Origin of the sequence: Blastococcus sp. Marseille-P5729 (assembly GCF_900292035.1) — a bacterium.
In the GTDB taxonomy this organism is placed as follows: Bacteria; Actinomycetota; Actinomycetes; order Mycobacteriales; family Antricoccaceae; genus Cumulibacter.
The window spans coordinates 568593-683935 of record NZ_OMPO01000001.1 but is presented as its reverse complement, the minus strand read 5'-3'; the positions used below and the strand labels follow the sequence as shown (position 1 = coordinate 683935).

The window sequence follows — 115343 nt, the reverse complement described above, 5'->3', positions numbered from 1 at the left end:
TCCTGCTCGCTCTCGTCGGCGTCGAAGCGGCCGGTGGCCGCCGGATGGATCACCAGCGGCTTGAGGTCCTCCTCCTGGACGGCGGGCCGCTCCTCGGACAGCTCGTCGTCGACCGGCTCCTCCGAAACTGCGCGGTCCTCTGGCTCGAGCGCGGTCTCGAGTGCTTCCTTTTGCTCGACCTCGTCGGCGTGCCGTCCCAGTACCCAGGTGTCCTTGGTGCCGCCGCCCTGGCTGGAGTTCACGACGAGCCGGCCTTCGGGCAGCGCCACGCGGGTCAGGCCGCCTGGCAGCACCCAGATGTCGGTTCCGTCGTTGACGGCGAACGGGCGCAGGTCGGCATGCCGTGGACGGATGCCCTCGTCGACGAGGGTCGGGATCGTCGACAGTTGGACGACGGGCTGCGCGATCCAGCCGCGCGGGTCGCGCAGCAGTGTCTTGCGTAGCTCCTCGAGCTCGTCCTTGGTCGCGTGCGGGCCGATCACCAGCCCCTTACCCCCGGACCCGTCCACCGGCTTGACCGCGAGCTCGTGGAGGCGGTCGAGGACCTCCTCGAGGGCGCCCGGCTCCTCGAGGCGCCATGTGTCGACGTTCGGCAGGATCGGCTTCTCGCCGAGGAAGTAGTCCATCAGATCGGGCATATAGGTGTAGACCAGCTTGTCGTCGGCGACACCGTTGCCGATCGCGTTGGCGAGCGTGACGTTGCCGCGTCGCGCCGCCTCGACCAGGCCGGGCGCGCCGAGCACCGAGTCGGGGCGGAACTGCAGCGGGTCGAGGAACTCGTCGTCCACCCGCCGGTAGATGACGTCGACGCGCTGGGGGCCCGCCGTGGTGTGCATGTAGACCCGGCCGCCGGTGCAGAACAGGTCGCGACCCTCTACCAGCTCGACGCCCATCAACCGTGCCAGCAGGGTGTGCTCGTAGTACGCGGAGTTGTAGACGCCGGGGGTGAGCACGACGACGGTGGGATCGTCGACGCCATTAGGGGCGCTGGCCCGCAGTGCCGCGAGCAGCCGGTGCGGATAGTCGCCCACCGCCCGCACCGTCATCTTGAAGAACAGCTCTGGCAGGGTCTGGCCCATGACCCTGCGGTTGGAGATCACGTACGAGACCCCGGAGGGCACCCGTACGTTGTCCTCGAGGACGCGCCACAGGCCAGCTTCGTCACGGATGACGTCGATGCCGGCGACCACCACGCGGACGCCGTTCGGTGGCTCGATGTCGGCGGCCTGGCGATGATAGTGGGCCGAGCTGCTGATCAGCTTCGCAGGGATGACGCCGTCCTTGATGCACCGGCCAGGACCGTAGATGTCCTCCAGGAACGCCTCCAGGACCCGCACTCGCTGCGCGACGCCCGATTCGAGGTAGCCCCACTCGGGGGGCGAGATGATCCGGGGGACCGCATCCAGCGGCATCGGGGCTTCCTCGCCAGCGAAGTCGAAAGTGATGCCCTGGGCCAGATAGGAACTCGCGAGCGCATCGGTGCGCTCGCGGAACTCGGTCTGCGTCATCTGATCGAGAGCGACCAGGATCTCGCGGTATTCCGGACGTGGCTTGCCGTGGACGTCGAACATCTCGTCCCACGCCTGTCCTTGGCTGCGGCCACCGCGCCGATAGCCCTCGAACAGGTCTCCTGTCGTCTTCGAAGCCATGCGACCACCCTATCGGCCTTATGTTTCGAGTGTGGGTCGTCCGGCTGCGGACTTCTAGCGGTCGAAGGCGCGCAGGATCTCGTCGGCCGCCTCGGCCGCGGCGATATCGCCGTCGAACACCTGCCGCTTGAGGTCGTTCCGGAGCGCGCGCACCGCCTTGTTGCGGGCCAGCCGGTCCTCGAGCTCGGCGCGGACCAACTTCCAGGTCAGTTCCCACTCTTGCTGGTGGCGCTTGGCCAGCAGACCTGCTTCGCCGAGATCGTCGCGATGCCGACCGATCGCCTCCCACACCTCGTCGATGCGCAGGCCGGTCAGACCGGAGCAGGTGAGCACGGGTGGGACCCAGCCGTCGTGGCCGGTGTAGACCATGCGCAGCGCGGCCTGCAGCTCTCGCGCGGCGGCCTTGGCTGCGCGCTCGTGCTCGCCGTCCGCCTTGTTGATCGCCACGATGTCAGCGATCTCCAGCACGCCCTTCTTGATGCCCTGCAGCTGGTCGCCGGTGCGGGCGAGGCCAAGGAACAAGAAGGTGTCGACCATGGTCGCCACCGTCGTCTCGGACTGCCCGACCCCGACGGTCTCGACCAGGATCACGTCGTACCCGGCGGCCTCGAGGATCCGCATCGCCTGCGAGGTCGACTTGGCGACTCCGCCAAGCGTGCCGGAGGAGGGGGAGGGGCGCACGAAGGCGTTCGGGTTCACCGAGAGCTCGGGCATCCGGGTTTTGTCGCCCAGCACCGACCCGCCGGTGCGCATGCTGGACGGGTCGACGGCCAGGACGCCGACGCGGTGGCCATCGTCGGTGAGCATCCGTCCGAAGCTCTCGATGAACGTCGACTTGCCGACGCCTGGAACGCCGGAGATCCCGACCCGGATCGTCGGCTCATCGGGCGTCCTCAGCGCGTCGAGCAGTCGTCGCGCGAGCGGACGGTGCTTGGGGTTGGTCGACTCGATCGCGGTGATCGACTGGGCGATGGCCGAGCGGTCGCCCTGGCTTACCGACTGGGCGACCGCTTCGGGATCATGGCGCCAGTGGGCCATCAGGCCGCTTCGTGGCCGAGCTGCTTGGCCAGGTTCTCAATCAGGCCGAGAGCGCTGTCGGCAATGACGGTGCCGGGCGGGAAGACCGCGGCCGCGCCCATCTCCAGCAGCGTCGGGACATCGGCCGGTGGGATGACACCGCCGACCACGACCATGATGTCCTCGCGGCCGAGCTTCTGCAGCGCCTCCCGCAGCGCCGGCACCAGGGTCAGGTGGCCGGCGGCGAGGGAGGACACCCCGACGATGTGCACGTCGGCGTCGACCGCCTGCTGGGCGACCTCCTCGGGCGTGGCGAACAGCGGGCCGACATCGACGTCGAAGCCTATGTCGGCAAAGGCCGACACGATCACCTTCTGGCCGCGGTCGTGGCCGTCCTGGCCCATCTTGGCGACCAGGATGCGCGGACGGCGTCCCTCTTCCTCGGCGAACCGGTCGGTCGCGGCCAGCACGGCGTCCAGGTTCTTCGCCCCGGATGCTTCCTGTCGGTACACACCCGAGATGGTACGGATGACGGCGGTGTGCCGCCCGAACACCTTCTCCAGCGCGTCGCTGATCTCGCCGACGGTCGCCTTCGCGCGGGCCGCGTCAATCGCCAGCGCCAGCAGGTTCGAGTCCATCTCTGTCGACTTCGCCTTGGTGCCGGCGGCCTTGGTGAGGGCCTCGAGGGTGCGCTGCACCTCGGCGTCGTCCCGCTCCGCGCGCAGTTTCTCCAGCTTGGCGATCTGCTGCGCGCGCACGCTGGCGTTGTCGATCTTGAGGACCTCGACGTCCTGGTCCTTGCTCGGTACGAAGGTGTTGACGCCGACCACGACCTGCTTGCCGGAGTCGATGCGGGCCTGGGTGCGGGCAGCCGCCTCCTCGATGCGCAGCTTGGGAATGCCCGCGTCGATGGCCTTGGCCATGCCGCCGGCCTCCTCGACCTCCTGGATGTGCGCCCACGCCTTCTCCGCGAGCTCCTGGGTGAGCCGCTCGACGTAGTACGAGCCACCCCACGGGTCGATGATGTCGCCGGCGCCGCCCTCCTGCTGCAGCAGCAGCTGGGTGTTGCGCGCGATCCGGGCGGAGAAGTCGGTCGGCAGCGCGAGCGCCTCGTCCAGGGCGTTGGTGTGCAGCGACTGCGTGTGTCCGGCCGACGCCGCCATCGCCTCGATGCAGGTGCGGGCGACGTTGTTGAAGACGTCCTGCGCGGTCAGCGACCAGCCGGAGGTCTGCGAATGGGTGCGCAGCGACTGCGACTTAGGATTCTTGGGGTCGAACTGCCCGACGATCCGCGACCAGAGGGCACGGGCCGCGCGCATCTTCGCGACCTCCATGAAGTAGTTCATCCCGATCGCCCAGAAGAACGACAGGCGCGGTGCGAACTTGTCGATGTCGAGCCCGGCGTCCATACCGGCGCGCAGGTACTCGAGGCCGTCGGCGAGGGTGTAGGCGAGCTCGAGGTCCTGGGTCGCCCCGGCCTCCTGGATGTGGTAGCCGGAGATCGAGATCGAGTTGAAGCGCGGCATCTTGGCCGCGGTGTAGGCGAAGATGTCGCTGATGATGCGCATCGACGGCTGCGGCGGATAGATGTAGGTGTTGCGCACCATGAACTCTTTGAGGATGTCGTTCTGGATGGTGCCCGTCAGCTGCTCCGGCGCCACGCCCTGCTCCTCGGCCGCGACGACGTACAACGCGAGGATCGGCAGGACGGCGCCGTTCATGGTCATCGACACCGACATCTGGTCGAGCGGGATGCCGTCGAAGAGCTGGCGCATGTCGTAGATCGAGTCGATCGCCACGCCGGCCATGCCGACGTCGCCGAACACCCGCGGATTGTCCGAGTCGTAGCCGCGGTGGGTGGCGAGGTCGAACGCCACCGACAGGCCCTTCTGGCCGGCCGCCAGATTCCTCCGGTAGAAGGCATTGGACTCCTCGGCGGTGGAGAAGCCGGCGTACTGCCGGACGGTCCACGGCTGCGAGTTGTACATCGTGGGGTAGGGGCCGCGGATGAACGGCGCCAGCCCCGGGAAGGTGTCGAGGGCGTCGAGGCCGTCGAGGTCGTCGGCGGTGTAGACGTCCTTGATGACGATGCCCTCGGGCGACTCCCACTCATTGGCGGCCTGGGCCTGCAGGCTGCCGTGCCGGTCGGGAGCCGCGTCGTACGGCGTATCAGCGAAGCTCTGGATGCTCATCGGTTCTCCTCCAGTGCCGAACGGGTCCGGTCTAGGAATTCCAGCACGTTCTGGCCTACGGCCATATGGTCGTCGACGACTCCGTCGAGCTCGGCGACCGGCTTGCCGGCGACGATCACCCGGGGCACGCCGGCTGCGCGCAGTTGCTCGACGAGCGCGGCGCCCTCGTCGCGGTATCCCGAGTCGCTGCCCACGAGGCAGACGACCGGCGAGCCGGACTCGTCGTACTGCGCCTTGATCGCCTCGAAGCCGCCGCCTGCAGTGCCGGTGACGACCGGGACGCCGCCTGCGGCCAGCAGGTTGGCGGCGAAGCTCTGCCGCGCGGTCGAGGCGGCCAGCGAGCCGATCGGCCAGAGGAACACGGGCTTGTCGGCGGGGTTGTGCCGCAGCCGCTCGAAGCCGTCGGCGTCATGCACGGGCTTGATCAGGCCGCCGGCGTTGAAGCGCGAGTAGGCGGGGGCGCGATCGAGCAACTGCTCGTCGGTCTGCGGGAATTCGCTCACGCCGGTGATGGCCTGCTTGCGCCTGGCGATCGCCTCGGTACGGCGCGCGATGGCCTGCTCGAGCTCGTCCACGAGCTGGCCGTCGACGAAGGAGTCCAGGCCGGCCTGCTCGATCTCGGTGAACTTCGCCCACGCGGCGCGCGCGAGGTCGTCGGTGAGCTGCTCCATGCTGCCCGCTCCGCCGGCCGGGTCGGTGACCTGGCCGATGTGCGCCTCGTGCACCAGCAGGTTGGAGACATTGCGCGACATGCGGCGTCCGAACTCGTCCGTCGTGCCCAACGCCGCGTCGTAGGCCTGGACCGTGATGGCGTCGGCCCCGCCCACGGCGGCGGCGAAGGTCGCGATGGTCGTGCGCAGCAGGTTGGTGAACGGGTCGAACTGGGTCATCATCCGGCCCGAGGTGACCACATGCTGACGCTGCACGTCGTCATCGACATCGAGTACCTGGCAGATCCGGGCCCAGATGGCGCGGGCGGCCCGCAGCTTCGCGATGGTCGTGAACTGCTGGTCGGTCGCCGCCAGGCGGAACTCGAGCAGCCGCGCGGCGTCGGAGACCGCGACGCCGGCCTCGTCGAGCCGGCGCAGCAGGTCGACGCCCGCGGCTGCCGCGTACGCCAGCTCCAGGACCTCGCCTGCGCCCGCGTCGTGCACGATGCTGGCGTCGATGACGAAGGCGCGGATGCCGTTTTCCGTGGCGAGCGTGGCAGCTGCCGCGAGATCGACGTCGCTGGCGGAACCGGTCAACAGCCGCTCGCCGGTCGGGTCGATGCCGAGGTTGCTGGCCTCGTTCAGCTTGCCGCCTGCGAGCTCGACCAAGGTGGCGCCGTCGGCGAGCGGGTCGGCCGAGTCGAGCACGACCGGCGCGACATCAAGCAGCACTCCCTCGAGTGCCTTGCGCAGGTCGGCCACCGCGCCGGGGCGGGTGGTTACCCAGACCGAGGAGGCGCCTCCCTCGAGCTCCGCCGTCGCGGAGTCGTTGGCATCGACGACATGCACCCGGAGGTCCCAGGTCGGCACGTCGCCGGGCTCGCGCTGCGGCTGGGGCCGACCGCGCACGGCGTCCGCGCCGGCCGGGCCGCCTGCCAGGCTCTGGGCGACGTCCGTTCCGGCCAGCGGCGCGATCGCGATCCCGTCGGTGGTCTGCTTCGTCAGCTTCGCGGGGGCGAGCGAGGCGTCGTCGTCCTCGCCGAGCCTGCCGCTCTTGCGCAGGACTGCGGCTACCGCCTCCTGCCATTGCTGCTCTGTCGCGTCGTTCGCGCCGCGCAGGCTCAGATGTTCTACAGAATCCTCGGCCATTCCTCGATCTTATGGCCTCGACTGATCGCTGTCGGCCGCGGCTCCGCCCGCCCCCTGAGCGGCCGACCTCGCGCGGGCGCTCACCGGTTGATCGCGGCGCGCCGGGGAGTCCGGGCCGGCCGGGACGCCCGCTGCCGGCGAATCGACCGGCGGTGCATCATCCGTGGTCGTGGCATCATCTGCCGCGGGACTCGCCGGGGCGAGGGTCTCGCGCAATGGGATCACCTTGATCATCAGGGTTGCGATGAGCGCCAGTGCCACGATCGGCAGCATGACCGTGAAGACGACGTGCAGCCGGTCAGCCAACCCCTGGCGGACGGCGTCCACGATGACCGGAGGCAGGCCGTCGAGCTGGCCGGGATCGAGGACCGACCCGACGTCGATCCCGCCGTCGGCGGGAAGGCTCGCCTGGACGTCGGCCGGAAGGTAGCCGAGGATCGCGCGGCTGAGGCCGAGGGTCATCAGCGAGCCGAAGATGGCGATGCCGACCGTCGAGCCGACGTTGCGGAAGAACTGGGTCGCGGCGGTGGCCACGCCCATGTCGCGACCGTTCGCGTCGTTCTGCACCACGAGGGTGTACTGCTGCATGCACATGCCCAGACCGACACCGACCACCACCATGATCATCGTGAGCTCAGCGGCGGAGGAGGTGTGGTCGAGCAGTGTCAGCAGCCACACGCCGACCCCCGTGATCGTCACCCCGGCCACCATGAACGGCTTGTACAAACCGGTGCGGGTGATCAGCATGCCGGTCAGGATGCCCATCACGATCAGGCCCAGCATCAGCGGCATGAGGATCAGCCCCGAGTTGGTGGCGTTTACGCCGATGACGGCCTGGGCGTAGATCGGGATGTAGATGATTGCGCCGAACATGATCATCGAGACCGCGAACGCGGCCAGGACCGACCAACTGAAGATGCCGCTGTTGAACAGCCGCAGTGGGATCACCGGCTCCTCGGCTCGGCGCTCGATGGCGACGAACGCGACGAGACCGGCCAGACCGACGCCGAACATCGTGAGGATCAGCGGGGAGCCCCAGGCGTACGACGTCCCGCCGAGCGAGGTGGCGAGCAGGATTGCGGTGAGCGTGACCGTGAGGACGACGATGCCTGCGACGTCGATCTTGGCGCGGCGGCGCTGGAAGGGCAGATCGAGGAACTTGACGATGAAGAACAGCGCGATCAGGCTGACCGGCAGTGCGGCGAAGAACAGCCACCGCCAGCCCCAGTGGTCGGTGATGAAGCCGCCGGCGATCGGGCCGGCGACCGACGTGACGCCGAAGACCGCGCCCATGAGCCCCTGGTACTTCCCGCGCTGACGGGCGGGGATGATGTCGCCGATGATCGTCTGCGACAGCGGCATGAGGGTGCCCATGCCCACGCCCTGCAGGGCGCGTCCGGCGACCAGAGTCCAGAAGTTCGGTGTCAGGCCGCAGACCAGGGTCCCCACCAGGAAGACCGCGATCCCGCCGAGGTAGAAGGCCCTCCTCCCATAGAGGTCCGAGAGCTTTCCGACGATCGGAACGGTCACGGCCGACACCAGCATGGCGGCGGTAGCGACCCAGCTGTAATGGTCCATGCCGCCGAGCTCGGCGACGATACGTGGCATCGCCGGACCGACGATCGTCTGGCTGACGGACGCGACGAACATGCCGAGCATCAAGCCGATGAACACCCGGCGGTGCGCGGGGCTCATCCGGTACGGGGTGGCGGGGGTCGACGTCAACGGCATAGCAGCTATTATTGCATAGACTGCAAAAATGCAGGTACTGCAATATTAGGTTGTGATCGAGTGAACGGCGACGACATCTCGCTACGGGAGCGCAAGAAGATCCAGACGCGTCGCGAGATCCACCGGGCGGCGCTCGAGCTGGCTATCGAGCGGGGCCCGGGCAACGTGACGGCCGATGACATCGCCGCTGCTGCGGGAATCTCGCCGCGCACCTTCTTCAACTACTACGAGACCAAGGACGAGGCCTTCGTAGGCGGGGGAGGTCGGGCGCCCGAGACCATCGCCGACGACCTGCGCGCCCGCCCGACCGACGAGCCGATCGTCGACAGCTTGCACGCCATCTTCCGACGCCGCCTGCAGGTGCTGCTGGAGGACGTCGAGTCGTGGCGGCTGCGCCGCGAGCTGGCAGCGCGCGCACCGGAGCTCGGGCGGGCGATGCTCGGCTCGACGGCTCAGATCGAGCGCAGACTGGTGGAGGTGGCCGTCGAGCGTGCCGGCAGCGACGATCTGACCGTCGTCATCGAGGTCTATCGGGCGATGGCCGCCGTCCGCGCCGCCCTCTGGGCGCACGGCAACGCGGGGTTGCGCGGCGACCTGCTGGAGCGCGTGGACGAGTCGTTCGCGCTGTTGCGGCCGCAACCCGGTCGATCTGCGGCCGACGCGCGGCCTAGCGGTCGGTCTCGCCCTTGATGAACTGCTCCACCGCGTCGCGTGCCGCGGAGTCGTCGTACTGCTCCGGCGGGGACTTCATGAAGTAGGACGACGCCGACAGGACCGGCCCGCCGATCCCGCGGTCCTTGGCGATCTTCGCTGCGCGCAGCGCATCGATGATGACGCCGGCGGAGTTGGGGGAGTCCCACACCTCGAGCTTGTACTCCAAGGAGGTCGGAACGTCGCCGAAGCCCCGGCCCTCGATGCGGACGTAGGCGAACTTGCGGTCATCCAGCCATGGGACGTGGTCCGACGGGCCGACGTGGACGTCGCGGGCGGGCAGCTCGCGCTCGGTGATCTGCGAGGTGACCGCCTGGGTCTTGGAGATCTTCTTGGACTCCAGCCGCTGACGCTCCAGCATGTTCATGAAGTCCATGTTGCCGCCGAAGTTCAGCTGGTAGGTCCGCTCGACCTTCACTCCGCGGTCCTCGAACAGCTTGGTCAGCACGCGGTGGGTGATGGTGGCGCCGACCTGCGACTTGATGTCGTCTCCCACGATCGGGACGCCGGCGTCCTGGAACTTCTTGGCCCACTCCGGGTCGCTGGCGATGAACACCGGCAGCGCGTTCACGAAGGCGACCTTGGCGTCGATGGCGCACTGGGCGTAGAAGCGATCGGCCTCCTCCGAACCCACCGGCAGATACGACACGAGGACGTCGACCTTGCGCTCCTTGAGGACCTGCACGACGTCGACCGGCTCGACCGGCGACTCGTTGACCACGTCGCGGTAGTAGGTGCCTAGGCCATCGAGGGTGTGCCCTCGGCTCACTTCGACGCCCAGCGTCGGGACGTCGCAGATCTTGATCGTGTTGTTCTGGCTGGCGTTGATGGCCTCGGAGAGGTCCTTGCCGACCTTCAGGTCATCGACGTCGAACGCGGCGACGAAGTTGATGTCACGCACGTGGTAATCACCGAACTGGACGTGCATGAGGCCCGGGACGGTCTCCGACGCCGGGGTGTCGCGGTAATAGTGCACGCCCTGCACGAGCGACGACGCGCAGTTGCCGACGCCGACGATGGCGACATTGATCGAACCCATGGGTGATGTCCTCCGGAACAAAAAATGAGCGTCGTCCAGCCTACACGGATTGTTGAGCGCTAAACCGCGCTTCGTCGGCGGCGTTTGTGCCGCGTTGGTCACGTAGGCCGGTGCTCAGAGCTCTTTGAGCAGGACAACGTTCTCGTGTGTGCCTCGGCGCTTCTTGCCTTCTGCGTCGCGGTAGACGTATCTCTCGGACGTCGTCACCCCGGTGTCCTCGAAGCCGAGCTCCTCGAGGTGGTCGCGGACCGAGGTATTGGTGGACTCGATCGTCGCCAGCAGCCGATCCTTGCCCTGCTTCTCGCAGACCGTGATTGCGGCCTCTATTAGCTTGCGCTCGACGTCCTCAGTGACATAGCGCTCATCGGCCCACAGGTTGGTCAGCGCCGGGACGTCGGGATACTCGGCGCGGACTTCGTCGTTCCAGTCGCCGGTCCATGAGACCAGAACGTATCCGACCGGGGCGCGCTTGACCCAGGACACCAGCAGCATCGCCTCGCCGAACTGCTGCAACGCCATCCACGAGCGCACGATCTCCGGGTGTACGTGGCCGTCCTCCGGGAAGCGCTCGAGATCGGGGAGAGTGGCGACCTTGACGGTGAAGTCCGGGCCGTATTCGATCTTGCGCTTGCGCGCCTTCAGCCACGCGAACCGGCCGGTCGGTTTGGGGTCCTCGTAGAGGTCCTCCTCGTCGTCTTCGTCGTCCCGGTCTTCTACGTCGTCCTCGACGTCCCGGTCTTCGTCGTCGCCCCGGTCTTCGTCATCGTCCTCGACGTCCCGGTCTTCCTCCGCGTCGCCATCCGAGTCGGCGTGGAGATCGTCCTCGGTGGGCTCGGCGTGCTCAGTCGGCTCCGCTTCGTGAACCGCATCCTTGTCGACCTCGCCGGCGGCGTCGTCGACCGGCTGCTCGTCGCGGTTGCGGCGGAATCGCATGGGGCTCCTCGGCGTACGGCGGTGGGCTGCGCACTATCAAACCATGTGGGCTGGCGCGAACGGCGCCGGTGCGTCACAATGAGTGCACAACGAGAACACGTGTCACACGCACCACTTCAGTCACCGGCGTTGGGGAAGACGTCCGATCGACTCGGGAGGGCTGCGATGCATACGCGTGGCGTTGTGTTCGTCCACTCGGCACCACCGGCGCTGACGCCGCATGCTGAATGGGCCATCTCGGCTACCCTCAAGTGCCCCGTGAAGATGCAGTGGACGGCGCAGCCCGCTGCCCCCGGGGAGCTCCGTGCCGAGCTCGTCTGGCAAGGTCCCTCCGGCTCGGCCAACAACATCGCCGCGGCGCTGAAGGCGTGGCCGATGCTGGTCTTCGAGGTGACCGAGGAGCCGACCGCCGGCACGGACGGCGAGCGCATCGCCTACCTCCCGGGCCGCGGCATCTTCCGCGCCCAGATCGGCGTGAACGGGGACATCGTGGTCTCGGAGAACCAGCTGCGTGCGCTGCGTGAGACGGCCAAGACCATCGAGGACTTCCAGCACGGGCTCGATCAGCTCACGGGGCAGAGCTTCGACGCCGAACTCGAGGTCTACCGCGAGGGCGGCGACGGTGCGCCGGTCACCTGGATAACCGCAGCCTCGTAGACCCGAGCGGGCAGGCCGGCCGCCCCAGCGGCTCGTGGCTACGAGGCCGTTCTCATAGTGGGATGTTCCCGTGCATGCCGCGGCCGGCGGGGCGGCTGGCGAGCGCCTTTACCAGACCGATCTGGGTCTGCGCGGGCTCGATCACCTCGTCGACGACGCCGATCGCGAGCGCCCGGTCCACGCCGCCGGCGACCTTCTCGTGCTCGGCAGCGAGCTGGTCATGCAGCGCTTCGCGCTCCTCGATGGGCGCGGCGGCCAGGGTCTTGCGGTGCAGGATGCCGACCGCCGCCTTGGCGCCCATGACCGCGACCTCCGCCGTCGGCCAGGCGAACACCCGCGTCGCTCCGAGCGATTTTGAGTTCATCGCAATGTAGGCACCGCCGTACACCTTGCGGGTGACCACGGTGACCCGCGGCACGACGCACTCGGCGAAGGCGTGCAGCAGCTTGGCGCCGCGACGGACGACGCCGTCCCATTCCTGCCCGACGCCGGGCAGATAGCCGGGCACGTCGACGACGACCACGAGCGGGACGCCGAGCGAGTCGCACATCCGCACGAAGCGCGCTGCCTTCTCGGCGCTGTTGGAATCCAGGCACCCCCCGAGCCGGATCGGGTTGTTCGCGACGACGCCGACGGTGCGGCCGGCGAGCCGGCCGAGACCGCAGACGATGTTCGGAGCCCACCGCGGCTGGATCTCCAGCAGCTCGTCGTCCATCAACTCCCGCAGCACCGGGCGGACGTCGTACGCGCGCCGGGCAGACTCCGGAAGCGCTGTCTCAAGCGACGGCTTCTCCTCGGCCTTCTGCAAATCGAACCTGCCTTGCTCGCCCAGCAGGTCGACCAGCTGCCGCGCGGTGTGCAGGGCGTCCTCGTCGGTGGGGGTGGTGATATGGACCACGCCGCTCTTCTTGCCGTGCGCGTCCGGCCCGCCCAGGGCCTCCATGTCGACCTGCTCCCCGGTCACCGAGCGAACCACCTCGGGACCGGTCACGAACACCCGTCCGTTGCCGGACATCACCACGACGTCGGTCAGCGCCGGACCGTACGCCGCCCCACCGGCCGCCGGCCCGAGGACGACGGAGATCTGGGGAATGCGTCCGGAGGCGTGCACCATCGCGGCGAACACCTGGCCGACGGCGTCGAGGGCCTCCACACCCTCGGCGAGGCGCGCCCCGCCGGAGTGCCAGATGCCGACGCACGGGATCCGCTCGCGGTTGGCCGTCTCGATCGCGTCGACGATGTTGGCGCAGCCTTCCGAGCCCATCGCGCCGCCCATCTTGGTGGCGTCGGAGCAGAAGGCGATCGCGGGCGAACCGTCGACCTTGCCGCGGCCCCACACGACTCCTGTGGCCTCTTCGCGGCGGTTGGCCAGCTCGAGCGTGTTGGGGTCGAACAGGGCCGCCAGCCGGGTGATCGGGTCGCGTGGGTCGACCGTCTGCTCGATCGTCGGCGCGGTGGTGCTCACGGGGGGCTCCCTTACGGCTTGGTGAACAGCACGGCGGTGTTGTGGCCGCCGAAGCCGAACGAGTTGCTGATCGCGGCACCGATCTCCATCTGGCGGGCCGCGCCGCGCACGAGGTCGAGGGCCTGGACGTTCTCGTCCGGATCGACGTCCTCGAGGTTCCTGATCGGCGGGCACACCTGGTCGCGGACGGCGAGCACCGCGAACAGCGCCTCGACCGCGCCCGCAGCGCCCATCATGTGCCCGGTCGCTGCCTTCGTGGCGGTCACTGCCGCATGGTCGCCGATCGCGGCGCGGATCGCCGCGGCCTCGGCGATGTCGCCGACCGGCGTGGAGGTGGCATGCGCGTTGACATGGTGGACGGCGGAGGGCTCGATGCCGCCGTCGCGCAGCGCGAGGGTGATCGCGCGGGCCGCGCCGGAGCCAGCAGGGTCGGGGGCGACCATGTCGTAGGCATCCGAGGTGGTTCCGGCGCCGGCGAGCCGCGCGATGACCTGGGCGCCTCGTGCCGCGGCGTGCTCGGCGCTCTCGAGCACCATGATCGCTGCGCCCTCGCCCATGACGAAACCGTCGCGGCCGGTGTCGAAGGGCCTTGAGGCGCCCTCGGGGTCGTCGTTGCGGGTCGACATCGCCCGCGCCATCCCGAACCCGGCGAAGGGCGTGGGATGGATGCAGGCCTCCGCACCGCCGGCGACGATGACGTCGGCACGGCCGGCGCGGATCAGGTCGAGACCGAGCTGCAGTGCCTCCGCGCCGGACGCGCAGGCGGAGACGGTGGTGTGGACGCCGGCCTTCGCGCCGACCTCGAGCCCGACGGTCGCGGCCGGCCCGTTCGGCATCAGCATCGGGACCATGTACGGCGAGACGCGCTTGGGACCGCGCTCCTCGCGGACGTCGTCCTGGGCCAGGAGGGTGACCGCGCCGCCGATGCCGGTGCCGACGACGACGCCGAGCCGTTCGGCCTCGACCTCGGGAGCGCCCGCGGCCGCCCACGCCTCGCGTGCGGCGACCAGGGCGGCCTGCTGTGAGACGTCCAGGCGGCGGGCCTTCGGTCGGTCGATGTGGTTGCCGGGGGCGTCTGCGAACCGGCCCGCGAGCCGACAGGGGACGTCGGCGTACGCGTCGTCGGTGAGCAGGCTGACCCCGCTGCGCCCAGCGAGCAGGGCGCTCCAGGAACTTTCGACGTCCCCGCCCAGCGGCGTGGTCGCTCCGAGCCCGGTGATGACGACGTCGGTCACGGGTCTCTCCTCGAAGGTCGGGTGGTTGCGACGCGGGTGCCTGTCCAGGCTGGAGCAGGCACCCGCGTCGGCTGTACGCGTGAGCGCGAAGGACTACTGATTGTTCTCGATGAAGGTGATGGCATCGCCGACGGTCTTGATGTTGGCGAGCTCCTCGTCGGGGATCGCGACGCCCCACTTGTCCTCGACGGCCGTGGCGATCTCGACCATGGACAGCGAGTCCACGTCGAGGTCGTCGGTAAACGACTTCTCCGGCGCGACGTCCTCGGGCATGACACCCGCAACCTCTTCGAGGATCTCGGCAAGGCCGTCCTGGATCTCCTGGGTGGTAGCCATAACTGGTTCCTTTCTTTCGCTAGGGCATCTCGAAGACCTGCCCGGCGAAGGTGAGACCCGCGCCGAAACCGATCGTGAGAACCTTATCGCCGCTGGTGGCCTGACCGGCATCAAGCAGCGTGTCGATCGCCAGTGGGATCGAGGCGGCCGAGGTGTTCCCGGCCAGGGCGATGTCACGCGCGACGACGACGTCGTCGCGGAAATCCAGCGCCCGCAGCATGTTGTCGATGATCCGCATGTTCGCCTGGTGCGGCACGAAGATGTCGATGTCGCGCAGGCTCAGCCCCGAGGCCCCGCAGATTCGGTCGACCTCGGCGCGGACCTCCGTGGTCGCCCAGCGAAAGACCGCACGGCCGTCCATCTCGAGCAGCTGATCGCGGCTGCGGATGATGATGGCCTCCGGCCGGTCGCCGGCCGACCCCCACACCGTGGGTCCGATTCCCTGAGCGCCCGATCGACCGACGACGGCCGCGCCGGCTCCGTCGGCGAAGATGATGCTCGTCGTCCGGTCGTCGTGGTCGATCCAGTCGGTGAGCTTCTCGACGCCGATCACCAACGCCTTCTGCGCCGCCCCGGCCTGGATGGCGTGCGAGGCCTGGGCGAGTGAGTAGCAGAACCCGGCGCAGGCGGCGTTGACGTCGTACGCGCCGGGAGCGCTGGCACCGAGCAGGTGGGCGACCTGCGGGGCCGCGCTGGGCAGCTGCGACGGCGCCGTGCAGGTGGCCACGATGAGCAGATCGACTTCGCCGCCCGCGACCCCGGCCTTGCCGAGGGCGTCGCGGCCGGCCTCCACGGCCATCGACACGACGGTCTCGTGGGCGGCGGCGTACCGGCGCTCCTTGATGCCGACGCGGGTGGTGATCCACTCGTCACTGGTGTCGACGCGCGTCGCGAGCTCGTCGTTGGTGACCACGCGCGCGGGACGGTAGGCACCGAACGCCTCGATGGCTGCGTGTTGTGGAGGGGTGGTCTGCAGCATGATCAGCCGAGCAGCTCCCGGACGGCGTCGAGGTCGTCCGGGGTCTTCACGGCGAGGTTCTGCACGCCCTTCATGCCGCGGCGCGCCAGGCCGGTGAGCGCTCCGGCGGGCGGCAGCTCGACGATCGCCTCGACACCCAGCTCGAGCATCGTCTGCATGCACAGGTCCCACCGCACTGGGCTGGTCACTTGGGTGACCAGCCGGTCGAGGAACTCCGTGCCGGAGGTCACAGCCTTGCCGTCGGCGTTCGACAGCAGGGTGTACGACGGGTCGGTGGCCTCGAGGGCCGCGCGCTGCTCGGCGACGCGGTCCTGGGCCGGCTGCATGAAGCGGGTGTGGAAGGCGCCGGCGACCGACAGCGGCATGACGCGGGCCTTGGCCGGCGGGTTCTCGCGAAGCGCCTCGATGGCATCGACCGGTCCCGCAGCGACGATCTGGCCTCCGCCGTTGCGGTTTGCCGGATCGAGTCCCAGGCCGCTCAGCGTGCTGAGCACCTCCTGTTCGTCGCCGCCGAGAACGGCCGCCATCGAGGTGTCCTCGGCCGCGCAGGCATCGGCCATCGCGCGGCCGCGGACGGCGGCGAGCTTGACCGCCTCGTCCTTCGCGATGACGCCGGCCATCGCCGCCGCCGCGATCTCGCCGACGCTGTGCCCGGCGACGGCAAGATCGCCCGAGGGCTGCAGGGCGTCGAAGGCCAGCAGCGCCAGTGATACGACTAGCGGCTGGGTGACGGCGGTGTCCTTGATCTCGTCGGCGTCCGCCGTCGTGCCGAGCCGCTTCAGGTCGAGCCCGCTGAGCTCGGACATCGCGGCGACGGTCTCCTCAGCGCCGTCCAGCTCGAGCCAGGGGGTGAGCATTCCGGGAGTCTGAGAGCCCTGTCCGGGCGCAACAATCGCGATCACGAGTTCAACCCTGGCCGTTACCCGGCAGTATTGCCAGCACCCCGCGCCGTGTTAGGGCCAGCATCACCCCTTCCCGCCTGCGGTACGTTTCGTCTCGCTACATCTAGGTAGAACCCACCGCAGGTGGGGATGGCGAGGCAGGAGCATGCTCGACGGGTGGTGGCCAGGACGCCGGATGGTGACGGCTGCGGGCGCAGCCTTCGCCGGCTTCCTGCTGCTGGTGCTGCTCGTCGTTGCGACGGACGGCGCATCGACCTGGCTGGACGGCGACCTGACGCCGTCCCTGTGGGCCTGGGCGTCGCAGGACGCGGGGCGGTGGAGCGCGATGCGCGTGCTGACCCGCGGGGGAGAGGCGATCTTCCGCACGCTCGTGATCGCTCCGCTGGTGATCGTGGGTCTGCTGCGTCGGCGGGTCGCGGTCGCGACCTGGGCGGGGCTATGTGGTTTTAGCTATGGGCTGGTGAGCTCCGCAGCCAAGGCGATCATCGGTCGGCCCCGGCCCGTCGGGGCCGACCCGGAGCTCACCTTCCAGGAGAGCTCCTTCCCGAGTGGTCACTCGGGCGGGGCGATGGTGGTGGCGATCATCGTCGCGTGCGCGGTCGGGATGAGCCTGCGCGGCGTGGCGCGCGTCGCGGTCATCGTGCTCTCGTCCGCCCTGCCGGTCGTCGTGGGGTTCACCCGCATGGCGCTCGGGGTGCACTACCTGAGCGACGTACTGGCCGGGTTCGCGCTCGCCTTCGCGTGGGCGATGCTGCTCGCGGTCGTCGTCCGGCAGGCTGCCGGGCGACTCTGCGGTGCGGCCCCGCCCGTCGTTCGGAAGGAGTAAACGGCCCGCAGCGGCCTGGCTCAGGTCAGGCCACCGGAGTGGTCCTCCTCCACCTTGGTCGGGTCGTCCACGCCGTACTTGTCGATCACCAGCTGCAGCTGGGAGCGGTCGTACTGGCCCTCCTCGGCGAGCGCGGTGAGCGCCTGCAGCACGATCGACTCGGCATCCACGCGGAAGTGCCGCCGCAGCGACGGGCGAGTGTCCGACAGCCCGAACCCGTCGGTGCCCAGCGAGTTGAATCGGCCCGGCACCCACTGGCGGATCTGGTCCTGTACCGCGCGCATGTAGTCACTGACCGCGACCACCGGCCCCTCGCGGTCCGCGAGCTTGCTAGTCACATACGGGACCTTGGGGTTCTCGTTGGGGTTCATCAGGTTGTGGCTGTCGCACGCCAGGCCGTCGCGGCGCAGCTCGTTCCAGGACGTGACCGACCAGACGTCGGCGTCCACCGCGAAGTCCTTACCGAGAATGTGCTGCGCCTTCAGCGCCCAGTTGACCCCGACGCCGGAGGCCAGTAGCTGGACGCGCGGGCGTCCGGTGTCCGTCATGCCCTCGGAGTACAGGTGGATCCCCTTCAGGATCCCCTCGACGTCCGTGCCCTCGGGCTCGGGCGGCTGCGGGTAGGGCTCGTTGTACATCGTCAGGTAGTACATGACGTTCTGGTCGCGGCCGTCCGCGCCGTCGCCGTACATCCGGGCGAGGCCGTCCTTCACGATATGGCCGAGCTCGAACGCGAACGCGGCGTCGTACGACACCACCGCGGGGTTGGTGGAGGCCAGCAGGATCGAGTGGCCGTCCTCGTGCTGCAGGCCCTCGCCGTTGAGGGTGGTGCGGCCGGCGGTGGCGCCGAGCACGAATCCGCGGGTCATCTGATCGGCCGCGGCCCAGAAGCCGTCACCGGTGCGCTGGAAGCCGAACATCGAGTAGAAGATGTACATCGGGATCATCGGCTCGTCGTGCGTGTCGTACGACGAGCCGGCGGCGGTCAGCGATGCGGTCGAACCGGCCTCGCTGATGCCCTCGTGCAGCAGCTGGCCGTCGGTGGACTCCTTGTAGGCCAGGATCAGGTCCGAGTCGACCGAGGTGTAGTGCTGGCCGTGCGGTGAATAGATCTTCTGGGTGGGGAAGAACGAGTCCATGCCGAAGGTGCGTGCCTCGTCGGGGATGATCGGCACGATCCGCTTGCCGATCTCGGGGTCCTTGAACAGCTCGCGGACCAGGCGCACGAAAGCCATGGTTGTCGCGACCGGCTGCTTGCCCGAGCCGCGGGACATCACCTCGAACCGCTCGTCCTTGGGCATCGGCAGCGCCTTGTGCTTGGTGAGCCGCTTGGGGATGCCGCCGCCGAGCTCCCGGCGTCGCTCCTGCAGGTACTTCATCTCCGGGGAGTCCTCGGCGGGCTTGAAGTACGGCGGCAGGTAGGGGTCGAGGTCGTCGTCGCTGATCGGGATGTTCATCCGGTCCCGGAAGGCCTTGAGGTCCTCCTTGGACAGCTTCTTCATCTGATGGGTCGCGTTGCGGCCCTCGAAGGACGAGCCCAGCGTCCAGCCCTTGATGGTCTTGGCGAGGATCACGGTCGGCTGGCCCTGGTGGGCCACGGCGCGTGAGTACGCCGCGTACAGCTTGCGGTAGTCGTGGCCGCCGCGCTGCAGCTTCCAGATCTGCTCGTCGGTCATGCCCTCGACCATCTTCAGCGCGCGGGGGTCGCGGCCGAAGAAGTGCTCGCGGACGAAGGCGCCGTCGTTGGCCTTGTAGGTCTGATAGTCGCCGTCCGGCGTGGTGTTCATGATGTGCAGCAGCGCACCTTCGGTGTCCTGGGCGAGCAGGTCGTCCCAACCGCGTCCCCACACGACCTTGATGACGTTCCAGCCGGCCCCGGTGAAGAAGGACTCCAGCTCCTGGATGATCTTGCCGTTGCCGCGCACCGGGCCGTCGAGGCGCTGCAGGTTGCAGTTGACGACGAAGGTGAGGTTGTCCAGCTCCTCGCGGGCGGCCAGCCCGATGGCGCCCAGCGACTCCGGCTCGTCCATCTCGCCGTCGCCGAGGAAGGCCCACACATGCTGGTTGCTGGTGTCCTTGATGCCGCGGTTGTGCAGGTAGCGGTTGAAGCGCGCCTGGTAGATGGCGTTAAGCGGGCCGAGACCCATCGAGACGGTCGGGAACTGCCAGAAGTCGGGCATCAAGCGGGGGTGCGGGTACGACGGGAGTCCGGGCTTGTGCGACAGCTCCTGCCGGAAGCCGTCCATCCGATTCTCGTCGATTCGGCCCTCGAGGTAGGCGCGGGCGTAGATGCCGGGGGAGCTGTGGCCCTGGAAGTAGATCTGGTCGCCACCGCCCTCGGAATCCCGGCCCTTGAAGAAGTGGTTGAAGCCGACCTCGTACATCGCGGCGGACGACGCGTACGACGAGATGTGCCCACCCACGCCGATACCCGGCCGCTGGGCGCGGTGCACCATCATCGCTGCATTCCAGCGCAGGTACTGCCGGTAGCGGTGCTCGATGTCCTCGTCGCCAGGGAACTGCGGTTCCTCGGCCGGCGGGATGGTGTTGATGTAGTCGGTGGAACGCAGCGCCGGGATTCCGACGGCGCGCTTGCGGGCGTGCTCGTTGACCCGCAGCAGGAGGTGTCTGGCACGCATCTCGCCGTGCGGATTGTTGTCGATGACGGCGTCCAGGGAGTCGATCCACTCCTTCGTCTCCTCGGGGTCGGAGTCGAAGATCTGCGCCGCCATGCCGTCGGTGATGATCTGCGTGCGATCTTCCGGGGCGGTGCCGATCAGGGTGATGTCGTCGGCATGCGGGTCAGCCGACGGCTGCAGATCGTCGGCGGTCTCCTTGGGATCTCGTGCCACGATGGGTTCTCCTTCGGCGCTGGCATCGATCGGTCGCTCGCGGTCCACGCCCTGGTGTGGCAGGGCCGCGGATGCGGTGTCCCCAATCTATGCGGTTCGCGCCGGATACTCGAACCATGGCCGAGATATCGGAAGTCCCACACCGGCCAGGCCTGCGGGCTCAATATCTGTTCGACTAACCTGAACGGCGACCTCGCTTTGTCCGCAGCCGCGACCGAAGGTGACAACAGGTGTTCCTGACAGTGGTCCGACGAGCAGCCGTCGGCGTCGCAGCAAGCGCGCTCGGCGTGTCTGCGGTCGCCGGCTGCGTCACCACCGTGCAGGGCACGGCCGGTTACGCGCCGGGCACCGTGACGTCGTCCTCGTCGTCCTCGGGGTCCGCGAGCGCGGATCCGCAGGAAGAGCTCAAGAAGCAGTGTGCCGTGGCACTCACGACCGCCAAGGGCTTCCTCGACAGCTGGAAGGAACTCGCCTCGTCCGGGATCACCCCGACGGCCGAGCAGCGCGAAGGCTTGGCGAACGAGGTCCAGGGCTACATCGACCAGCTCAACGCCCAGCTGCCGACAATCGTCGATGCCACGCTCATCTCGCACGTGCAGGCGATCGTCGCCGAGATGGCCAAGATCGTCGAGGGCCTGAAGTCGGGCATCGCGGTCGAGCTCACGGCCTACCGCACCGCCGTCAACAACGCCACCGACTACTGCGGCTGAGGTAATCCACGCTCGTCGAGTGAGCCGCCCCGCGCGCCGAGTGAGGCGTCGCCACGGTCGTCGAGCGAGCCGCCCCGCGCGCCGAGTGAGGCGTCGCCACGGTCGTCGAGCGAGCCGCCCCGCGCGCCGAGTGAGGCGTCGCCACGGTCGTCGAGCGAGCCGCCCCGCGCGCCGAGTGAGGCATCGCCACGGTCGTCGAGCGAGCCGCCCCGCGCGCCGAGTGAGGCATCGCCACGGTCGTCCAGCGAGCCGCCCCGCGCGCCGAGTGAGGCATCGCCACGGTCGTCGAGCGAGCCGCCCCGCGCGCCGAGTGAGGCGTCGCCACGGTCGTCGAGCGAGCGGAGCCGCTAGGCGGAGCGACGCCGAGACGCCGTGCCAAGTACACTCAAGCGGCCGAATGCCGGGGCGTATAGCTCAGTTGGTAGAGCGCTCGCCTTACAAGCGAGTGGCCACAGGTTCGAGTCCTGTTACGCCCACCAATTTGACCTGGGGAAATGCTCGCGAGAGCAGACCTCGTGCCAGATTCGTGCCAGAACCGGCGGCGCTGGATACTCCCGACCGGCAGGGAGGAACAGCACCCATGAGCACGACCTACGTGACCCGGACCGTCGCTATTCAGCGGGCAATCATCGAGCCGTTGACGGGGCGGGTCGCCGACTACGACATCGAGGCGATTGCCGACCGGATCATCGAGCACACCGAGCACGGCTACGTCTGCCCGGTCGAGCCCGACGAGTTCTGGCAGATCGCCAGCGAGCACGACCTCAGCGCGAACGCGCAGGCAGTCGCGGAGTTCGAGCAGGCGATCGAGCATCAGCCCGCGTGGGCGAAGTAGACCAGCATGCACCACGCCGACGAAGTGCCGATGACGTGGCACTCACGCACGGCCGACGCCGTACCCGTCGACGACGACGGCAAGCCGTGCCGGATCACGCTCGAACAGACCGTCACCGACGGCCAGCTCGGCGAACCGCTGGTGTACGTCGAGGTGACCGCGCTGACGGTCGACCAAGATCGCGTGCCTGCGCAAGCGCTGTCTGAGCTCGTCGAGGCGTTCGACGCCGCGCGGTAATCGCGCTTACAGCCATCGCCGACAGCCGTACTGCCCGCCCCATCGGGGGGCGGGCAGTTTGCGTCCTTCTTGCTGAATAGAGTTGAGCACGCGACGTGACACCAGGCGGAATTCGAATGGGGCTCGACCGGACTTGCACGTATTCATAGATGACTCCGGAGACGGAGGTCTGAAGATCGGTCAGGGCTCAACGAGCCACTTGGTGATGGCTGCCTGCATCTTTCGCGATCCATTCGAAATCCAGAGACTCGCGGCCCAAGTCGCCGTGTGCAGGACAGCGACCAGACATACGCGAGAGTTCAAGTACAGCTCGACGAAGGAGAGCGTCAAGGATGCGTTCTTCGCCCACGTCGCGACGATCAATTTCGATGTGCGGGCGATTGTCATCGACAAAGCGAAAATCTACAGCACGAAATTGCGGTCGGAGCCTCAGGCGCTCAAAGCCTACGCGCTACGCATGTTGCTGACGAAGAACTTCGGACAGATCACCGACGCGAAGATCATCATCGACGGTCAGGATACGAAGGCATTCGGCGTCCAGGACTCCGAGTATCTGACCCGAATGGTCAACCGCGAGACACCCGGCACAATCGCGACAGTGAAGTTCGACGACTCGCGGGCCAACATCGGGATCCAATTGGCGGACATGATCGCGGGCGCAATCAATCGTGGCTGTCGAACGCACAAGAAGGCCAACCCGAAGCACCTGGCGCTAATTCGACCGAGAACCTACTATCCGACGGGCACCTTGTGGCACTTCTGCAAGTAGCGGAGAACAGGCGACCCGCTGCCCTAGCTCCAGATCAGGAGCACGCGCGCCAGAGGACGACTATTCGGACAGCGGGTCTCGGTAGAACCCAATCTAGGCTGCGCCGCTGACAGTTTCAATGCCCTGCTCCGCGATTCATCTCACCGCTGAGAGGCTCAGCGGCCGAGTTGCCGGTTCCCCCCAAGTCGACGTCCGCCGGTTTGCCGGTGCACCGAACCGCATTAGTGTCGGGTGATCAGGCTAGGTTTCCCCACATCGGCACCGAACGAGCCGGCCCGATTACGGAAAGTGGGTGCGTGATAGTGGGCGACGTTGAGTTCAACAAGGGCGCGTTAGACAAGGTGCTCCGCGACGTGACGAAGAAGCTGCCGAGTGAGGTATCGGTTCGCGCGGGTGCGAGTGAGGACGAGATCCTCCGCAAGCTCGAACGCGAACTGACCTCTGCCGGAGTGAAGGTTGACCGTTCGGCGCTTCGCGCTGAGGCTCGCCGTATCGCACGGGAGCAGTCGAAGTCTTAGTGATTCGTGGTCGGCGTGGCCGGGTGGGGAGGAATGCACCCGGCCACGCCCGTTCACGGCGCCGCTTACGCGGCGAGGTGGACAACGGCGAGTGCCCGGAGCCCGCCGACTTTGATGTCGTAGCGGCCTTCGGCGCGCAGCTTGGCAAGGTTCTTGTCGAATAGGCCGCCGGCCTGGCTGGATGCGAGGATGTGCTCGGCCTCGCGGACCTTCAGCCGGATCTGCGACCAGTCGTCGACGAGCGCCGGGTCGGCCGGAATCGCGCTCGATGAGACGCGGTGCACGCCGGGCCGAACAGCACATCCATGGCGACGCTTGCCAATGAGGAATGCGCCGGTTGCACCATTCTCGCGCATGAGCTTGATGTTCGCCGCGTCGGCCGGTTTTGTGACCCACTGCGAGTCGGTGTTGCGCAAGGGAGTCACGGAGTCCTTCCGGGTCCGAAGCCTGTCGATCGGACCGGTTTCCTTCCCAGGTCGGTTATGTTCGCTGACATGGGATTTCGAATGCGCAAGAGTTTCAAGCTCGCCCCGGGCGTCCGCATGACTGTCTCTAAATCGGGGGTGAGTTACTCGGCGGGCGGGAAGGGCTACCGCGTCACGAAAACGGCGCGCGGTGGAGTAACGCGAACGATCGGAATCCCGGGCACGGGGCTTTCCCATTCTTCTACTGTCGCCGGCGGCCGATCTTCTCGCGGATCTGCCTCGCGTTCCGCGGTTCGGGGCGTGCCCGTGGGAAAGTCGACGAAACCGAACAAACCAGGCTTGTTTGCCCCCGCGGGGGAGAAGGCGCTGCATGCAGAGGTGTTCGGCAAGCAGCGCGCCGCGGAGATAGAGCAGATCGGCATGTCGCACGCGGAGTACCGTCCCATCGCCTCCGCCGTCTCGGGCCTTCTCGCATACGCCGGGAAGGATTACGAGCGCGCGGAACGCTGCCTTGGGTTCGCGTTCAACGCGGGGATCGAGCCAACAGACGATTCCTTCTTCAAGAAATACATGAACGCTACCGAGGTGTCTTTGGAGATCGCCCCCGGCGTCACCGCCGAACTGCCGATGAGCCGCGAGGCTATTGGACTTGCGCTCGCAGAAATCGGTCAGGGCACAGGTCGTCTGGACTTGGCCATCGACACAGTGGAACAGCTCGATCCGACTTACACTGCCGCGATCTCGCTCGCGGAACTGTATTCGGACGCCGGACGGCACGACGACGTAGTCAAATTGACCGACGGTACGGCTAACGCGGACGACCAATCCGCCTTCCTGCTGATGTTGCGTGCCGTAGCTCTACGCGAGCTCGGAATGCCTGACGCCTCAAAGGAGGCATTCAAAGAGGCGCTGAAGCGCCGCTCGACTGATCCCGCTATCCGGCACCGTGCCCTCCTAGAACGCGCGATCCTAAATGCACAACAGGGGAAGAAGGCGCTGGCGCGGAAAGACCTCGAACGGGTGATCGCAGATGACTCGACCTATCCAGGAATCGCGGACCTGTTGGCGGCCCTGGACTGAGCCCGAACGGAAGCCCATTCGTTAGAGGCGCGCAGGCGACCGGGGCCTGAACGCGTGCTGCACCAGATCCCGGGAGGAACGCCCGTGCAGGTAATGGCGCGCTGTTGGAGGGCAACGACAGGGGGTTGGCACAATCGGAGCCATGAGACTCGCCGACGTCATCGCCGTACTCGACGAGCTGTACCCGCCCGCGCTCGCGGAGTCCTGGGACAGCGTGGGCCTGATCAGCGGTGATCCGGACCAGCCGGTCCGGCACGTGCACCTCGCGCTCGATCCCACTGCGCAGACTGTCGCCGAGGCGATCGCGTCGGGCGCCGATCTGCTGCTCACCCACCACCCGCTGCTGCTGAGGGGCGCCAGCCAGATCCCGTCGACGACGTCCAAGGGGCAGATCCTACGTGCGGCCATCAAGAACGACCTTGCGCTGTTCAACGCCCACACCAACGCCGACCGCGCCCGCGACGGGGTCAATGACGCGCTCGCGGACGCCGTCGGACTGCGCGACACCACGCCGCTGGTACCGGCCAACGAGCTCCGGCTCGAGAAGATCGTCACCTTCGTCCCGCATGACGATGCATCGAAAGTCATCGATGCGCTCGCGGACGCCGGCGCGGGCGCGATCGGCGACTACTCCAGATGCGCCTTCCTGGGCACCGGCGTCGGCACCTTCACGCCGGGGGAGGCCGCGAACCCGGCGATCGGGGAGCGGGGACGGGCCGAGGAGGTTCCCGAGACCCGCGTCGAGATGGTGCTCGAGCCGCGGCGCCGTACGGCGGTGATCGAAGCGCTGCGGGCCGCCCATCCCTATGAGGAGCCGGCCTTCGATCTCCTCGCGATGGTGCCGCTGCCGACGGACCAGGGTCTGGGACGGGTCGGGGAGCTGGCGACGCCGATGACCCTGCGCACGTTCACCGCGCATCTCGCCGGGGCGCTACCGGCGGCGCCGGTCGGCATCCGCGCGGCCGGCGATCCCGACCGTGAGATTCGCCGCGTGGCCGTGCTCGGCGGATCAGGCGACAGCCACCTGGCGGACGCGGCCCGCGCACGCGTCGATGCCTATGTCACCGCCGATCTACGGCACCATCCCGCGAGTGAGCACCTCGCCGACGGCGGCCCGGCACTGGTGGACGCCGGCCACTGGGCTACCGAGTCGACCTGGCTGCCGCTCGTGGCCCGGATCCTGACCGAGCGGCTCGGTCCTGATCTGCAGACCTCAGTGTCGGAGATCTGCACCGATCCGTGGACCGTCCGGGCCTGACTCGACCGCCGGAGGACGGCGCGGGCTGCGGGTAGGGTGGGCTCCGTGCAGATCGAACCCCGTGAGCAGCTGCGGCTGCTCGAGCTCGCCGATGTCGACAAGCAGCTCAACCGGCTGCGTCATGAGCGCGGCGCCATCCCGCAGCTGAAGACCATCGAGGAAGCCGATCAGCAGCTCAGTGCGACGCGGGGTGACGTCATCGACACCGAGACCGCCCGCAACGACCTGGGGCGAGAGATGCAGCGTCTGGAGAGCGACATCGACAGTGTGCGCAAGCGCATCGAGCGCAACCAGCAGCGACTCGACTCCGGCGCGGTCAGCAGCGCTAAGGACGTCACCGCGCTCGAGCACGAGATGCAGACCCTGCACCGGCGTCAGACGCTGCTGGAGGACCAGGAGCTCGAGCTCATGGAGCGTGCTGAGCAGCTCGACACCCAGCTGGAGGAGGTGGGCAAGGCCCGCCAGGCCGTCGAGGAGATCCGTGCCTCCGCGCTGATCCAGCGCGACGAGAAGTGGGCGGAGATCGACCAGCAGACGTCGATGACCGAGACCCAGCGCAGTTCGATCGCGAGCACCATCCCCAATGAGCTGGTCGCGCTCTACGACAAGATCCGAGGTACCGGCGTCCCCGGAGCTGCCCTGCTGACCCAGCGGCGGTGTGGCGGCTGCCGCCTCGAGCTCGCCGGATCAGAGCTCGCCGCGGTCCGGGCCGCGGCGCCCAGTGAGATCGTGCGGTGCGAGTCCTGCCGCTGCATCCTGGTCCGCACTAACGAGTCCGGGCTGTGAGCGGCCCGTTCAGATATGTGGCGATGGCCGACGGCGGGTCGCGGGGCAACCCCGGCAAGGCCGGCTACGGCGCGGTCGTCTTCGACACCGAGGCAGAGCTGGTCGTCGCCGAGCGCTCGGAGTACATCGGCACCGCCAGCAACAACGTCGCCGAGTACCGCGGTCTGATCGCCGCGCTGGAGGCCGCACTCGAGCTGGGTATCACCGAGCTGGAGATGCGCATGGACTCCAAGCTCGTCATCGAGCAGATGTCCGGGAGATGGAAGATCAAGCACCCGGCGATGAAGCCTCTGGCCCTTCAGGCGCGGCGGTTGCTCGACCAACTCGACCGGGTCGAGCTGGTATGGATCCCACGTGCGGAGAACTCACACGCCGACCGGCTGGCGAACGAGGCGATGGATGCCGCCGGCAAGAAAGACGTCCATCGCACTGCGGCCCCGTCCGCACCGGTGCCCGTGCGCGGGGTGGCCGAGCCGGGCGAGATGCCGCAGCCGACCGAGAAGCGCGCCGATGATCCGGAGCCGGCCGACGAGCCCGCCGCATCGCTGCTGACCGCTCATCCCGGACCGCCGCCGAACCTCAGCCTGGTACTGCTGCGGCACGGCGAGACCGAGCAATCCCTCGAACGGCGCTTCAGCGGCCGCACCGACCTCTCGCTAACCGCGAAGGGCACCCGCCAGGCCGCGGCGGCCGCGGCTCGCATCGCCGGTGCACAGAGGATCGACGCGATCTACTGCTCACCCCTGCGCCGAGCCCGCGAGACGGCCGAGGCCGTCAGCGCGGTGACCGGCGTGCCGGTCATCGTGGAGGACGAGCTGCGCGAGGTCGACTTCGGAGAGTGGGAGGGCCTCACCTTCGGTGAGGCGCAGCGTGCCGGGGGTGACGCGTTCGCACGATGGTCCTCGGCCACGGACCTCGCCCCGCCGGGCGGAGAGAGCCAGGCCGCGTGCCTGGAGCGAGTTGCCGCCGTCCGCAACAGGTTGCGCAAGGAGCACGACGGGCAGCGGGTCCTGGTGGTCACCCATGTCACGCCCATCAAGGCGCTGCTGGGGGAGGCACTCGGCGGGCTGGCGATCACCCGCCGCATCAATCTCGACCTGTGCTCGCTCTCGAGGATCGACTACTACGACGGACGAACCGTGGTGAAGCTCGTCAACGAGATCAGCCACCTCGGCGAGCTCTAGCCGAGGGACTCGACGATCAGCCAGATTGCAACGCCGACGCTGAGCAGGATCACTACCCAGCGCAGGATGTCGTCGCGGATCCGGCGTGCTGTCCTCGCCCCCAGTACGCCGCCGACGAGGGCTGATGGCGCGGTGATCGCGAAGGCGAGCCAGTCCACCGGGCCGAACAACGCGAAGGCCACCACTGTCACGGTCGACACCACCAGCGAAATCGCGGTCTTCAGCGCGTTGTTGCGCTGGAGCGTGTCAGGGGAGACCAGCGCCAGCGCCCCGAGGAGGATGACGCCGAGCGCGCCGCCGAAGTAGCCGCCGTACACGGCGCCGAGCCCGACCGCGACCGGCAGCTCCCATTCCGGACCCGACTTCGACTGCTGCCGTGCCGTCGCGTACCGCTTCAGCCGGGGCTGGAAGTACAGCATGACCGCGGCCAGCAGCACCAGTGCCGGGACGACGGCATCGAAGGCGGACGACGGCAGCATCAGCAGCAGCGCGCACCCGATCGCCGACCCGATCACGGCCGCGACGACGACCTGCCGCACGCGGTGCGCCTGGCCCGTCAGCTCTCGGCGAAACCCGAGCACTCCGCCGAGATAGCCCGGCCACTGCGCGACCGAGTTGGTGACATTGGCCTGCAACGGGGACATTCCGGTGGCGAGCAGGGCAGGAAAGACGACCAGCGAGCCGCCGCCAGCGATGGCGTTGATGCCGCCCCCGAGGAGACCGCCGACCAGCATCAGCACGATCTCCCCGGTAGTCACCCGAGCGATATTAGTGACGCAGCTCGCGACGCAGGATCTTGCCCGAGACGGTCTTGGGCAACTCGTCGATGATCTCGATGATGCGGGGGTACTTGTAGGCCGCCATCCGCTCCTTGCAGAAGGCCGTCAGCTCCTCGGGGGTCACCTGCTGGCCCGCCTGCAGCGACACGACTGCCTTCACCGTCTCGCCCCGGTAGTCGTCGGCAATGCCGACCACCGCGGCCTCGCGGACGGCGGGATGGGTGTAGAGGACGTCCTCGACCTCGCGCGGCCACACCTTGTAGCCGGAGGCGTTGATCATGTCCTTCTTGCGGTCGACGATGAAGAACCAGCCGTCCTCGTTCATGAACCCGACGTCGCCGGTGTTGAGGCGCCCGCCGGGGATGTCCTGCTCGGTGGCCTCGGGCTTGTTCCAGTACGCGGGCACGACACCCGGGCCTTCCGACTGCAGCTCGCCCACCTGCCCGGCGGGCATCTCGTTGCCGTCCTCGTCGAGGATCCGCACGACGGTGCCGAAGATCGGGACGCCGACACTGGTCGCCCCCGAGTCCGGGTCGACGGGCGCCTTCTGCCCGAGCGGACCGAAGTGCGTCGGCGAGGTGGTCTCGGTCAGCCCGTACGCGTTGTGGATATAGAGACCGAACTTCTTCTCGAATGCCTCCAGCACGGCGGGCGGGATCGGCGCTCCTCCCGAGTACACCTTCTGCAGCGACTTCAGCTGCTCGGGCTTCACGTCGGGGGAGTTCATCAGCGCGATGAACACCGTGATCGAGCCGATCGTGAAGGTGCACTGATGCTCCTCGATCGCCTCCGGCGTGACCGCCGGGTCGAAGCGGTAGGTCAGCACGCACGGCAGCGGCACGAGCAGGGCGAGGGCCAGGTGACCGATCAGGCCGGTGATGTGGAACAGCGGCGCGACCGCGTACACCGCGTCCTCGGGCCCGAGCTTGATCCAGTCGCGGTAGGCCATGGCGTTGTGCACCATGTTCAGATGGGTGTTGGTCGCGCCCTTCGGCTCGCCGGTCGTGCCGGAGGTGTACGTCAGGAAGGCGATGTCGTCGCCGGAGAACTCCACCGGCTCTGGCTTCGCGCCGTCGTGCTCCTTGATCATCTTCTCGAGATTGGTCGTGCCCGGGCAGTCGATTCGCTCGATGCCCTTGAAGATGCGCTCGTCGTTCCGGGTCTGGTACTCGAGCTCCGAGGTGGTCAGCGCGATCTTCAGGTCGGACGACTTCACCTTCGACACGACGTCCTGCCAAATGGACTCCAGGCACAGGATCGCCGTGGCTCCGGAGTCCTGCACGATGTAGCTGACCTCGCGCTCCCGGTTCATCGGGTTGACCGCGACCGCGATGCCGCCGGCCTTCCAGGTGCCGACGGCGCCGATCAGCCATTGCGGGGTGTTCTGCAGCATGATCGCCAGCCGGTCCCCACGCTCGAAGCCCTGCTCCCGCAGCCCGACGGCCATCGCGTCGGTGACGCGGTCGAGCTCGGCCATGGTGATGACCCCATCGAAGTACTTGATTACCGCGGCGTCCGGCGCGCGCTCGACGCTCTGCTTGAAGACCTCGAGCATCGAGTCGGTGCTGACCGCGAGTTCAGGTGGCAGATCGCCGTAGTACTGGAGCCAAGGCTTCGAGTCGTAGGTTCCGGTCATGCTGGTAGTCCCCTCGTTACTTCACGACGATCGGGTTCACCGGGGCCCCCGTGCCCTCCACGATCTTCAGCGGAGCGGCCGCGTAGAGGAAGGCGTACTGGTTGTCGGACGCGCAGTCCTCCGCCAGCGCCTCCAGATCGCAGATCTCGGTGAACGTGACGCCGAGATTACGCATCAGTGCGCAGTGCAGCGGCAACGCCACCCCGGTGTCGGGCTCGTATGTCGTCTCGTTGGCGATGGTGTCGGTCACGAGGTTCGGGATCTCCCGCTCGTGGAACCACTCGACGAGCTCTTTGGAGAAGGTCAGGCCCGGCTCGTTGAAGCCGTCGTAGAACTTCACTGGACCGTCCTCGTGGAAGGACCCCAGGAAGCCGGTGCGGATCAGGATGATGTCGTGCTTCTCGATGGTGATGCCCTGTTTCTCGGCGCACGCCTCGAGGTCCTCGTGGGTGAAGGTCTCGCCCTTCTCGAGCCGGTCCTTGCCGCGGTAGCGGGCCATGTCGAGCAGGACGCCGCGTCCCACGATGCCCTTCTCGGCGATCGGTAGCACGGACGCCTTCTTCAACCCGCCGATGGTGGTCTTCGCGTCGTAGCCGTTGTAGATCTCGCCGTCGTACCAGACGTGACCCAATGCGTCGTACTGCGTGGAGCCTTGCAGGAACGCCGTGATGAAGTCATCGGCGTAGTGCAGACCGCCGGGGAACTCGGGAGCGCTGCCGCCGATCCAGTTGCCCTCGTCGATGACCATCAGCCGCTCCGCGGCGCGCCGGCCCGGCCACACCGGGTCACCGTTCGGGTCGCCCATCTTCAGCTGCACGGGGAAGACCTTGCCCTGCTTGACGTGCTGCACGCCGCGCAGCACCTCTTCTGCGGTGAGGAAGTTCAGCGCGCCGACCTCGTCGTCCTCGCCCCAGCGCCCCCAGTTCTTGGGGCAGTCCTTGAGCACTTCGCTCATCGAAGGGGAATCAGTCATGGCCAGTCCTCCGTGTCGCAATGAGTAGGTTTGGGAAGTGACGTGCAGCACTCAACATACGTTCGGCTTAAGTGCATGGCAACAGCGATGCTGGCCACCGTTGAGCGACCACGATGGTCGGATCAGAGATATATCTCAGATCTGGCAGGATGAGAAGTCGACCGCGGTGGGTGTCGTTCGAGATGCAGCGTTGAGTTTCATCGAACGACGGGCCAGGGTGGGAGTAGACGACACGGCGATGGAGACGACGAGATGACCCGAGCACCATTCATGAAGCGCGTGAGCTCGTACGAGGAGATGCACGCGCAGATCGACCACTCGACCATGCAGATCCCGGAGCACTTCAACCTCGGCGTCGCGTGTGTCGACGAGCACGATCCCGAGGCGCGGGCGATGACGACGGTCAACCCGGACCGCACGTCCCAGGACTACACCTTCGGCGACGTGAAGAAGATGGCGAACCAGGTCGGCAACGCGCTGCGCTCCCGGGGAATCGGACGAGGCGACGTCGTCGCCATCATCAATCCGCAGTCCATCGAGACCGCGGTCAGTTTCATGGGCATCTGGCGGATGGGCGCCATCGCCCTGCCCATCTCACAGCTGTTCGGACCGGACGCGCTCCAGTACCGGTTCGAGAACTCCGGCGCCAAGGCGGTCATCGTGACCGCGAAGAACGAGGAAGCGGTGCGGGAGGCGCTCGGGGAGGGCTCGGACGTCGTCGTGATCGTCATCGGTGCGGGGGAGGGCCGCGAGGACGACTTCTACGCTGTGCTCGCGGCCGAGTCGGACGAGGCAGCGCCGGTCGACACGCTCGCCGAGGACCCCGCCTTCCTCATCTACACCTCAGGGACGACCGGGAACCCGAAGGGGGCGCTGCATGCGCACCGCATCGTGTTCGGACAGATCCCGATGTTCGAGGCGGCCTACGACTTCTACCCCGAGCCGGACGACGTCCTCTGGTCGGTCGCCGACTGGGCCTGGATCGCGGGGCTCATGGACATCCTGGTCCCGGCCTGGTTCTACGGGCTACCGATCATCGTGGATCTGCAGGAGGGCTTCGACCCCGAGCGGGCCGTCTGGTTGTGTCGCGAGCACAAGGTCACCCTGAGCCTGCTGCCCGCTACCGCGATCCGGGGCATCCGCTCCTCGGGCCTCGAGGGCGGCGGGTTCGCCTTCCGGGCGCTGGCCTCCGGTGGTGAGCCGTTCAGCGCCGGCCTTTACCAGTGGACGCGCGACTTCTTCGGGTGCGACGTCAATGACGCCTACGGGCAGACGGAGATGAACGGGCTGTGCTGCCACAGCTCCAAGGTCTACCCGAGCCGCCCGGGGTCGGTGGGCCGCGCCGGACCGGGCAACAAGGTCTCGGTGATCGACGGCGAGGGCAACGAGCTCGTCGACCAGGTGGGTGAGATCGTCGTCGACCGCAACCATCCGCTGGTGATGATCGAGTATTGGCGCAACCCCCAGGCGACCAAGGAGAAGTTCCACGGGGACTGGCTGCTCACGGGAGATCTCGGCCGCATCGACGAGGATGGCTACGTCTGGTTCGAGTCACGCAAGGACGATGTCTTCAAGACCTCGGGCTATCGCGTCGGGCCCACCGAGATCGAGAACTGTCTCAGCGCGCACGACGCCGTCGCGCTCGCCGCGGTGATCGGTGTCCCGGACGAGAAGCGCGGGCACGTGCCGAAGGCGTTCGTCGTACTGCGGGACCAGTCCGCCGGGAGCGATGAGCTGGTCGAGGAGCTGCGCGCATATGTCCGCAGCCGGCTCGCCGCGCACGAGGTACCCCGCCAGATTGTGTTCGTGGAGGACCTGCCGCGGACCGTCACCGGGAAGATCATGCGGCGCGCCCTTCGCGATGACTAGGCCGTGTTGCGTCAACGGTCATCGCTGGGTCGAGCGGCACACGTCGGCCGTAGGCTGCGACTAGACTGCATCTCGCGGATGAGCCGGGTGGGCGATCGCGAGCGGCGCAGGCCGCTCGAGGAACGTCCGGACTCCACAGAGCAGGGTGGTTGCTAACGGCAACCCGGGGTGACCCGCGGGACAGTGCCACAGAGAACAGACCGCCTGCCGCGAGGTAGGTAAGGGTGAAACGGTGGTGTAAGAGACCACCAGCGCCCCGGGTGACCGGGGCGGCTCGGTAAACCCCACCCGGAGCAAGGCCGAGAGGCCGTGCGGTCCGCCGCGCGGCTGCGCCAGCGCCCGAGGGCTGCTCGCCCGAGCTGGCGGGTAGGCCGCTGGAGCCTGCCGGCGACGGCAGGCCTAGATGGATGGTCGCCCATCGGTGCACCGCGAGGTGCCCGGGGACAGGATCCGGCGTACAGCCCGGCTCATCCGCGCCACTCCACCGACCGCGACCGCAGGCGGTCTCGCCGCGCCCATGACTTGGCTAGGGTGGGGAGGATCCGCACACTCGAGGAGGGTTGGCATGTCCGACAGCGACGACAAGTGGTGGCTGCGCATCAGCGACGGCAAGGTGATCCGGGCCAGCGAGGCCAAGGCTAACGAGCGGCTCGGTCCCTACGACACTCCCGAGGAGGCTGCCAACGGGCTCACTGCGCTGCATGAGCGCGAGGAGCGGCTGGAGGAGGAGGACCGCGAGTGGAACAGCTGGGGTCAGGACGAGGACGACGAGGGCCAGTAGGTGAGCACTCGCCGCTCTGTTCGGGGCGCTGACTTTCCGCGCGTACGCGCCGATCTGGAGGTGCGCGACCAGTTCCCGCCCGAGGCCATCGCAGAGGCACGTGAGGCAGCCGCGAACCCGCGGCTGCCCGACTCCGACGACACGGCGTTGCCGCTGGTCACCCTGGACCCGGTCGGCGCCAAGGATCTCGACCAGGCAGTGCACATCGCCCGCGAGGACGACGGCTACCTCGTCAGCTATGCGATCGCCGACGTCGCGGCGTTCGTCGACCCGGGGGGCGCGATCGACCAGGAGGCATGGCGGCGCGGGCAGACGCTGTACAGCCCCGACACGCGAGTTCCTCTTCACCCGACGGAGCTCAGCGAGGACGCCGCCAGCCTGCTGCCGGGACAGGAGCGTCCGGCAGCGCTGTGGGAGATGCGCCTGGATGCCGACGGCCAGGTGACCGGCGCGACCGTACGCCGCACGAAGGTGCGCAGCATCGCGCAGCTCGACTACGAGCAGACCCAGAAGGACTTCGAGGCAGGCGCCGCCCACCCGTCGCTCGCGCTACTGGCCGAGGTCGGCCCCAAACGCATCCAGCTCGCCAGCGAGCGGCACGCGATCAACCTCAACCTGCCCGAGCAGGTCGTCGAGCACGGCGAGCACGGCTGGCAGCTCGCCTACCGCAGCCAGCTGCCCTGCGAGCTGTGGAACGCCGAGATCTCCTTGATGACCGGCATGGCGGCGGCGACGATGATGGTGAACGCCGGGACCGGCCTGCTGCGCACCCTGCCGCCGGCTGCTGAGGAGACCCTCGAGCGAGTCCGCACGACCGCGGAGCTGCTCGGCATTCACTGGCCCGACGGCGCCTATCCTTCCGACGTCCTCGACAGCCTCGACCGCGGGGTAGCGCGCAACGTCGCCTTCATCGAGCAGGCCGGGCACCTGCTGCGCGGAGCCGGTTACCTGGCCTTCACCGAGGGGAACCCGCACGAATCGGTGCACGCGGCGATCGGCGCGGTCTACGCGCACGTCACCGCCCCGCTGCGGCGACTGGTCGATCGGTACGGCGCCGAGGTATGCCTCGCGGTCAGTGCCGGCGAGGCAGTACCCGGCTGGGTCATCGACGCGCTCCCCAAGCTGCCGGAGGTCATGAGCCAGACGGGCAACGTCGAGCGTCGCCTGGAGAACGCCATCATCGACTCGGTCGAGGCGCTGCTGCTGCAGGACTCTGTCGGCGAGCGCTTCCCGGCCGTCGTCGTGGGCGCGGGGAAGGAGGACGTCACCGTCGTCCTCGAGAACCCCGCCGTGCGGGCGCGGGCCCGCGGCTCGGCGGAGCTCGGCGAGACGGTCCAGGTGGAAGTGCTCGAGGCGGACCCGGTCAAGCCCGAACTGCGGCTGGACGTGGTCCGCGATGCCGATCGTCACTGACGACCTCGGCCGCGAGGTGCGGCTCGGCGAGATCCGACGGGTGGTCAGCCTGGTGCCGTCGCTGACCGAGTCCATTGCGTACGACGCGCCCGAGCTCCTCGTCGGCGTGACCGACTGGTGCACTCATCCGCACGGTCTGACGGCGTCGCGCATCGGCGGAACGAAGAAGCCGGACATCGGCCGGATCGTCGCGTTGCGCCCCGACGTCGTCGTCGCCAACAAGGAGGAGAACAAGCGCGAGGACGTCGACGCGCTCGTCGCCGCGGGTGTCCCCGTCTATGTCACCGACCCCAACACGCTCGATGAGGCGTTGCGCTCCATCGGAGCGATGCTCGACGCACTGGCGCTGCGCCGCCCCGCGTGGCTCGATACGGCGGCGCGGGTGTGGGCCAGCCCCGTACCCCAGCTGGACGGGGTCCGCACCGTCTGCTTCATCTGGCGCAAGCCGTGGATGGCGGTCGGCTCGCACACCTTCTCCGGTGACCTCATCGAGCGTCTCGGGCTGGTGAACGTGGTCACCGAGCCCCGCTACCCGCGGACCGACCCGGCGGTGGACGCCGAGCTGATCCTGCTTCCCGACGAACCGTACCCCTTCAGCCTGCGCGATGGCCCGGAGGCCTTCCCCGGACGGCGCTGCGCACTGTTCGAGGGGCGCTACCTCACCTGGTACGGGCCGTCGCTGGTGGAGGCCAGGGCCGTGATCGCGGGCGCCGCCCGCGGCCCGGTGATAGCGACCTGAACCACCGTGCGCGGCGCGCATTCTGTGGGAGAATGGCTCATTGTGTGTCTGCCTGCGGGCAGGCAACCCCCTGCCCGGGTGACGCCGAGTCACCGACCCCGCGCGTCTGGAAAGCGATGAATCGAACCTCCCCGATTACCCGGATCGTCCTGGTGCTGCTGTGCGTTCTCGGCCTCGCCGTCGCGACCGCGTGCACCACCGGATCGGAAGACGAGGGCAGCGCCGGCGAGCAGACCTCCGCGGCACCCAAGAAAACCAAGGAGCCCGAGGCTACGGCGGTGACGCTGACGCCGCCGGACGGCTCGACCGGCGTCAACCCGCTGACCCCGCTCGTCGTGAACGCGAGCAAGGGCATCATCACCTCGATCTCGGTGACCAACAACGACGGCAACGAGGTGCAGGGCACGCTGTCGCCGGACGGGCTGACCTGGACCTCCGGTGAGCTGCTCGGCTACGCGCGCACCTACACCGTGAACGCCGAGACGGTCAGCGTCCAGGGCGTGGAGGAGCAGTACACCGGCAGCATCCAGACCGTCGTCCCGAACAACCAGACCAAGGTCACCACGATCCCCGGCAAGCCGGGCAACACCTACGGCGTCGGGATGCCGTTGATCGTGAAGTTCGACGAGCCGATCACCGACAAGGCCGCCGCCGAGCAGCACATGAAGGTCACCACGAACCCGCCGGTCGAGGGAGCCTGGTACTGGTTCTCCGACAAGCAGGCACACTGGCGGCCGCAGAACTTCTACCAGCCCGGTACCACCGTCAGCCTCGAGGTCGACATCTACGGCAAGGACCTCGGCGGCGGCCTGTACGGCCAGGAGAACCACTCCACCAGCTTCACCGTCGGCGATGCCATGGTCTCGGAGATCGATAACTCCGACCTCCAGCTGAAGACCTACAAGAACGGTCAGCTCGTGCGCACCATGCCGGCGTCGCTGGGCGAGCCGAAGTACCCCTCCCAGAGCGGCGTGCACGTCGTGCAGGAGAAGTACGAGATGAAGATCATGGATTCCTCCACCTGGGGCCTGCCGACCGACCACCCGGACGGCTACTACGAGGAGGTCCCGTACGCCACGCGCATCTCCATGTCCGGCGAGTTCGTACATGCCGCGCCCTGGTCGGTGGCCGACCAGGGGGTGCGCAACGTCTCGCACGGGTGCATCAACCTGAGCATGGACAACGGCAAGTGGTTCTACGAGAACGCCTCGTACGGCGACATCGTCATCATCACCGGCACCGAGGCCGACCTGAAGCCGGGAGATGGCTGGGGCGACTGGAACGTGCCGTGGGAGACGTGGAAGGCCGGCGGCAAGAAGTAGCTAGAGTTGCCCCTGAGGACCGTCGTAGGAGGAGCAACGTGGATCGTCAGCAGCAGTTCGTCCTGCGCACCATCGAGGAGCGCGACATCAAGTTCGTGCGGCTGTGGTTCACCGACATCCTGGGCTTTCTCAAGGCAGTAGCCATCGCTCCGGCCGAGCTCGAGTCGGCCTTCGAGGAGGGCATCGGCTTCGACGGCTCGGCCATCGAGGGGTTCGCCCGCGTGACCGAGAGCGACATGGTCGCCCACCCCGACCCGACCACCTTCCAGGTGATCCCGCTGGAGAACGGCGAGCCCTCGGACACCGCCCGCATGTTCTGCGACATCAAGATGCCGGACGGCGCGCCGTCCTGGTCCGATCCGCGCCACGTCCTGCGCCGGGTGCTGTCGAAGGCCTCGGACATGGGCTTCTCGTGCTACACCCATCCCGAGATGGAGTTCTTCCTGCTCGAGGACGATCCCGCCTTGGGCAAACCGCCACGGCCGGTCGACAAGGGTGGCTACTTCGACATGCCCACGCACGCGGTCGCGCACGACTTCCGCCGCCGCGCCGTCAGCGCGCTCGAGGCGATGGGGATCTCGGTCGAGTTCAGCCACCACGAGGTGGCACCCGGCCAGCAGGAGATCGACCTGCGGTACGCCGACGCGCTCACCACCGCTGACAACATCATGACCTTCCGGCACATGATGAAGGAGGTCGCGCTGCAGGAGGGCGTCTACGCGACCTTCATGCCCAAGCCGTTCACGCAGTACGCCGGAAGTGGCATGCACACCCATATCTCGTTGTTCGAAGGCGAGAACAACGCCTTCCACGACCCGACTGACGAGCTGTCGCTGTCCAAGACCGCGCGGCACTTCATCGCTGGCATCCTGAGACATGCCCGGGAGCTGACCGCGGTCACCAACCAGTTCGTGAACTCCTACAAGCGGATCTACGCCTTCGAGGGCGAGGGCGAGATCTCCGAGGCCCGGGCGTGGATCTGCGGGGGGCCCGCCACCCGTTCTGCGCTGACCCGGGCCCCGCAGTACAGCACCGGCAAGCCCAGCCCCCCCCGCCTCGAGGTCCGCTCGCCCGACCCCGCGTGCAACCCCTACCTCGCCCTCGCCGTGCTCATCGGCGCGGGACTGCGGGGGATAGAGGAGGAGTACCAGCTCCCGCCGGGCGCCGAGGAGGACGTCTCGCAGCTGACCTCCCGGGAACGCAAGGCGATGGGCTTCGCCGAGCTCCCGCACAACCTCTACGAGGCGCTGACCTGCCTCGAGGAGTCCGACCTGATGGCCGAGATCCTCGGCGAGCACGTCTTCGACTACTTCCTGCGCAACAAGCGGCAGGAGTGGGCCGGGTACCGCGCCCGCGTCACGCCGTTCGAGCTCGAATCCTTCCTCGGGGTGCTCTGATGACCACGAAGCCGATCGCGATCATCGAGCACGATCCCGTGTCGCCTGCCGGCACGATCCTGGACTGGCTCAGCGAGGCCGGCTACCCGACCGAGGTGATTCGCCCGTACGACGGTGATCCGCTGCCGGAGGACCTGAGCGAGTACGCCGGCATGATCATGCTCGGCGGTGGCCAGTCCACCCGGTCGGACCGCAAGTTCGAGTGGCGCTCGCAGACCATCGACCTCGTGCAGCAGGCCGCCGCGGCGCAGTTCCCATCGCTAGGTCTGTGCCTGAGCTCGCAGGTGTTCGCCCACGCCCTCGGTGGCGTCGTGGAGAAGGGCGAGCACGGCATGGAGATCGGGGCCATGCAGGCCGGCCGCAAGGACATCTCGTATCAGGACGAGCTGTTCGACACCCTGCCGATGGCGCCTGACGTCATCGAGTTCCACGGCGAGGTGATCAGCGAGCTACCGCCGGACGCCGTCCACCTCATGGGTGGTCCGCTGTACGAGAACCAGGCCTTCCGCGTCGGCAAGAACATCTGGGCGATGCAGTTCCACATCGAGACCACCCCCGAGATCTTCGGGGGTTGGATTCGGGACAACAAGGAAGCGCTGCAGCGCAAGGGATTCGACACCGATCGGCTGCTGGAGCGCTACGCGATCGTGCATCCCGACCTCGAAGAGGTCTGGGCACCGTTCATCCGCAAGTTCGCCGAGATCGCCACCGGCACAGACCGATGAGCTCGTCCGGGCCGCGGCGGGCAGTCGACACTGGACGACAGCGCCGCAAGCCGATCGCCCGCCTGGACTTCACCGATCCCGATCGCGCCACGCGATTCCTGGGGCCGCTCGGGCTGGTGACCGAGGACGGCGGGTTCGCCGATGCCGCTGCCGAGCGGATCGTCCGGCTCGTGTCGGACGCCGCCGACCCCGACCAGGCCGCGCTGCTGCTGGCCCGGCTGGCCGAGGCCGCCGGCAACGAGGAGCTGATCCCGACACTGCGCTCCGATGCGGAGGTCGCCCGCCGGGTCGTCGCCGTCCTCGGGAGCTCGCGCGCCCTGGGCGAGTGGATGTGCGCCAACAGCGGGCAGTGGGAGCTGCTGCGGGACCGCCCTGAGTCCTTCAAGGAGCTGCTCGACGGGATCGCCAGCTCGGTCGGGGCCGACCTCGATCGCCCGTATACCGGCGAAAGTGGTCAGCTCGCGACGACGACCGGATCAGAGGCAATCCGGTTGCTGCGCACGGCCTACCGGCGTGCACTGCTGGACGTCGCGAGCCGCGACCTGGTCGGTGAGCTCAGCGTCGAGAGTGCTGCCGACCACCTTTCCGAGATGGCCGGTGCGCTCATCCAGACCGCTCTGGCAGTCGCGGCCGCCGAGCTCGAGGAGCGTGCGGCCGGCGTCCGCCTCGCCGTCATCGGCATGGGCAAATGCGGCGCGCACGAGCTGAACTACATCTCGGACGTGGACGTGATCTACGTCGGGGAGCCGGTGGGGGAGACCTCCGAGGACGTCGCGATGCGCAACGGCGCGACCTGGGCCTCGGCCATGATGCGCATCTGCAAGGAGATCGCGTGGGAGGTCGACGCCGCGCTGCGTCCCGAAGGCAAGGCGGGAGCGCTGATCCGCACCCTCGACGGCCATCGCTCGTACTACAAGCGGTGGGCGCGCACCTGGGAGTTCCAGGCGCTGCTGAAGGCGCGGCCCATCGCCGGGGACCCGGCACTGGGGGCCCAGTACATGGAGGAGATCGCAGCGCAGTGCTGGCAGGCAGCCGAGCGGGACGGGTTCGTCGAGGACGTCCAGGCGATGCGTCGACGGGTCGAGGAGAACATCCCCGACAAGTTCGCCGACCGGGAGCTGAAGCTGGGACCGGGTGGGCTGCGGGACATCGAGTTCTCGGTGCAGATTCTGCAGATGGTCCACGGGCGGGCCGATGAGAAGATCCGGGAGCCGGCGACCCTCGAGGCGCTGTCTGCGCTGACCGCCGGCGGGTACGTCGGGCGCGAGGACGGACGTAAGCTCGCCGACTCCTACCGCTTCCTGCGCACCCTCGAGCACCGCGTGATGCTCACCCAGCTACGGCGCACCCACCTGCTGCCGGAGAACCCGGACGAGCTGCTCGCGCTGGCGCGTTCGCTGCAGTACGAGGGCGATCCGGTCAAGGCGCTGCTGGCCGACCGGGAGCGCCATGCCCGCGAGGTGCGAAGGCTGCACGAGAAGCTGTTCTACCGGCCGCTGCTGTCCTCGGTCGCCGCGGTGCCCGGAGACGCGCTGCGGCTCACGACAGAGGCGGCAGTGCAGCGGCTGCGAGCGCTGGGCTTCGAGCGGCCTGAGGGAGTGCTCAAGCACGTCGAGGCACTGACCACCGGCACCAGCCGGACCGCGGCACTGCAGCGCATCGTGCTACCCGCGATCCTGTCGATGTTTGCCGATGCCCCCGACCCGGACGGCGGCGTCCTCGCCTACCGCCAGGTCTCCGAGCAGTTGGGCCGCACCCCGTGGTATCTACGGCTGCTGCGCGACACCGGTGCCGTCAGCGGCCGGCTGGCGAAGGTGCTGGGATCGAGCAAGTACGTCGCCGGCCTGCTCGGGCGCGCTCCCGAGGCGATTCAGATGTTCGCCGAGTCCTCGCAGCTCGAGCCGCGGATGGAGACTGCGATCGAGATGAAGATGTTCGCGGCTGCCGGCAGGGCGGGCACCCCCGAAGAGGCGATCGCGGCCATCCGGTCGATCCGCAGGCATGAGCTCGTGCGGATCTCCTCGGCCGACATCCTGCACCGCGCCGACATCCTGCACGTCGGCAGCGCGCTGACCGCGCTCACCGACGCGACAATCCGGGCGGCCCTGTCGGTGGCGGCAAAGGAAGTCGGCCTGGAGCGCGGCATCGGCATGGGTGACTTCCCCTGCGACCTGGCCGTCATTGGCATGGGCCGCTACGGAGGCGCCGAGCTCGGGTACGGCTCGGACGCCGATGTCATGTATGTCTACGATGTACGGCCGGGCGCCGACGCGGACGAGGCTCGCGGGATCGCGCTGCAGACGATCGAGCTGATGATCAGTCTGCTGGCCAAGCCCGGCGCGGACCCGGCGGTCGGCCTGGATGCCGACCTACGCCCAGAAGGACGAAATGGCGCGCTCGTCCGCTCGCTCGACGGGTATCGGGAGTACTACGAGCGGTGGAGCCAGCCATGGGAGATGCAGGCGCTACTGCGAGCCCGGCCGGCGGCGGGGGACGTCGTCCTCGGAGCGCGGTTCATCCAGCTGATCAACCCGATCCGCTACCCAGAAGGGGGACTGAGCCCTGAGCAGCTGATCGAGATCCGGCGGATCAAGGCGCGGGTCGACACCGAGCGGTTGCCTCGCGGCGCCGACCCGAAGCGCCATCTCAAGCTCGGGCGCGGCGGGCTGTCCGACATCGAGTGGACGGTCCAGCTGCTGCAGCTGCAGCACGGCCACGATCACCCCCAGCTGCACACGACCTCGACGCTCCCCGCGCTGCGCGGGGCCGTCGAGGCGGGCCTGATCAGCAGTGACGACGCGGTGGCGCTGGCCGAGTCGTGGCGACTGGTGTCGCTGTGCCGCGCCGCCAACATGCTGGCCAAGGGCAAGGCATCGGACGAGCTGCCGCGGCCCCCAAAGGACCTCGTCGGCGTGGCGCGGCTCGCGCAGTATCCTGACTCGGTCACCAGCGAAGAGTTCCTGGACGACTACGCGCGCAAGACCCGCCGCGCCCGTCAGGTGGCCGAGCGCCTCTTCTATGGGGAATAGCCGCTGGTTCTCAGTGATGACTGGGAAGCGCGTCGGCGATCGCGGACAGCGTCTCGCTGACTCCGGCGTCCAGCCGCAGGTCGGCCATCGAGTCGCCCCGGGTGTGGCCGCGGTTGATGATCGCGATCGGCTTCGCGCCGTGCGCCCGCCTGACGAACCGCAGCCCGCTCTGCACCTGCAGGCTCGATCCCACGACCAGCAGCATCTCCGCGGCGTCCACCACGTCGTAGCTGGCCTGCACCTTCTCCGGCAGAACGGTCTCGCCGAACATCACCACGTGCGGCTTCAAGCGGCCGCCGCACACCAAGCAGTCGACGACGGTGAAGCCCTCGGTGCTCTCGATGTCGGCATCGCCGTCGGGTGCGATCGCACCGTCGTGGACCTCCAGGAACCCCGGGTTGGCCTCGGCGAGCCGGGCCTGCAGTGCTTCGCGAGTCGTGACCTGCCGGCAGTCCATGCAGATCACCTCGTCGATGCGGCCGTGCAGATCGATAACGCCCACCGACCCGGCCTCCTGCTGCAGACCGTCGACGTTCTGGGTGATGATGCCGCCGACGTACCCGTGCTGCTGCAGGTCAGCCAGCGCGCGGTGCCCGGCATTGGGCCCGGCCACCTCGAACTTCTCGAAGCCCACGTAGGATCGGGCCCAGTAGCGCTGCCGGAACGCGGCGGACCGGCTGAACTCCTGCAGGGTGATCTGACGTCGCGGTCGTGACGTCGGACCCCGGTAGTCTGGGATACCGCTGTCCGTGGACAGTCCCGCACCGCAGAGGACCGCCACCCCGCCGTTGCCGATCTCGTCGATGAGCCACCGCAAGCCGTCGGCGGGGGTGAGCATCATGCCGCCCATCGTAGTGATTGCGGTTCTCGCGACCGCGTGCCCGGCAGGAACCCGGCGCGCTCCGAGGAACTCCAAGGACACCGGGGCTCGAGATTGTGTGAAGGGAAAGCGACGGATGGACGTGATGGCGCCGACACCGAGCGGCGTTCCGGTGAAGACGGTGATCGGTCGCCGGTGGATGCCGTGGCGAAGCCGGACCCGCGAGTGGACGTCGTCCGCATGGGATCTGGTGCCGACCGGCCCGGCGAACAGCGTCGGGGACGATCCGGTCTCCGCCGTCCTCGGCCTGCTGTGGTTCGTCCTGGTGTTCCCATTCATGATCCCGGCACTGCTGGTGACGCCGCTCTTCCTGCTCGAGTCGCTGCTGCAGTGGATCGTGCTGCCGTTCGCGATCCTGCTACGGATGCTCGGCATGCTTGACGTCGAGGTCGACGCGCGGCAACAGCGCGGGTTCCGGCACGTAGAGCGGGTGCGGGGCTGGGGCGCGGCGAAGGCTCGGATGCGCGAGATCGCGCACCTCGCTTCCCGCGGAGCACCGCCGCCGTACCGCTACCCTGGTCGTCCGTGACCGAATCCCAGAGCAGCGTGCTGCAGGACCTGCCGGCGCAGCCCAATCCCTACACCGACGAGCGGCCGCTCGTCGTACGCGACCATCCGATGCGCGAGAACTCAGCAACGGTGGCGACCGGCGCCGTCGTTCTGGCGGCGCCGCTGATCTGGGTGCTGGTCCGGTTGCTGACCGATCAGCGTCCGGTACTCACGAGCCAGCTCATTCTGGCGCTGGTGCTCGCGGTGCCGCTGGGCGTGCTGATGGTCTGCTTTCCGCTGGTGATCAGCTCCGGGACCTGGGTCACGGTCGGGAGCACCCGGCTGACCCGTGGGGTGAAACGGAGCCGCGGCGCCACCAAGACGGTCGCGCTGACCGACATCCGCGGAGGCGTCTACGCCTCGCGGGTGCGCTACCGCCGCGGCACTGGCGCCGAGCTCGTGCTGTTCCTGCCCGAGAACGAGGTCGTCTGGATCGCCGACGGCATCGCGCCCGGTGACGTCGCGCGGATCGCCCGCGCGTCGTCGACCTACGGCATCAAGGAGTACGCCGACCCGATCACCAACGACCAGCTGCAGGCATTGATCCGCAAGGCGCGCCGCGCGAGCTAGAAGTTGATCATGTGGCCGGCGATGCCCTCGACGGCCTCCTTCACGGCCTCAGACAGGGTCGGGTGGGCGAAGACGTTGCGGGCGACCTCATCGGCGGTGAGATCCCACTTCTGGGCGGGCGTCAGCGCCGGCAGCAGCTCGGTGACGTCGGGGCCGATCATGTGCGCGCCGAGGATCTCGTTGTGCTTGGCGTCGGCGACGACCTTCACGAAGCCGACGGTGTCGCCCAGGCCCTTGGCCTTGCCGTTGGCCGAGAAGGGGAACTTCGCGGTCTTCACGTCGAAGCCCTTGTCCTTGGCCTGCTCCTCGCTGTAGCCGAACGAGCCGATCTGCGGCTGGCAGTAGGTAGCCCGCGGGATCATGTCGAAGTCGATCTCGATGGTCTCGGCGTTCGCGATGGTCTCGGCGGCCACGACGCCCATCGCCTCGGCGACGTGCGCGAGCATCATCTTGCCGGTCACGTCGCCGATCGCGTAGACATTGTCGACGTTCGTGCGGCCCCGCTCGTCGACCTTGATCGCGCCGCGGTCGGTGGTCTCGACGCCGATCGACTCCAGGCCGTAACCCTCCAGGCGCGGCGCGAACCCGATGGCCTGGAGCACCTTGTCGGCCTCCAGCACCTGCTGATCGCCGCCCTCGGCGGGGGAGACGGTGACCTTGACCTTGTCCCCGGAGTCGTCGATCGACTCCACCTTGGTGCCGAGCATGACCTTCACGCCGAGCTTCTTGTAGTGCTTGGCGAGCTCCTTGGAGATCTCGGCGTCCTCGGTGGGGACCATGCGGTCAAGGAACTCGACGATCGTGACGTCGACGCCGAAGTTCTTCATGACGTAGGCGAACTCGACGCCGATGGCGCCGGACCCGGCGATGATGATCGACTCGGGGAGCTGGTCGTCGAGGATCTGCTCCTCGTAGGTGACGACCCGCTCGGACAGCTCGGTGCCCGGGATCAGCCGAGTGGTCGCGCCGGTGGCGATGATGAGGTTGTCGAAGGTGATCTGCTTGGTCTCACCGTCGTTCAGTTTGACGTCCATCGACGTGGGGGAGGTGATCGTGCCCCAGCCGTCGATCTCGGTGATCTTGTTCTTCTTCATCAGGAAGTGCACGCCCTTGACGATCTCCGCGGAGACCTGGCGGGAGCGGGCATGGGTCGGGCCGTACTCCATGGACGCATCGCCGGTGATGCCGAACTTGTCCTTCTCGTGCTGCAGCAGATGCGAGAGCTCGGCGTTGCGCAGCAGTGCTTTCGAGGGGATGCAGCCGACGTTGAGGCACACGCCGCCCCAGTACTTCAGTTCGACGACGGCGGCCTTCAGGCCCAGCTGCGATGCGCGGATCGCAGCGACGTATCCACCGGGACCAGCACCCAGAACAACTACATCAAAGTCAGCCATGCTCCCCAGCCTAATGGGAGCCCGGTCGATCATTCACGATGCGGTGATGAAAGCCGGTGGCCGAGCGGTCGATCTGTGACAATCGGCCGGGCCTGGCGCGTGAACCTTCTTCTCTACATCGAGTTGATGGTGGTCGCACGATCACCCGCAATCGGCGAAGTGAGACCGCCGTCACTCGGAAGTGCGGCTGGCTGTGCGGAAGCTCATTATCGCTTTGCGTCGTCTTGTCATTTTCGTTCTGGCGTTGGCCGTGAGTATCGGTGTGATGCAGGTGGTAGTGTCTGCTGCCCCTCCTCCGCCGCCCGCGGCAAATTCGAAGCCGATCGATACGACGAACGTGCCGCCGTTGTCTGATAGCGGCTGGTCGCCGCCTGCTCTTGATCCTGGTTCGGTGGGGGATATGGGGAATCCTCCGGCGGAATCGGTGGTGCCGGTCGAGGACGAACCGGTGGTGCCGAAGAACTCGAGTGGTTTCGATCCGGCGAAGTCGACGATCAGTGACCGGTCGTTGATGTACAACGTGTACGACAATCCGGACGGGTCGAAGACCGCGGTCCAGAAGCTGGAGCCGGTGAATGCTCCTCAGCCGGATGGCAGCTATACCCCGATTGATCTCGCTTTGACGACGGCGTCCGCATCGGACGCGCCGAGTGCGGCGAAGGCTTCGGTCGCGGGTGCGGATATGGCGCCGTCGACGAAGGCGAAGAACCACCCGTTGAAGCCGGTGTTCGGGAAGGATGCATCCACGGGGGGCCGTTGCGGCGACCTCGAATGGGGTGAGTGTGTCGGTGACGCCGGTGGATGCCCCGAAGGGGGTGGGGCCGAAGAAGGGGAAGAAGCCTGCTGGGGGTTCGTCGGAGACGATTACGTACGCGAAGGCAGCAGCGGGTTCAGACGTGACGTATGAGCTGACTGAGGGTTCGATCAAGGAATCGATCATCGTGTCGGCGGCGCCTGGCGAGACGGGTGCTGCGGCTTGGTCGTTCTGGCTCGTGGTCGATGGTGAGGGTGCTGTCCCGGTGGTGACCGAGACGGGTGCGGTAGAGATCCGAAAGCCCGACGGTTCGGTTGTGTTCGGCATTCCGAAGCCGTATGCATACGACTCCGCGGGCGTGGCCGGGCAGCGCGAGCGAGGGTCGATTACCCAAACCGGTTCCAGGCAAGACAAGAAGAGGTGCGGCTGTGTAAGGCTTACCTCGCCAAGCATGGACCCAAATCGCTCCGGGGGAGTAAACGATGCTAAGAGTGGCTCACGGGCCATTAGTCGGAGGTGCTTGTGTTCATAGAGGTGTTCGCGAGCACGGATCTGACCTATGGAGGATCTCCGTTCGATGGGATCGGAGGGTTCCTGGTCGACGGCGCGCCGTCCTTCGGTCCCGCTATCGAGGGCGTGCAGATCGTACTCGCTATGCCGCCGATTCCCGATCCCAATGCGTGGTTGGCGGAGCAAGCCGCGGTTAACGGTGAGTCTTATCAGGATCCCACCCTGTCAGGGGCGGTCCCCTGGGCCGTCGCTCGTGATGAGTATGAGCGGGCCCGAGCTGCACTACCGAAGGTCGTTTTCCGTCGGTCCCAGGCGCGAGCCGAGGTCCACGTACGCAGTGAGATCGTTTACCCGCGGCAGTGGATAACCGACCAGAACCTGGTATCGGACTTCGTTGAGGGGGTCGATGAGGTGATTGCTGCGCTCGGGTTGCTTGAATCGCGCTTGGATCGCTCAGATGACTTCGATTTGAACGCGCTGCTCGCACACTGTGAACTCGCCCGGGTGCGGCTGCCAGGCACTCCGAAGGACCTGGATCGTGTGCTCGAGGAAGCGTTACACCGCGATGTGGTGCGGGTCAGGAGTCAGACAGGCTGGGCGGCGGTTGATGTGGATTTCGACGAGTTCCACCAGGCTGCGCGCGAGCTACTGGACGATCCGTTCTTCTGGGATGAAACGGATGACGACGCGCCACATGGAAACGACACTGGGGCTGACCTTCTCGCCCTCTATCGAGATGCGATTGAAGAGGATCCTCGCGTTGACACTGCGTCGTGGACCCGGAGACTTCTCGTGTCATGGGGCGCGAACGATGATAGCGACGAGGCCATGCTGATGCGGGATGAGGCGTGGATCGCGGCCGCGTTCGCCGAGCTCAAAGTACGAGGGCGTCTCGCGCCTGAGCTCGCACGGGAGGCCCTCGCCTCGGTGGACCGTCTTCGTCGTCGTCCGCCTGATGCGGGCGACGACGGGGACCACGAGGGCAAGCTAGCCAAGATCGCAGAGCGGCTGAATGCGTTGATGTAGACGGCCGCACTTCATGTAGGCATCGCCGTAGGGTGTGATCGCGCCGTCGGGCGCCTGCAGGAAGCCCCGGTTGGCCTTGGCGGCTGCAGGCTGCGCGACGGCCGCGGGCAAGAACTCCAACCGCGTCAACGAGACCCGCGCCATCGCCGCAGCGCCGCAACCGGCGACGAGCTATTGCTACGTCAACGCCGGCCGTATCCAGTCCAGCAACAGCGGGCGGGCCTACGTCTACGACAAGCACGGCAACACCACCAAGGTCACCAGCACCAACGGCGGTGAGGTGACGATCTTCGTCTACGACGCGGCCGATCGCCACGTGAAGACCATCACCCCGAACGGAACCGGGACGGCCGCGACCGTGGCCTACACGCGCGATGCCACTGGGAGGATCATCTCCCACCAGACGAGCGGGTCGGGGACCGCCAGCGAGAACGGGACCGTCCGGTGCGGGTTCACTGCCGGCGGCGACACGCCCGACATCTACCTCGGCAGCGGCGGCGTGATCGGGTCGCGGGTTCTCGGCCTGGATGGGGAGTTGCTTCGTCACGGTGGGATGGGCAAGGTCTTCGTCAACGCCTACGCGCCCTCGACGCTGGGTTCGTTCCTGCGCTCGTTTCACCTTCAGACGCGTCCGCCAGCTCGATGCGGTGGCCTCCCGGTTCCTGACGGGGTTGGCCGATCGGGCACCGCTGGGATTAGTGGCTACATTTTCGAATACAAGCTCGGCCCTAGAATTGTGGCTGGTGTCGCGTCACGATCGTATACTTGAGGCATGGCGGCTACCACGACAATCAAGGTCTCGACTCATGTGCGCGACCGGCTGAACTCAGCAGCATCGGCCCGCGGCGTCACGCCTGGCAGGCTTGTCGAGGAACTCATCGCCGATTACGAGCGCGCGCGGTGGTTCGAGGCAATCCGAGCCCGATACGACGCCATGCCGGCTGATGATGACTACGACGCTGAAACCAGCGCATGGGATGCGACCGCCGCTGACGGGCTCGACCATGCCTGAGCTTGTCTGTGGACAGGTCGTGTGGGTGAATTTGAATCCAGTCGTGGGCTCTGAGCAAGCCGGCCACCGACCCGCGGTCGTCGTCTCCTCGGACGAGTACCTTGCCGCGATCCCGAACGTGGTGATCGTTCTGCCGATCACCACCCGCGACCGCGGACTGCCCAACCATGTGCGGTTGCGCGGCAGCACCGGGCTGGACGAAGCCTGCTTCGCGATGACCGAACAACCGCGCACCATCGACCGGCGGCGGATCACCGACACCGCGGGGGAGGTCGATCGCGGTTCGCTGCGCGAACTGCGGCTATGTCTTGCTCGATTCCTAGGAATTGACCACGACTGACATCGGCTTGCCCCAGGACCGATAGGTGCGTGCAGCGATCTTCACGCCCTGCTCGCGCAGGATGCGGAGGATCGACTCGACTGCGTACCCCACCGCGCAGCTGATCGATGAACCCCATTGTGAACAACGTGCACGGGGTTGGCCCGTCGTCACGGGGCGCCTTTCTGGATCAGAATCTCGGATGCGCAAGGAAGGTGAGTCACCCGATCGGGTGAACAAAAAGCATCAGGGGGCCCGCTCGAGAGCCTGTGCACGATCCGTTGGCCGAGATCGACAGTGGTGTGTGGTCGAGCAAGGCCACCGGAGATTTCTCGGAGATCCGCTAGGTCTTGGCGGGGCCGTGCGCCGCGCCTCGCTTCGACTTCGTGAGAATCGAATGCGATTCAGGCACGCAACGTGGGTTCTGAGAGGTAAGCCGCCGCTCCGATAGTTGGCCAGCACTCGCCTGAATACGCTGCTCGCTCGGCACGCCAAGCCGCTCCGTTCAGAATGCGGCATGAAGAGCTCCAGATTCCTGGGGAGGATTTAACAACGCCACGGGACTACACCATCCTGATCCGGCAGATTGACGAGCAGACGGCGAGGGGGAAACGAACTACGGGGACCGCCTCGCGTGCATCCGATGCAATGATGCCGCTCTGGTTGCCATGACGTGGACTATCGGCTAGATAGCTGGCTATACACCGGCTAAGTGTGATGCTAGACTAAGCGGCATGAGGACAGTGCCATTGTCGGAAGCCAAGGACAAGCTTTCGGGTCTGGTCGAGGACGTAGATAGTACGCACGAGATCGTGACGATCACTCGTCATGGTCGGCCGGCTGCTGTGCTGATGTCCGCTGATGACCTGGAGTCACTGCACGAGACGCTGTACTGGCTCTCACAGCCTGGAGTGCGTGCCGACGTCGACGAGGCGCGAGCCGCCCATGCTCGAGGTGAATCGCTCTCGAGCGCGGACCTGCGAGGACAGCTGGGGTTGCCGAGCTGATGAGCGCCTCGGTCCATTGGTCGCCCCGGGCTGTTCGCGACCTGGCGCGGTTGCCGCTACGTGTGGCGGCCGCGGTCGCGACCTATGTGGACGAGCGGCTCGCGACCAACCCCCTGCGGCTCAGCAAGCCCCTTGCGGGCGATCTCGACGGGGTGCGCTCTGCGAGGAACGGCGACTACCGGGTGCTGTTCGATTACGACGAGGAGACCGAGAGCATCTTGATCGTGCGCGTCGGTCACAGAGCGCACGTGTACCGGACCTGAACGACGCGACTGAACTGTCGCCCTCTCGTGAAAGACTCACACGAAGGATTGAAGCCCGCCATAACCGGGGTGTTTCGTTACGAGCAGCTGCGCGATCGTCGCGCTTCGGTCTGTAGGAGCTGGTGCACCAGGTCGAGCTCGACGCGACGGACGGTCAGGCTCGGAACTTCCTGCCCTCGCCGTTCTGGGCCAACCGCTCGCCAGGTGCGGTGCCCAATGGGGTGTCGGTGAAGCTGCGCTCGTTGATCTTCGCCGCGGTGGCCCGCAGCTCGTGCCACCACTGGTCCACCGGGCGCCGCGTGTTCTCGTCGATGTGTGCGGCGAGCTCGTTGAGCGGAAGCATCACCAGGCTCTTGTCGGCCTCGCCAGCGAAGGCGACGTCCGAGCGGCCGGCCTCCAGCTGCTCAGTGAGGAAGCCGATCCCGCCGGAGGCGAGGCGCGCGGCCGTCATCCGGTCGAAGGGGCTCGGGAGCGGCCCCTCCTGCACGTGCCCGATGATCAGGCTGCGGACGTCGTACAGGTCGTTGCTCTCGGCCTCGAACAGCCGCGCCAGGACGTCGGTCGTGTAGTACTCGTTCGCCTCCTCGTTGCGGACGACGAGGTAGAAGCGGCGGCCCTGCTCGAAAGCGGCCCGCATCTGGCGGATGTCTTCCTCGAGGGTGGCGATGTCGATGCCGTCCTCGTTGAGGTAGACGCGCTCGGCGCCGGCCGCCAAGCCGCTCATCTGCGCCAGGAATCCACAGTTGCGGCCCATCGTCTCGACCACGAAGCAGCGTCGATGGGCGGACGCCGACTGCTTCACCCGGTCCAGCGCCTCAGTCGCGACGCCGAGCGCGGAGTCGGCGCCGATCGACATCTTCCAGCTCGGCAGGTTGTTGTCGATGCTCGCCGGCAGCAGCGCGATCGGGATCCGGAAGGCCGGGTAGCGCTTGCGCTCGGTGACCATCAGGCGCACCGACTCGTAGGCTGCGTACCCGCCGATCACCAGCAGCGCGTCGAGCCGGGTGTTCTCGATCGTGCGGCCGATCTCGTAGAGATCGTCGACGGTCGGGATCGCGCGGCGGGTGCCGAGCTCGGCGCCGCCGCGGCTGACCCATCCCTCCACGTCGCCCCATTCGAGGTCGGCGACCCGGCCCCGCTTGAACCCGGGGAAGCCGCCGTTGATCCCGACCATCTGGTGGCCGCGGTCGATACCGAGCCGGACGGCGGCCCACACCGCGGTGTTCATGCCGGGAGCCAGACCGCCGGCGTGGATGACGCCGATCCGCTTCGCGGCGCCCTCGGGGCAGACCGTGGGCCCGGCCTCGGAGATCGCGTGGAAGATCTCCATCGACCGCGCGAAGCTCGACCCGCGGGCCTCCGCCGCCTCCTCGTAGCGTCGCTCGCTGACCAGCTCGCCGATCCTGCGGGTCTGCTGCACCGCCTGCATCAGGGGGCGCTTCACGACCTGGTTGTGGTGGACGCCGATCACGCCCGGCTCGCTGTCCGGTCCCGCCGAGAGCAGCTCATCGGTGGCCGCGACGCCCACCACGGAGGCCATCCACCGGTCGTATGCGCTCGGCGTACCGCCGCGCTGCACGTGGCCGAGATCGGTGATCCGCGCGTCCTGCCCGAGGCGATCCTGAACCGCGGAACGGACCTGGTCGCAGGTGATCTTCTCGCCGCTGGAGTCGCGGGCGCCCTCGGCCACGACGATGATCGAGTCCCGTCGTCCGGCCGCACGGGCGCGCTCGATCACCGAGCACATCTCCTCGGGCCAGTCCGGACCCGGCGGAAGCTCCGGGATGAAGACGTAGTCCGCGCCGCCGGCCAGTGCACTCATCAGGGCGAGGTAGCCGCAGTCACGTCCCATCACCTCGATGATGAAGGCCCGCTGGTGGCTGGCCGCCGTTGAGGTGATCGCGTCGATCGCGTCCGTGATGCGGTGCAGCGCCGAGTCGGCGCCGATGGTCATGTCGGTGCCGACCATGTCGTTGTCGATCGAGCCGACCAGTCCCGCGAGCATGAGCTTCGGGTGCCGCGTGGCGGTCTCCTGGCTGATCTCGCCGGCGGCGAGCAGCTCGTCGATGAACTGGGGCCACTCCTCGCGCAGCTCGTCCGCACCGCGCAGTGAGCCGTCGCCGCCGATCACCGCCAGGCGGTCGATCCCGACGTTGACCAGGTTGCGGACGGCGGTGCGGCGTCCCTCGACCTCGCGGAACTCGGCGCACCGGGCGGTTCCGATCACCGTCCCGCCGCGCTGCAGGATCCCGGAGACATCCTCCCAGCCCATCGGCTTGATGTAGTCGCCACCGGTGACCGCGCCTTGCCAGCCCTCGTAGATCGCGTAGACTTCGGCGCCGGCGTTCAAGCCCGACCGGACGACGGCGCGCAGTGCGGCGTTCATGCCGGGCGCATCGCCACCGGAGGTCAGGACGCCGATCCGGGTGGGGTTGGAGTTCTCGGGCACAGGGATCCTCTCAGCGGTGACTGGGGTGCCCAGCCAGTCTAGGGAGGCCGGATGAACGCCAGGTTTCGGCTTACTGCTGGTACGGCGTCTCGTACTCCTTGGCCTCGTCGGTCACGTAAGGCCCTTCGACGATCGACTCGCCTCCCGGGGCGTCCGGGTCGATCTTCACGATGTAGACCGAGCGGGTGGCCGGTACGCCGGGGTTGCTGAGGTCCATGTCCGCGGACAGCCCCTGGGCATCGACGCTGTCCAGGCTCAGCCGCGCCTCCAGGAGACCCTCGCGGGTCATGTCCCCGTTGTCGCATGCCTCGTTGAGGATCGCCTCCCACATCAGCCCGCCGAGGTAACCGGGCGGGATCCCGTAGCCGGGCTCCTCGTCCGGGTAGCGCTCATCGAAGGAGGCCTGGATCTCCTTGCTCAGCTCGCTCTCACCCGAGTAGGTCTCGTAACCCTGGGCGATGTGGAAGTTCTCCATCGCGCTCACGACCGACGCGTCGCTGAGCAGTGCGGTCGCGAAGTTGGGGTTGTTGCCGATGATTGGCACATTCAGCCCCTGCACCTGGTTCTGCAGCGCGGCCGATGCCGCACCGGCTGGAGCGAGGGACAGCGCGATCAGCTTGACCCCGTCGTTCTTGAGCTTGGTGATCGTCGCGGTCATGTCGGTGTCGGCCGCCCCGACGGGTACCTCGACGACCTCGATGCCGTGCTGCTTCGCGTAGTGCTTCGAGCCCAGCAGCCCGTTCTGGCCGTACTCCGAGTCGATATAGACATGGCCGATCTTGTCGCCGTCGGCGAGCATGCCCTGCTCGCTCGCCCATGCCAGCCCGTTGATCATCTCGAGGTCGTAGCCGGTCCCCGGCATCATCAGGTAGTCGTTGTCCAGCAGCACCGAGGAGTTCGTGCCGATGACCGCCAGCATCTCGTCGCTGACGACCTTCGACTTCAGCGCCGCCACGATGGGCGAGCCGAGCAGCTGGACATAGCCGACGATGTCCTGCTTGCCCTGCTCATAGAGCGAGACCGCGTTGTCGGCCTTGTAACCGTGGTCCTGCAGGGCCAGCTTGATGTCGCGGCCACAGATGCCACCCGCCTCGTTGACCTTGTCCGCCCACAGCTGGTCCCCCTGGGTGAGGTTCAGCCCGACAGCCTTGAAGACGCCGGAGGTGTCGGTGAGCACCCCGAGAGTGATCTCGTCGGCCGTGACGCCGTAGTCGGTCTTGAGATCGCCGTCCCCTCCGGAACCGGAGTCGGCGGCCTTGTTCGAGCAGGCGGCCAGCAGCATCACCGCTGCCGCTGCCAGGCTGATGGTGGCTGTGGTCGTGTTGGTGCGCATGCGTCTGTCGTCCATCCTCGTCGGTTCGTGGCCATCGTTCGAGCAAACATGATTCGGATGTCAAGTCAGGCTCACGACTACCGTATATGTGCTGGCGGGAGACGACAAATGTGGGTCGGCGATCCTGCGACGCGCCGTCCGAGCTGCGCTGGACGTCGAGTCCTGGCACCAGGACTCCCTCGACCTGCTGTTCGCCCTCAGAGTGGGGGTTATCGCGGTTATCAACCACCGTCGGGCCCGGACGCTTCGCGCGTCCGAGCCCGACAGCAGTGCACGACGCGAGCCGTGCGCCGTGGGTTGAGGGTCGGTTAGCGCATCGCGAAGCCGTCGTACTGCTTGCCCTTGACCTCGCCGAGGATGTCCCGGTAGGCGCTAAGCCCGCCCATGTAGAACATCACCGCGTTGGTCTTGCCGGAATGTTCGCGCCGCAGATCCATCTCGTGGACGGTCCGGTGGACTTGCGGGCTCAGCGAGTCCACGTCGCCGACGAGGAGCGCGCCTACCAGGTCGCGATCTCGCCGTTGCGCGGACGGCGGCGGCGGGCTGGCGCGGTAGGTGCGGCCGGTGCGATCGGGCAGCGCTGGCATCCGGTCAGCGCTGTCCACGACGAGCTCGTCTCGGTCGCCGGTGCCAGTCCGGTGGTCGCGATCGCGGGGGAGGGTGGCACCGGCAAGGCCTACGCGGCGCGCCGGCTGCTGTCGGCGTCCGGTCAGGACTTCGAGGACCTCGACCCGTCCGGCCAGCAGCGGGCGTGGGCGCCGTCCTGGGCCGGGACGGTGCGGTTCGCGCTCGCGTCCGGACGCCGCGTGCTACTGCGGCATGTCGAGAGCCTCCCGGAGTCCGAGCACGCCGAGCTGCGTCGCGTGCTCGCGGCGGCCGCAGAGCTCGCCGACGGTATCGCGACTCCGGCCCGGCTGGTGCTCACGGTCGACCTGACGGTCGCCACCCCGGAATTGCTCGCCGTGGTCTCGCGCGGCGCCAGCGTCGTCGAGCTGCCCGCGGTCTCGAGCATGCGCTCGTCGATCCCGCTCGTCGTCGACGTCCTGCTTCGGGAGCACCCGGTCGGCGCTCGGTGCGCGATCTCGCCCGCGGCTCTGCAGGCGATGATGCGCCGCGAGTGGCCAGGGAACATCGGAGAGCTGCGGAATGTGGTCAATCAGCTCGTCGCCAAGCGGCCGGGAGGTCTCATCCGCGAGTCCGACCTGCCGGCGTCCGCCACCGCGCAGCACCACGGCCGTGCGCTGTCGGGCATCGAGCGCTCGGAGCGTTCGGCGATCGTCGACGCACTGCGTGAAGCAGGCGGCAACCGGGCCGCGGCGGCACGCATCCTCGGGATCGGCCGGACGACGCTCTACCGCAAGCTCAGGGTGCTGCGCATCGACCAGGACGACCTGGGCCCCTGAACGCTGCCTGCTGATTGCCCTAGCAAGAGGGGTTGACGCCGGGAAGAGGAGTTGACCTCAGCAAGAGGGGATTTTTCCCCTCCCGCTGCAGCCAACCCCTCTCGGAGCCTGGCTTGCGGCCCGGAACAACGACGGGTGGGAGAAACGGGCAGCAGCTCCGGGTCGAAGGCCGGCGCTTCCCGTCGATCGTCTGCGGGCGCGCCGGTGGTCGCGGCTCCGGCCTACGGCGGTTTGGCTGCCCAGGAACGGTGAATGCCGGGGCCACCATCGGTGGCCCCGGCATTCCCCGCGCAGCGGTCGAGCTAGATATCGAAGTACAGCGCGAACTCGTGCGGGTGCGGGCGCAGCCGGATCGGATCGATCTCCTTCTCACGCTTGTAACGGATCCAGGTCTCGATCAGGTCTTCGGTGAACACACCGCCCTCCAGCAGGAAGTCGTGATCCTCCTCGAGCGCGTCCAGGACTCCGCCGAGGCTGTCCGGGACCTGCGGGATCCCGGCGGCCTCGTCCGGCGGAAGCTCGTAGAGGTCCTTGTCGATCGGGTCGGCCGGCTCGATCCGGTTGCGGATGCCGTCCAGCCCCGCCATCATCTGCGCCGCGAAGGCCAGGTAGGGGTTGCAGGACGGGTCCGGCACGCGGAACTCCAGGCGCTTGGCCTTGGGGTTATTTCCGGTGATCGGGATGCGAATGCACGCCGAGCGGTTGCGCTGCGAGTACACCAGGTTCACCGGCGCCTCGTAGCCGGGAACCAGGCGGTGGTAGCTGTTGATCGTCGGGTTGGTGAAGGCCAGGACGGCGGGGGCATGCTCCAGCAGGCCGCCGATGTACCAACGGGCCTCGTCCGAGAGCCCCGCGTACCCGGACTCGCTGTGGAACAGCGGCTTGCCCTCCTTCCACAACGACTGGTGGGTGTGCATTCCCGACCCGTTGTCGCCGTACAGCGGCTTGGGCATGAACGTGACGGTCTTGCCGGCGTCCGCCGCAGTGTTCTTGATGATGTACTTGAACAGCATCATGTCGTCGCCGGCGTGCAGCAGCGAATTGAACTTGTAGTTGATCTCTGCCTGACCCGCGGTACCCACCTCATGGTGCGCACGCTCGATCTCGAACCCGGCCTCCTGCAGGTTCAGCGTCATCAGGTCGCGCAGGTCGCCGTAGTGGTCGTACGGCGCGACGGGGAAGTAGCCACCCTTGGGGCGGACCTTGTAGCCCTTGTTGCCGCCCTCCTCCTCCTTGCCGGTGTTCCACCAGCCGGACTCGGAGTCGATGTGGTGGTACTGCTCGTGCATGTCGCCGCCGAAGCGGATGGAATCGAAGACGTAGAACTCGGCCTCCGCGCCGAAGAACGCCGCATCGGCGATACCGGAGGACTTCAGGTACTCCTCGGCCTTCCGAGCGATGTTTCGCGGGTCGCGGCTGTAGGGCTCGCGAGTGATCGGGTCATGCACGAAGAAGTTCACGATCAGCGTCTTGGCCGCCCGGAACGGATCGATGACCGCGGTCTTCGGGTCAGGCAGCAGGAGCATGTCGGACTCATGGATCTCCTGAAAGCCGCGGACGGACGAGCCGTCGAAGGCCAGGCCGTCCTCGAACACGTCCTCGGCGGCGCTCGCAGGGATCGTGAAGTGCTGCATGATGCCGGGCAGGTCGCAGAAGCGGACGTCGATGAACTTGACGTCCTCCTCCGAGACGAAGTTGACCAGCTCTTCCTTGGAATCGAACATTGATCCTCCGTGATGGGTCGGTGATCTCGACTTTAGTCGCGGGCGATTGCCCGACCATGACCCCGTTGTTTCCGCAGTGTTACGCACCGGCGGTCGTCCTGTGATGGCGCGCACGACGGAGCGGGCGCTCAGCGCACGTTGACCACCACGGTGCCAGCGGCCTTGTCGTGCAGGCCGCGGCGATCCTGATCGATGAGCACGGCGGGGATCAGCAGCATCAACAGCGCGGTCCGTATGGCGGCCTTGGGCAGCCCGAGCGGCTTGCCCTCCACCTCGGCCGCAAGCCCCAGGCCCATCAGCGTCATGCCGGGGGTGCGCCCGACGAAACCGGTTGAGACGGTGTAGACGACGAACAACGTCAGCAGCGACCAGTTCCGGGGCAGCTCAGGAGCGGTGAACACCCAAGTGATCAGACCGGCCAGCACGCAGTCGATGACCAGGGCAAGCACCCGTGAGCCGATGGTCGCCACCGAGCCCAGGCCGGTGCGGGGAAGACCCAGGTCCGCGCCCGGGTACTCGACTTCGTCGCTCATCCGCCGTCGTCAGCCCATACCCTTGCGACGCATCTGGCGGCTGCTGACCTCCATCTTGCGGCCCATCGGCATCGGGCCCTTCGGCAGCGGCATCTTCGGCGCGGCGATCGCCTGCAGGCGCTTCTCTACCGCGCGGATCTGCGCGCCCTTGATGTTGCGCGGCAGCTTCATGATGGTGCGGTTGAGCTTCTTCAGCGGCACCTGGCCCTCATCGTCGCCGACGATGATCGTGTAGATCGGGGTGTCGCCGATGACGCGAGCGATCTTCTTCTTCTCCTGCCCCAGCAAGGTCCCGATGCGCGGCGAGCCGACCTCGCCGACGAGAACCACGCCAGGGCGGCCGATGACGCGGTGCACGATGTCGCGCTGGGTGTTGGCGCTCGTGGCCTGCGAGATCCGCCAGTCGCCGCGCAGCTGCTCCATCGCCCACGCGGCGGCGCCGGGCCGTCCCTCGGCCTGCGCGAAGGTCGTCTTGCGGGCACGGATGCCGAAGACGGCCATGCCCGCGAGCATGCCCAGCAGCAGACCCGCTATGACGGCGAAGATGATGCCGAACACGCCCCAGCCAGCGAGCCAGGTCATCAGGAAGAAACCGATCAGGAACCCGCCGAGCGCGGCGAGCCCGATGAACAGCCCGAGCTTCGGGTCGTTGGGCTTGAGGAGGGTGTAGGCCTGCTTCAGCTCGCGCGCGCGAGCGAAGCGCTGCTTCTTGACCTTCGGCTCCTTCGGAGCCTTGGCGGCCTTCGCGCCGCCGCGGACCTTGCCCTTGGGGCTCTCGGAGGTGTCTGCTGGTTTCTTTGCCATAAGAACTCCGATTCTAGTTGGTCCGCCCGCGCGGTCGGCCGGTACGTCGCACGGCGCGCGAAGGGCCCCGGCGATGTGTATCGCCGGGGCCCTTCGCGCGTGGGTTACTTGTCGTCCGGAGCCTGGTGGCGCGGAGCGCGGTTCTTCTCGAGCTCCTCGATTGCCTTCGGTGTGGCGGTCTCGCCGGGCTTGCCGCCCTCGGTCGTCCTCGGCGTGTCGCCCGGCTTGGGTTCGGTGCCGGTCTGCACGCCACCGGGCTTGACGTCCCTCGCCTGGGACAGGTCGACAGGCGGGGGAGAGTCGACCTTCTGCGACGGCTTGGGCACCTCGACCTTGCCCGCGGGCGCCGGGCCGGTCTGCTTCGCGCCGGCGGCGGGAGCATCGGCGTTGGTGGTCGGCAGCGTGGCAACCGATCCGGGCTCACCGACCGGAGCGGTCTTCGGCTGCGGCCGCGGAGCGGGCTGCTGCCAGGTCACGCCCGGGTCCTCCTGCGACTTCTTGTAGGCGAATGCCGCACCGCCTGCGAGCGCGGCGATCAGCGGCCACTTGCGACGCTTCTTCTGCTTCTTTCCGCCGACGTCCTTGAGCGCCTTCGCGGAGTCCTGCAGCGCTGCCTCGGCCTTCTTCGTCGCCTTCTTGGAGGCCTTGCGAAGGTCCTTGGCGTCCTTCTTCGCGGCGGCCTTCGTCTGCGACAGCGCTGCGGCCGCGGCCAGCAGCTGCTCGTGCGCGTCCTTGCGCGCTGCCTTCGCTGCGCGACGTGAACGTCCCTTGACGTCGGCTGCGCTTGCCCGGGCCTCGAGGACCTGGGCGCGTACGTCGTCGATCGTCGGTGCCAGCGCCTCGCGCGCCTTCTCGGCCTGATCGTGCAGCGCCAGGCGTGCGGCACGGGCGCGCTCGCCGGCCCGGTCACGGGTCTGCGCGGCCTGCTTGGAGCTCTTGGCTGAGGTGTCCTTGGCGCGCTCTGCCAAGTCGTCGCGAGTGTCCTTCGCCTTCTCCGCGGTCTCCTTGGCCTTCTCCGCGAGCTGCTCCCGGGCATCCTTGGCCTTCGCGGCGACGATCCCGAGGGTCTTGTCGGCTCGCTTCTGGGTGTCCGCGGCGGCGTCCGCGAGCTGCTCCCGGGCTTCCTTGGTCCGCTCCGACATGGTGTCGCGGGTCGAGTCGAAAGCGTCCGCGATCGACTCGCGAGCCGACTCGAGCTTCGGGCCGATGGCCTTCTTGACGTCCTTCGCGGCGACCCGGGCCAGCTCTGCGACGTCCTCGACAACGTCCTGGACGTCGTCCTTCAGGACCTGGGTCTTGCTCTTCCTGAACAGCATCTGGTCGTCTACCTCCACGAGTCGAACGGGCTGTGCACTGAGTCCTATCTAACCGCAAATGGCCTGGCCGGGGAGTGAAGTGCCCGTTTCGCTGGAGACTGCAGCGGTATGATGAACGACGGCCCACCCCTGATGCCTGCGGGCGCGGGGGTTTCTTTGCGTCCGGGGTCGTCGTGTCGCCACGTCCCGGAGCGAGCACGAAGGATGAGACGTGAGCGAGAACGACGTCCCGCGGTACCGCTACAACGCCGCGCTGGCTGGTGAGATCGAGCTGGCGTGGCAGGACCGCTGGGAGGCGGACGGCACCTTCCACACCCCGAACCCGGTCGGCGAGCTGTCCGACGGCTTCGCCCAGGTCGCCGACCGCCCGCACCTCTACGTCAACGACATGTTCCCGTACCCGTCCGGGGCCGGGCTGCACGTCGGTCACCCGCTCGGGTTCATCGGCACCGATGTATTCGCGCGTTACCAGCGGATGAACGGCCACAATGTCCTGCACACGATGGGCTTCGACGCCTTCGGACTGCCCGCCGAGCAATACGCGGTCGAGACCGGGCAGCACCCCCGTGTGACCACGGATCAGAACATCGCCACCTACCGGCGGCAGCTGCGCCGGTTGGGGCTGGGGCATGACCAGCGGCGTTCGGTGTCGACCACCGACGTCGACTACTACCGCTGGACGCAGTGGATCTTCCTGCAGATCTTCAATGCCTGGTACGACCCGGCGCAGGGCAAGGCCCGGCACATCGACGAGCTGATCGCGGAGTACGACACCGGCGTCCGCACCGGCGGACTGCCCGCGGGACGGGCTTGGCTCGAGCTGGACGAGGCCGAGCGCCGGCGGGTCGTCGACGAGCATCGGCTGGCGTACATCTCCGAGGCGCCGGTCAACTGGTGCCCTGGGCTGGGCACGGTGCTCGCCAACGAGGAGGTGACCGCGGACGGGCGCAGCGACCGCGGCAACTTCCCGGTGTTCAAGCGGCCGCTCAAGCAGTGGATGATGCGGATCACGGCGTACGCCGACCGGCTCATCGCCGACCTGGACCGCCTGGACTGGCCCGACAAGGTCAAGGCGATGCAGCGCAACTGGATCGGCCGGTCCGAGGGCGCGCTCACTCGCTTTGCCACTGCCGCAGGCGATCTGGAGGTGTTCACCACCCGCCCCGACACGCTGTTCGGCGTGACCTTCATGGTCATCTCGCCGGAGCACCCGATGGTCGAGGCACTGACCGCAGAAGCCTGGCCGTGGGAGACCAAGCCGGCCTGGACCGGTGGCGCGGCCCGCCCCCAGGAGGCGGTGTCGTCGTACGTCGCCGCAGCGACGCAGAAGACCGACGCCGACCGGCAGAACGACGAGAAGGACAAGACCGGCGTGTTCACCGGCTCGTTCGCCACCAACCCGGTGACCGGGCAACCGGTTCCGGTGTTCGTCGGCGACTACGTCCTGATGGGCTACGGCACCGGCGCGATCATGGCGGTCCCGGGACAGGACCAGCGCGACTGGGACTTCGCCGAGAAGTTCGACCTGCCGATCATCCGCACCGTCCAGCCCGCCGAAGGATTCGAGGGCAAGGCGTTCCTCGGCGACGGCCCAGCGATCAACTCAGCCCGCGAGGACGGCGACCTGGACATCAACGGAATGCCTGTCGCGCAGGCGAAGCAGACTGTGATCGGATGGCTGGCCGACAAGGGCCTGGGAGAGCCGACCGTCACCTACAAGCTGCGGGACTGGTTGTTCAGCCGCCAGCGCTACTGGGGTGAGCCGTTCCCGATCGTGTACGACGAGACCGGTCTGCCGATTGCTCTGCCCGAGTCGCAGCTGCCGGTCGAGCTGCCGGAGGTCGACGACTTCTCCCCGCGTACCGGCGATCCCAATGACGCGATGAGCGAGCCCGAGCCGCCGCTCGGACGCAATGCTGAATGGGCCACTGTCACCCTGGATCTGGGCGACGGCCCCAAGCAGTACCGGCGCGAGCTGAACACGATGCCGCAGTGGGCCGGGTCCTGCTGGTACGAGCTGCGCTATCTCGATCCGCGCAACGACAGGCGTTTCGTCGACCCCGAGAACGAGCAGTACTGGATGGGCCCACGTCACGAGGGTGACACCGGTGGCGTCGACCTGTACGTCGGTGGCGTCGAGCACGCCGTCCTCCATCTGCTCTACGCCCGCTTCTGGCACAAGGTGCTCTTCGACCTCGGCCATGTCAGCAGCGCCGAGCCGTTCCGCCGGCTGTTCAACCAGGGCATGGTGACCGCGGCGTCCTACACGGACGCGCGCGGGATGTACGTGCCGGCGGCGGACGTCGTCGAACGCGACGGCGCGTGGTTCTACCGCGACGAGGAGGTCACGCGCCAGAACGGCAAGATGGGCAAGTCGCTGAAGAACTCGGTCAGCCCGGACGAGATGTACGAGCTGTTCGGCGCCGACACGATGCGGGTCTACGAGATGTTCACCGGTCCGATGGACCAGTCGCGTCCCTGGGAGACCAAGGACGTCGTCGGCAGCCAGCGGCTGCTGCAGCGAGTGTGGCGCAACGTCGTCGACGAGGAGACCGGGGCGGTCACGGTGACCGACGCGCAGCCGTCGGAGGAGTCGCTGCGTACCCTGCACAAGCTCATCATCGGCGCTCGCGAGGGCATGGACTCACTCCGGTTCAACATCGCGATCGCCAAGCTGACCGAGCTGAACAACCACATCACGGCGGCCTACCCGGATGGTGCACCCCGCGTGCTGGTCGAGCCGCTCGTGCTGATGCTCGCGCCACTGGCCCCGCACATCAGCGAAGAGCTGTGGCGACGGCTCGGTCATGAGAGCTCCCTCGTGTGGGAGCCGTACCCGGTTGCTGACGAGTCGCTGGCCGCCGACGACACCATCGAGATCCCGGTCCAGGTCAACGGCAAGGTCCGGGACACCGTGCACATCGCGCCGGACGCCGATCGTGAGTCGATGGAGGCGGCCGCGCGCGCCAGCGAGAAGGTCGCCGCGCAGATCGCTGGCAAGACCGAGCGCAAGGTGATCGTCGTCCCGGGCAAGCTGGTCAACTTCGTCGTGTCCTAACCGTCGGGGTCATCCTGTGGATAACCCCGAGATGGCCGCGCGCGCAACCTAGCGTGGGCGTCATGAGACGCACGATCGGTCCCTACCGCGTCGGCGAGCAGGTGTATGCCTGCAGCCGATGGGCCCTGCTGGCGGGCGAGGACACGCGCGACGGATCGGCGGTGTGGGTTCGGCGTACCCACACCGGTCCGCGCCGCGGAGCAGCGGCCCGCGCCCTGCTCGGCGAGCTTGCGGAGTCGGAGTTCATCGCGCGGCCGGTGGCGCTCGCCAGCGACGACGGCGCACTGCTCGCCATCGACCCCGTCGACCCGGAGTGGAGCCCGCTCGCTCGGAGTGACCGGCTGGCGGCGGACGCCCAGGTGCGCGCCGCGTACGGGCTGGCGAGCGCCGTCGACGTCCTGCACGCCGCCGGTTATGCGCACGGCGGGATCGGCGAGTGGACCGTCGACCTGCGGCCCGACGGACGGCTGCGGCTGCGCGGCGCGGCCGAGGCGGGGGCGGAGCTCGACCGGTCCGGAGCCCGCCGCGACATCTGCGCCGTGGTCGCCGCGGTCGAGCAGATTGCCGGCGGCGTGGTCGACCCACGCCTCACGGAGACACTCACCGCGCTGTCGGCGGGACGGGCCGGGCCGGCGCAGCCGATCGCCGTCACCGCGGCGATCCTGCAGATCGAGCCCAGCGGGCGGCCGGTGGGCGACCAGCCGGCTGACGGCGGACGCCGCGCGCCGGAGATCGTCGCGAGCCTTCGCGGCCCGGGACGACAACGCGAGCCGCGCGAGCTGCCTCCGGCCCCGCGGGGGCCGCGCCGGCCGCGCGAGCCGCGTCGCACGCCGCGTCATGCGGCACCTGCCGGCACCAACGGCCGGACGCTCGTGGGGGCCGGCATGCTGGTGATCGGCATCGTCCTCGCGATCGTCGCGATCTGGCCGCGGGAGAGACCTCCCACCGACGCGGCCTCGACCATCACCACCGCGTCGTCCGAGAATCCCAGCACAGCGAGGATCGCGAACCCCGATTGGTCGACATACCTCCCGGCGCTGTACGAGACGCGCGCCGAGGCGTTCACCGCGGGCGATGCGGATCTCCTGGCGCAGGTGTACACGCCCGGGAGCGCACAACTGCGCGCTGATGCAGAGACGATCGCGGCGCTGGAGAGCCAAGAGCGGGAGGTGCGCGGGTTCGCGCCCGCCATCGTGGAGGTGTACGACGTGCAGGTCGACGCCGATACGGCGACCGTGCTGCTACGGGACGAGATCGCCCCGTTCGTGATCGTCGACGCGACCGGTACCGAGATGCCCGTCGAGGGTCGAGCCGCGGCGATGACCACGTTGACCATGCGGCAGGTCGATGGCGCCTGGCTCATCGACACCGCCCATCGCGCACCCGACTAGGCACCCGGACCCGGCAACCGTGTGCTGCGCAGGCACACGGCCCCCTTTCGCGCGACCAGACGCCGACGTTGTGCAGGTCGGTGCTAGATACCGAGGTCGGCCTCGAAGTTGCCCGCCTCCAGGCGCTCCTTCATCGTGCCGAGGAAGCGCGCGGCGTCCGCACCGTCGACCACGCGATGGTCATACGACAGCGCGAGGTAGAGGAACGAGCGGACGGCGATGATCTCACCGAGCTCCGGATCATCGATCACAGCCGGCCGCTTCACGACCGCGCCGGTGCCGAGGATGGCGCTCTGCGGCTGGTTGATGATCGGCGTATCGAACAGGGCGCCACGGCTGCCGGTGTTGGTCAGCGTGAAGGTGCCCCCGGCCAGCTCGTCCGGGCCGATCTGCCCGTCGCGCGTGCGCTGGGCGAGATCGGCGATCTTGCGGGCCAATCCTGCAAGGTTGAGGTCGCTGGCGTTGTGGATCACCGGCACGACCAGGCCGCGGTTGCTGTCGACGGCGATGCCGAGGTGCTCGGCGTCCGGGTAGGTGATGGTGCCGGCTCCCATGTCGAGCTCGCTGTTGACCACCGGATGGGCCTTGAGGGCCTCGACGGCCGCGAGCGCGAAGAACGGCAAGAAGCTGAGCTTCACGCCTTCGCGCTTCTGGAAGTCGGCCTTGACCCGGTCGCGCAGGTGAGCGACGCGCGTGACGTCGACCTCGACGACCGTGGTCAGCTGGGCCGCTGTCTGCAGCGACTCGACCATCCGGTTGGCGATCAGTCGGCGCAGCCGGCTGAGCTTCTCAGTGGAGCCGCGCAGGTTCGAGGTCTCCGCGCCGATTCCCTGTGGCGGGGTGCCGGTCTGCTGGTCGCCGGCCTTGGCCGGCTCAGCCGACTGCTCGGTCTTCGGTGCCTTCGCTGCCTCGGCCGCCGCGAGGACGTCCTGCTTGCGGATCCGGCCGCCGACGCCAGTGCCCTCGAGAGTGCTCAGGTCGACGTTGTTCTCCGCGGCCAGCTTGCGCACCAGCGGGGTGACGTAGGCCGCGCCATCGTCCTTCTTCGAGGCATCCTTCGTCGGAGCGTCCTTCTTCTCCTCGCTCTTCGGCGAATCCGCGGCCTTGGCGGGGGCCGGCTCGGGCGCGGTCGGGCGAGCCGGCGCGGGCGCCGGGGCAGTCGCCTGAGCCGGGGCCGGCGCCGGGGCGGCGGCCTGCTGGGTCTGCGGGGGAGCGGGCTCCTCCTCACCCTCCTCGGGCTTCAGGTCGTCCTGCTCGTCCGCGGGCTCCTCAGCCTTCGGCTCGGCCTTGGGCTCGTCGGCCTTCGGCTGCTCCTGCTGCGCGCCGTCCTGCTTGGGGGCCTCCTGCTTCGGGGCGGCCGCGCCCTGCTGGCCGATGATCGCCAGGACGGTGCCGACGTCGACCGTCTCGTCCTCCTCGATCCGGATCTCCAGCAGCGTGCCGGCTGCGGGGGAGGGCAGCTCGGTGTCGACCTTGTCGGTCGAGACCTCCAGCAGCGGCTCGTCGACGGCGACCTCGTCACCGACCTGCTTCAGCCAGCGGGTGACGGTGCCCTCGGTGACGCTCTCACCCAGCTCTGGCATGGTGACCTCGGTTCCCTCGGCAGAGCTCTGCCCGGTGTCCTCGGCGGTCGGCTGCTGCGCGGCGTCGTCCTGCTCGGTGGACGGCGCGTCCGACGACGGCGCCTCCTGCGCCGGCGCCTGCTCCTGGGGTGCGTCCTCGGTCTGCTCGGCAGGGGCCTCCTGCTGCTGCGCCTGGGCGTCCTCGGCCTCAGCATCCTGCGCGTCGTCCTGCGCCGGGGCGGACTGCTCGTCGGAGGCCCCGCCCCCGTCACCCTCGCCGTCACCGATGACGGCCAGCTCGGTGCCCACCTCGACCGTCTCGTCCTCCTGGACGATGATCTTCTGCAGAGTGCCCGAAGCGGGCGACGGGATCTCGGTGTCGACCTTGTCGGTCGAGACCTCCAGCAACGGCTCGTCGGCGGAAACCTGATCGCCCTCGGCCTTGAGCCAGCGGGTGACGGTTCCTTCGGTGACGCTCTCACCGAGCGCTGGCATGGTTACCGAGACCGACATGAGCGGCATCTCCTTAGAGTCATCAGTGTTGTCCTCAGTGTCCGCAGCACGCGGCCAGCGGAGCACGTACCCTCACATCTTGTCACTTTCCCGTCCGCAATGCGCGCCCGGACACCTGAGGAGCCGCTCGTGAGTCTGCGTGACCGTCTGCGCCGCCGACCGAAGCCTTCCGGCACGCTCGATCAGGCGCCTTCGAAGGACGATCTGGCGCACCTGCGGCAGTTCGCGCAGACCCGCAAGAGCGTCGAGGCGTACGTCGAGCCGCGCACGAACGTCACGCCGATGAGCGTGCTGCTCGTGGCCGCGGACGGCGAGTGGACCAGGCGCCGCACGACCGAGAAGACGGCCCGCAAGCTCGCCGACCAGCTGAAGATCCCGGTGTACGACGTGCAGCGCACCGGCTACCCGCAGCGGATGCGGGACTGGTCGGCGCGCAACAAGAAGGACTGAGCGTCAGGCCTAGCCCGCGGTGAGGATGTCCTCGATGACGTGCAGGATCGTGCGTACCGGCGCGCCGGTCGCCCCCTCGGCGACATAGCCGTACGCACCGCCGCTGTTGTACGACGGTCCCGCGATGTCGATGTGCGCCCACTGGACGCCGTCCGTCACGAACTCCTTGAGGTAGTGCCCGGCGGCGAGCATGCCGCCCGGCCCGGTGCCGATGTTCGCGATGTCCGCGGTCTTGGACTTCATGCCGTCCCGGACGTCCTGCGGCAACGGCATCGGCCAGGCTGCCTCGCCCACGCAGGTGCCCGCTCCGGCGACCCGGTCCCGGAACTCCTCCGAGCCCATCACGCCGGCGGTCCGCTCGCCGAGTGCGACCACCTGGGCGCCGGTGAGGGTCGAGGTCTCGATCAGGTAGTCGGGCCCGTCCTCGCAGGCGCGGGCGATCGCGTCGGCGAGGACGACGCGACCTTCGGCGTCGGTGTTGAGGATCTCCGAGCGCTTGCCGCCGCGATGGGTGACGACGTCCGCCGGCCGGTACGCCGACCCGCTCGGCATGTTCTCGGCCAACGGGATCGTGGCGACGACCTTGATCGGCAGCTCGAGCGCGGCGACCAGCAGGGTCGCGGCCATGACCGCGGCAGCCCCCGACATGTCGGTCTTCATCAGGTCCATCTTCGCGGCGGGCTTGATCGAGATGCCGCCGGTGTCGAAGGTGATGCCCTTGCCGACCAGCGCCACGCTCGGCGTGCCGCGCTTGATGCCGGTCGGCGTCCAGCTCAGGCGCAGCAGCCGCGGCTTGCGGTCGCTGCCGCCTCCGACAGCGAGAATGCCTCCGTAGCCACCGGAGGCCAGCCGACGCTCGTCAAGGATCTCGGTCTTGACCCCAAGTTGCTGGGCGAGCGCCTTGGCGCGCTTGGCGAAGGAGTCCGGGTAGAGGTCGTTCGGCGGGGTGTTGACGAAGTCACGCGCCATCGCCACGGCCTCGCTGATCTTGACCGCCCGCTTCAACGCGGACGTGTTGGCCGTCGCCCGCGCCTTGTCGACGATGACCGAGACCCTCGTGGCAGGTAGCTCGCTCGCCTTCGGCTGCTCGCTCTTGTACTCGCCGAAGGTGTAGCCGCCGAGCATCACCCCTTCGCCCACGGCCTGTACCAGCTCGGCGTCGTACTCGCCGTTGACCCCGGCGAGGGTGATCGCCACGTGCGACATTCCCTTCGTCGCGCGGATCGCCGCGCCCGCGGCCTTGCGTACCCGCTCGGTGTCGATGGGCTCGGGATGCGCCGCGTCGTCCCCGCCCAGGGCACCCAGCCCCACCGCGATGACGACCGGTGCCGGTCCCCCGGGGAGCACGGTCTTGGTGACCTCGCCGTCGGATCCCTTTGCCCCCAAGGCAACGAGCATCTCGACAAGCGCGTCCGGATCGAGCTGCTCGGCACCCTCCAGGACGACGAGCTCGTCGTCGCGGCTGGCGACGCCCACGATGACCGCGTCCAGCTTCAGGGCATCGAGGCTGCGGTCGGACAGGACGAGATCGGTCACGGGTTTCCTCCAGGGCGGTGTCACGGTTCTGGCGTCTCGGATGGCCAACGGCGGCCGGTCGACCACCCACCCTACGCGGCACCCGGTGATCCCTTCTGGAGGGAAGCTGCCGCAGGCGGTAGTTTCGCAGCATGAGCGAGAGCGGTCTGCGTCATTCCCCGTTGCACGAGCGGCATCAGGTGCTGGGCGCCAAGATGGCCGACTTCGGCGGCTGGTCGATGCCGATCGAGTACGCCGGCGCGGGCGTGCTCGCCGAGCACAAGGCGGTTCGCGAAGGGGTCGGGATCTTCGATGTCTCCCACCTCGGCAAGGCCACCGTGGCCGGCCCCGGTGCCAAGGACTTCGTCAACTCGGTGCTCACGAACGACCTCGACCGCATCGCGCCCGGCGCGGCTCAGTACACCCTCTGTTGCGACGAGCAGACCGGCGGCGTCGTCGACGACCTCATCGCCTACCTGGTCTCGGACGATGAGGTGTTCCTGGTGCCGAACGCCGCCAACACGGCCGAGGTCGTCCGCCGGATGGCCGAGGTGCTCCCTGACGGGCTGCGGCTGAGCGACCAGCACGAGCAGTTCGGAGTCATCGCCGTGCAGGGCCCGTCGTCCGCCGAGCTGCTGCAACGCCTCGGGCTGCCGACCGGCCACGACTACATGGCCTTCGAGCGGGCGTCGTACGACGGGATCGAGCTGACCGTCTGCCGCACTGGGTACACCGGCGAGCACGGATATGAGCTGGTGGCGCCTTGGGAGCACACAGTGGTGCTGTGGGACGCGTTGCTGGAGAAGGGACATGATCTCGGCGCGGCAGCGTGCGGGCTGGGCTCGCGTGACACGCTGCGCACCGAGATGGGCTACCCGTTGCACGGGCAGGACCTGTCGTTGCAGATCACTCCGAACCAGGCCCGCGCGGGATGGGCCGTCGGCTGGAAGAAGCCGCGATTCTGGGGACGGGAGCGGCTGCTGGCCGAGCGGGAGGCCAAGCCCCAGCGCGTGCTGTGGGGCCTGCTGTCCACCGACCGGGGCATCCCGCGCCCGGGCATGCAGGTCAAGGACGCCGACGGGCGGATCGTCGGTGAGCTGACCAGCGGCACGTTCTCGCCCACCCTGCGCAAGGGCATCGGGCTGGCGCTCATCACCCGCGAGTCCGGGCTGGGCGAGGACGACGAGGTACAGGTCGACGTCCGGGGCCGGACGTCGACGATGACGATCGTCAAGCCGCCGTTCGTCGCCTCGCACGTACGGTAGGGCCGACGACCGAGGAGAGGAATGCGCGATGGGCTGGACCTGGACCCTGCAGTCGAACAACGACAAGGATCTCAGCGGCATCGAGGTGCCCGAGTTCGAGGATCAGACCGACGCCGAGACCTGGGTCGGCGACCGGTGGCAGGAGCTGCTGGAGCGGGGCGTCGACTCGGTGACCCTGGTCGAGGACGGCGAGGTCATCTACTCGGGGATGAGCCTGCACCCGCCGACCTGAGCCGCGCCACGAGGCTGGGCTAGTAGGCCTCGCCGATCTCGACGACCGGCTTCGGGTAGCGCAGCCGGCGCATCATCAGGCCGCGGATGACGCCGTAGTACTTCAGCGATCCCATCCGTTGGTCGGTCTTCGGGAAGCGCTGCCGGACCGCGGTGCCGATCACTCGGGACAGGAAATACGACTCCACGATGATCACGACGAAGAACGCCAGCCAGGTCAGCGTCAGGTAGTTGTACATTTGCGGGTTCTTCGTCGGCAGGCCCGCGAACATCGCGACCAGGATGACCACCGCGAACAGCGGGAAGAACGAGCTGATGCTGCGCCGCGAGTCCACGATGTCGCGCACCAGGGCCCGCTCGGGCCCGGCGTCGCGGGCGGTGATCCGTTCCTCGCGGGCGGACATGGCGCGCTCCTGCCGCTCCGGCGGCAGGCCGGCTGCCTTGCGCTCCCTGGCCTTCTCCCGGGCCCGGGCCCGGGCCTCCTTGCCGGTGGTCGGGGGCGGCGCGACCGGGCCGCGCGCTCGCCCCTCGGCCTCCCGGCGCTTGGGCGTCGGCCGCCCCTTGGGCGCCGTGGGGTCGCGATGCACCTCCACCTCGTCGGCCGGCGCGGCCGGTACGGCAGGGGGCTCGGCTGGGGCGGGGGCGGACTTCGACCAGGGCATCTTCATGGTGGCTCCAGGATAGGCGAACGGCTCAGCCGAGCGAGTCGTGCGCGAGATAGGGGGAGGGCAGCGCCATCCCGCGAACGATGACCGGTCCGGCGATGTGCAGATCCATGCCCAGCAGGCGTACGACGTCGAAGGCCCAGCGCTGCTCACCGGTGATGTTGCGGACGACCGGTGGGGTCCCGGGGGTTCCGGAGGCGAGACAGGCGAACAGCAGCTCGCGCGCCAGGGCGGTCGTCGACGCGGCGACCGTCAGCGGCGCGCCGTTGGGGTGGGCGTAGGCATAGCCGCTGGCGGACCGGTCCTCGGCGACGAACAGCCGGGCGCCGTTCAGCAGCAGCTCATGGTCGCGGCCGCGGCTGGCACCCCGCAGCCGCCGATCGATGAATTCCAGCAGGTCGCGGTCGTTCTCGTCGCCGTCCCGCACGGACTTCAGCCGCGGCAGCCGATCACGCTGGATCTCGCCCTCGGCACGCATGGACGGGTGGACGTCGAAGTTCCACGGGAACAGGGTCCTGATGGTCTCGGCGGCCCGCACGACGGCCAGCGAGCGCATGTGGTTGTCGATCACGCTGCGCAGTCGTTCGATCAACGCCAGTGCGTAGCCCTGGCCCTGGTGCTTCGGCGGCACGGCGCTCATCGACATGACGATGGTGCCCTCGCGGTCGATCGCCATGCTGGCGCCGCGGATCTTGCCGCCGTCCTCGACGACGAGGCACAGGTCGGGATCGGTAGCGAGGATGTGCTCGGCCAGGTCGTGCGAGGTGATGCGAGCGCCGGCGGGGTCCATCTGCTTCGGATCGGCCCACGGCTCGATGCCGCGGGCGTCCTGCAGGTCCGTGATGTCCTCGTCGTACGCGCGGCGGGCGATCTTCACCACGCGGTCGATGTCATCGAAGGTCATCGGGCGAACCAGGTCGATGGCGGAGGCTTTCATGTTCTGGGTCCTTCGGTTGGGCGACCCATGATTGTTCCATCCCGGGCGGCGTGCCCCCGAGGGCGGTCGGGAATGAGAGGGTGAAGGTGTGAAGGTAGTCATCGCACCCGACGGTTTCGGCCAGACGCTCACCGCTTCGCAGGCTGCCGCGGCGATCGCGGATGGCATGGGTACCCGCGCCGAGTTGGTTCAGGCGCCCATGTCGGACGGCGGGCCGGGGTTCATCGACGCGCTGCGGCGCTCCGTGCAGGGCGCTCGCGTGATCGACGTCGCCACCGTCGGGCCCTTCGGGGAGCAGGCGACCGGCCAGGTGCTGCTGGACGGCGACGGCCGTGGCTACGTCGAGTCGGCGCAGGCAGCCGGCCTGCACCTGACCGAGCGGCGCGACCCCTCGTGGGCGTCGTCGTACGGCGTGGGCACGCTGATGCTGGCCGCGGTCGAGGGCGGCGCCCGGGTCCTGATCGTGGGGCTGGGCGGCTCCGCTACCAACGATGGCGGGGCAGGCCTGCTCGCCGCGCTCGGGATCGTCGCCTACGACGAGGCGGGGGTGGCGCTCGCGCCGGGCGCCCTCCCGCTGCTCGGCGTGGACCGGGTCGCGGGGACCGCTGCGCTCCGGGCGTCCCGGGTGATCGCGGCGACGGACGTCGACAACCCGCTGTGCGGGCCGGACGGCGCCTCCGCCGTGTTCGGGCCGCAGAAGGGCGCCTCGCCGGACGACGTCCGCCTGCTGGACACGGCGTTGCGGCGCTGGGGCGAGGTGCTGGACCGGGACCGGCCGGTGCGTGAGTCGGTGCTGCAGGCCGCCGGGGCGGGCGCCGCCGGAGGAATGGGCGCGGCCCTATTCGCGCTACGGGCCCATCGCCGCAGCGGCTTCGAGATGGTCGCCGATGCCGCCGGCCTGGCGGAGGAGATCGCCGGTGCCTCGTTGGTCGTGACCGGCGAGGGGTCCTTCGACGAGCAGTCCGTGCGCGGCAAGGTCGCCGGCGGAGTCGCCCGACTCGCCCAGGATGCCGGTGTCCCGTGCGTCGTCGTGGCCGGTCGAGTGGGGCTCGGACGGCGCCAGGCTGCGGCGTACGGCATCGACGGGACCTACTCCCTGGTCGAGCATGCGGGGGAGCGGCGGGCGATTGACGAGTCGGCGGAGGTGCTGCGCGAAGTGAGCGAACGGATCGCGCGAGAGTGGGCACGGTGATCCGGGGACGGCGTACGATGGCCGGGTACATCGGGAATCAGGCACCAGACGTGCGTGTTGACCTCAGAGCCACGCACCCCGGCACACAGATAGAGGTAAGACATGAGCGCTACCACCGAAGCCACCAGCGGCATCCAGCTCTCCGAGGCCGCGGCCACCAAGGTCAAGTCGCTGCTGCAGCAGGAGGGCCGTGACGACCTGCGGCTGCGCGTCGCCGTCCAGCCCGGTGGCTGCTCGGGCCTGCGGTACCAGCTGTTCTTCGACGAGCGTCAGCTCGACGGCGACAAGGTCTCGGACTTCGACGGCGTCGAGGTCGTGGTCGACCGGATGAGCGTCCCGTACCTCGGCGGCGCGATGATCGACTTCGTCGACACCATCGAGAAGCAGGGCTTCACCATCGACAACCCCAACGCCACCGGCTCGTGCGCCTGCGGCGACAGCTTCAGCTAGGCGCGCATCGCGCGGCGCGACCTGCGCCCTGATGAGAGTCAGCCAGGGCCGGGACTCCCCTCTACGGGGAGCCCCGGCCCAGTGCTTTCTGCGACGTCGCTGGTGTGTCTAGGCGTCGACCCGCTCGAAGATAGCGGCGAGGCCCTGGCCGCCGCCGATGCACATCGTCTCCAGGCCGTAGCGGGCTCCGCGGCGCTTCATCTCGTACGCCATCGTGGTGAGGATGCGGGTGCCGGTCGCGCCGACCGGGTGACCCAGCGAGATGCCCGAGCCGTTGACGTTCAGCCGCTCGTCGTCGCCGGAGATGCCCCACTCCTTCAGGCAGGCGAGCGCCTGCGCGGCGAAGGCCTCGTTGAGCTCGATGAGGTCGATGTCCTTCCAGCTCAGCCCGGTGCGCTCGAACAGCTTGGCGACCGCGGGGACCGGTCCTATGCCCATCGTCTTGGGCGGGACGCCGGCGTGCGCCCACCCGACGAGCTTGACCATTGGAGTCAGGCCGAGCTCGGCGGCGTTGGCCTCGGTGGTGACCACGCACATCGAGGCCGCGTCGTTCTGGCCGCTGGAGTTGCCGGCGGTGACGGTCGACTCGGGGTCGAGCTTGCCGCGGATCGGGGTGAGCTTTGCCAGGCTCTCGACGGTGGGCTCGGGCCGTGGGTGCTCGTCCTCGGTGATCTGCCGCTCGGGGGTCTTGCGGGTCGCGGGCAGGGTGATCGGCACGATCTCCTCGGCGAACTTGCCCTCCTTGATCGCCGCGGCCGCCTTCATCTGCGACTGGTAGGCGAACTCGTCCTGCTCCTCGCGGCTGACCCGGTACTCGGCGCGGAGGTTCTCGGCGGTCTCGATCATGCCGCCCTCGACCGGGAAGGTCTTGCCGCCGGCCGTGACCCGGCCGCGCATCAGCCGATCGACCAGCTCGAGCTTTTCGCCCTTGCCGCCCGGGCGCAGGCCGAGCGCGTAGAACTCGGCGTTGGTCATCGCCCCCGCCCCGCCGGCGACGATGGTCTCGTCGACTCCCATCGCGACCTGCATGACCGCGTTGAGCACCGCCTGCAGGCCCGAGCCGCAGCGCCGGTCGAGCTGCCAGCCGCCGGTCTCGATGCCCAGCCCAGCATCCAGCGCGGCGATGCGGCCGATGGCCGGGCTCTCGCCGTTCGGGTAGCACTGGCCGAGGATGACGTCGTCCACCTGTCCTTCCTTTAGGCCGGTCCTCTCCATCAGGCCCTTCAGGGCCTGGGTGGCGATCTCCGGGGCCTGCAGGGGAGTGAACACGCCCTTGAAGCCGCCGATCGCAGTACGCACGGGATTACAGATGACAACGGATTCCATAGAAGAACTCTCCCACAGATCACCGGCCCCGACCGAGATAGTTAGGTCACCTAACGAACTGCTCTGGGCGTCTGGGCCGAAGCCCGAAGGCGGCGGACCGGGCGACTACAGGCGGACGGGGTAGTGGACGTCGGGGATCTCGGGCTTGATGGTGCCTTCGATGAAGATGGCGTGCCAGACCAGGAAGATCAGCACGGTCCAGATCTTGCGCGAGTAGTCCAATGGTCCGGCGCGGTGTGCGTCGAGCATCTTCTCGATCGCGGCCAGGTCGATCAGGTGCCCGGCTCCCGAGGAGCGGATGATGTCGCGGGCCCACTCGTACATCTCGTCCTTGAGCCAGTGCCGGGTCGGCACCGGGAAACCGAGCTTGCGCCGGCCCCAAATGTGTGCGGGCACGATCTGCTTGAGCGCCTGGCGTAGCGCGTACTTGGTGGTCTCGCGGGTGACCTTCTGCTCGACCGGGATCGTGCGCGCCAGCTCGAAGACCTCGCGGTCGAGGAAGGGCACCCGGAGCTCCAGCGAGTTGGCCATCGTGACCTTGTCCGCCTTGACAAGGATGTCGCCGCGCAGCCAGGTGAACAGGTCGACGTACTGCATCTTGGTGACGTCGTCCAGACCCAGCCCGGCCGCCCGCTCGTAGATGTCGCGGGTCATGTCCATGATCGAGTGCGAGCGGTCATGCGTCCGCAGGAAGCCGAGCTCGTCGTCGCGGAACAGCCGCGCATTGCCGTAGTAGCGCTGCTCGATCGGGATCGTGCCGCGGCGCAGCAGATCCTTGCCACGCATCCCCTCAGGCATCCGCCGGGACGCCGACGCGAGCACCTTCTTCAGCGCGCCCGGTACCTTCTCGAAAGCCTTCAGCGACAGCGGCTCACGGTAGATGTTGTACCCGCCGAACAGTTCGTCGGCGCCCTCGCCGGAGAGCACGACCTTGACGTGCTTGCGGGCCTCCCGGGCGATGAACCACAGCGGCACCAGCGCCGGGTCGGCGACCGGGTCGTCCAGATACCAGACGATCAGGGGGACGGCGTCCATGAACTCCTGCGGCGTGACGACCTTCGTGATGTGGGTGACGCCGATCGCCTCGGCGGACTCCCGGGCCACGTCGACCTCGCTGAAGCCCTCGCGCTCGAAGCCGACGGTGAAGGTCAGCAGGTCCTTGTTGTAGCGCTTGGCCAGTGCCGCGATCGCGGTCGAGTCGATGCCGCCGGACAGGAACGAGCCAACCGTGACGTCGGCGCGCATGTGCATGCGCACCGAGTCGTCCATGACCTCGGCGATCCGGTCGTAGAGACGCTGCTGCTCGGCGTCCCCGCGCACCGGGGTGATCGGGAAGGCCGGCTTGAAGTAGCGCGTGGTCGAGAACCGCCCGCCCTCGATGGTGAAGGTGCAGCCGCTTTCGATCCGGCGTACGCCGGTCTGCATGGACGCCGGCTCCGGCACGTACTGCAGGCGCAGATAGTCCTGCAGCGCGCCGGTGTCGACCGGGTCCGGGTGCTCACCGGGCACCGAGCCGATCAGCTCGAGCAGGCACTTCTTCTCTGAGCCGAAGAGCACCCGGCCTTCGTGCTCGGCGTAGTAGAGAGGTTTGATCCCGAAGTAGTCGCGGGCGCCGAAGACGCGCTGCTCCTGCGTGTCCCAGATGGCGAAGGCGAACATGCCGCGCAGCCGGGTGACGCACTCGTCTCCCCAGTGCTTGTAGGCCGCGACGATCGCCTCGGTGTCGCCGTCAGTCGTGAACTGCGCGCCGAACTCGCTGGCCAGCTGCTCGCGCAGCTCCAGGTAGTTGTAGATCTCGCCGTTGAAGATGATCCGATACCGGCCGCCGTCGTAGGCCAGCGGCTGTGCGGAGTGCTCGATGTCGATGATCGCCAGGCGGGCAAAGCCCAGGACGACGTGGTCGTCATGCCAGGTCTGGGTGTCGTCCGGGCCGCGATGGTGCATCTGCGGAAGTGCGGCGCGTACCGCAGCCGCGTACTGCGATGCCGGCTGATCGGTGCAGTACATGCCGAGGATTCCGCACACGGGGGCACTCCTTCAGGGGATGGGCGAGGTCCGGACCGAGAGATTCAGGGTATCGACTGGGCGTTGACGCGGGCGGACCTACTGCTGTTGCATGCGTCGCGCGAGCGCCTCGAACGACGAGCTCATCAGGTTCCAGAAGCCCTCGGTGTCGACCTCGGTCAGCACGGTCGAGTTGGCGTGAATGCTGCCGTGCCCGTGCCGGTCGTCCGCGCTGCCCTCTGGAGCGGTGAAGTCGACCACGCTCATCCCTGCGGTCAGCTCGCCGTGCGTCTCGATCCGGGTCAGGGCGCGCATCGAACCGAACAGCTCGGGGGCGAAGGCGTACGCCGCCGCGCAGGCGTCGTGGATCGCCGGCCCGGTGCCGGAGGACACGTGCGACCGCGGCGCCTTGATGGTGCCGCCGGCGGCGCGGTTGTCGAAGTAGTTGGCCAGCGACGGCACCAGCAGCGCGTCCGACAGCGGGCCGTAGCCCCGCCACCGGTCGAGCACCGGCTCGTCGACCCGCGCCTGCAGGGTGAGGTCGAGACTGGCCAGGACCGGCTCCCAGGGGGCGGTGAACACCACGGCCGCTGCCTCGGGGTCGGCGTAGAAGTTGAACTCGGCAGCCGCGGTGATGTTGCCGCGGGTCCACGAGCCGCCCATGAGCACGACCTCGCGCGCCCATTCGGTGATCCGCGGCTCCTTGCGCAGCGCCAGTGCGACGTTGGTCATCGGGCCGACCGCGACGAGCGTGATCTCACCGGGGCGCTCCCGCAGCGCGTCGATGATGAAGTCCGGACCGAAGCCGCCAGTGAGTGAGCGAGTCGCCGGCGGCACGGGCGCGCCGCCGAGCCCATCGGCTCCGTGCACGTAGGCAGCGCTCACGCTCGGGCGGATGAGCGGGTGCGGGGCACCTGCGACCACCGGGATCTCCGGGAAGCCGAACAGCTCGGTCAGCCGCAACGCGTTCGCCGTGGTCGTCTCCAGCGGCACGTTGCCGGCGACGGTGGTGATGCCGACCAGCTCGACGTCCGCGCGGCCGAGCAGCAGCGCGAGCGCCATGGCGTCGTCGATGCCGGGGTCGCAGTCGAGGATGAGGGGCGTGGGCACCGGACCAGCATAGAGTCCGGTCTCGGACGGGCCGTCGCGGTGCGACGCGCCGCGTCGCAAAACCTGACCCAGAGCACACAGCGGGAACGTCCGTCGTCTAGTCTGATCGACGTACATCTGGATCCGTTTGACCTGCGCAGCCTCGCGCCCCGCAGGTCACGCGTACAGGGAGGACACACGTGCCCCGCAACCGCCTGAAGCGCACGATGCGCACCGCCGGGATCGCGCTGCTCAGCACGATCTTCCTCGCCGGCTGCTCGCGCGCCGAGATCGAGGACAACCTGCGCTTCGGCTGGCCGGTCGGCATCACCGACCAGGCGGAGAAGATGCGCATCCTGTGGTCGTGGTCCTCGGTAGCCGCTCTCGCGGTCGGCGTCCTCGTGTGGGGCCTGACCTTCTGGACGGTCACCTTCCACCGCAAGAAGAGCGAAGAGCTGCCGCGACAGACGGCGTACAACATGCCGCTCGAGGTGGTCTACACCGCGTTCCCGTTCGTCGGCATCGCGGTTCTGTTCTACTACACCGTCATCGTGCAGAACGACGTCACTGACCTCGACCGGCAGGCCGACCACAACGTCGAGGTGACGGCCTACAAGTGGAACTGGCAGTTCGAATACGAGGACACCACCGACGCCAACACCGACCAGATGGTGAAGACTGTCGGCACCACCGACGAGATCCCGGTGCTGGTGCTGCCGTCGGGTTCGTCGGTGAAGTTCACCCTGTTCTCCCAGGACGTCATCCACTCCTTCTGGATCCCCGAGTTCCTGTACAAGCTCGACGTGATCCCGCACGGCATGAACGACGATGGCACGCTGCGCGATCCCGACCTCGAGGGCTCGAACCAGTTCATCGTCGACATCAAGGAAGGCACCGAGGGCGCGTACGTCGGCCGCTGCGCCGAGCTGTGCGGTGTCTACCACGCCCAGATGAACTTCGAGCTGCGCGTGGTCAGCCCCGAGCAGTACGAGGACTACCTGAGCGCGCGTGAGTCTGGGATGTCGAACTCCGAGGCGCTGGAGTCGATCGGCGAGGAGCCGTACTCGACCAGCACGTCGCCGTTCGACCCGAGCCGCACCGCGAACAACGACTGGTAAGGACGCACGAGCATGAAGCTTGAATCCGTCATCTTCCTGATCTGTGGCGCGTTCCTGGGGATCGCCGCCGCTGTGTACCTGCCGGTCAGCGAGTTCGAGCCTGCGGGCGGAGCTGCACTGGTCCTGGCCTCGGCCCTGTGCCTGATGGTCGGCGGCTACTTCTGGTTCGTCTCCCGTCGCATCGACGCCCGCCCCGAGGACCGTACCGACGGCGAGATCATCGAGGGCGCCGGCGAGCTCGGCTTCTTCGCCCCGGCCTCGTACTTCCCGTTCGGCCTGGCCTGCGCGATCGCGGTCATCGGTTTCGGGGTTTCGTTCTGGTACCCGTGGCTCATAGGCATCGGCGTAGTCATGGTGATCGGCATGGTGATCGGCCTGCAGTACGAGTTCCACACCGGCCAGAACACCGAGGACCACGAGTCCGCCAACGACCACAACGTCGAGCGCGTCTAGACAGCTCGAGGTCACGACGAAGCCCCGCGGCGCTCTGCGGCGCGGGGCTTCGTCATGCCGGTAGGGTTGCCCCATGAGCCACGAGCACGGTCATGGGCACGGTCACGAGCACCCCGAGTACAGCGAGCTGTCCGAGATGGACGCGCGGGTCCGCGCCCTGGAGACGCTGCTGATTGAACGCGGCCTGGTCGAGCGCGCCGCCCTGGATGCCGTCATCGAGCGATACGAGACCGAGGTCGGGCCGCACAACGGCGCCCAGGTGGTGGCGAAGGCATGGAGCGACCCCGAGTACCGGCAGTGGCTGCTGACCGACGCCGACGCCGCCATCGCATCGCTGGGGCACGTCGGCCGGCAGGGCGAGCACATGGTCGCGGTGGAGAACACCCCGCAGCAGCACAACATGGTCGTCTGCACCCTGTGCTCCTGCTACCCGTGGCCGGTGCTGGGGCTGCCGCCGGTCTGGTACAAGTCACCGGCCTACCGCTCCAAGGCGGTCATCGATCCGCGCGGCGTCCTCGCAGACTTCGGCGTCACCTTGCCGGAGGACACCGCGATCAAGGTCTGGGACTCGACCGCCGAGGTGCGCTACCTGGTGCTCCCGATGCGGCCCGAGGGCACCGACGGCCTGAACGAGCAGCAGCTGGCCGAGCTGGTCACCCGAGACAGCATGATCGGCACCGGGCTGGCCCAGGCACCGGGAGGGCAGGGATGAACAGCGTCCACGACATGGGCGGCACCCACGGCTTCGGGCCAGTGGTGCGCGAGAGGGACGAGCACGTCTTCCACGCCGAGTGGGAGAAGCGGGCGCTGGCGATGACGCTCGCGCTGGGCGCGCTCGGGCTGTGGAACATCGACCAGATGCGGCACGAGCGCGAGAAGCTCCCGCCGTCGATCTACCTGGCCAGCAGCTACTACCGCATCTGGACCCTCGCGCTCGAGAACGCCATCGAGGCGCTCGGGCTGCTGCAGCGCGACGACCTGACCGCGTGGACCGGCGAGGAGCTTCTCGCCCTCTTCGCCAGCCAGGGCTCCTACGAACGACCGACCGACAGCGAACCGGCGTACGCCGTCGGCCAGCAGGTGCGCGCGCGGCAGATCAACCCGGTGACCCACACCCGCCTGCCGCGCTATGCCCGCGGACGGGTCGGCACCGTCATCGCGGTCCGTGGCGCGCACGTGTTCCCCGACCGCAGCGCCGCGCCGCTCGGCGAGCGCGGCGACAAGACGCCCGAGTGGCTCTACACCGTCGACTTCGCCGGCACCGAGCTGTGGGGTGCGGACGCCGACCCGACCCTTACGGTGTCGATCGACGCGTGGGAGCCCTACCTGGAGGCGGTATGAGCAGCGCGGCCCAGACCCTGCAGCACATCTCGGTGGTCTGCGGCGACCAGCTCCCCCTGCCGCCACGCGGTGATGAGCAGGTCTTCGCGTCGCCGTGGCAGGCGCAGGTGTTCGCGATGACGGTGAGCCTGCACGAGCGTGGGTTGTTCAGCTGGCCGGAGTGGGCGCAGCTGCTCGGACGCCACGTGGCCGACGGGGCGAGCGACGGCAGTGACTACTACGAGCGGTGGGCTGACGCGCTGCAGGAGATGCTCGTCTCTCGACAGGTAGCCTCCGCCGACGACATCGCTCGTACGACGCAGGCGTGGCACGACGCCGCTGCGCGCACCCCGCACGGACAGCCGATCGAGCTCTAGCGAGCCGACCGGGTCGGTTGGCTCCTGACGAACAACGTCGTCGTCCGCCGCATCTCGCGGTTACAGGAATTACAGGTGTAGCGGGGCACGAGCGGCCGCTCGCCCTGCTCGTGGGTGAAGCTCAAGCCGGTCTCGCTGCCCCAGCCCTCCGCCCACTCGATGAGCGCTGCGAAGACCGGGAAGGAGTCGAGCGCCTTCGGCGTCGGCCGGTACGGCGCGCGGCCGCCCGGCGGGTGCGACGGCTCACGTACCAGTAGGCCGTTGGCGATGAAGCGCTGCAGCTTCTCGGACAGCGTCGCGCTGGAGATCCGGCCGAGCGTGGCGCGCAGCTCGCTGAAGGTGCGTACCCCAAGCAGTGCGCTACCGAGCAAGGCGGTCGACCAGCCATCGCCCAGCAGGGCGGTGGCGTCGATCGTGGGACGGGCAGCCAGCCGTACGATTCGCTTGCTGCGCGTCGAGCTGAGCTCACGGCTCAGATCGTCGGAGATCGTGGTGCAGACATCGCGCGGTGTGACGCCGATGGCCTTGCAGGACCCGCATCCGAACGCCGGCAGCACCGACTTGCCGCACCTGGCAGCCGCCGGGTACGCGGAGATGTTCCAGCGCGCCGGCTTCGCGCGCCAGGTCGAGCTGGCCCGCTCGCGTCCGCACCCGCGTGAGCTGCTGGCGGCCATCCCGGAGGAGCTGATCGAGTCCGTCGCCCTGACCGGCCGCGGGGCCGCTGCGCGGGCGGACGAGTATCGCGACGCAGGTGTCGACGACCTGATCATCGTCCCCGCCTGCACCGATGACGATCCGGCCGGCGGAGGCCTGCTGAGCGAGCTCGCGCAGACCATCCGCTGAGCGCGGGCTAGCGTTGCGGCTGCGCCCTGCCCAGCAACGCCGGGAAGGTGGCCATCACCTGCGAGAGCTCGGTGAGCGAGTCGCCGAACAGCGCCTGCGGACCGTCGCACAGCGCCTGCTCGGGGCTGGAGTGCACATCGACGATCAGACCGTCGGCGCCGGCACCCAGACCCGCCCGCGCCAGCGGGAGCACCAGGTCGCGGCGTCCGGCGGCGTGCGAGGGGTCGACGATCACCGGCAGATGGGTGAGGCCGTGCACCATCGGCACGGCGCTGACGTCGAGGGTGTTGCGCACCGACGGCTCGAAGGTACGGATGCCGCGCTCGCACAGCACGATGTTGAGGTTGCCGCGCTGCGCGATGTACTCCGCGGCCATGAACCACTCGTCGTAGGTCGAGGTCAAGCCGCGCTTGAGCAGCACCGGCTTGCCGGCCGCGCCGGCGGCCCGCAGCAGTGAGAAATTCTGCATGTTGCGGGTGCCGATCTGCAGCATGTCGGCGTGCTGGGCGACCACGTCGACGTCCGCCGCGTCGATCACCTCGGTGACGATCGGCATGCCGACCTCCTGCCCGACCTCCTGCAGGATCTTCAACCCGGCCACGCCCAGCCCCTGGAAGGCGTACGGCGAGGTGCGCGGCTTGTAGGCGCCGCCGCGCAGGATCGTGGCGCCCGCGGTCACGGCGAGCTTCGCCGAGGCGAGCGTCTGCTCCGGGGTCTCGACCGCGCACGGTCCTGCGATCAGGGTGACCGTGGCCGGGCCGATCGGGACGTCGCCGACCATCACGGTGGAGGTCTGCGCGTGGTTCTCCTTCGAGACCAGCTTGTACGGCGTGGTCACCCGAAGCACCTCATGCACCCCGGCGTGCTGGGTGAGGTCGCGCGCCTCGAGGGCCTCCAGGACTCCTGCATTGCCGACGACGCCGATGATCGTGCGGCTCACGCCCTTGGAGATGAACGCCTCGCCACCGGCCTCGCCGACGATCTGCTTGATCTCCTCGATGACGGCTTCGTCGGCGCCGGGCGCCAGCACGATGACCATGGGGTTCCTCTCGTCGGGCGGCTCAGACGACCGTGATCGTCACGGTCGAGCCGCGCTTGGCCTGGGTGCCGCCGGCGGGGGACTGGTCGGCGACCAGTCCCAGGGTAGTGAAGACGGTCTTGACCTCGACCTTGAACCCGGCCTCCTGGAGGGTGGCGGTCGCGTCGTCCGTCGTCGCGCCCTTCACGGACGGCACGGTGACCAGGTCCGGTCCCTTGGAGACGACGATCGTCACCGCCACGTTCGCACCCGGCTGGAGCTTGGTGCCGGCGGCGGGGTCGGTGCGCGCCACCGTCCCGGCGGTCTCGTCGGAGAACTCCTGGGTGGGGCTCACGGTGGGGCTGAACCCAGCGTCCATCAGCGCCTGCACGGCGGCGTCCGGGTCCGTGCCCGTGACGTCCGGGAGCGGGATCGGTTCGCGACCCTTGCTGACCGTCACGGTGAGCGTCTCGCCGGGCTTGAGCTCGGTTCCCGGGGGTGGCTGGAGCTGGGCCACCGACCCGGCCGGCACGGTCTCGCTGTAGGCCTCCGCGGACTCCACGACGATCCGGTCGCCGGCCAGCGCCTCGATGTCGGAGAGCACCTGCTCGGAGGGCTGGCCGACCCAGCCCTCGTCGATGACATACCGCTCCGGTCCCTTCGACAGGGTGATGCTGATCGTCGTGCCCCGGGTTACCCGCTCGCCCGGCTCGGGGGAGATCTCGATGGGGGAGTCCTTGGCGATGGTCTCGGAGAACTCTGGCGGGTCGAGCGAGACCGCGACCCCGGCGTCCTGCGCCATCCGTGAGATCTCCTCCTCCCCGCGCGCTTGACTGAAGTCCGGGACGTTGGTCCACCGGCCGTACTGCATCCACCAGAAGCCGGCCCCGACCAGCAGCCCGACGACGAGCAGCAGGCTCAGCGGCAGCAGCCAACGGCGACGGCCCCGGGCGCGGGCACGGATCGGCGTCGCGCCGCCGTCCTCCTCGGCGCCGGCCGCGGTGTCCTCGGAGAGCCGCTGGTCAAGCGCGAGCGGAGGCGTCCCCGGTGCCTCGGACGCCGAGCCGGCCCGGCTCTGTGGCCGGGTACCACTCACCCGCCCCGCCGCGTCCACGTGGGCGGTGAGCCCATGGTCGAGGTCGGGGTCGTCCTCCGGCCCAGCATCGATCGGTCTCGGCGGCTCCACCGGCGGCACGGCGACATCGCGCAGGTCGAGCTCGCCGCGTGCCTCGCGCACCATCCGCAGCATCTGCCCGGCGTCCGCCGGACGGGCGAGCTGATCGCGGGTGGTCGCGGCGATGACGAGGTCGTCGACCAGGCCGGGCACCTGCTGGTTGAGCTCGGACGGCGGCGGCACGTCGTCGTTGACGTGCCGGTAGGCCACGGATACGGCGTTGTCGCCCATGTACGGCGGCTGCCCGGTGAGCATCTCGTAGAGCATGATGCCGACCGCGTAGACGTCGCTGCGGGCGTCGGCGTACCCCTTGGTGACCTGCTCGGGAGACAGATAGGCGATCGTCCCGAAGACGGCGCCGGCCTTGCCGGACTGCGTCGTGTGGCTGCTCTCGGCAACGGCACGCGCGAGCCCGAAGTCCGCGATCAGCACCCGGCCCGCGCGGTCGATCAGGATGTTCTCGGGCTTGATGTCGCGATGCACCAGGCCCTCGGCGTGCGCGGCCGCCAGCCCAGTGAGCAACGGCTCGATGATCGCCAGCGCCTCGCCCGCCGTGAGGGTGTGCTGCTTGCGCAGCAGGTCGCGCAAGGTCCCCCCGCGGACCAGCTCCATCACGAGATAGACCGCCCCGTGGTGATCGTCGGTGCCCTGGTCGTGGACCGTGACGATATTGGGGTGCAAGATCCGTGCCGCCGCGCGCGCCTCGCGGGTGAACCGGGCGATGAAGGCGGGGTCGGCGGCCAGCTCGGCGTTCATCACCTTGATCGCGACCGGGCGGTCCAGTCGGTCGTCGTGCCCGACGTACACCTGGGACATGCCGCCGCTGGCGAGCCGGCGCTCGACCCGATAGCGACCATCGAGAAGCACGCCGACCATCTGATCAGGCGTGGTCGAGCTCACGAGGCCCGATTTTACGTCGCACCGGCGCAGATCCGCGGGATCGGCGGCCGCGTGGCGACCGCGGGAGAGCACGTGGCAGGGTTGAGGAGTGAGCAATCAGCACCGCCCCGCGCAAGCCACGCAATGGCTGACCATGTCTGAAGTCGCTGCCGAGCTGGGCGTCGACGTGCCCGCAGTCAAGTCGCTGCTCCGGGAGGGCGGCCTGCTCGCTGTCCCATCCAGCGCAGGGCCCCGCGTCCCGGCCGCGCTCATCGAGGACGGCGAGGTCTCCAAGTATCTCCGCGGCGTGATCACCCTGCTGCGGGACGGTGGCTATGACGACGCCGAGGCCGTCGACTGGCTGCTGCGCGAGGACGAGACGCTCGGCGGCACGCCGGCCTGGGCACTGCACCACCAGCTGCACCGAGAGGTCTCTCGGCGCGCACAGGCGCTGGCCTTCTGAGACTGCCGTGGGCCACTGGACCTACGTCGTCATCCTGCTCGGTACCTTCGCCGCGGCAGCCTGGCTGGAGGCCTGGCCCGGCGTGCGGGTACTGCGCTCCCCGCGGCGGCTGCTCCTGTCGCTGATCCCCGGGGTGGCCTTCCTCGCCTGGGACATCGTCGCCGCCGCTCGCGGCTGGTGGGCACTGAGCGAGGAGCTGACCATGGGGCCGCGCCTGTGGGGTCTCCCGGTGGAGGAGGTCGCGTTCTTCGTCGTCGTCCCGACCTGCGCGATGCTCGGGTACGAGGCGGTGCGCGTGACGCTCGAGCGGTGGCGCACCGGCGTGTGGCCGGGTGAGCGCTGATGCTGCCGTATACGACCGGTGCTGTGATAGCGATCCTCGCGGCGGTGCTGCTGGACCGCTACGCCACTGGGCAGCGGCTGGTCACGAGGCTGCACTTCTGGGTCGCGTACGCGATCATCCTGTTCTTCCAGCTGGTGATGAACGGACTGCTGACCGGCATCCCCATCGTCACCTACGACCCGTCGGTGCACCTGGGCGTTCGGGTGGCCAACGCGCCGGTCGAGGACATCGGGTTCGGCTTCGGGATGGTGCTCTCAGCACTGACCGTCTGGAGCCGGCTGGGTGCCCGGACGTAGCTAGTGGGCGCGGGCGGTGGCCGCGTCGACCATCTCGTCCAAGGCGCCCAGACCCTCGCGGTCGAGCGTTACGCGGGAGAGTGCTGCACGGGCCGCGGCAGAGTGCTCCTCGATCAGCGCCTCAACCTCTGCGGGGGCGCCGCTGTCGATCAGCAGATCGCGCAGCCGGTCGACCTGCGCGCTGTCGAGGTCCGGCCGGCCGAGGCCGTCGATGACATCTGCGGCGCGGTCGCCCAGCCGCTGGAGGGCGCGCGCGACGAGCACCGTGCGCTTGCCCTCCCTCAGGTCGTCCCCGGCGGGCTTGCCGGTGACGGTGGGATCGCCGAAGACGCCGAGCAGGTCGTCGCGAAGCTGGAACGCGATGCCCACGTGGTGGCCGAAGCTCGCGTACGCCGCGCGGATGTCCGGGCCGGCGTCCGCGATGGCCGCGCCGATGAGCATCGGGCGCGCCACGGTGTACGACGCCGACTTCAGCTCCGCGACCCGCAGCGCGGACTCCTCGGCCTGCTCCGGGGGCGCCGGCCGGGCCTGCTCGAGCACGTCGAGATACTGCCCCGACATCACCTCGATGCGCATCAGGTCCAGGTCGTGGCGGACCCGCAGGAGGGCCGCGTCGTCCAGACCCGCGGCCTGCACCAGGGCATCGGCCCAGATGAGAGCCAGGTCGCCGATCAGAATCGCCGTCGCCACCCCGTGCTTGGCGGCGTCGCCGGCATACCCTCCGCTGCGGTGCTGCTGCTCGAAGGCCCGGTGCACGCTCGGCCTGCCGCGGCGTGAGTCGGACTCGTCAATGATGTCGTCGTGCACGAGCGCTGCGGCCTGCACGAGCTCGAGTGAGCTGACGGCGCGCACCACGGCGTCGTCCTCCTGGTCCCCGGCGGCCGCGCGCCACCCGCAGTAGCCGAACAGCGGCCGGATGCGCTTTCCGCCCTGGCAGAACCCGACAAGAGCGTCCGCGACCGGAACCAGGTCGACGCCCAGCGCGGTGAGGTGGTCGGCGCGGTCGCGCAACCCCGCAGACAACGCGTCATCGATACGACGTCGGACGTCGGCGAGGTCGAGGGGTCGGGATGCTGCGGGGCTCACGATGAGCCAGTATTCCCTGTCACCAAGGCCCGGCGGGCGCGGGCTATCCTGGTCGGCATGCTCACCGACGCTCGACACCGCACCGTCCGCGACGCGTTGGCAGCCGGTCCCACCTTCTCCTTCGAGTTCTTCCCGCCGCGGGACGCGGCCTCGGAGATCCAGCTGTGGGAGGCGATTCGCGAGCTGGAGAAGCTACATCCGTCGTTCGTGTCCGTCACCTACGGGGCGGGTGGGTCGACCCGAGAGGGGACCGTCCGCATCACCGACCGGATCGCCGCCCAGACGACCCTGCTGCCGTTGGCGCACCTGACCGCCGTCGACCACTCGGTGAGCGAACTGCGTGCTCTGCTGGGCAACTTCGCGGCGGGCGGGGTCCGCGACATCCTCGCGGTACGCGGCGACCCGCCCGGTGACCCCGAAGGGGAGTGGATCAAGCATCCCGATGGCATCGAGTACGCCCACGAGCTCGTCTCGCTGATCAAGGAGATGGGCGAGTTCACCGTCGGCGTGGCGGCCTTCCCGCACAAGCATCCCCGCTCGCGTGACATCGAGACCGACGCGCGGCGGTTCGTGGAGAAGGTGCGCGCGGGCGCGGACTTCGCCATTACCCAGCTGTTCTTCGAGGCCGAGGACTACCTGCGCCTGCGGGACCGGATCGCCGCGCTCGGCTGCGACGTCCCGATCATCCCCGGCGTGATGCCGGTGTTGTCGATGGGCACCATCGAGCGCGCGCCGAAGCTGTCCGGGGCGCCCTTCCCGGCTGCGCTGGCGGCCCAGTTCGAACGCGTCGCCCACGACCGGGCGGCGGTGCGGGCACTGGGGATCGACGGCGCGACGAAGATGTGCGCGCGGCTGCTCGAGGAGGGCGCTCCCGGGCTGCACTTCATCACGATGAACCGTTCGAAGGCCACCCGCGAGATCTACGCCAACCTGCGCTCTGGCTGACGTCGACGTGCACCGCCGGACCTCGCTGTGCAGTTCTGCCGACAGGTACTCGGCGCACCGTCGTTGGCGGCCGCCGCTGAGCGGATAACCGGGCCGGCGAGGCTAGCCCTCATACTTCTTGCGCGGCTCGTCCAGGATCCGCCCCAGCGTCGACCACTCGTTCTTGCCGAGACGAGCCAGCGGCGCGAGGTCGAGAGCCCGAGGGTGCGGACGGCGTTCGCGGCTGAGGTCCACCTTCGACACGTCGAGGGCGAAGCACAGCACCTCACCCCACACGACGGTGCAGTTGCCGACCGGGACGGTGCGCACGAGCCGGCACTCCATCGAGACCGGCGACCCGGCGACCCGCGGCGGGCCGACGTACCGGCTCGCCTCGCGCTCGATGCCCAGCTCGTCGAACTCGCTCATCCCCGGCGGGTAGTTGGTGGCGGAGTCGTTGATGGCGTGGAACATGTCCTCGGGCGCGAGGTTCACCACGAACTCTCCGGTGGCCTCGACGTTGTTGAGGGTGTCCTTGCGGCCCACCGAGGTGAACTGCACGATCGGCGGGTCGGCGGAGGCGACGGTGAAGAACGAGTGCGGCGCGAGGTTGTCGACGCCGTCGGCCGAGCGCGAGCTCACCCACGCGATCGGGCGAGGGATGATCGTCGCCGTCATCAGGTGGTAGGACCCGTTGGTGTCCAGGTCGTCGGGTCGAAACTCGCTGCGCTGCATTGCTGCCATGCCTCGATCGTAAGGCTCAGGCGGGCAGCCGGCGGCGGCCGAGTCGCCGGTCGGCCAGCACGGCCCTGGCGGCGCTGCGTCCGCTCGCGCCGAAGACGCCGCCACCGGGGTGGGTGGACGCGCCGGTCAGGTAGAGCCCGGGCGCGCCTGCCACCCGGTAGGACGAGTCGACGGCGGTCGGGCGCAGGCTGAACATCTGGTCGAGAGTCATCTCCAGGTGCATGACGTTGCCGCGGTGCATCCCAATCTCGGTCTCGATGTCGACCGGCGTCTGGACGTGCGTGTGCACGATGGACGCGCGAAAGCCGGGGGCGTGCCGCTCGACGACGTCGATCAGCTTCTTGGCCTCCCGGGCGCCGATCGTCTCCCACGACTCATCGGACAGCGCGTAGGCATGCCACTGCCCCCAGACGGTCACCGTGTGGATGCCGTCGGGCGCCAGGGACGGGTCGTCGACCGTCGGGCACATCACCAGCGCGGCAGGGTTCGACGGTGCGCGGCCGGCCAGGAACTCGCCGTAGCAGCGGCGGAGCTCGACCCGGTCGTCACACAGCAGCGCCATCGAGCGATGCGCCAGGCCATCGTCATCCCCGGCGTACCGCGGGGGAGCGGTCGTCGCCAGCCGCAGCACCATCCCGATCCCGTTCCCGGGCCGCGCGGTCGCCTGCAGCCGCTCGGCTGCCGGGGGACAGGTCTGGGCGATCAGCTGCGCCGTCGTCCACACGTGGATTCCGCTGACGACCTGGGCGGAGCGTACGGCTCGACCAGAGCCCAGGGTGACCCGGAGCCGGCCGGCGTCCGGCTCCACTGAGACTGCCGGGTCCCCGGTGCTCAGCGTGCCCCCGTGCGCGGCCAGCGCCCGAGCCATCGCCTGCGTGAGCTCGCCCGAGCCGCCGACCGGCCGACCGGGCGGGCACACGTGCAGCATGGCGAGCCAACCGAGCAGGTCGGCGGTCGCCGGCTCGTGGGACGGCGGCCCGGACTGCGCCGCCATCCAGGCCAGGGCCGACCGCAGGCGCTCGTCCTCGAAGTAGTGCTCCAGGATCGCGTCGGCCGAGCCGAGCAGCTCCCGCACCATGCCGCGCACCCGACCTCGGGACAGTCGCGCGAGCGAGGCCATCGCCGTGCCCAGCCGAGGCAACGTCGGGGCCTGCTGGAAGAAGTCGAACACGACCCGGTTGCGCGGCAGCCACTCCGCGACGAACCTGCGGTAGGCCGCGGCGTCCCGGGGCCCGCAGGCCCGCTCGATCGAGGCGCAGGTGCGGTCGACGTCCGTCCAGAAGCTGATCGCCGCCGCCTCGCCGCGCGCCGGCACGAACCCCCACGGGTCCATGTCCACATAGCGCAGCCCGTGGCGGGCCAGCTCGAGCTCGTCGACGATGCCGGTGTGCCGGATCATGATGTGCGCGCTCGAACCGCGGTCCATGCGGATGCCCGGGAAGCGCTCGACGGTCGACACCGCGCCTCCGACGACGGTGTCCCGCTCGATCACCTCGACGTCCAGCCCGGCGCGGGCCAGGTAGCAGGCTGCGACCAGCGCGTTGTGGCCCGACCCGATCACCACAACGTCGCGCTCAGTCATCACGTACCGCCTTCGCCAGGATCTCGAACGGGCGTGGGTCGCCACGGAAGTGGAAGGAGCTCGCCACCGATCGGTAGCCCTCTGCCGCGTAGAGGCGGGCGGCCTTCGTTAGCCCGCTGGGGGTCGACAGGATGATGACGCGGGCCGGCTGGCTGCCCGTGATCGCGCGCAGCAGCGCTCGCCCGAGCCCGTGGCCTTGGGCGTGGGGCGAGACGTGGATCTCGCAGAGCTCGAAGGCGTCCGCGAGCCAGTCGCGCGAGCGGTCCGAGGCGGGCAGCTCGAGGGCGCGGGCGACCTCGTCGGCCCACCACTGACCGGGTTGCGCCCGGTACCCATAGGCGAAGCCGACCAGCCGCCCACGGCCGTCGAAGGCGCCGAAGGCCAGCAGCGAAGGGTATGCCAGCTGGGAGGTCGCCAGCCGGATCCGAGGTTCGATGTAGCTGTCCGGGTACCCCATGGCCTCAGCGAAGATCCGGAAGGCCACCGGGAAGAGCCGCTGGAACTCCGTGATGCTCAGCTGGCGGATCTCGGGTCCCCGGTTGCGCCGAGCCCAGCCGATCACGCGCCGACGTCCGCCGGCGTACCCCCGGTGACCCGGACGAGCTCTTCGAAGGAGGTCGGGAAGACGGTGTGCGCGTGACCGGCTGCGGCCCAGATCCCCTCGTGGCGGGCCAGCCATTCGTCGACGAGGGTGCGGCCCGGCGCCGGGTGTCCCACCGGCGCCCCCCCGCCGATTGCCTGGCCGGTGTGCTGCTTGACGAAGGCGGCGCCGGCACGCTCGATCCTGCGATGGCCGGTGAGGGCCGCCACCTTGCCGAGGTCGACCCGATGCGCGCCTGAGGTCATCACCAGCAGCGGCTCGCCCTCGGCGTCGAAGACCAGGCTGTTGGCGATCTGCCCCACCTCGATGCCGAGCTGTGCCGCGGCGAGCGCCGCAGTCTTGGCTGACTCGTCGAAGTAGGTGATCTCGGGTCGGACGCCGTGCTGCCCGAGGGCGGCGCGGACCCGGGACACCGCGGGGTGGTCGGCGAGCGAGTGCGGCGTGGGGACGGGCATAGGGCTATCTTTGCTGATCGCGGCGAGTTGGCGAGAGAGGGGCCCGGGGTGAGCCATGGCGACGGCGTTCCCGCGACCGAGCGCACCCCGCTTCCTCGGGAGGTCTGGATCCTCGCGTCGGTGGCCTTCTGTGTAGCGATCGGCTATGGCATCGTCGCGCCGGCGATCCCCGTCTTCGCGCGCGATTTCGGGGTGACCCGCACCCTCGCCGCGCTGGTCATCAGCATGTTCGCGCTCGCGCGGCTCACCACCGCCTTCGGGGGCGGCAAACTCGTGGACCGGTTCGGCGCCCGGCCGGTACTCGGCGCGGGCCTGGTCATCGTGGCGGTCTCCAGCGCACTGGCAGGTGCCTCGCAGAGCTACTGGCAGCTGCTGAGCCTGCGCGGCGCCGGAGGGATCGGCTCGGCGATGTTCACGATCGCCTCGGCATCCGTGCTCGCGGCCCGCGTCCCGTCGCAGATCCGGGGCCGCGCGATGAGCATCTATCAGGGCGGCTTCCTGCTGGGGGGCATGGCCGGCCCCGCGATCGGCGGTCCGATGGCCGAGATCAGTTCCCGGCTGCCGTTCTTCTTCTATGCCGGGACGCTCGCCGTCGCAGCGGCCATCACCTTCTCCACCCTCGGCGGCCGCCGCCGGATCAAGGACGCATCGGGAGCCTCCGATGAGCCGGATCAGATCCTGGACGAGGGAGCCCGCGAGGCGCTGCGCGACCGCCTGTTCCGAGCGGCCACTGTCGCGAACTTCTCGGCGATGTGGTCCTACGCGGTGCGCACCGCCGCCATCCCGCTGTTCGTCACCGAGGTTCTGATGCGCGGCGAGTCGATGACCGGCTACGGCTTGGCGGTCTTCGCGGCCGCCAATGGCCTGATGCTCGGTCCCGCGGGCAGGCTGTCGGACCAGTGGGGACGACGCCCGGCGATGATCGTCGGGGCCGCGCTGACCGCTCTCGGGCTCGGGCTGCTGGCCCTGCAGTCCAGCCTGTGGCTGTTCTTCGTCTCGATGGTGATCGGCGGCGTCGGCGCCTCGATGCAGGTGGTCGGACCGGCTGCCGTGGCGGGGGACGTCGCGAAGGGACGCCGGGGATCGGTGCTGGCGACCTATCAGATCGCGGGCGACGTCGGCGTCGTCCTGGGGCCGATCGCCGTCAACTTCGTCGTCGACCACTACGGCTACCAGTGGGCCTTCGCGCTGTCCTCGCTCATCGCGGCGTCGGCGGCGGCCTTCGCGATCAGCTCCCGCGACCGGGCGCCGCGGGCCGCCGCGCGGTGATCTGTCGGACCTCCCTGCCACCATCGGATTGACAGCACCAGACCTCGAACGTATGTTCGAATCAATGGGCAGGCTACGGGAGGCTGAGATGAGCATCGCGGATGAGACCGGCTCCGGTGAGCTGTTGGCGCAGGCCTGGCGGGCGATCGCCGAGGCCCAGGCCACCGAGCACGCCGAGCAGCGGTTCGAACGGGCGAGCGTGGCCGCGGTGCGCGCGGCGTCCGCAGTGCTGGCCGGCTGCCCCGACCGGGTCCGGGGCGCACGGGCCCAGTCGGTGTGGACGCTCGTGGCCCGGTGTGCGCCCGAGCTGCGCGAGTGGGCGGACTTCTTCGCAGCGACCACCCGGGCGTGCGTGCGGCTGCGCAGCCAGGGCGATGCGACCGGTGGGATCACCCAGCGGCTGGCCGACGACCTGCTGCGCGACGCCGACCGGTTCACCCACGAGGTGCGCGGGCTGCTGCTGCGCCGTCGCACCAGGCGCCTCGCGCGCGCGGCCAGCGAATAAGGGATGATCGAAGGCGACCGTCGTCCACGCAGACCAGGAGCCTCGATGTCCGCACCGACCAGCGCACTGCCCAACGACGACGCCGTCCTCGCCACGCTGCGCGAGGCCGTCGGGGATCGCGCGGTGCGGGTGCTCGACCTCGGTGGCGGCACCGGCGGGTATGCCGTGCCGTTGGCCTGTCACGGGCACACCGTTGAGGTCCTCGACCACAGCAATGATGCGCTGGCCACGCTCGCCCGCCGGGCGCAGGCTGAGGGCGTCGGCGATCGGGTGGCCGGCCGGGTGGCCGATCTGGACCATCTCGCAGAGTCGATCCGCGAACGTTCGGCGGACCTGGTGCTGTGCCACCGCGTGCTCGAGTTCGTGGACTCACCCGTCCAGACCCTGCGTGCAGCAGCCAGCACGTTGGCCGACGGCGGCATGCTGAGCGTGGTCGCCGCCAACCGTGCCGGGGCGGCGCTGAGCCGAGTGATCGCCGGGCGTTTCGACGAGGCGGAGGCGGCCCTGGACGGCGCGCACACCGCCCAGACCGGTCACCGGTTCGATGCCGCCGAGCTCACGGGCATGCTGCAGGAGGCCGGGCTCGCCGTCCGGCGGCTGCGCGGCGTCGGACTGATCGGCGAGCTGAACCCGTCCGAGGCGGGCACGGCCGCCGCACGGGCTCTTGGCGAGCGGCTTGCCGCCGACCCGGTGCTCGCGCAGGTGGCCCCGCTGCTGCACCTGATCGCCGTCCGAGATGAGCATGGGGCGTAGCGCAGACCAGGAGCGCATCGGGCCGGTCGACCAGCGGGACGTCGACGACACCGGCTGTCATTTCCTGCACGTCGACATGGACTCCTTCTTCGTCAGCGTCGAGGTGCGCGCCAACCCCGCGCTGCGCGGGCGACCGGTCGTGGTCGGCGGCGCCGGCGGCTGGGGGGTCGTCGCCTCCGCGAGCTACGAGGCGCGCGCGTATGGCGTGCGCAGCGCGATGCCGATGGCCAAAGCGCTGCGGCTGTGCCCGAACGCCGTCGTCGTCGCGGCGCGGCACGAAGACTACGGTGCGGCGTCCGCCGATGTCATGGCGATCCTGCGCGACATCACCCCGCTGGTGCAGCCGCTGTCGCTGGACGAGGCCTTTCTGGACGTATCGGGTGCGGTGCGGTTGCTGGGCGGGCCCCGCGCGATCGCCCGGCAGATCCGCCGCCGGATCTCCGACGAGCTGCAGCTGACCTGCTCGGTAGGGGTGGCGGCCCGGATGTTCGTGGCCAAGATCGCCAGCACCAGGTGCAAGCCGGACGGCATGCTCGTCGTCCCCGAGGCGCAGACCGTCGAGTTCCTGCGGCCCCTGCCGGTGTCGGCGCTGTGGGGCATCGGCCCGAAGGCGACCGCGCGGCTTGAGGGGCTCGGGCTGTTCACCGTCGGGGACGTCGCCGACGCCCGCCGGCAGACCCTGGTCAGCAACCTGGGCAGGGCGCAGGCCGATCACCTGGTCGCCCTGGCGTCGGGGCACGACCCGCGCCGAGTCGCGCCCGAACGGGTCGACAAGTCGCTGAGCGCCGAGCACACTTACTTCCACACCCTCTCCGGGCACGCGCAGGTCGAGTCCGAGCTGGCGCGGCTCGCGCACAAGGTGGCCCGGCGGCTGCGGGCCAAGCAACTCCAGTCGCGGACGATCGGACTGAAGCTCCGGGCCGCCGACTTTGCGACCTACACCCGCGATGTCACCATCGACCGGCCCACGGACCTGGCGCAGGAGATCCACGCACGGGTCGTGGAGCTATGGCGGGGCGCGGAGCGGGGGGGGCTGGCTGGCCGGTCGATCCGGCTACTCGGTGTGCGTGCGGGCGGGCTGGTCGAGGCCGGCAGCGTGCCGGTGCAGCTCAGCCTCGAGGACGCCGCCCCCGAGCCTGGCCGCACGCCGCGCTGGCACGAGGCCGAGCGCGCGCTCGATGCGGTCGTCGCCCGGTTCGGCGGAGGCGCGCTGAAACCCGCATCGACCCTCCGGCGTCCGGACCCGCCACGGTCGGCGGAGGAGAATTCGGGTCCGGGTTCCTAACTTCCTAGAACGCTCGTATCCTAGTTATCTAGCGGTTGCCACGCCGCGACCGACCACCCACGAGGAGATGCCGTGCCACTCTCCGAGCATGAGCAGCGCGTACTCGAGCAGATCGAGCGATCGCTGTACGAAGAGGACCCGAAGTTCCGCGCGACCGTCAAGAAGACCACGCGGCCCCGGGCCAACCTGGGCAGCCTCCGGCTGGCCATCGTGCTGGGCGTCGTCGGGCTGGCGGTGCTGGTCGGCGGCGTCTGGCTGCAGAACGTGATCGTCGGCGTCCTCGGCTTCCTCATCATGCTCGCCGGCGGCACCATGGGGGTGCGCGCCACGCAGAACGGCGCCAAGCCGGGCACGCGCGGCAAGCAGGGCAAGCAGGGCAAGGGCTCCAAGCGCAGCGGCCAGCGCGGAAGCAGTCGCGGCCGCGCCAACGGAGGCGTGGCCGACAAGGCGCAGGAGCGGCTGCGGCGCCGGTTCGAGGGTGAGCAGTAGCGCCCCGCACCCGCTGACGACGCTGTGAATCAGCCCGGCCTGCTGGCCGGGCTGATTTCTGTCGTGGGCTGGTCAGTCCCGCGAACGAGACGTCAGTCGCGCGAGCCGAACGGCCGCCGGATGAACGCCGGGAGCGCCAGGGCGCGCCACCACCGCGAACGGCCGACCCGCGCCCGAACCTCCTGGCGGACCGAACGAAGTGGGGCGTCCACTGCCGGCAGGTCCTCGTCCGCGCCGTACCGAGCGCGCTCGGCCTGCTGGGCGAGAGCCTGCAGGTCCTCGCCGCGGACGCCGAGGTCCGCCGCCCACCGCCGGGCCTGCGCAGTCTCGCTCGCCGTCCGGGAGTGTCGGCTGCCGAGGTCGCCGGCCAGCTCGCGGACCTCGTCCCAGGCCGACAGCGCGCCGCCCCGGCCGCCGGCTGTTGCGGCGGCCAACCGGGAGCGCCAGCGTCCGGCTCGGACCAGGCCGGGCAGCGCCACGACCGCGGCGGCTAGGACGCCGACCAGCACCCACCGCAGGATGTCCCACGCCCGGCCCTGGTCCTCCGCGGCGGCCTGGTCTTCGGCTGCCGCCGGTGTCTCGCTAGAGGCGGGGTCCTCGGCCGCCGGCCCCTCGGTGGTCGGGGGCGCCTGCTCGGCGGACGCCTGCTCGGCAGACGCCTGTTCGGCGGACGGGTCGATCTGGTCGCTCGGCACGTACGGCAACGGCACCGCGCGGTCGCCGATCGGGGTCGGGTCGAACTGGATCCAGCCCGCCTCGCCGAAGTAGGCCTCGACCCACGCGTGCGCCTCGTCGGTGGTCACCTGGTAGGTCTGCTCGTCGATCGACTCACCCTGCGTGTACCCGACCACCACACGGGCCGGGACGCCGGAGATCCGGAACATCGCGGCCATCGCGGAGGCGTACTGCTCACAGAAGCCCTGGCGCTTGTCGAGAAAGCTGGCGAGCGGGTCCATCTGGCCCGGGTCGGGCACCTCCAGGGTGTACACCCAGCCCTGCGCGGGGTCGTTGAAGAACGCATCGAGGGCGATGGCCACCTCCCACGGCGTGCTCGCGCCGGCGGTGACCTGCTCGGTAAGGCTCAGCACCCCGGGATCCACATCAACCGGGACCTGCCGGTTGCGTTCCACCGAGCGCGGCAGCCCGCCGTCGGGCAGCGTGACCGTCGCGAGCTCGTCGGAGGTCGGCCGCGGCACCGCGGCGGTCACCTCGTAGCTCTGGCCGGCCAGGTCGCCCTTCTCGTCGGTGTAGGCGACCGCCATCCCCGGGTCGTACTGCGCACCGGGCAGGCTCACCGAGGTCGGTGCGTAGAAGGTGGGCACGAATACGTCGCTGTACTGGTCGACGGTGATCGTCGAGGTCGAGGAGGCGGAGGCGGCGGGTCCGGCGTCCTGCGGGATGCTGGCGGGGTCGATGTCGGAGCTGCGGGTGTTGGTGAAGCTCCAGCCACCTTCGGCCCAGCGCTCCAGCACGATCGCCCGCAGGTAGAACGGGGCCGGGTCGTCGGTCTGCACCGTGAACAGCGTCAACGGCTCGTCGCGAGTCAGCTGCCCGCTCAGGTCCGTGGTGCGGGCCACCGTCTCGTTCGGGCTGCGGTCGGTGTTGCCCGACACCGCGAACACGCCCCCGTCCGGCAGTCGAACGACGACGGTGGCGGCCGCGGCCACCACGGTGGCGAGCGCGGCCAGCGACGCGCTGACCGCGAGACCGCCCAGACCGGACCGAAGGCCGCGCCGGGGATGCTCGTCGCGCTCGGTGATCCACAGCAGCAGGAGGAAGGCGAGCACCGGGACGATCACCAGCCACATCGAGATCGGGTGGCGGACGATCGCCGAGCAGATCGCGAACAGCGTCAGCAGTGGGATGCCGGCCAGGGCCGGTCGTCCGGTGACCGCCGAGTCGTCGACCAGCACCGCGACCGGCGCTACCAGCAGCGCCAGCAGCGCCGCGGTTCCTTCCGTCGGCGGGATCGGGGCGACCTGGGTCCGGGCGGTGGTCGCCCCCTCGCCGAGCAGGCTGACCAGTTGCCCGAAGGATCCGCCCGACGGGATGAAGCCGGCGATCATGGTGGGCTGGGTGGTCAGTAGCAGCAGGGCGTAGAGACCGACCACGAGCTGCAGCATGCTCACGTATGCCTGTGCCAGTCCCAGCGTGCGCAGCACGATACCGGTGGCGACGATGATCAGGACCACGATAGAGCTCGTGGTTAGCCACGAGTGGTCGGAGAACACCGGCCCAATGGTGGCGAGGGTGGCGACCGTGGCGACGCCTGCGACCAGGGGCGCGAGGTAGTGGGTGAGCGCGGAGCGCTGCTCGCTCATACCGCCGCCTCCGTACGGGGCGGGCTCGCGAGCATGTCCGCGACCGAGGCCGCGCCGCCGACGTAGCTGATCTGGGGCTGGTGCACCGGGGTGCGGCCCGGGGCAGCGATCGCGATGATCCTCGTGGCCCCGGCGTTCCCCCGTTCTGGGGGTGCGGTCGTGATCAGCAGGACCGGCCCCTGGCTGGAGGGCAGCTGCGGCTCGCGATCCCCGCCGGTCGTCGACGCGAGCGCGAAGAAGCGCAGCAGCGATCCGGTGTCCCACGAGCGGCCGGTCGGGTGCCGCTCGCCGTCCGAGTCGATCAGCCGGAGGTTCCACCCCGCGCGCAACAGCGCCATGCCCAGGGAGGCCGCGACCTCGAGGGTGGTCTCGAATGACCCGCCCCGATGCAGCCGTGCGCGGGACTCGAAGGCGATCACCGCGGTGCGGTCGGCCTCCGGCTCGTCCAGGCGCGCCATGAGCCGTCCGACGCGGGCGGTGGAGCGCCAGTGAATCCGGCGCAGACCGTCCTCCGGGCGGTGCTCGCGCAGCCCGACGTCCGGCTCCCCGTCCATGCCGCCTTCCAGCGCCGGCTCGTCATACAACGGCATCGACCCGCTGATCCGCAGCCACGCGGGGTGGACGTCGTACCACCGCGGCAGCCCGAGGACGGTCGCGTGATGGTCGGCGACCACGCGAGTGGTGACCAGACCCAGGGGGTCGCGCAGCGTCACCTCCAGCGGGCCGGCCACGTGGGCGCCGCGCGCGGTGGGCTGGGTGCGGAAGGTCAGCGTGATGCCGTCGCGGGCGCGGTCACCGACTACTGCCAGATGCCCGGCGCGCGCGAGGTGTGTGCTGGTCCGGTCGTGGCACACCACGGTGCCCGGCAGCAGCGCCCGGCGGATACGCGTGGCCACCCGCAGCGTCACGGGTGAGCCGATGGTGGCCTCGGCGGGGTGCGGGCTCTGTACGGCGTCCACCTGGGTCGGCAGCAGGCGGGCGATCAGCCAGGTGCCGAGGCAGACCAGCAGGATGATGATCGCCACCCGGAGCAGGTCGGTCTCGCCCAGCGCGAACGATCCGAGGCCGGCCGCGATCGCCGCGGCCAGGATGCTGCTGCCGCGCGTGGTGAACGTGACCTTCGTGCGGCCCGGAGCCGGTGAGTGCTCAGCGCGGGATGGCAACGGTCTGGATCGCCTCGTTGATGACATCGCTGGCCGCGTGCCGGGTGCGCAGGTCGTGCCCACCCATCAGCAACCGGTGTGACCACACGACCGGAGCGAGCCGCTGGACGTCGTCGGGTGTGCCGTAGTCGCGACCGGACAGCACCGCCTGCGCCTTCGCCGCCCGGAGCAGCTGCAGCCCGGCGCGCGGCGAGGCGCCCAGCCGTACGGCCGCGTGCTCGCGAGTGAAGCGGGCCAGCGCCACGACGTACTGTCGGATCGGCTCGGCGACGTGAGTCTGCCGCACGGCGGTGATCATCGCGGCGACCTCGTCGGAGGAGCAGACCGGCTGCAGGCTCTCGAGCGGGTCGCGCTGGCCGTGCTGGTCGAGCATCTCGACCTCGGACTGCTCGTCCGGGTAGCCCATCTCGACCTGGGCCATGAACCGGTCGCGCTGGGCCTCCGGGAGGCTGAAGGTGCCTTCCATCTCGACTGGGTTCTGGGTCGCGATCACCATGAACGGCCGCGGCAGGTCACGGGTCTGCCCGTCGACGGTGACCTGCCGCTCCTCCATCGCCTCGAGCAGGGCGGACTGCGTCTTCGGGGTGGCGCGGTTGATCTCGTCGCCGATTACGACGTTGCCGAACAAGGGGCCGGGCGTGAACTCGAATGCGCCCTGACGCTGGTCGTAGATGGACACGCCGGTCAGGTCGCTGGGCAGCAGGTCCGGGGTGAACTGCACTCGGTGCACAGTGCCATCGATCGCGGCCGCGAGGGCCCGCGCCAGCTTCGTCTTCCCGACGCCGGGGACGTCCTCGATCAGCAGGTGCCCGTCGCACAGGAGGCACACGATGGCGGTACGGACGACATCCCGCTTGCCGGAGATGACCTTCTCGACCTCGGTGGCGATCGCGAGCGCGGCCGAGCGGACCTCGTCGTAGGTCGGCTCGAACTCCTCGGCGCGGCGGCGCGAACGGCGCGTCGGCGGGCTGTGAACGCTCACGATTCCTCCGGCTCCTCGGGGCAACGGGCCCCTTTTCGAGGGTAGTAGCGAGCCACCGCCGTCGCTGGCGGCGACGGGGGAGAAGGTCCCCACTTTGACCCCACTTCTCCCCAACCCGCCCCCCATCGACACCGATGGCCGGGGAACCCGCAGGTCACGAGGCCATTTTGCGGCGTGCGGCAGGCACGTGAGATCTGTCGCGTCGTGGTCGGAACCAGCCGATCGGGCCGAGAAATGGGTCAGAAAGGGTGACTCGTGGTGAGTAGTGGGGTAAAGTGGGGAGCGTCGGTAGGGCAGCGGAAGGGGACGCCGGATGTTCTTCGGTGACTTCTATCCGCGGATGGACGACAAGGGTCGTCTGGCGCTGCCGGCGAAGTTCCGCGACAAGCTCAGCGACGGCATGGTGATCACGAAGGGGCAGGACCGCTGCCTGTTCGTGTATCCGCGTTCGGAGTTCGAGCGAATCGCCGCCCGTCTGAACAAGGCCCCCTCGACCAACTCCACCGTTCGCAACTACGCCCGAGCGCTCTTCGGCTCGGCCGATGACCAGTCGGCCGACAAGCAGGGGCGCATCGTGATCAAGCCAGCGCTGCGCGAGTACGCCGGACTGGGTCGCGAGTGCGCGGTCGTCGGCGTGAACGACAAGGTCGAGATCTGGGACGCCGAGGCGTGGCGACGGTTCAGCGAGGAGCAGGAGCAAGGCTTCGTCGACTTCTCCGAGGACCTGGTCCTCCCGGAGTAGGCCGACCGGACGTGCCGTACGGCGCGGCCTCCGCCCGGCTCGTCGCCCTGGCGCACCTTCCCCGGTGCCAGGTCGGCGCTCGGGAGGGGACCGGGCCGTACGGCGCAACGACAACCAGTGCCAGCGCGTGAACGAGACACCGGACGGGGAGGGGTGCGATGAATGCCGTAGCCCAGCACACCCCGGTCCTGCTGGAGCGCACCCTCGAGCTGCTCGGCCCCGCGCTGCAGGACGACGGCGCGGTGTACCTCGACGGCACGCTCGGTCACGGAGGGCATGCGGAGGCAGTGCTGAAGGCCTTTCCTGCAGCCCGCCTGGTGGGCATCGACCGCGACCAGACGGCGCTCGCGCTGTCCCGGGAGCGGTTGGCGCGCCATGCCGACCGGATCGAGCTGGTGCACGCGGTGTACGACGAGATCCCCGAGGTGCTCTCACGGCTGCAGCTGCCGTCCGTGCAGGCGATCCTGCTCGATCTCGGCGTGTCCTCGATGCAGCTCGACCAGGCCGAGCGCGGATTCTCCTACATGCAGGACGCCCCGCTGGACATGCGGATGGACCGCAGCCGCGGGATCACCGCACAGGACGTCGTCGACACCTACAGCGAGCCCGAGCTGCGCCGGATCCTCGCCGAGTACGGCGAGGAGCGGATGGCCGGCCGGATCGCCGCCGCGATCGTCCGCGAGCGCGAAGGCTTGCGCACGACCGCCCAGCTGGCGGCGCTCGTCGAGCGCGCGATCCCGGCCGCGGTGCGGCGCCGCAGCACCGGGCACCCGGCCAAACGCACCTTCCAGGCGCTGCGTATCGAGGTCAACGACGAGCTGGCCACCTTGCGTCGCGCGGTGGTGTCGGCGCTGGAGTCGCTCGCGGTCGGTGGCCGGATGGTGGTGCTGGCCTACCACTCGCTCGAGGACCGCATCGTCAAGCAGGCCATCGCCCGGCTGGCGACCGATCACACGCCGATCGAGCTACCCGTGTCGCTGGAGTCCCAGCGCCCCCAGCTAAGGCTGCTGGTACGCGGTGCCGAGAAGGCCTCCGCCGCCGAGCAGCAGACCAACTCACGCAGCGCCTCGGTGCGGCTGCGTGCCGTGGAACGAGTACGGGAGGCCGCGTGAGCACGACCTTCGCCGCACCGGCGCGCAAGAAGACCCCGGTCACGACGCCCGCGCGGCGGCCCGAACGGCCGCGGCGCAGCTATACGCAGCAGCGCCGCGCAGCCCGCCGTGCGGCCGCCGATCGGAGCCTGCGGGCCCGGCTGGTCAAGGGCCGCAGCCTCGTCGATCTCGCCGTCGGCGTCCGCGAGGGCGGCTCCCGATGGCCTTTTGCGATCGTGTTCGCGTTGATTGCCGGGGTTTCGGTGGTCGCGCTGCTTATCCTCAACACGGCAACTGCACAGACGTCGTTCACCGAGCGCCAGCTCAGCCAGGAGCTCGCCGAGCTCACCTTGGCCGAGCAGCAGCTGCAGCAGCAGGTCGCAGCGAAGCAGGCGCCCAGCGCGCTGGCCCAGAAGGCCGTCGAGCTGGGGATGCAGCCGGGTGCCAATCCCGGCAACCTGGTCATCAACGCGGACGGGACGGTGACCTGGGTCGAGCCGAAGCCGCGCCTGGTGCCGCCGCCCGCTCCCGCAGCGGATCCGGAGAACCCGGCCGCGCAGCAGACCCCGGCGGACGACGCCGCGCAGCAGGCCCCGGCGGACGACGCCGCGCAGCAGCCACCCGCCGACCAGCCCGCGCCGGCGCCGGAGCAGCCGGCGCCGCAGGACGCCGTCCCCGCACCCACGACCGCCCAGCCCGAGACGACCGGAGAGTAATGACCCAGCGCACCCGCCAGACGTCTCGCCCCCGCGGCGCTGCGGTGCCCCGGCGACGCCAGCGGTTCTCGCTGGGCAACCCGGACAAACGGATGACCGGCGCACTGGCGGTGATGGTCGCGGTCATGCTGGTCATCGGGGGACGGCTCCTGCAGCTGCAGGGGGTCGACGCCGCCGCCTACGCCAGCAGCGCGGAATCGGCGCGCCTGAAGCAGAAGGTCATCACCGCCCAGCGCGGCGCGATCACCGATGCGCACGGGACCAAACTCGCCTACAGCATCGAGACCCGGACCCTGTTCGCCGACCCGGTCATGGTGCCGCGCGCCGACCGCCCGGCCATCGCCGAGCTGATCAGCGGCGAGCTCGATCTCGCGTACGCCGACGTCCTCGCCGCACTGTCGGCCAAGGGCCGCTACTCGGTCATCGCCCGTCACGTCGACCCGCTGGTCGCAGAGCAGATCCGCGCGAGCGCGATCAACGACCACCAGGTCGCCGGCATCGGAGTGGAGCGCACCCAGAAGCGCGTGTACCCGGCCGGCTCGACGGCCGGGCAGATCGTGGGCTTCACCAACAGTGACAACGAGGGCCTGGCCGGCATCGAGCAGTACCTGGACGCCACGCTCGCCGGCAAGGACGGCAAGCAGGTGTACGAGGCCAGCCCCGACGGCTCGGTCATCCCGGCAGGCATTCACGAGGAGATCCCCGCGACCCCCGGTTCGACCATCGAGCTGACCCTTGACGCTGACATCCAGTACCTCGTGGAGCAGTCCGTCGCCGCCTACCAGGCCAGCAACCCCGGCGCCTCCGCGGTGTCGGTCGTCGCCCTCGATGCCACCTCCGGCCAGGTGGTCGCCATGTACGGCAGCCCGGGCTATGACCCGGCCAAGCCGGGCGAGTCCGACGGCGACGACCTGGGCAACCCGGTGGTCTCCAGCGTCCTCGAGCCCGGCTCGATCAACAAGGTGACCACCATGGGCCCGGCGCTGGACCAGGGCCTCATCACCCCCAGCACCGTCCTCGACGTGCCGGGCTCCATCCCGGTCGCGGATGTCGTCGTGCACGACGCGTGGGCGCACGGCAACGTCGACTTCACGGCCACCGGCATCCTCGCGAAGTCCTCCAATGTCGGGACCCTCATGATCAACGAGGAGCTCGAGGACGACTACTTCTACGAGATGCTGCAGAAGTTCGGCATCGGCCAGAAGACCGGGATCGAGCTGCCCGCCGAGTCCCGCGGCATCCTGGCGCCGCGCGAGAAGTGGTCCGGCAGCCAGGTCGGCAACGTGCCGATCGGCCAGGGCGTCTCGCTGACTCCGCTGCAGATGGCCACGATGTACCAGGCGATCGCCAACGACGGCGTCCGCATCCCCCCGCGCATCGTGAAGTCCATCGTCGGCCCGGACGGGGAGCAGATCCCCGGCGCCCCCGCGAAGCCGGTCGAGGTGATCAGCGCCAAGGCCGCTGAGCAGCTGCGCGGTATGCTCGAGGCGGTAACCGGTGACGGCGGGACCGGCAAGGCGGCGAAGATCCCGGGCTACCGGGTGGGTGGCAAGACCGGCACCGGCCAGCGCGCCAACCCGGACTGCAACTGCTACGCCGGCGGCGGCTACTACCACACCTTCGTCGGCATGGCGCCCATCGAGGACCCCGAGTACGTCGTGGCGATCGCCATCACCGACCCCACCGCGTCGGTCGGTGGCGGAGCAGCCCCGCTGTTCGCGACCGTGATGGGGCAGGTCCTGCAGTCTCGCGCCGTCCCGCCGTCGGTAGACGCCTCGCCCGAGTACACCCTCGTCGCCGGCCAGTAGAGCGGCGCTCGACCAGTAGGATCGCCCGGTGACCTCGCTCGTGCTCCGCCCGCAGTCGTGCCCTCCCGTCAACAGCGTCGAGGTCGCCGCTCGGGCCGGCGCCGAGCACCGTGGCGCGCAGGTGTCCCTCACCGGGATCACCAACCGCTCCGGCGAGGTGCAACCCGGCGACCTGTACGTCGGCGTCCGCGGCAGTCGCGCGCACGGTGCCCAGTTCGCGGCCGAGGCGGTCGCGTCCGGCGCTGTCGCGGTGCTCACCGACCTCGACGGGCTCGACATCGCCGGAGACCTCGGCGTGCCCGTGCTGGTCGCGAGCGACGTGCGCCGCGCCACCGGGCCGGCGTCCGCCGCGGTGTACGGCGATCCGTCACGTCGGCTGACGATGCTCGGCATCACCGGCACCAGCGGCAAGACCACGACGGCCTACATGGTGCGGGCGATCCTGCAGGCCGCGGGCCGCCCCAGCGGCCTGCTGGGCACGGTCGAGACGATCATCGGCGAGGAGCACGTCGGCCACGCCGCGGGCGCCGCGCTGACCACCCCGGAGGCGCCGGAGCTCCAGGCGCTCCTCGCCGTGATGGTGGAGCGGGGGATCGGCACCGTCGTGATGGAGGTCTCCAGCCACTCGCTGCAGCTGCGCCGGGTGGACGGCATCGAGTACGCCGTCGCCGCCTTCTTGAACCTCTCGCAGGACCACCTGGACTTCCACGACGGTATGGAGGACTACTTCGCCGCGAAGTCCCTGCTGTTCGACGGCCGGGCCCGCACCCACGTGATCAACGTCGACGACGACTGGGCGACCCGGCTCGCCGAGACCGGCCGGCGCACCGTGCGGGTCTCCCCGGCGGGCCGGCAGGCGGCCGACTGGCGGATCGAGGGCGCCGTCGCAGGATCGAGCGCGGGAAGCGCGTTCGTCGCCGTCGGGCCGGACGGGCGTCGGCACGAGGTGCTGCTCAGCCTGCCGGGGGACTTCAACGCCGACAACGCGGTGATGGCGATGGCGATCGCCGCCGAGGCCGGGGTCGCCGCCGATCTCGCGGCGGGCGCACTGCGCGAGGTGCGGGTGCCCGGCCGTATGGAGCGCGTCGATGCCGGACAGCCGTTCCTGGCCGTCGTGGACTACTCGCACAAGCCGGCTGCCGTCGAGGCCGCGCTCCGCTCGGTACGTGACCAGGTGACCGGCCGGGTGCTGCTGGTGCTGGGCTGTGGCGGAGACCGCGATGCCGCCAAGCGGCCGCTCATGGGCGCGGTAGGCGCCCGCGATGCGGATCTGCTCGTGATCACCGACGACAACCCGCGCTCGGAGGACCCCGCGGCCATTCGCTCGGCCATGCTGCGTGGGGTCCAGGAGGTCCCGCAGAGTCAGCGCGGTGAGGTCGTCGAGATCGGCGACCGCGCCGCGGCGATCCGGCACGCCGTCCGCGCCGCACGGGACGGCGACGTGGTGCTGGTCGCCGGCAAGGGACACGAGACCGGCCAATACGTCGGCGGCGTCGTCCACGAGTTCGATGACCGCGCCGCACTGCGCCAGGCGATCGCGGAGCGCGAGGCGTGAGCCACCGGCCAGGGCTGCGCGGATCGGGTCCCGCGGCACGATACTTTTGTCAGGCTGAGGTAGTCGAACGGCGGAAGGACGAGAGTCGATGAGGTCGATCCTGCTCGGCGCGGTCCTCGCGCTGATGACCTCGTTGCTGATGACCCCGCTGCTGATCAGGCGCCTCAAGCGTCGTGCCTACGGCCAGCAGGTCCGCGACGACGGACCGCAGACCCACCTGGTCAAGCAGGGCACCCCCACGATGGGCGGGATCGCCTTCATCGTCGCCACCGTCGTCGGGTACTTCGGCGCCCACCTGATCATGTGGAACGACTTCGGCCGCGGCGTCACGCCGTCCGCGCTGCTGGTGCTGTACCTGTTCGTCGGTCTCGGCGTGGTCGGGTTCCTGGACGACTACATCAAGATCGCCAAGCAGCGCAGCCTGGGGCTGAACAAGACGGCCAAGCTCGTCGGCCAGCTGTTCGTCTCGGTCAGCTTTGCGATCCTGGCGCTGCAGTTCAAGCAGGGCGGGATCACGCCGGCGTCCACCAACATCTCCTTCGTCCGCGACATCGCCGTGCTCAGCCTCGGTGCGGTGGGGTTCGTCATCTTCGCGGTGCTGTTCATCTCCGGCTTCTCCAACGCCACGAACCTCACCGACGGGCTCGACGGCCTGGCCGCCGGGTGCGCGACGATGGTCTTCGGCGCGTACGTCGTCATCTCGTTCTGGCAGTTCAGCCACCAGTGCGCCCGCGAGCCCGTGGAGGGCTGCTACCCGGTGCGCGACCCCATGGACCTCGCGCTGCTGGCGGCGGTCATGATGGGCGCCTGCATCGGCTTCCTCTGGTGGAATGCCAACCCGGCGCGCATCTACATGGGTGACACCGGCTCGTTGGCGCTCGGCGGCGGCATCTCCGGGCTGGCCATCATGACCCGCACCGAGCTGCTGCTGTTCGTGCTCGGTGCGCTGTTCGTGGCCGTCACCGCCTCGGTGATCCTGCAGGTCGCCTACTTCAAGGCCACCGGTAAACGGTTGTTCCGCATGGCGCCGCTGCACCACCACTTCGAGCTGTCGGGATGGACCGAGATGACCGTCGTCGTGCGCTTCTGGATCGTCACCGGCATGTGCGTGGCGCTCGGCCTCGGCATCTTCTACGCCGACTGGCTGGGATCGGCGACGCTGCAGTGAGGCAGGTGCTCGTCGCCGGCGGTGGCCGCTCCGGCTCGGCCGTCGCCCGCGCCCTCGCGGCCTGCGGCGACGCGGTCCGGATCGTCGACGCGCGCCCGGAGGCCGTGTCGGGCGAGCTCGCCGCGCTCGGCGTCCGCTACGCCGGCGACCTGAAGGTCGTGCCGGACGACGTCGACCTGGTGGTGACCTCGCCCGGGTGGCCGCCTACCCAGCCGCTGCTGGCCGACGCCCTGCGTCGCGGCCTGCCGGTCGTGGGGGAGGTCGAGATCGCGTGGGAGCTGCGCGACCGGCGCATCCCGTGGCTCGCGGTCACCGGCACGAACGGCAAGACCACCACGGTGGGGATGCTCACCGCCATCCTGCGGGCCGGCGGCCTGCAGGCCGCCGAGGTCGGCAACGTCGGTCCTCCGGTGATTGACGCGGTGGTCGGTGCCGACCTCGACTACGACGTCTTCGCCGTCGAGCTGTCCAGCTTCCAGCTGCACTGGGGGCCTTCGATCACCCCCGCCGCCGGCGCGCTGCTGAACATCGCCGCCGACCATCTCGACTGGCACGGCAGTCTCGCGGCGTACGCCGCCGACAAGACCCGGGTGTGGGGCGGGGGAGCCTCGCTCGCGGTGATCAATGCCGACGACCCGCACGTGGTCCAGCTCGCTGCCGCACTGCCGGCGCACGCCCGTGTGATCCGGTTCACGCTGGGCGAGCCGGCCGATGGCGAGCTCGGCGTCCGCGACGGGATCCTCGTCGACCGCTCCGTCCTGGGCGGTGGCGACGAGCAGCTGCTGCCCGCCGACGAGATCCGCCCGCCCGGACCGCACAACGTCGCCAACGCCCTCGCTGCGGCGGCACTCGCCCGCAGCGTCGGGATCACCGCCGGCGAGGTGGCCCAGGGCCTGCGCGACTACCGCCCCGGCGAGCACCGTAATGTCACCGTCGCGCGCATCCCGATGGGCGGGTCGTCGATCCGGTTCGTCAACGACAGCAAGGCGACGAACGCGCACGCGGCCGAGGCGTCCCTGCGCTCCTACGCCCGGATCGTCTGGATCGCCGGGGGACTGCTGAAGGGTGCGGTCGCCGGCGACTTCGGTGGGCTCATCGAGGCCGTCCGCGACCGGCTGGCTGCCGTCGTCCTCGTCGGGCGCGACCGGGCAGTGATCGGCGAGGCACTTCGGCGACACGCGCCCGATGTCCGGGTAATCGACATCGAGAGCGCCGAACATAGAGGAATGGCCGAGGCGGTATCCGCCGCGACCGACCTGGCGCGCGCGGAATCCGGCGCACACGGGGGCGAGGTCGTGGTGCTGATGGCGCCGGCGGCGGCGTCGATGGACATGTTCACCGACTACGCCGAGCGCGGTCGTGTCTTCACCGACGCGGCCCGCGGCCAGGATGGTGCGACGAGCTAAGCCCAGCCGCAGCGAAGGAGCGACCCGGTGGTGACCAAACAGCCAGAGCGCTCCGCCACCCGCGGCACGGCTCTTGGCTCGCTCCGCGGCTCCGGCGCGACCGCCAGCCGCAAGGCCCGCGATCACGCCCACGCCTTGCGCAGCTATCTCGCCAAGCCGATGACCTCGTTCTACCTGGTCATGACCCTCACCTTCGCGTTGGTCGCCTTCGGGCTGGTGATGATGGCCTCGGCGTCCGCGGTCGACTCGATGCAGAGCCACGGCTCGGCGTACTACCAGTTCAACCGCCAGCTGATCTTCGTCGTCGCCGGCGTCCTGGCGATGATCCTCGCCATGCGGGTCCCGCTGACAACCTGGCGGCGGTTGTCGGGCGTGCTCATGGCCCTGACCATGGTGATGCTGGCGCTCGTGCTGGTCCCCGGGATCGGCATGGAGCTCTACGGCGCCCGGCGCTGGTTCAACATCGGCGGGCTGTTCTCGATCCAGCCGTCGGAGTTCGGCAAGATTGCCTTCCTGCTGTGGGGTGCCCACGTGCTGGTGCGTCGCCGCAAGATCCTCAACACCTGGGAGGGCATGCTGATGCCGATCCTCCCGGGCCTGATCCTGCTGTCCGCGCTGGTGGTCATCGAGCCCGACCTGCACACCACCATCACGTACTTCATCATCTTCCTGGGCCTGCTGTGGGTGATCGGGGCACCCTTCCGGCTGTTCGGGCTTATGCTGCTCGGGGTCGCGGCCGTCGGCGCCGTCGCGGTCGCCAGCCAGGGATTCCGGATGAGCCGCGTACTGTCCTTCCTCGATCCCTGGGCCGACGCGCAGGACACCGGCCATCAGGCGATCCAGGGCTTCTACGCACTGGCCACCGGGGGGTTCTTCGGCGTAGGCCTGGGCAACAGCCGCACCAAATGGGGCGCGCTGCCCAACGCGCACTCCGACTACATCTTCGCGATCATCGGCGAGGAGCTCGGCTTCATCGGCTGCGCGCTTGTGCTCGTGCTGTTCGCCGCGCTGGCCTACACCGGTTTCCGCATCGCCCGGCGCACCCGTGACCTGTACATCCGGTTGATCGCCGGCGCGACATCGGTGTGGATGGTCGGCCAAGCCCTGATCAACATCGGGTACGTCGTCGGCCTGCTCCCGGTCACCGGGATCACGCTGCCGTTGATCTCCTCCGGCGGAACGTCGATCGTGGTCACCATGTTCGCGATGGGCATCCTGGCCAGCTGCGCCCGGCACGAGCCCGCCGCGGTCCGCCACCTGCAGTCCCGAGCCCGGCGCTTCGGCCGGTGGCTGTCGCTGCCGGTGCCGACCAGCCCCGTTCTCGACAAGGACCAGACCCCGCCGAAGGCGCACCGTAGCCCGCGCACCACCTCCGGCACCCGGGAGCCCGCCCGCCGCACAGAGCAACGACGCCCCGCACAGCGGCGTCAGCCCGCCCGCACCGACCGGGCCCGCGACCACCGCGCCCGCGACCACCGCGCCCGCGACCACCGCGCCCGCGGTGATCGGGCCCGCGGTGACTGGGCCCGAGACCAAGGGAGACGAACCGTTCGATGAGCCGCCACATCGTGCTCACCGGTGGAGGAACCGCCGGCCACATCGAGCCCATGCTCGCCACCGCCGCCGCGCTGCAGCAGGCCGAGCCCGGTATCGGGATCACGTGCATCGGGTCCGAGGGCGGGCTGGAGACGACACTGGTCCCCGAACGCGGGTTCACCCTGCGCACCGTGGCCGCCGTACCGCTGCCGCGCAAGCCCTCGGCCGACCTGCTGCGGTTACCCTTCCGGCTGCGCACCGCGGTCCGTCAGGCCAAGGCGATCCTGCGCGAGACCGACGCGGTCGCCGTCGTCGGCTTCGGCGGCTACGCCTCGCTGCCGTCCTACCTGGCCGCCCGAAGCCGGAAGGTCCCCGTCGTCGTCCACGAGGCCAACGCGACCGCCGGCATCGCCAACAAGATCGGCGCGCGCTGGGCGGCGTTCGTGGGGACCGCGGCCAAGACCAACGGCCTCGCGGACGCGACCATCGTCGGCATGCCGATCCGCGCCGCGCTGCAGCGGCTCGACCGGTCGGCACTGCGCGCCGAGGGTCTGCAGCACTTCGGCCTGCGCGAGGGTTACCCGACCCTGCTGGTGTACGGCGGCTCGCAGGGCGCCCGAACCCTCAACAACGCCCTGACAGCGGCCGCAGACCGGCTGCACCAGGCCGGCGTCCAGGTGCTGCACTCGTACGGCAGGAAGAACACGATCGAGGCGATCGTCCACACCGACGGTCCGGCGTACGTCGCGCTGCCGTACATCGACCGCATGGACCTCGCCTACTCCGTCGCCGACCTCGTCCTGTGCCGCGCGGGCATGGGGACCGTCGCCGAGGTGTCCGCTGTCGGGCTCCCCGCGGTCTATGTCCCGTTGCCGCACGGCAACGGCGAGCAGCGGCTCAACGCCGAGCCGGTGGTGCAGGCCGGGGGCGGGCTGCTGGTGGACGATGCCCAGCTGACCGGCGACTACGTCGCCGAGCGGCTGATCCCGCTCCTGCAGGATCGTGCCCGCCTCGACCAGATGGCCGGCGCGGCCCGCTCGGCCGGGCACGCGCAGGCCGCCGATGTCCTGGCCGCCAAGGTGCTGGAGGTCGCCCGACATGACTAGGCGGGTGCTACCGGCGTACGCCGACCCGGACCGCCGGCTCGCTGCCGCCGAGCTCGGCGCCGTGCACTTCATCGGCATCGGCGGCGCCGGGATGAGCGGCATCGCACGGATCATGCTGCAGGAGGGAATCGTCGTGTCCGGCAGCGACGCGAAGGACTCCGCGGCCGTGCGCGGCCTGCAGGCCGCCGGTGCCCGGGTGCAGGTAGGGCACTCCGCCGACGCGCTGGGCGATGCGCAGACCGTGGTGGTCTCCTCGGCGATCAAGCCCACGAACCCCGAGCTCGCCGCCGCGCTCGCGCGCGGCCTGCTGGTCATCCCGCGCGCGGAGGCGCTGGCTGCGGTGATGGCCGGCAAGAAGCCGGTGGCGGTCGCCGGAGCGCACGGCAAGACCTCCACCACGTCGATGCTCGTGGCCGCGATCGACGCCTGCGGCGCGGACCCGTCATACGCGATCGGCGGCGACCTGCACGCTACCGGCAGGAACGCCCACCTGGGCACCGGCGAGGCGTTCGCCGTGGAGGCCGACGAGAGCGACGGCTCGTTCCTGCTGTTCCGGCCGCACATCGCCATCGTCACCAACGTCGAGCCGGACCACCTCGACAACTACGGCGACTTCCAGACCGTCCTTGCCGCCTTCCACGACTTCGTACGCACCATCACTCCGGGCGGCGCGCTGGTGGCTTGCGCGGACGACGAGCACGCCGCGAGCCTGCTGACCACCGCCCGCGAGCACGGCGTCCGCGCCATCTCGTACGGCGAGCGCCCGGACGCCGACCTGCGGCTGAGCGAGCTGGCGGTGAGCGCGACCGGGACGGCATACGCGGCGAACGGGCTGGGCCTGGACGGACTGCGGGTGCGCGTCGCCGCGCCCGGGCACCACATGGCGCTGAACTCTGCGAGCGTGCTGGCCGCGTGCATCGCGCTCGGCCTGGACCCGCAGTGCGCCGCCGACGGGCTGCGCGACTACACGGGCGTCGCGCGGCGCATGGACCTCGTGGGCGAGGCCGCCGGTGTGCGCGTGTACGACGACTATGCGCACCACCCGACCGAGGTCCGCGCCCAGCTGCTCGCCGCCCGGGAGGTCGCCGGGGACGGGCGGCTGATCGTGTGCTTCCAGCCGCACCTGTTCTCCCGCACCCAGGTCTTCGCCGACCAGTTCGCAGCAGCGCTCAGCCTGGCCGACCACGTGCTGCTCATGGACGTCTACCCGGCGCGCGAGAGCGCCGCCGACTTCCCAGGCGTGACCGGTGACAGCATCGCCCGCCAGGTCGCCGCCCCGGTCCGGTTCCTGCCCGTCTGGGACGATGCCGCGCCCGCGCTAGCCGAGCTCGCCCGGCCCGGCGATCTGGTGGTGACCGTCGGGGCCGGTGACGTGACGGAGGTGGGGCCGCGCGTCGTCGAGCTGCTGCGGAGCCAGGATGGCTAGCACCCGCTCGACCGCGAAGTCCAAGGGCCGCAGCGCCGCGCCGAAGCGGTCGACGGCCAAGCCCAAGGGCTCCTCGGCCGTCCGCCCCAAGGACCGGCCCACCCGGCGCACGCCACCAGCCCGCAGGTCGTCCGGGGAGCCTCGTGCGGTCACGACCCGCCGGGTCCTAGGCGGGAAGTCGCCGCTGAACCCGGGATTCCCGCGTTGGGCCGTGTGGAGCGCTCTCGCTCTCGTCGTCGCGGTCGTGGCCGGGTGGCTGCTGCTGGCCTCGAGCATGTTCGGCGTCCGCGACGTCCAGGTCTCCGGGTCGGCCCTGGTGAGCGAGCAGGAGGTCCGTGAGGCGATCGGCCTCGGACCGGACGACGCGCTGCTGACCGCGGACACGGACGCCGCCGCCGAACGGGTGCAGCAGCTCGCGCCGGTCGCCGAGGCCACCGTCAGCAGGTCACTACCCAGCACCCTCGTCGTCCGGATCACCGAACGCAGCCCGGTCGCGACGGTGGAGCTCGACGGTGAGTCCTGGGTGATCGACGTTGAGGGCGTGCCGTACGCCGAGGCCTCCGCCGTCGGCGAGTCCGCCGAGGGCCTGCTACCGCTCGTGATCGACGACCCCTCGCCGGACGATCACGCCACCCGCGAGGCGGTGGCGGTGATCGCCGGGCTCGACGACGCGACTCGCGAGCTGGTCGCGTCGGTGAGCGCGCCGTCCGCGGCCCAGGTGACGCTCACCCTGCAGGACGGCCGCGAGGTGATCTGGGGCGACTCGTCGCAGATGAACGACAAGCTGACCATGCTGCCCGGCGTGCTGACCCACAGCGGCAGCGTGTTCGACATCTCCAGCCCCGGCGCGATCGTCATCTCGTAGATGGACTTCCAGCGCGTGGTCGAGCGGCGACGGATGATCCGCGCCTACCAGCCGGGGCGCCCCGTGCCGCCCGAGGTGCGCGATCGGCTGCTGCAGAACGCACGGCGCGCCCCGAGCGCGGGCTTCGCGCAGGGCGCGGCGTACGTCGTCCTGGAGTCCGCTGCCGACCGGGACCGCTTCTGGGCCGCGGCCGCAGGCGCGCGGCGTGCCAACGACTGGTTGCTCCGGATGCGGGAGGCGCCGCTGCTGATCACCTGCTGGTGCAGTGAGCCGATCTATCGCGAGCGCTACGCCGAGGCCGACAAGAGCGAGGCCGACCCGTTCAGCGCGCCGTACTGGTATGTCGACGGAGGGATGGGCGCGCTGCTGATCCTGCAGACCGCCGTCGACGAGCAGCTCGGCGCGTGCTTCTTCGGGGTGCCACCCGCGCGGGTCGAGACAGTCCGCGCCGCGCTCGGCGTCCCCACGGACTGGTCGCCGGTCGGGGTGGTGGCGGTGGGCCACCCAGCTCCCGAGCGCGACCACAGGTCCCCCTCGCTGAGACGCGGTCGTCGTCCGCACGCCGAGGTGGTACACATGGGGCAGTGGGGGAGCTAGTCCCGTCGGCTCCCCGCCCCATCTCACCCCCAGGAGCTGCCATGGCACTGCACAACGACCCCACGATCGCCACCCGTGCGCTGATCCCCGCCGTCGAGGACTTCCCCGACGACATCCAGGAGAAGATCAAGGACGTCACCGAGAAGTCCGGCTTCACCCCGAACGTCTTCCGGGCCATCGCAGCCCGCCCCGAGGAGTGGCGGGCCTTCATGCAGATGCACGACTCCTTGATCGACCGGCAGACCCCTGGGCTGAGCAAGGCCGACCGCGAGCTGATCGTGGTGGCCACCAGCGCCCAGAACGACTGCCTCTACTGCGTGATCGCGCACGGCGCGATCGCCCGGATCCGCGCCAAGAACCCCTACATCGCCGACCAGCTGGCCATCGACTGGCGCAAGGCAGATCTCGATGACCGCATGAAGGTCGTCATCGAGGTAGCCGTGAAGCTCGCGGTGACCCCGGCGCAGGTCACCGACGAGGACCAGCAGCGGCTGCGCGATGCCGGGCTGTCCGACGAGGACGTCGCCGACGTCGGCGCGATCGTCGCCTTCTTCGCGATGAGCAACCGGCTGGCGCACTGGTCCGGCCTGCAGCCCAACGCC

108 protein-coding genes, 1 tRNA gene, 1 other RNA gene and 3 pseudogenes (2 of these 113 cut by a window edge) are annotated in these 115343 nt (G+C 69.2%); 69 read left to right on the top strand and 44 right to left on the bottom strand.

From position 1 onward, the window contains the following. The 5 genes in view from DAA40_RS03295 to DAA40_RS03275 are tightly spaced (at most 54 nt apart) and all read right to left on the bottom strand, a layout consistent with a single transcriptional unit that may run on beyond the window. Positions 1-1649: the 5' portion of a circularly permuted type 2 ATP-grasp protein gene (locus tag DAA40_RS03295; protein WP_106848275.1), read on the bottom strand. It extends 61 nt beyond the left edge of the window; only the first 1649 of its 1710 coding nucleotides appear in the window; the start codon lies at positions 1647-1649; its stop codon lies off the left edge, out of view. Between the two features lie 54 nt (positions 1650-1703). Continuing rightward, complete coding sequence (gene meaB / locus DAA40_RS03290; protein WP_106848274.1) at positions 1704-2687, bottom strand: methylmalonyl Co-A mutase-associated GTPase MeaB; 984 nt, start codon at positions 2685-2687, stop codon at positions 1704-1706. Continuing rightward, positions 2687-4858: a methylmalonyl-CoA mutase gene (gene scpA, locus DAA40_RS03285; RefSeq protein WP_106848273.1), complete on the bottom strand. Its 2172-nt coding sequence runs from the start codon at positions 4856-4858 to the stop codon at positions 2687-2689. The genes meaB and scpA overlap by 1 nt, the downstream gene beginning before the upstream one ends. Next, positions 4855-6657, bottom strand: coding sequence for a methylmalonyl-CoA mutase family protein (locus tag DAA40_RS03280; protein ID WP_106848272.1), 1803 nt, complete (start codon positions 6655-6657; stop codon positions 4855-4857). Before DAA40_RS03280 ends, scpA begins: the two co-directional genes overlap by 4 nt. Before the next feature lie 9 nt (positions 6658-6666). Further along, positions 6667-8388 carry an MDR family MFS transporter gene (locus DAA40_RS03275; RefSeq protein ID WP_106848271.1) on the bottom strand — a complete coding sequence of 574 codons (1722 nt, stop codon included), beginning with the start codon at positions 8386-8388 and terminating at the stop codon, positions 6667-6669. Positions 8389-8448: 60 nt separating this feature from the next. On the opposite strand from DAA40_RS03275, the gene DAA40_RS03270 reads away from it, so the two are divergent. After that, positions 8449-9078 (top strand): TetR/AcrR family transcriptional regulator, encoded by a 630-nt coding sequence (locus DAA40_RS03270; protein ID WP_158716206.1) that lies wholly within the window; start codon positions 8449-8451, stop codon positions 9076-9078. Here DAA40_RS03270 and DAA40_RS03265 read toward each other — a convergent pair. Both DAA40_RS03265 and DAA40_RS03260 read right to left on the bottom strand, forming a co-directional pair. Next, entirely contained in the window at positions 9056-10138 is a 1083-nt protein-coding gene (locus tag DAA40_RS03265; RefSeq protein ID WP_106848270.1) for an inositol-3-phosphate synthase, read from the bottom strand. The genes DAA40_RS03270 and DAA40_RS03265 overlap by 23 nt on opposite strands. Positions 10139-10252: 114 nt before the next feature. Beyond that, positions 10253-11071, bottom strand: coding sequence for a hypothetical protein (locus DAA40_RS03260; protein ID WP_106848269.1), 819 nt, complete (start codon positions 11069-11071; stop codon positions 10253-10255). A gap of 165 nt (positions 11072-11236) precedes the next feature. On the opposite strand from DAA40_RS03260, the gene DAA40_RS03255 reads away from it, so the two are divergent. After that, positions 11237-11728 (top strand): DUF3145 domain-containing protein, encoded by a 492-nt coding sequence (locus tag DAA40_RS03255; RefSeq protein WP_106848268.1) that lies wholly within the window; start codon positions 11237-11239, stop codon positions 11726-11728. Between the two features lie 52 nt (positions 11729-11780). Here DAA40_RS03255 and DAA40_RS03250 read toward each other — a convergent pair whose 3' ends face one another. From DAA40_RS03250 to DAA40_RS03230, 5 genes are all read right to left on the bottom strand, one after another. Continuing rightward, positions 11781-13193 (bottom strand): acyl-CoA carboxylase subunit beta, encoded by a 1413-nt coding sequence (locus tag DAA40_RS03250; RefSeq protein ID WP_106848267.1) that lies wholly within the window; start codon positions 13191-13193, stop codon positions 11781-11783. Positions 13194-13204: 11 nt separating this feature from the next. Then, positions 13205-14428, bottom strand: a complete 1224-nt coding sequence (locus DAA40_RS03245; protein ID WP_199849481.1) for a beta-ketoacyl synthase — start codon at positions 14426-14428, stop codon at positions 13205-13207. Between the two features lie 93 nt (positions 14429-14521). Continuing rightward, a complete protein-coding gene (locus DAA40_RS03240) occupies positions 14522-14764 on the bottom strand; it encodes an acyl carrier protein (protein WP_106848265.1) in 243 nt (80 codons plus the stop codon). Positions 14765-14783: 19 nt separating this feature from the next. Then, positions 14784-15743, bottom strand: coding sequence for a beta-ketoacyl-ACP synthase III (locus DAA40_RS03235; RefSeq protein WP_106848264.1), 960 nt, complete (start codon positions 15741-15743; stop codon positions 14784-14786). A 2-nt stretch (positions 15744-15745) separates the two neighbouring features. Beyond that, entirely contained in the window at positions 15746-16645 is a 900-nt protein-coding gene (locus DAA40_RS03230) for an ACP S-malonyltransferase (RefSeq protein ID WP_106848263.1), read from the bottom strand. A 145-nt stretch (positions 16646-16790) separates the two neighbouring features. Between DAA40_RS03230 and DAA40_RS03225 the strand changes: the two genes are divergently transcribed. Beyond that, positions 16791-17471, top strand: a complete 681-nt coding sequence (locus DAA40_RS03225; protein ID WP_106848262.1) for a phosphatase PAP2 family protein — start codon at positions 16791-16793, stop codon at positions 17469-17471. A 20-nt stretch (positions 17472-17491) separates the two neighbouring features. Here DAA40_RS03225 and aceE read toward each other — a convergent pair whose 3' ends face one another. Continuing rightward, entirely contained in the window at positions 17492-20203 is a 2712-nt protein-coding gene (gene aceE / locus DAA40_RS03220; RefSeq protein ID WP_106849235.1) for a pyruvate dehydrogenase (acetyl-transferring), homodimeric type, read from the bottom strand. Positions 20204-20553: 350 nt separating this feature from the next. Here aceE and DAA40_RS03215 point away from each other — a divergent pair, with 350 nt between their 5' ends. The 6 genes from DAA40_RS03215 (at position 20554) to DAA40_RS03190 (ending at position 23392) form a co-directional block, all read left to right on the top strand. Continuing rightward, positions 20554-21033, top strand: a complete 480-nt coding sequence (locus DAA40_RS03215) for a hypothetical protein (RefSeq protein WP_106848261.1) — start codon at positions 20554-20556, stop codon at positions 21031-21033. 403 nt (positions 21034-21436) lie between these two features. Next, positions 21437-21512: transfer RNA gene (locus tag DAA40_RS03210), tRNA-Val, on the top strand. A gap of 101 nt (positions 21513-21613) precedes the next feature. Continuing rightward, the gene (locus DAA40_RS03205; protein ID WP_106848260.1) at positions 21614-21868 is read left to right on the top strand and encodes a hypothetical protein; all 255 of its coding nucleotides are present in this window, start codon (positions 21614-21616) and stop codon (positions 21866-21868) included. Positions 21869-21874: 6 nt separating this feature from the next. Next, positions 21875-22105: a hypothetical protein gene (locus DAA40_RS03200; RefSeq protein WP_106848259.1), complete on the top strand. Its 231-nt coding sequence runs from the start codon at positions 21875-21877 to the stop codon at positions 22103-22105. 82 nt (positions 22106-22187) lie between these two features. Further along, positions 22188-22874 carry a DUF3800 domain-containing protein gene (locus DAA40_RS03195; protein WP_370430632.1) on the top strand — a complete coding sequence of 229 codons (687 nt, stop codon included), beginning with the start codon at positions 22188-22190 and terminating at the stop codon, positions 22872-22874. A 296-nt stretch (positions 22875-23170) separates the two neighbouring features. Then, positions 23171-23392: a hypothetical protein gene (locus DAA40_RS03190; protein WP_158716204.1), complete on the top strand. Its 222-nt coding sequence runs from the start codon at positions 23171-23173 to the stop codon at positions 23390-23392. Between the two features lie 65 nt (positions 23393-23457). Here the strand turns inward: DAA40_RS03190 and DAA40_RS03185 are convergent, their stop codons facing one another. Beyond that, positions 23458-23808 (bottom strand): hypothetical protein, encoded by a 351-nt coding sequence (locus DAA40_RS03185; RefSeq protein WP_106848256.1) that lies wholly within the window; start codon positions 23806-23808, stop codon positions 23458-23460. On the opposite strand from DAA40_RS03185, the pseudogene DAA40_RS16930 reads away from it, so the two are divergent. The 5 genes and pseudogenes from DAA40_RS16930 to DAA40_RS03165 form a co-directional block, all read left to right on the top strand. Further along, positions 23698-24039, top strand: a pseudogene (locus DAA40_RS16930) (DUF4236 domain-containing protein); the annotation flags it as partial. The gene DAA40_RS03185 and the pseudogene DAA40_RS16930 overlap by 111 nt on opposite strands. An 84-nt stretch (positions 24040-24123) precedes the next feature. Then, positions 24124-24897, top strand: a complete 774-nt coding sequence (locus DAA40_RS03180; RefSeq protein ID WP_234356219.1) for a lipopolysaccharide assembly protein LapB — start codon at positions 24124-24126, stop codon at positions 24895-24897. A gap of 142 nt (positions 24898-25039) precedes the next feature. Further along, complete coding sequence (locus tag DAA40_RS03175) at positions 25040-26155, top strand: Nif3-like dinuclear metal center hexameric protein (RefSeq protein WP_199849479.1); 1116 nt, start codon at positions 25040-25042, stop codon at positions 26153-26155. A 45-nt stretch (positions 26156-26200) separates the two neighbouring features. After that, complete coding sequence (locus tag DAA40_RS03170) at positions 26201-26941, top strand: zinc ribbon domain-containing protein (RefSeq protein ID WP_106849233.1); 741 nt, start codon at positions 26201-26203, stop codon at positions 26939-26941. Then, positions 26938-28125, top strand: coding sequence for a bifunctional RNase H/acid phosphatase (locus DAA40_RS03165; RefSeq protein WP_234356218.1), 1188 nt, complete (start codon positions 26938-26940; stop codon positions 28123-28125). Before DAA40_RS03170 ends, DAA40_RS03165 begins: the two co-directional genes overlap by 4 nt. On the opposite strand, the gene DAA40_RS03160 is transcribed toward DAA40_RS03165, so the two are convergent. Genes DAA40_RS03160 through DAA40_RS03150 form a run of 3 tightly spaced genes read right to left on the bottom strand, consistent with a single transcriptional unit; the run spans position 28122 to position 31513 of the window. After that, positions 28122-28883: a sulfite exporter TauE/SafE family protein gene (locus DAA40_RS03160; protein WP_234356217.1), complete on the bottom strand. Its 762-nt coding sequence runs from the start codon at positions 28881-28883 to the stop codon at positions 28122-28124. The genes DAA40_RS03165 and DAA40_RS03160 overlap by 4 nt on opposite strands. 10 nt (positions 28884-28893) lie before the next feature. Continuing rightward, positions 28894-30540: a class I adenylate-forming enzyme family protein gene (locus DAA40_RS03155; RefSeq protein ID WP_106848254.1), complete on the bottom strand. Its 1647-nt coding sequence runs from the start codon at positions 30538-30540 to the stop codon at positions 28894-28896. Between the two features lie 16 nt (positions 30541-30556). Beyond that, positions 30557-31513, bottom strand: a complete 957-nt coding sequence (locus DAA40_RS03150; RefSeq protein ID WP_106848253.1) for a cyclase family protein — start codon at positions 31511-31513, stop codon at positions 30557-30559. A gap of 252 nt (positions 31514-31765) precedes the next feature. Between DAA40_RS03150 and DAA40_RS03145 the strand changes: the two genes are divergently transcribed. The 9 genes from DAA40_RS03145 to DAA40_RS03105 all read left to right on the top strand — a co-directional run bounded on the left by DAA40_RS03145 (position 31766) and on the right by DAA40_RS03105 (position 42788). Then, complete coding sequence (locus tag DAA40_RS03145; protein WP_106848252.1) at positions 31766-33382, top strand: acyl-CoA synthetase; 1617 nt, start codon at positions 31766-31768, stop codon at positions 33380-33382. Between the two features lie 79 nt (positions 33383-33461). Beyond that, positions 33462-33856, top strand: an RNA gene (gene rnpB / locus DAA40_RS03140) — RNase P RNA component class A. Between the two features lie 91 nt (positions 33857-33947). Next, the gene (locus tag DAA40_RS03135; RefSeq protein WP_106848251.1) at positions 33948-34163 is read left to right on the top strand and encodes a hypothetical protein; all 216 of its coding nucleotides are present in this window, start codon (positions 33948-33950) and stop codon (positions 34161-34163) included. After that, positions 34164-35576, top strand: coding sequence for an RNB domain-containing ribonuclease (locus DAA40_RS03130; protein WP_106848250.1), 1413 nt, complete (start codon positions 34164-34166; stop codon positions 35574-35576). After that, a complete protein-coding gene (locus DAA40_RS03125) occupies positions 35560-36315 on the top strand; it encodes a helical backbone metal receptor (RefSeq protein ID WP_106848249.1) in 756 nt (251 codons plus the stop codon). The genes DAA40_RS03130 and DAA40_RS03125 overlap by 17 nt, the downstream gene beginning before the upstream one ends. A gap of 116 nt (positions 36316-36431) precedes the next feature. Continuing rightward, positions 36432-37637 carry an Ig-like domain-containing protein gene (locus tag DAA40_RS03120; RefSeq protein ID WP_158716203.1) on the top strand — a complete coding sequence of 402 codons (1206 nt, stop codon included), beginning with the start codon at positions 36432-36434 and terminating at the stop codon, positions 37635-37637. 38 nt (positions 37638-37675) lie between these two features. Next, positions 37676-39034, top strand: a complete 1359-nt coding sequence (locus DAA40_RS03115) for a glutamine synthetase family protein (RefSeq protein WP_106848247.1) — start codon at positions 37676-37678, stop codon at positions 39032-39034. Further along, complete coding sequence (locus tag DAA40_RS03110; protein ID WP_106848246.1) at positions 39034-39759, top strand: type 1 glutamine amidotransferase; 726 nt, start codon at positions 39034-39036, stop codon at positions 39757-39759. The genes DAA40_RS03115 and DAA40_RS03110 overlap by 1 nt, the downstream gene beginning before the upstream one ends. Then, on the top strand, positions 39756-42788 hold the full coding sequence (locus DAA40_RS03105; protein WP_106848245.1) for a bifunctional [glutamine synthetase] adenylyltransferase/[glutamine synthetase]-adenylyl-L-tyrosine phosphorylase: 3033 nt from the start codon (positions 39756-39758) through the stop codon (positions 42786-42788). The genes DAA40_RS03110 and DAA40_RS03105 overlap by 4 nt, the downstream gene beginning before the upstream one ends. Positions 42789-42798: 10 nt before the next feature. Here the strand turns inward: DAA40_RS03105 and DAA40_RS03100 are convergent, their stop codons facing one another. After that, positions 42799-43629 carry a Sir2 family NAD-dependent protein deacetylase gene (locus DAA40_RS03100; protein WP_106848244.1) on the bottom strand — a complete coding sequence of 277 codons (831 nt, stop codon included), beginning with the start codon at positions 43627-43629 and terminating at the stop codon, positions 42799-42801. Between the two features lie 97 nt (positions 43630-43726). Between DAA40_RS03100 and DAA40_RS03095 the strand changes: the two genes are divergently transcribed. Both DAA40_RS03095 and DAA40_RS03090 read left to right on the top strand, forming a co-directional pair. Further along, positions 43727-44197: a hypothetical protein gene (locus DAA40_RS03095; protein ID WP_158716202.1), complete on the top strand. Its 471-nt coding sequence runs from the start codon at positions 43727-43729 to the stop codon at positions 44195-44197. Next, a complete protein-coding gene (locus DAA40_RS03090; protein ID WP_106848242.1) occupies positions 44194-44787 on the top strand; it encodes a hypothetical protein in 594 nt (197 codons plus the stop codon). The genes DAA40_RS03095 and DAA40_RS03090 overlap by 4 nt, the downstream gene beginning before the upstream one ends. Here the strand turns inward: DAA40_RS03090 and lpdA are convergent. Further along, positions 44784-46181: a dihydrolipoyl dehydrogenase gene (gene lpdA / locus DAA40_RS03085; RefSeq protein ID WP_106848241.1), complete on the bottom strand. Its 1398-nt coding sequence runs from the start codon at positions 46179-46181 to the stop codon at positions 44784-44786. The genes DAA40_RS03090 and lpdA overlap by 4 nt on opposite strands. Positions 46182-46374: 193 nt before the next feature. On the opposite strand from lpdA, the gene DAA40_RS03080 reads away from it, so the two are divergent. From DAA40_RS03080 to DAA40_RS03045, 8 genes and pseudogenes are all read left to right on the top strand, one after another. Beyond that, positions 46375-47088 carry a hypothetical protein gene (locus tag DAA40_RS03080; protein ID WP_158716201.1) on the top strand — a complete coding sequence of 238 codons (714 nt, stop codon included), beginning with the start codon at positions 46375-46377 and terminating at the stop codon, positions 47086-47088. Between the two features lie 369 nt (positions 47089-47457). Further along, complete coding sequence (locus tag DAA40_RS03075) at positions 47458-48471, top strand: hypothetical protein (RefSeq protein ID WP_158716200.1); 1014 nt, start codon at positions 47458-47460, stop codon at positions 48469-48471. A gap of 34 nt (positions 48472-48505) precedes the next feature. Next, positions 48506-48802: pseudogene (locus DAA40_RS16835) on the top strand (hypothetical protein); the annotation flags it as partial. 195 nt (positions 48803-48997) lie between these two features. Then, positions 48998-49163: pseudogene (locus DAA40_RS03065) on the top strand (IS1380 family transposase); the annotation flags it as partial. 80 nt (positions 49164-49243) lie between these two features. Next, a complete protein-coding gene (locus DAA40_RS03060) occupies positions 49244-49483 on the top strand; it encodes a toxin-antitoxin system protein (RefSeq protein WP_106848238.1) in 240 nt (79 codons plus the stop codon). Continuing rightward, on the top strand, positions 49416-49823 hold the full coding sequence (locus DAA40_RS03055) for a type II toxin-antitoxin system PemK/MazF family toxin (RefSeq protein ID WP_370430631.1): 408 nt from the start codon (positions 49416-49418) through the stop codon (positions 49821-49823). The genes DAA40_RS03060 and DAA40_RS03055 overlap by 68 nt, the downstream gene beginning before the upstream one ends. 713 nt (positions 49824-50536) lie before the next feature. Beyond that, positions 50537-50809 carry a type II toxin-antitoxin system Phd/YefM family antitoxin gene (locus DAA40_RS03050; protein WP_106848237.1) on the top strand — a complete coding sequence of 91 codons (273 nt, stop codon included), beginning with the start codon at positions 50537-50539 and terminating at the stop codon, positions 50807-50809. After that, positions 50809-51072 (top strand): type II toxin-antitoxin system RelE/ParE family toxin, encoded by a 264-nt coding sequence (locus tag DAA40_RS03045; protein WP_106848236.1) that lies wholly within the window; start codon positions 50809-50811, stop codon positions 51070-51072. The genes DAA40_RS03050 and DAA40_RS03045 overlap by 1 nt, the downstream gene beginning before the upstream one ends. Before the next feature lie 154 nt (positions 51073-51226). Here the strand turns inward: DAA40_RS03045 and DAA40_RS03040 are convergent, their stop codons facing one another. From DAA40_RS03040 to DAA40_RS16830, 3 genes are all read right to left on the bottom strand, one after another. Beyond that, positions 51227-53521: a 6-phosphofructokinase gene (locus DAA40_RS03040; RefSeq protein WP_199849477.1), complete on the bottom strand. Its 2295-nt coding sequence runs from the start codon at positions 53519-53521 to the stop codon at positions 51227-51229. 70 nt (positions 53522-53591) lie between these two features. Beyond that, positions 53592-54854 (bottom strand): ABC transporter substrate-binding protein, encoded by a 1263-nt coding sequence (locus DAA40_RS03035; protein WP_158716199.1) that lies wholly within the window; start codon positions 54852-54854, stop codon positions 53592-53594. A 308-nt stretch (positions 54855-55162) separates the two neighbouring features. After that, positions 55163-55291: a hypothetical protein gene (locus DAA40_RS16830; protein WP_255413443.1), complete on the bottom strand. Its 129-nt coding sequence runs from the start codon at positions 55289-55291 to the stop codon at positions 55163-55165. Positions 55292-55306: 15 nt separating this feature from the next. On the opposite strand from DAA40_RS16830, the gene DAA40_RS03025 reads away from it, so the two are divergent. Then, the gene (locus tag DAA40_RS03025; protein ID WP_158716198.1) at positions 55307-56257 is read left to right on the top strand and encodes a helix-turn-helix domain-containing protein; all 951 of its coding nucleotides are present in this window, start codon (positions 55307-55309) and stop codon (positions 56255-56257) included. A 302-nt stretch (positions 56258-56559) separates the two neighbouring features. On the opposite strand, the gene glnA is transcribed toward DAA40_RS03025, so the two are convergent. The 4 genes from glnA to DAA40_RS03005 all read right to left on the bottom strand — a co-directional run bounded on the left by glnA (position 56560) and on the right by DAA40_RS03005 (position 60634). Further along, positions 56560-57981 (bottom strand): type I glutamate--ammonia ligase, encoded by a 1422-nt coding sequence (gene glnA / locus DAA40_RS03020; RefSeq protein WP_106848232.1) that lies wholly within the window; start codon positions 57979-57981, stop codon positions 56560-56562. 128 nt (positions 57982-58109) lie between these two features. Next, positions 58110-58514, bottom strand: coding sequence for an RDD family protein (locus tag DAA40_RS03015; RefSeq protein ID WP_106848231.1), 405 nt, complete (start codon positions 58512-58514; stop codon positions 58110-58112). A 9-nt stretch (positions 58515-58523) separates the two neighbouring features. Next, a complete protein-coding gene (locus DAA40_RS03010) occupies positions 58524-59318 on the bottom strand; it encodes a DUF4191 domain-containing protein (protein ID WP_106848230.1) in 795 nt (264 codons plus the stop codon). Positions 59319-59422: 104 nt separating this feature from the next. After that, positions 59423-60634, bottom strand: a complete 1212-nt coding sequence (locus tag DAA40_RS03005; protein WP_158716197.1) for a hypothetical protein — start codon at positions 60632-60634, stop codon at positions 59423-59425. A gap of 211 nt (positions 60635-60845) precedes the next feature. Between DAA40_RS03005 and leuS the strand changes: the two genes are divergently transcribed. Then, entirely contained in the window at positions 60846-63692 is a 2847-nt protein-coding gene (leuS, locus tag DAA40_RS03000; protein WP_106848228.1) for a leucine--tRNA ligase, read from the top strand. Between the two features lie 62 nt (positions 63693-63754). Then, entirely contained in the window at positions 63755-65083 is a 1329-nt protein-coding gene (locus DAA40_RS02995; RefSeq protein WP_158716196.1) for a nuclear transport factor 2 family protein, read from the top strand. 83 nt (positions 65084-65166) lie between these two features. Here the strand turns inward: DAA40_RS02995 and sucB are convergent, their stop codons facing one another. After that, positions 65167-67158, bottom strand: coding sequence for a 2-oxoglutarate dehydrogenase, E2 component, dihydrolipoamide succinyltransferase (gene sucB / locus DAA40_RS02990; protein ID WP_106848226.1), 1992 nt, complete (start codon positions 67156-67158; stop codon positions 65167-65169). 129 nt (positions 67159-67287) lie between these two features. Between sucB and DAA40_RS02985 the strand changes: the two genes are divergently transcribed. Then, positions 67288-67608: an oxidoreductase gene (locus DAA40_RS02985; protein ID WP_199849476.1), complete on the top strand. Its 321-nt coding sequence runs from the start codon at positions 67288-67290 to the stop codon at positions 67606-67608. 9 nt (positions 67609-67617) lie between these two features. On the opposite strand, the gene DAA40_RS02980 is transcribed toward DAA40_RS02985, so the two are convergent. Further along, positions 67618-69144 carry a leucyl aminopeptidase gene (locus tag DAA40_RS02980; RefSeq protein WP_106848225.1) on the bottom strand — a complete coding sequence of 509 codons (1527 nt, stop codon included), beginning with the start codon at positions 69142-69144 and terminating at the stop codon, positions 67618-67620. Between the two features lie 131 nt (positions 69145-69275). On the opposite strand from DAA40_RS02980, the gene gcvT reads away from it, so the two are divergent. Both gcvT and DAA40_RS02970 read left to right on the top strand, forming a co-directional pair. Continuing rightward, a complete protein-coding gene (gcvT, locus tag DAA40_RS02975) occupies positions 69276-70388 on the top strand; it encodes a glycine cleavage system aminomethyltransferase GcvT (protein ID WP_106848224.1) in 1113 nt (370 codons plus the stop codon). A gap of 28 nt (positions 70389-70416) precedes the next feature. Beyond that, positions 70417-70620, top strand: a complete 204-nt coding sequence (locus DAA40_RS02970; RefSeq protein ID WP_106848223.1) for a hypothetical protein — start codon at positions 70417-70419, stop codon at positions 70618-70620. Between the two features lie 19 nt (positions 70621-70639). Here DAA40_RS02970 and DAA40_RS02965 read toward each other — a convergent pair whose 3' ends face one another. Together DAA40_RS02965 and DAA40_RS02960 are read right to left on the bottom strand one after the other, a co-directional pair. Next, positions 70640-71287: a DUF3043 domain-containing protein gene (locus tag DAA40_RS02965; protein WP_106848222.1), complete on the bottom strand. Its 648-nt coding sequence runs from the start codon at positions 71285-71287 to the stop codon at positions 70640-70642. A gap of 25 nt (positions 71288-71312) precedes the next feature. After that, entirely contained in the window at positions 71313-72221 is a 909-nt protein-coding gene (locus DAA40_RS02960) for a GNAT family N-acetyltransferase (RefSeq protein ID WP_106848221.1), read from the bottom strand. Positions 72222-72309: 88 nt separating this feature from the next. Here DAA40_RS02960 and DAA40_RS02955 point away from each other — a divergent pair, with 88 nt between their 5' ends. After that, the gene (locus tag DAA40_RS02955) at positions 72310-73413 is read left to right on the top strand and encodes a glycerate kinase (RefSeq protein WP_106848220.1); all 1104 of its coding nucleotides are present in this window, start codon (positions 72310-72312) and stop codon (positions 73411-73413) included. 102 nt (positions 73414-73515) lie between these two features. Further along, positions 73516-73863 carry an iron-sulfur cluster insertion protein ErpA gene (erpA, locus tag DAA40_RS02950; protein WP_106848219.1) on the top strand — a complete coding sequence of 116 codons (348 nt, stop codon included), beginning with the start codon at positions 73516-73518 and terminating at the stop codon, positions 73861-73863. Between the two features lie 108 nt (positions 73864-73971). On the opposite strand, the gene DAA40_RS02945 is transcribed toward erpA, so the two are convergent. From DAA40_RS02945 to DAA40_RS02935, 3 genes are all read right to left on the bottom strand, one after another. After that, positions 73972-75189 (bottom strand): acetyl-CoA C-acetyltransferase, encoded by a 1218-nt coding sequence (locus DAA40_RS02945; protein ID WP_106848218.1) that lies wholly within the window; start codon positions 75187-75189, stop codon positions 73972-73974. 105 nt (positions 75190-75294) lie between these two features. Then, the gene (asnB, locus tag DAA40_RS02940; RefSeq protein WP_106848217.1) at positions 75295-77214 is read right to left on the bottom strand and encodes an asparagine synthase (glutamine-hydrolyzing); all 1920 of its coding nucleotides are present in this window, start codon (positions 77212-77214) and stop codon (positions 75295-75297) included. 78 nt (positions 77215-77292) lie between these two features. Next, entirely contained in the window at positions 77293-78303 is a 1011-nt protein-coding gene (locus DAA40_RS02935) for a nucleoside hydrolase (protein WP_106849227.1), read from the bottom strand. 179 nt (positions 78304-78482) lie between these two features. On the opposite strand from DAA40_RS02935, the gene DAA40_RS02930 reads away from it, so the two are divergent. The 5 genes from DAA40_RS02930 to DAA40_RS02910 all read left to right on the top strand — a co-directional run bounded on the left by DAA40_RS02930 (position 78483) and on the right by DAA40_RS02910 (position 81550). Further along, on the top strand, positions 78483-79400 hold the full coding sequence (locus DAA40_RS02930) for a cytochrome c oxidase subunit II (protein ID WP_234356216.1): 918 nt from the start codon (positions 78483-78485) through the stop codon (positions 79398-79400). Between the two features lie 12 nt (positions 79401-79412). Continuing rightward, complete coding sequence (locus DAA40_RS02925; RefSeq protein WP_106848216.1) at positions 79413-79853, top strand: cytochrome c oxidase subunit 4; 441 nt, start codon at positions 79413-79415, stop codon at positions 79851-79853. A 73-nt stretch (positions 79854-79926) separates the two neighbouring features. Continuing rightward, positions 79927-80565 carry a nitrile hydratase subunit alpha gene (gene nthA, locus DAA40_RS02920; RefSeq protein ID WP_106848215.1) on the top strand — a complete coding sequence of 213 codons (639 nt, stop codon included), beginning with the start codon at positions 79927-79929 and terminating at the stop codon, positions 80563-80565. Next, entirely contained in the window at positions 80562-81194 is a 633-nt protein-coding gene (gene nthB, locus DAA40_RS02915) for a nitrile hydratase subunit beta (protein ID WP_106848214.1), read from the top strand. Before nthA ends, nthB begins: the two co-directional genes overlap by 4 nt. Further along, the gene (locus tag DAA40_RS02910) at positions 81191-81550 is read left to right on the top strand and encodes a nitrile hydratase accessory protein (protein WP_106848213.1); all 360 of its coding nucleotides are present in this window, start codon (positions 81191-81193) and stop codon (positions 81548-81550) included. The genes nthB and DAA40_RS02910 overlap by 4 nt, the downstream gene beginning before the upstream one ends. On the opposite strand, the gene DAA40_RS02905 is transcribed toward DAA40_RS02910, so the two are convergent. Further along, complete coding sequence (locus tag DAA40_RS02905; RefSeq protein WP_158716195.1) at positions 81547-82107, bottom strand: helix-turn-helix domain-containing protein; 561 nt, start codon at positions 82105-82107, stop codon at positions 81547-81549. The genes DAA40_RS02910 and DAA40_RS02905 overlap by 4 nt on opposite strands. On the opposite strand from DAA40_RS02905, the gene DAA40_RS02900 reads away from it, so the two are divergent. Next, entirely contained in the window at positions 82070-82393 is a 324-nt protein-coding gene (locus DAA40_RS02900; protein WP_158716194.1) for a hypothetical protein, read from the top strand. The two genes, DAA40_RS02905 and DAA40_RS02900, sit on opposite strands and share 38 nt — an antisense overlap. Positions 82394-82400: 7 nt before the next feature. Here the strand turns inward: DAA40_RS02900 and aroF are convergent, their stop codons facing one another. Together aroF and DAA40_RS02890 are read right to left on the bottom strand one after the other, a co-directional pair. Further along, positions 82401-83432, bottom strand: coding sequence for a 3-deoxy-7-phosphoheptulonate synthase (gene aroF / locus DAA40_RS02895; protein ID WP_106848210.1), 1032 nt, complete (start codon positions 83430-83432; stop codon positions 82401-82403). Positions 83433-83454: 22 nt separating this feature from the next. Beyond that, a complete protein-coding gene (locus tag DAA40_RS02890) occupies positions 83455-85485 on the bottom strand; it encodes a Stk1 family PASTA domain-containing Ser/Thr kinase (RefSeq protein ID WP_106848209.1) in 2031 nt (676 codons plus the stop codon). A gap of 88 nt (positions 85486-85573) precedes the next feature. Between DAA40_RS02890 and DAA40_RS02885 the strand changes: the two genes are divergently transcribed. Genes DAA40_RS02885 through DAA40_RS02875 form a run of 3 tightly spaced genes read left to right on the top strand, consistent with a single transcriptional unit; the run spans position 85574 to position 86566 of the window. Then, complete coding sequence (locus tag DAA40_RS02885; protein ID WP_370430630.1) at positions 85574-85927, top strand: Rv2175c family DNA-binding protein; 354 nt, start codon at positions 85574-85576, stop codon at positions 85925-85927. Positions 85928-85934: 7 nt separating this feature from the next. Next, positions 85935-86270, top strand: coding sequence for a lycopene cyclase domain-containing protein (locus tag DAA40_RS02880; protein ID WP_106848208.1), 336 nt, complete (start codon positions 85935-85937; stop codon positions 86268-86270). A gap of 23 nt (positions 86271-86293) precedes the next feature. Continuing rightward, positions 86294-86566, top strand: a complete 273-nt coding sequence (locus tag DAA40_RS02875; protein WP_199849475.1) for a lycopene cyclase domain-containing protein — start codon at positions 86294-86296, stop codon at positions 86564-86566. Here the strand turns inward: DAA40_RS02875 and DAA40_RS02870 are convergent, their stop codons facing one another. Continuing rightward, the gene (locus tag DAA40_RS02870) at positions 86567-87652 is read right to left on the bottom strand and encodes a polyprenyl synthetase family protein (protein ID WP_199849474.1); all 1086 of its coding nucleotides are present in this window, start codon (positions 87650-87652) and stop codon (positions 86567-86569) included. 57 nt (positions 87653-87709) lie between these two features. Between DAA40_RS02870 and metF the strand changes: the two genes are divergently transcribed. Continuing rightward, entirely contained in the window at positions 87710-88597 is an 888-nt protein-coding gene (gene metF, locus DAA40_RS02865) for a methylenetetrahydrofolate reductase [NAD(P)H] (RefSeq protein ID WP_106848207.1), read from the top strand. Between the two features lie 102 nt (positions 88598-88699). Here the strand turns inward: metF and DAA40_RS02860 are convergent, their stop codons facing one another. From DAA40_RS02860 to DAA40_RS02845, 4 genes are read right to left on the bottom strand one after another with little or no spacing between them, the layout of a single operon-like run. Next, the gene (locus DAA40_RS02860; protein WP_234356215.1) at positions 88700-89320 is read right to left on the bottom strand and encodes a flavin reductase family protein; all 621 of its coding nucleotides are present in this window, start codon (positions 89318-89320) and stop codon (positions 88700-88702) included. Between the two features lie 16 nt (positions 89321-89336). Continuing rightward, positions 89337-90902, bottom strand: a complete 1566-nt coding sequence (locus tag DAA40_RS02855) for an NAD(P)/FAD-dependent oxidoreductase (RefSeq protein ID WP_106848205.1) — start codon at positions 90900-90902, stop codon at positions 89337-89339. Continuing rightward, the gene (locus tag DAA40_RS02850; protein WP_106848204.1) at positions 90895-91464 is read right to left on the bottom strand and encodes a GNAT family N-acetyltransferase; all 570 of its coding nucleotides are present in this window, start codon (positions 91462-91464) and stop codon (positions 90895-90897) included. The genes DAA40_RS02855 and DAA40_RS02850 overlap by 8 nt, the downstream gene beginning before the upstream one ends. Further along, entirely contained in the window at positions 91461-91958 is a 498-nt protein-coding gene (locus tag DAA40_RS02845) for a YbaK/EbsC family protein (protein WP_106849222.1), read from the bottom strand. The genes DAA40_RS02850 and DAA40_RS02845 overlap by 4 nt, the downstream gene beginning before the upstream one ends. A 48-nt stretch (positions 91959-92006) precedes the next feature. Between DAA40_RS02845 and DAA40_RS02840 the strand changes: the two genes are divergently transcribed. The 5 genes from DAA40_RS02840 (at position 92007) to DAA40_RS02820 (ending at position 96259) form a co-directional block, all read left to right on the top strand. Next, a complete protein-coding gene (locus DAA40_RS02840) occupies positions 92007-93227 on the top strand; it encodes an MFS transporter (protein WP_158716193.1) in 1221 nt (406 codons plus the stop codon). Positions 93228-93315: 88 nt separating this feature from the next. Continuing rightward, positions 93316-93732 carry an SAV_6107 family HEPN domain-containing protein gene (locus DAA40_RS02835; protein ID WP_106848202.1) on the top strand — a complete coding sequence of 139 codons (417 nt, stop codon included), beginning with the start codon at positions 93316-93318 and terminating at the stop codon, positions 93730-93732. Between the two features lie 45 nt (positions 93733-93777). Further along, positions 93778-94485 (top strand): bifunctional 2-polyprenyl-6-hydroxyphenol methylase/3-demethylubiquinol 3-O-methyltransferase UbiG, encoded by a 708-nt coding sequence (locus tag DAA40_RS02830; RefSeq protein ID WP_158716192.1) that lies wholly within the window; start codon positions 93778-93780, stop codon positions 94483-94485. After that, the gene (gene dinB, locus DAA40_RS02825; RefSeq protein ID WP_106848200.1) at positions 94475-95770 is read left to right on the top strand and encodes a DNA polymerase IV; all 1296 of its coding nucleotides are present in this window, start codon (positions 94475-94477) and stop codon (positions 95768-95770) included. The genes DAA40_RS02830 and dinB overlap by 11 nt, the downstream gene beginning before the upstream one ends. A 72-nt stretch (positions 95771-95842) precedes the next feature. Then, the gene (locus DAA40_RS02820) at positions 95843-96259 is read left to right on the top strand and encodes a DUF3040 domain-containing protein (protein WP_106848199.1); all 417 of its coding nucleotides are present in this window, start codon (positions 95843-95845) and stop codon (positions 96257-96259) included. Positions 96260-96351: 92 nt separating this feature from the next. On the opposite strand, the gene DAA40_RS02815 is transcribed toward DAA40_RS02820, so the two are convergent. Genes DAA40_RS02815 through DAA40_RS02805 form a run of 3 tightly spaced genes read right to left on the bottom strand, consistent with a single transcriptional unit; the run spans position 96352 to position 100725 of the window. After that, complete coding sequence (locus tag DAA40_RS02815) at positions 96352-98580, bottom strand: DUF3488 and transglutaminase-like domain-containing protein (RefSeq protein WP_106848198.1); 2229 nt, start codon at positions 98578-98580, stop codon at positions 96352-96354. Further along, positions 98577-99743, bottom strand: a complete 1167-nt coding sequence (locus DAA40_RS02810) for a DUF58 domain-containing protein (RefSeq protein ID WP_106848197.1) — start codon at positions 99741-99743, stop codon at positions 98577-98579. Before DAA40_RS02810 ends, DAA40_RS02815 begins: the two co-directional genes overlap by 4 nt. Then, complete coding sequence (locus DAA40_RS02805; RefSeq protein WP_234356214.1) at positions 99727-100725, bottom strand: MoxR family ATPase; 999 nt, start codon at positions 100723-100725, stop codon at positions 99727-99729. Before DAA40_RS02805 ends, DAA40_RS02810 begins: the two co-directional genes overlap by 17 nt. Positions 100726-101038: 313 nt before the next feature. On the opposite strand from DAA40_RS02805, the gene mraZ reads away from it, so the two are divergent. From mraZ to DAA40_RS02740, 13 genes are all read left to right on the top strand, one after another. Continuing rightward, positions 101039-101467 carry a division/cell wall cluster transcriptional repressor MraZ gene (mraZ, locus tag DAA40_RS02800; protein ID WP_106848195.1) on the top strand — a complete coding sequence of 143 codons (429 nt, stop codon included), beginning with the start codon at positions 101039-101041 and terminating at the stop codon, positions 101465-101467. A 158-nt stretch (positions 101468-101625) separates the two neighbouring features. After that, positions 101626-102579 carry a 16S rRNA (cytosine(1402)-N(4))-methyltransferase RsmH gene (rsmH, locus tag DAA40_RS02795; protein WP_106848194.1) on the top strand — a complete coding sequence of 318 codons (954 nt, stop codon included), beginning with the start codon at positions 101626-101628 and terminating at the stop codon, positions 102577-102579. After that, positions 102576-103274, top strand: coding sequence for a hypothetical protein (locus DAA40_RS02790; RefSeq protein WP_106848193.1), 699 nt, complete (start codon positions 102576-102578; stop codon positions 103272-103274). The genes rsmH and DAA40_RS02790 overlap by 4 nt, the downstream gene beginning before the upstream one ends. Further along, complete coding sequence (locus DAA40_RS02785) at positions 103274-105082, top strand: penicillin-binding protein 2 (RefSeq protein WP_106848192.1); 1809 nt, start codon at positions 103274-103276, stop codon at positions 105080-105082. Before DAA40_RS02790 ends, DAA40_RS02785 begins: the two co-directional genes overlap by 1 nt. Before the next feature lie 28 nt (positions 105083-105110). Next, positions 105111-106637, top strand: coding sequence for a UDP-N-acetylmuramoyl-L-alanyl-D-glutamate--2,6-diaminopimelate ligase (locus DAA40_RS02780; RefSeq protein ID WP_106848191.1), 1527 nt, complete (start codon positions 105111-105113; stop codon positions 106635-106637). Positions 106638-106725: 88 nt separating this feature from the next. Next, positions 106726-107805, top strand: coding sequence for a phospho-N-acetylmuramoyl-pentapeptide-transferase (gene mraY, locus DAA40_RS02775; RefSeq protein WP_106848190.1), 1080 nt, complete (start codon positions 106726-106728; stop codon positions 107803-107805). Further along, positions 107802-109211 (top strand): UDP-N-acetylmuramoyl-L-alanine--D-glutamate ligase, encoded by a 1410-nt coding sequence (gene murD, locus DAA40_RS02770; RefSeq protein ID WP_234356213.1) that lies wholly within the window; start codon positions 107802-107804, stop codon positions 109209-109211. Before mraY ends, murD begins: the two co-directional genes overlap by 4 nt. Before the next feature lie 30 nt (positions 109212-109241). After that, the gene (gene ftsW / locus DAA40_RS02765) at positions 109242-110768 is read left to right on the top strand and encodes a putative lipid II flippase FtsW (RefSeq protein ID WP_158716191.1); all 1527 of its coding nucleotides are present in this window, start codon (positions 109242-109244) and stop codon (positions 110766-110768) included. Further along, a complete protein-coding gene (gene murG / locus DAA40_RS02760; RefSeq protein ID WP_106848187.1) occupies positions 110765-111853 on the top strand; it encodes an undecaprenyldiphospho-muramoylpentapeptide beta-N-acetylglucosaminyltransferase in 1089 nt (362 codons plus the stop codon). The genes ftsW and murG overlap by 4 nt, the downstream gene beginning before the upstream one ends. Then, a complete protein-coding gene (murC, locus tag DAA40_RS02755; RefSeq protein WP_106848186.1) occupies positions 111846-113279 on the top strand; it encodes a UDP-N-acetylmuramate--L-alanine ligase in 1434 nt (477 codons plus the stop codon). Before murG ends, murC begins: the two co-directional genes overlap by 8 nt. Next, positions 113272-114144, top strand: coding sequence for a cell division protein FtsQ/DivIB (locus DAA40_RS02750; protein ID WP_106848185.1), 873 nt, complete (start codon positions 113272-113274; stop codon positions 114142-114144). The genes murC and DAA40_RS02750 overlap by 8 nt, the downstream gene beginning before the upstream one ends. Further along, a complete protein-coding gene (locus tag DAA40_RS02745; RefSeq protein WP_106848184.1) occupies positions 114145-114741 on the top strand; it encodes a nitroreductase family protein in 597 nt (198 codons plus the stop codon). Between the two features lie 41 nt (positions 114742-114782). Beyond that, positions 114783-115343, top strand: the 5' portion of a protein-coding gene (locus DAA40_RS02740; protein ID WP_106848183.1) for a peroxidase-related enzyme. It continues 39 nt past the right edge of the window; 561 of the gene's 600 nt are visible here — the first part of the coding sequence; it begins with the start codon at positions 114783-114785; its stop codon lies beyond the right edge, outside the window.

Coding starts and splice junctions, on each gene's coding strand:
- DAA40_RS03105 (WP_106848245.1), top strand. CDS start 39,756: ATGAGCTCGTCCGGGCCGCGGCGGGCAGTCGACACTGGACGACAGCGC.
- DAA40_RS03050 (WP_106848237.1), top strand. CDS start 50,537: ATGAGGACAGTGCCATTGTCGGAAGCCAAGGACAAGCTTTCGGGTCTG.
- DAA40_RS03035 (WP_158716199.1), bottom strand. CDS start 54,854: ATGCGCACCAACACGACCACAGCCACCATCAGCCTGGCAGCGGCAGCG.
- DAA40_RS03120 (WP_158716203.1), top strand. CDS start 36,432: ATGAATCGAACCTCCCCGATTACCCGGATCGTCCTGGTGCTGCTGTGC.
- DAA40_RS03265 (WP_106848270.1), bottom strand. CDS start 10,138: ATGGGTTCGATCAATGTCGCCATCGTCGGCGTCGGCAACTGCGCGTCG.
- DAA40_RS02910 (WP_106848213.1), top strand. CDS start 81,191: ATGAGCAGCGCGGCCCAGACCCTGCAGCACATCTCGGTGGTCTGCGGC.
- DAA40_RS03100 (WP_106848244.1), bottom strand. CDS start 43,629: ATGATGCTCACCCCCGCCGACGGCTTGCGGTGGCTCATCGACGAGATC.
- erpA (WP_106848219.1), top strand. CDS start 73,516: ATGAGCGCTACCACCGAAGCCACCAGCGGCATCCAGCTCTCCGAGGCC.
- meaB (WP_106848274.1), bottom strand. CDS start 2,687: ATGGCCCACTGGCGCCATGATCCCGAAGCGGTCGCCCAGTCGGTAAGC.
- DAA40_RS02785 (WP_106848192.1), top strand. CDS start 103,274: ATGACCCAGCGCACCCGCCAGACGTCTCGCCCCCGCGGCGCTGCGGTG.
- DAA40_RS03145 (WP_106848252.1), top strand. CDS start 31,766: ATGACCCGAGCACCATTCATGAAGCGCGTGAGCTCGTACGAGGAGATG.
- gcvT (WP_106848224.1), top strand. CDS start 69,276: ATGAGCGAGAGCGGTCTGCGTCATTCCCCGTTGCACGAGCGGCATCAG.
- DAA40_RS03125 (WP_106848249.1), top strand. CDS start 35,560: ATGCCGATCGTCACTGACGACCTCGGCCGCGAGGTGCGGCTCGGCGAG.
- DAA40_RS02745 (WP_106848184.1), top strand. CDS start 114,145: ATGGACTTCCAGCGCGTGGTCGAGCGGCGACGGATGATCCGCGCCTAC.
- lpdA (WP_106848241.1), bottom strand. CDS start 46,181: ATGGCTGACTTTGATGTAGTTGTTCTGGGTGCTGGTCCCGGTGGATAC.
- DAA40_RS02945 (WP_106848218.1), bottom strand. CDS start 75,189: ATGGAATCCGTTGTCATCTGTAATCCCGTGCGTACTGCGATCGGCGGC.
- rsmH (WP_106848194.1), top strand. CDS start 101,626: ATGAATGCCGTAGCCCAGCACACCCCGGTCCTGCTGGAGCGCACCCTC.
- DAA40_RS02965 (WP_106848222.1), bottom strand. CDS start 71,287: ATGAAGATGCCCTGGTCGAAGTCCGCCCCCGCCCCAGCCGAGCCCCCT.
- nthB (WP_106848214.1), top strand. CDS start 80,562: ATGAACAGCGTCCACGACATGGGCGGCACCCACGGCTTCGGGCCAGTG.
- DAA40_RS02925 (WP_106848216.1), top strand. CDS start 79,413: ATGAAGCTTGAATCCGTCATCTTCCTGATCTGTGGCGCGTTCCTGGGG.
- DAA40_RS03280 (WP_106848272.1), bottom strand. CDS start 6,657: ATGGCCGAGGATTCTGTAGAACATCTGAGCCTGCGCGGCGCGAACGAC.
- DAA40_RS02900 (WP_158716194.1), top strand. CDS start 82,070: ATGGCCTTGCAGGACCCGCATCCGAACGCCGGCAGCACCGACTTGCCG.
- sucB (WP_106848226.1), bottom strand. CDS start 67,158: ATGTCGGTCTCGGTAACCATGCCAGCGCTCGGTGAGAGCGTCACCGAA.
- DAA40_RS03205 (WP_106848260.1), top strand. CDS start 21,614: ATGAGCACGACCTACGTGACCCGGACCGTCGCTATTCAGCGGGCAATC.
- DAA40_RS03135 (WP_106848251.1), top strand. CDS start 33,948: ATGTCCGACAGCGACGACAAGTGGTGGCTGCGCATCAGCGACGGCAAG.
- metF (WP_106848207.1), top strand. CDS start 87,710: ATGCTCACCGACGCTCGACACCGCACCGTCCGCGACGCGTTGGCAGCC.
- DAA40_RS03005 (WP_158716197.1), bottom strand. CDS start 60,634: ATGCTGTTCAGGAAGAGCAAGACCCAGGTCCTGAAGGACGACGTCCAG.
- DAA40_RS03060 (WP_106848238.1), top strand. CDS start 49,244: ATGGCGGCTACCACGACAATCAAGGTCTCGACTCATGTGCGCGACCGG.
- DAA40_RS02960 (WP_106848221.1), bottom strand. CDS start 72,221: ATGAAAGCCTCCGCCATCGACCTGGTTCGCCCGATGACCTTCGATGAC.
- DAA40_RS03155 (WP_106848254.1), bottom strand. CDS start 30,540: ATGACCGGAACCTACGACTCGAAGCCTTGGCTCCAGTACTACGGCGAT.
- DAA40_RS03175 (WP_199849479.1), top strand. CDS start 25,040: ATGAGACTCGCCGACGTCATCGCCGTACTCGACGAGCTGTACCCGCCC.
- nthA (WP_106848215.1), top strand. CDS start 79,927: ATGAGCCACGAGCACGGTCATGGGCACGGTCACGAGCACCCCGAGTAC.
- DAA40_RS02830 (WP_158716192.1), top strand. CDS start 93,778: ATGTCCGCACCGACCAGCGCACTGCCCAACGACGACGCCGTCCTCGCC.
- DAA40_RS03010 (WP_106848230.1), bottom strand. CDS start 59,318: ATGGCAAAGAAACCAGCAGACACCTCCGAGAGCCCCAAGGGCAAGGTC.
- DAA40_RS03275 (WP_106848271.1), bottom strand. CDS start 8,388: ATGCCGTTGACGTCGACCCCCGCCACCCCGTACCGGATGAGCCCCGCG.
- DAA40_RS03255 (WP_106848268.1), top strand. CDS start 11,237: ATGCATACGCGTGGCGTTGTGTTCGTCCACTCGGCACCACCGGCGCTG.
- DAA40_RS03045 (WP_106848236.1), top strand. CDS start 50,809: ATGAGCGCCTCGGTCCATTGGTCGCCCCGGGCTGTTCGCGACCTGGCG.
- DAA40_RS03200 (WP_106848259.1), top strand. CDS start 21,875: ATGCACCACGCCGACGAAGTGCCGATGACGTGGCACTCACGCACGGCC.
- DAA40_RS03110 (WP_106848246.1), top strand. CDS start 39,034: ATGACCACGAAGCCGATCGCGATCATCGAGCACGATCCCGTGTCGCCT.
- aceE (WP_106849235.1), bottom strand. CDS start 20,203: ATGGCGGCGCAGATCTTCGACTCCGACCCCGAGGAGACGAAGGAGTGG.
- aroF (WP_106848210.1), bottom strand. CDS start 83,432: ATGGTCATCGTGCTGGCGCCCGGCGCCGACGAAGCCGTCATCGAGGAG.
- DAA40_RS03235 (WP_106848264.1), bottom strand. CDS start 15,743: ATGCTGCAGACCACCCCTCCACAACACGCAGCCATCGAGGCGTTCGGT.
- DAA40_RS02855 (WP_106848205.1), bottom strand. CDS start 90,902: ATGACTGAGCGCGACGTTGTGGTGATCGGGTCGGGCCACAACGCGCTG.
- DAA40_RS02750 (WP_106848185.1), top strand. CDS start 113,272: ATGGCTAGCACCCGCTCGACCGCGAAGTCCAAGGGCCGCAGCGCCGCG.
- murG (WP_106848187.1), top strand. CDS start 110,765: ATGAGCCGCCACATCGTGCTCACCGGTGGAGGAACCGCCGGCCACATC.
- DAA40_RS02860 (WP_234356215.1), bottom strand. CDS start 89,320: ATGGCAGCAATGCAGCGCAGCGAGTTTCGACCCGACGACCTGGACACC.
- DAA40_RS03015 (WP_106848231.1), bottom strand. CDS start 58,514: ATGAGCGACGAAGTCGAGTACCCGGGCGCGGACCTGGGTCTTCCCCGC.
- DAA40_RS02970 (WP_106848223.1), top strand. CDS start 70,417: ATGGGCTGGACCTGGACCCTGCAGTCGAACAACGACAAGGATCTCAGC.
- dinB (WP_106848200.1), top strand. CDS start 94,475: ATGGGGCGTAGCGCAGACCAGGAGCGCATCGGGCCGGTCGACCAGCGG.
- DAA40_RS02815 (WP_106848198.1), bottom strand. CDS start 98,580: ATGAGCGAGCAGCGCTCCGCGCTCACCCACTACCTCGCGCCCCTGGTC.
- DAA40_RS02995 (WP_158716196.1), top strand. CDS start 63,755: ATGAGACGCACGATCGGTCCCTACCGCGTCGGCGAGCAGGTGTATGCC.
- DAA40_RS02835 (WP_106848202.1), top strand. CDS start 93,316: ATGAGCATCGCGGATGAGACCGGCTCCGGTGAGCTGTTGGCGCAGGCC.
- DAA40_RS16830 (WP_255413443.1), bottom strand. CDS start 55,291: ATGGATCTGCGGCGCGAACATTCCGGCAAGACCAACGCGGTGATGTTC.
- DAA40_RS02845 (WP_106849222.1), bottom strand. CDS start 91,958: ATGCCCGTCCCCACGCCGCACTCGCTCGCCGACCACCCCGCGGTGTCC.
- DAA40_RS03150 (WP_106848253.1), bottom strand. CDS start 31,513: ATGACTGATTCCCCTTCGATGAGCGAAGTGCTCAAGGACTGCCCCAAG.
- DAA40_RS03055 (WP_370430631.1), top strand. CDS start 49,416: ATGATGACTACGACGCTGAAACCAGCGCATGGGATGCGACCGCCGCTG.
- glnA (WP_106848232.1), bottom strand. CDS start 57,981: ATGTTCGATTCCAAGGAAGAGCTGGTCAACTTCGTCTCGGAGGAGGAC.
- DAA40_RS03225 (WP_106848262.1), top strand. CDS start 16,791: ATGCTCGACGGGTGGTGGCCAGGACGCCGGATGGTGACGGCTGCGGGC.
- scpA (WP_106848273.1), bottom strand. CDS start 4,858: ATGAGCATCCAGAGCTTCGCTGATACGCCGTACGACGCGGCTCCCGAC.
- DAA40_RS03260 (WP_106848269.1), bottom strand. CDS start 11,071: ATGCGATTCCGCCGCAACCGCGACGAGCAGCCGGTCGACGACGCCGCC.
- murC (WP_106848186.1), top strand. CDS start 111,846: ATGACTAGGCGGGTGCTACCGGCGTACGCCGACCCGGACCGCCGGCTC.
- DAA40_RS03240 (WP_106848265.1), bottom strand. CDS start 14,764: ATGGCTACCACCCAGGAGATCCAGGACGGCCTTGCCGAGATCCTCGAA.
- mraZ (WP_106848195.1), top strand. CDS start 101,039: ATGTTCTTCGGTGACTTCTATCCGCGGATGGACGACAAGGGTCGTCTG.
- mraY (WP_106848190.1), top strand. CDS start 106,726: ATGAGGTCGATCCTGCTCGGCGCGGTCCTCGCGCTGATGACCTCGTTG.